General features: G+C 65.7%; 90 protein-coding genes, 1 tRNA gene and 3 pseudogenes (1 of these 94 cut by a window edge). 36 read left to right on the top strand and 58 right to left on the bottom strand.

Annotation, left to right across the window (positions count from 1 at the left end; all coding sequences use genetic code 11):
* The coding region (locus KXV01_RS12650) for an integrase core domain-containing protein (RefSeq protein WP_263467825.1) at positions 1–206 on the top strand (206 nt) is incomplete at its 5' end.
* Positions 207–389: 183 nt separating this feature from the next.
* On the opposite strand, the gene KXV01_RS12645 is transcribed toward KXV01_RS12650, so the two are convergent.
* From KXV01_RS12645 to KXV01_RS12595, 11 genes are all read right to left on the bottom strand, one after another.
* Positions 390–794 (bottom strand): hypothetical protein, encoded by a 405-nt coding sequence (locus KXV01_RS12645; RefSeq protein WP_099495589.1) that lies wholly within the window; start codon positions 792–794, stop codon positions 390–392.
* A 44-nt stretch (positions 795–838) separates the two neighbouring features.
* A complete protein-coding gene (locus KXV01_RS12640; RefSeq protein WP_005417153.1) occupies positions 839–1,042 on the bottom strand; it encodes a PspC domain-containing protein in 204 nt (67 codons plus the stop codon).
* 67 nt (positions 1,043–1,109) lie between these two features.
* A complete protein-coding gene (locus tag KXV01_RS12635) occupies positions 1,110–1,478 on the bottom strand; it encodes a YfeK family protein (RefSeq protein ID WP_099495590.1) in 369 nt (122 codons plus the stop codon).
* A gap of 33 nt (positions 1,479–1,511) precedes the next feature.
* Positions 1,512–2,579, bottom strand: a complete 1,068-nt coding sequence (gene phaC, locus KXV01_RS12630) for a class III poly(R)-hydroxyalkanoic acid synthase subunit PhaC (protein ID WP_099495526.1) — start codon at positions 2,577–2,579, stop codon at positions 1,512–1,514.
* The gene (gene phaE / locus KXV01_RS12625) at positions 2,576–3,640 is read right to left on the bottom strand and encodes a class III poly(R)-hydroxyalkanoic acid synthase subunit PhaE (protein ID WP_099495527.1); all 1,065 of its coding nucleotides are present in this window, start codon (positions 3,638–3,640) and stop codon (positions 2,576–2,578) included. The genes phaC and phaE overlap by 4 nt, the downstream gene beginning before the upstream one ends.
* A 22-nt stretch (positions 3,641–3,662) precedes the next feature.
* Positions 3,663–4,277 carry a phosphatidylcholine/phosphatidylserine synthase gene (locus KXV01_RS12620; RefSeq protein WP_019660264.1) on the bottom strand — a complete coding sequence of 205 codons (615 nt, stop codon included), beginning with the start codon at positions 4,275–4,277 and terminating at the stop codon, positions 3,663–3,665.
* A 569-nt stretch (positions 4,278–4,846) separates the two neighbouring features.
* Positions 4,847–6,208: an MATE family efflux transporter gene (locus KXV01_RS12615; protein ID WP_099495528.1), complete on the bottom strand. Its 1,362-nt coding sequence runs from the start codon at positions 6,206–6,208 to the stop codon at positions 4,847–4,849.
* 117 nt (positions 6,209–6,325) lie between these two features.
* Positions 6,326–6,940, bottom strand: a complete 615-nt coding sequence (locus KXV01_RS12610; protein WP_111096642.1) for a DUF2239 family protein — start codon at positions 6,938–6,940, stop codon at positions 6,326–6,328.
* A 142-nt stretch (positions 6,941–7,082) separates the two neighbouring features.
* A complete protein-coding gene (locus KXV01_RS12605; RefSeq protein WP_005417168.1) occupies positions 7,083–7,571 on the bottom strand; it encodes an 8-oxo-dGTP diphosphatase in 489 nt (162 codons plus the stop codon).
* Between the two features lie 42 nt (positions 7,572–7,613).
* The gene (locus tag KXV01_RS12600; RefSeq protein ID WP_032954273.1) at positions 7,614–8,123 is read right to left on the bottom strand and encodes a DUF1249 domain-containing protein; all 510 of its coding nucleotides are present in this window, start codon (positions 8,121–8,123) and stop codon (positions 7,614–7,616) included.
* 177 nt (positions 8,124–8,300) lie between these two features.
* Positions 8,301–9,122, bottom strand: coding sequence for a pyruvate, water dikinase regulatory protein (locus tag KXV01_RS12595; RefSeq protein WP_005417170.1), 822 nt, complete (start codon positions 9,120–9,122; stop codon positions 8,301–8,303).
* A 144-nt stretch (positions 9,123–9,266) separates the two neighbouring features.
* Between KXV01_RS12595 and ppsA the strand changes: the two genes are divergently transcribed.
* From ppsA to KXV01_RS12580, 3 genes are all read left to right on the top strand, one after another.
* Positions 9,267–11,645 (top strand): phosphoenolpyruvate synthase, encoded by a 2,379-nt coding sequence (ppsA, locus tag KXV01_RS12590; protein WP_099495529.1) that lies wholly within the window; start codon positions 9,267–9,269, stop codon positions 11,643–11,645.
* A gap of 160 nt (positions 11,646–11,805) precedes the next feature.
* The gene (locus KXV01_RS12585; RefSeq protein WP_049438140.1) at positions 11,806–12,579 is read left to right on the top strand and encodes a hypothetical protein; all 774 of its coding nucleotides are present in this window, start codon (positions 11,806–11,808) and stop codon (positions 12,577–12,579) included.
* Positions 12,580–12,690: 111 nt separating this feature from the next.
* On the top strand, positions 12,691–13,584 hold the full coding sequence (locus KXV01_RS12580) for a mechanosensitive ion channel domain-containing protein (protein ID WP_049438143.1): 894 nt from the start codon (positions 12,691–12,693) through the stop codon (positions 13,582–13,584).
* Between the two features lie 172 nt (positions 13,585–13,756).
* On the opposite strand, the gene KXV01_RS12575 is transcribed toward KXV01_RS12580, so the two are convergent.
* From KXV01_RS12575 to tadA, 4 genes are all read right to left on the bottom strand, one after another.
* Positions 13,757–14,872 carry an alkene reductase gene (locus KXV01_RS12575; RefSeq protein WP_099486505.1) on the bottom strand — a complete coding sequence of 372 codons (1,116 nt, stop codon included), beginning with the start codon at positions 14,870–14,872 and terminating at the stop codon, positions 13,757–13,759.
* A 139-nt stretch (positions 14,873–15,011) separates the two neighbouring features.
* On the bottom strand, positions 15,012–15,887 hold the full coding sequence (locus KXV01_RS12570; protein WP_099495531.1) for an EcsC family protein: 876 nt from the start codon (positions 15,885–15,887) through the stop codon (positions 15,012–15,014).
* A 100-nt stretch (positions 15,888–15,987) separates the two neighbouring features.
* Positions 15,988–16,560, bottom strand: coding sequence for an oligoribonuclease (gene orn / locus KXV01_RS12565; protein WP_049415100.1), 573 nt, complete (start codon positions 16,558–16,560; stop codon positions 15,988–15,990).
* Positions 16,561–16,634: 74 nt separating this feature from the next.
* Complete coding sequence (gene tadA, locus KXV01_RS12560) at positions 16,635–17,159, bottom strand: tRNA adenosine(34) deaminase TadA (RefSeq protein WP_099495532.1); 525 nt, start codon at positions 17,157–17,159, stop codon at positions 16,635–16,637.
* Positions 17,160–17,343: 184 nt separating this feature from the next.
* Between tadA and KXV01_RS12555 the strand changes: the two genes are divergently transcribed.
* Positions 17,344–17,781, top strand: a complete 438-nt coding sequence (locus tag KXV01_RS12555) for an acetyltransferase (protein ID WP_099486509.1) — start codon at positions 17,344–17,346, stop codon at positions 17,779–17,781.
* 33 nt (positions 17,782–17,814) lie between these two features.
* Here the strand turns inward: KXV01_RS12555 and KXV01_RS12550 are convergent, their stop codons facing one another.
* Positions 17,815–18,321, bottom strand: coding sequence for an N-acetyltransferase (locus KXV01_RS12550; RefSeq protein WP_049415092.1), 507 nt, complete (start codon positions 18,319–18,321; stop codon positions 17,815–17,817).
* A 246-nt stretch (positions 18,322–18,567) separates the two neighbouring features.
* Here KXV01_RS12550 and KXV01_RS12545 point away from each other — a divergent pair.
* From KXV01_RS12545 to KXV01_RS12535, 3 genes and pseudogenes are all read left to right on the top strand, one after another.
* Positions 18,568–19,234 (top strand): annotated as a pseudogene (locus KXV01_RS12545) (hypothetical protein).
* Positions 19,235–19,277: 43 nt separating this feature from the next.
* Entirely contained in the window at positions 19,278–19,931 is a 654-nt protein-coding gene (locus KXV01_RS12540; RefSeq protein ID WP_099495534.1) for a hypothetical protein, read from the top strand.
* Positions 19,928–21,256, top strand: coding sequence for an XVIPCD domain-containing protein (locus KXV01_RS12535; protein WP_099495535.1), 1,329 nt, complete (start codon positions 19,928–19,930; stop codon positions 21,254–21,256). The genes KXV01_RS12540 and KXV01_RS12535 overlap by 4 nt, the downstream gene beginning before the upstream one ends.
* A 52-nt stretch (positions 21,257–21,308) precedes the next feature.
* Here KXV01_RS12535 and KXV01_RS12530 read toward each other — a convergent pair whose 3' ends face one another.
* The 19 genes and pseudogenes from KXV01_RS12530 to KXV01_RS12440 all read right to left on the bottom strand — a co-directional run bounded on the left by KXV01_RS12530 (position 21,309) and on the right by KXV01_RS12440 (position 40,148).
* The gene (locus KXV01_RS12530) at positions 21,309–22,154 is read right to left on the bottom strand and encodes a hypothetical protein (RefSeq protein WP_241896231.1); all 846 of its coding nucleotides are present in this window, start codon (positions 22,152–22,154) and stop codon (positions 21,309–21,311) included.
* A 520-nt stretch (positions 22,155–22,674) separates the two neighbouring features.
* Positions 22,675–23,682, bottom strand: a complete 1,008-nt coding sequence (locus KXV01_RS12525; RefSeq protein ID WP_049438157.1) for an XVIPCD domain-containing protein — start codon at positions 23,680–23,682, stop codon at positions 22,675–22,677.
* Between the two features lie 57 nt (positions 23,683–23,739).
* Positions 23,740–24,276 carry a hypothetical protein gene (locus tag KXV01_RS12520; protein ID WP_032954278.1) on the bottom strand — a complete coding sequence of 179 codons (537 nt, stop codon included), beginning with the start codon at positions 24,274–24,276 and terminating at the stop codon, positions 23,740–23,742.
* 1,157 nt (positions 24,277–25,433) lie between these two features.
* Positions 25,434–25,748: a DUF4189 domain-containing protein gene (locus tag KXV01_RS12515; protein ID WP_342633051.1), complete on the bottom strand. Its 315-nt coding sequence runs from the start codon at positions 25,746–25,748 to the stop codon at positions 25,434–25,436.
* Positions 25,722–25,945: pseudogene (locus KXV01_RS12510) on the bottom strand (type IV secretion system protein); the annotation flags it as partial. The pseudogene KXV01_RS12510 and the gene KXV01_RS12515, both read right to left, overlap by 27 nt.
* A gap of 209 nt (positions 25,946–26,154) precedes the next feature.
* Positions 26,155–26,658 carry a DUF4189 domain-containing protein gene (locus KXV01_RS12505; RefSeq protein ID WP_080281910.1) on the bottom strand — a complete coding sequence of 168 codons (504 nt, stop codon included), beginning with the start codon at positions 26,656–26,658 and terminating at the stop codon, positions 26,155–26,157.
* Between the two features lie 68 nt (positions 26,659–26,726).
* Entirely contained in the window at positions 26,727–27,857 is a 1,131-nt protein-coding gene (locus tag KXV01_RS12500) for a type IV secretion system protein (RefSeq protein ID WP_241884533.1), read from the bottom strand.
* Positions 27,858–27,933: 76 nt separating this feature from the next.
* Entirely contained in the window at positions 27,934–28,761 is an 828-nt protein-coding gene (locus tag KXV01_RS12495) for a hypothetical protein (RefSeq protein ID WP_236636397.1), read from the bottom strand.
* Entirely contained in the window at positions 28,758–31,199 is a 2,442-nt protein-coding gene (locus KXV01_RS12490) for a VirB4 family type IV secretion/conjugal transfer ATPase (RefSeq protein ID WP_099495539.1), read from the bottom strand. Before KXV01_RS12490 ends, KXV01_RS12495 begins: the two co-directional genes overlap by 4 nt.
* An 80-nt stretch (positions 31,200–31,279) precedes the next feature.
* Entirely contained in the window at positions 31,280–31,588 is a 309-nt protein-coding gene (locus tag KXV01_RS12485; RefSeq protein WP_005417227.1) for a VirB3 family type IV secretion system protein, read from the bottom strand.
* Positions 31,581–31,985, bottom strand: coding sequence for a TrbC/VirB2 family protein (locus tag KXV01_RS12480; protein WP_111096641.1), 405 nt, complete (start codon positions 31,983–31,985; stop codon positions 31,581–31,583). Before KXV01_RS12480 ends, KXV01_RS12485 begins: the two co-directional genes overlap by 8 nt.
* A gap of 580 nt (positions 31,986–32,565) precedes the next feature.
* A pseudogene (locus KXV01_RS20035) lies at positions 32,566–33,030 on the bottom strand (lytic transglycosylase domain-containing protein); the annotation flags it as partial.
* A 15-nt stretch (positions 33,031–33,045) separates the two neighbouring features.
* Positions 33,046–34,089, bottom strand: coding sequence for a P-type DNA transfer ATPase VirB11 (gene virB11 / locus KXV01_RS12470; protein ID WP_099495541.1), 1,044 nt, complete (start codon positions 34,087–34,089; stop codon positions 33,046–33,048).
* Between the two features lie 14 nt (positions 34,090–34,103).
* The gene (locus KXV01_RS12465; RefSeq protein WP_099495542.1) at positions 34,104–35,357 is read right to left on the bottom strand and encodes a TrbI/VirB10 family protein; all 1,254 of its coding nucleotides are present in this window, start codon (positions 35,355–35,357) and stop codon (positions 34,104–34,106) included.
* Positions 35,354–36,133: a TrbG/VirB9 family P-type conjugative transfer protein gene (locus KXV01_RS12460; RefSeq protein WP_032954280.1), complete on the bottom strand. Its 780-nt coding sequence runs from the start codon at positions 36,131–36,133 to the stop codon at positions 35,354–35,356. The genes KXV01_RS12465 and KXV01_RS12460 overlap by 4 nt, the downstream gene beginning before the upstream one ends.
* A complete protein-coding gene (locus KXV01_RS12455) occupies positions 36,130–37,215 on the bottom strand; it encodes a type IV secretion system protein (RefSeq protein WP_263467824.1) in 1,086 nt (361 codons plus the stop codon). The genes KXV01_RS12460 and KXV01_RS12455 overlap by 4 nt, the downstream gene beginning before the upstream one ends.
* 89 nt (positions 37,216–37,304) lie before the next feature.
* Positions 37,305–37,751 carry a hypothetical protein gene (locus KXV01_RS12450; protein WP_032954281.1) on the bottom strand — a complete coding sequence of 149 codons (447 nt, stop codon included), beginning with the start codon at positions 37,749–37,751 and terminating at the stop codon, positions 37,305–37,307.
* Positions 37,752–38,175: 424 nt separating this feature from the next.
* Positions 38,176–39,855, bottom strand: coding sequence for a type IV secretory system conjugative DNA transfer family protein (locus KXV01_RS12445; protein WP_049415055.1), 1,680 nt, complete (start codon positions 39,853–39,855; stop codon positions 38,176–38,178).
* Between the two features lie 35 nt (positions 39,856–39,890).
* Positions 39,891–40,148, bottom strand: a complete 258-nt coding sequence (locus tag KXV01_RS12440) for a hypothetical protein (RefSeq protein WP_005417248.1) — start codon at positions 40,146–40,148, stop codon at positions 39,891–39,893.
* 130 nt (positions 40,149–40,278) lie between these two features.
* Here KXV01_RS12440 and KXV01_RS12435 point away from each other — a divergent pair, with 130 nt between their 5' ends.
* Together KXV01_RS12435 and KXV01_RS12430 are read left to right on the top strand one after the other, a co-directional pair.
* Entirely contained in the window at positions 40,279–40,698 is a 420-nt protein-coding gene (locus tag KXV01_RS12435) for an HD domain-containing protein (protein ID WP_049415052.1), read from the top strand.
* Positions 40,699–40,827: 129 nt separating this feature from the next.
* Positions 40,828–42,039 carry an MFS transporter gene (locus KXV01_RS12430; RefSeq protein ID WP_111096640.1) on the top strand — a complete coding sequence of 404 codons (1,212 nt, stop codon included), beginning with the start codon at positions 40,828–40,830 and terminating at the stop codon, positions 42,037–42,039.
* A gap of 16 nt (positions 42,040–42,055) precedes the next feature.
* Here the strand turns inward: KXV01_RS12430 and KXV01_RS12425 are convergent, their stop codons facing one another.
* Entirely contained in the window at positions 42,056–42,535 is a 480-nt protein-coding gene (locus KXV01_RS12425) for a MerR family transcriptional regulator (protein WP_111096639.1), read from the bottom strand.
* 88 nt (positions 42,536–42,623) lie between these two features.
* Here KXV01_RS12425 and KXV01_RS12420 point away from each other — a divergent pair, with 88 nt between their 5' ends.
* The 6 genes from KXV01_RS12420 to KXV01_RS12395 all read left to right on the top strand — a co-directional run bounded on the left by KXV01_RS12420 (position 42,624) and on the right by KXV01_RS12395 (position 47,617).
* Positions 42,624–43,862: an NADH:flavin oxidoreductase/NADH oxidase family protein gene (locus KXV01_RS12420; protein WP_111096638.1), complete on the top strand. Its 1,239-nt coding sequence runs from the start codon at positions 42,624–42,626 to the stop codon at positions 43,860–43,862.
* Positions 43,863–43,954: 92 nt separating this feature from the next.
* Positions 43,955–44,431, top strand: coding sequence for a hypothetical protein (locus tag KXV01_RS12415; RefSeq protein ID WP_111096637.1), 477 nt, complete (start codon positions 43,955–43,957; stop codon positions 44,429–44,431).
* A gap of 103 nt (positions 44,432–44,534) precedes the next feature.
* A complete protein-coding gene (locus tag KXV01_RS12410; RefSeq protein ID WP_005417254.1) occupies positions 44,535–44,804 on the top strand; it encodes a hypothetical protein in 270 nt (89 codons plus the stop codon).
* 123 nt (positions 44,805–44,927) lie between these two features.
* Positions 44,928–45,173 (top strand): hypothetical protein, encoded by a 246-nt coding sequence (locus KXV01_RS12405; protein ID WP_111096636.1) that lies wholly within the window; start codon positions 44,928–44,930, stop codon positions 45,171–45,173.
* A gap of 113 nt (positions 45,174–45,286) precedes the next feature.
* Complete coding sequence (locus KXV01_RS12400; protein ID WP_099495593.1) at positions 45,287–45,535, top strand: hypothetical protein; 249 nt, start codon at positions 45,287–45,289, stop codon at positions 45,533–45,535.
* Between the two features lie 378 nt (positions 45,536–45,913).
* Positions 45,914–47,617, top strand: coding sequence for a PAS domain-containing sensor histidine kinase (locus KXV01_RS12395; RefSeq protein WP_111096644.1), 1,704 nt, complete (start codon positions 45,914–45,916; stop codon positions 47,615–47,617).
* A 7-nt stretch (positions 47,618–47,624) separates the two neighbouring features.
* Here KXV01_RS12395 and KXV01_RS12390 read toward each other — a convergent pair whose 3' ends face one another.
* The gene (locus KXV01_RS12390; protein WP_099495547.1) at positions 47,625–49,148 is read right to left on the bottom strand and encodes an FAD-dependent monooxygenase; all 1,524 of its coding nucleotides are present in this window, start codon (positions 49,146–49,148) and stop codon (positions 47,625–47,627) included.
* A gap of 82 nt (positions 49,149–49,230) precedes the next feature.
* On the opposite strand from KXV01_RS12390, the gene KXV01_RS12385 reads away from it, so the two are divergent.
* The gene (locus tag KXV01_RS12385) at positions 49,231–49,875 is read left to right on the top strand and encodes a TetR/AcrR family transcriptional regulator (protein ID WP_099495548.1); all 645 of its coding nucleotides are present in this window, start codon (positions 49,231–49,233) and stop codon (positions 49,873–49,875) included.
* A 72-nt stretch (positions 49,876–49,947) separates the two neighbouring features.
* Complete coding sequence (locus tag KXV01_RS12380) at positions 49,948–52,089, top strand: TonB-dependent receptor (protein WP_263467823.1); 2,142 nt, start codon at positions 49,948–49,950, stop codon at positions 52,087–52,089.
* A 51-nt stretch (positions 52,090–52,140) separates the two neighbouring features.
* Here KXV01_RS12380 and KXV01_RS12375 read toward each other — a convergent pair whose 3' ends face one another.
* The 3 genes from KXV01_RS12375 to KXV01_RS12365 form a co-directional block, all read right to left on the bottom strand.
* The gene (locus tag KXV01_RS12375) at positions 52,141–53,463 is read right to left on the bottom strand and encodes an XVIPCD domain-containing protein (RefSeq protein WP_099495550.1); all 1,323 of its coding nucleotides are present in this window, start codon (positions 53,461–53,463) and stop codon (positions 52,141–52,143) included.
* A gap of 31 nt (positions 53,464–53,494) precedes the next feature.
* A complete protein-coding gene (locus KXV01_RS12370) occupies positions 53,495–54,358 on the bottom strand; it encodes a hypothetical protein (protein ID WP_099495551.1) in 864 nt (287 codons plus the stop codon).
* Between the two features lie 76 nt (positions 54,359–54,434).
* Complete coding sequence (locus tag KXV01_RS12365) at positions 54,435–54,842, bottom strand: hypothetical protein (protein WP_099495552.1); 408 nt, start codon at positions 54,840–54,842, stop codon at positions 54,435–54,437.
* A gap of 632 nt (positions 54,843–55,474) precedes the next feature.
* Between KXV01_RS12365 and KXV01_RS12360 the strand changes: the two genes are divergently transcribed.
* Positions 55,475–55,924, top strand: coding sequence for a DUF3592 domain-containing protein (locus KXV01_RS12360; RefSeq protein WP_099495553.1), 450 nt, complete (start codon positions 55,475–55,477; stop codon positions 55,922–55,924).
* Positions 55,925–55,978: 54 nt separating this feature from the next.
* Here KXV01_RS12360 and KXV01_RS12355 read toward each other — a convergent pair whose 3' ends face one another.
* Positions 55,979–56,332, bottom strand: coding sequence for a winged helix-turn-helix transcriptional regulator (locus KXV01_RS12355; RefSeq protein WP_049415019.1), 354 nt, complete (start codon positions 56,330–56,332; stop codon positions 55,979–55,981).
* 101 nt (positions 56,333–56,433) lie between these two features.
* Between KXV01_RS12355 and KXV01_RS12350 the strand changes: the two genes are divergently transcribed.
* The 3 genes from KXV01_RS12350 (at position 56,434) to KXV01_RS12340 (ending at position 60,841) form a co-directional block, all read left to right on the top strand.
* Positions 56,434–57,423, top strand: a complete 990-nt coding sequence (locus KXV01_RS12350; RefSeq protein WP_111191708.1) for an MDR family oxidoreductase — start codon at positions 56,434–56,436, stop codon at positions 57,421–57,423.
* Positions 57,424–57,574: 151 nt separating this feature from the next.
* On the top strand, positions 57,575–60,328 hold the full coding sequence (locus KXV01_RS12345; RefSeq protein ID WP_263467827.1) for a UvrD-helicase domain-containing protein: 2,754 nt from the start codon (positions 57,575–57,577) through the stop codon (positions 60,326–60,328).
* Between the two features lie 27 nt (positions 60,329–60,355).
* Entirely contained in the window at positions 60,356–60,841 is a 486-nt protein-coding gene (locus KXV01_RS12340) for a DUF6713 family protein (RefSeq protein ID WP_229298463.1), read from the top strand.
* Positions 60,842–60,884: 43 nt separating this feature from the next.
* Here the strand turns inward: KXV01_RS12340 and KXV01_RS12335 are convergent.
* Positions 60,885–60,974: transfer RNA gene (locus KXV01_RS12335), tRNA-Ser, on the bottom strand.
* A gap of 155 nt (positions 60,975–61,129) precedes the next feature.
* Positions 61,130–62,122: a LysR family transcriptional regulator gene (locus tag KXV01_RS12330; RefSeq protein ID WP_005410175.1), complete on the bottom strand. Its 993-nt coding sequence runs from the start codon at positions 62,120–62,122 to the stop codon at positions 61,130–61,132.
* A 127-nt stretch (positions 62,123–62,249) separates the two neighbouring features.
* On the opposite strand from KXV01_RS12330, the gene KXV01_RS12325 reads away from it, so the two are divergent.
* Both KXV01_RS12325 and KXV01_RS12320 read left to right on the top strand, forming a co-directional pair.
* Positions 62,250–62,837 (top strand): NAD(P)H-dependent oxidoreductase, encoded by a 588-nt coding sequence (locus tag KXV01_RS12325; protein ID WP_049415010.1) that lies wholly within the window; start codon positions 62,250–62,252, stop codon positions 62,835–62,837.
* 135 nt (positions 62,838–62,972) lie between these two features.
* Complete coding sequence (locus tag KXV01_RS12320) at positions 62,973–63,320, top strand: ligand-binding protein SH3 (protein ID WP_099486598.1); 348 nt, start codon at positions 62,973–62,975, stop codon at positions 63,318–63,320.
* Between the two features lie 51 nt (positions 63,321–63,371).
* On the opposite strand, the gene serS is transcribed toward KXV01_RS12320, so the two are convergent.
* Positions 63,372–64,652 carry a serine--tRNA ligase gene (gene serS, locus KXV01_RS12315; RefSeq protein WP_164282769.1) on the bottom strand — a complete coding sequence of 427 codons (1,281 nt, stop codon included), beginning with the start codon at positions 64,650–64,652 and terminating at the stop codon, positions 63,372–63,374.
* A gap of 113 nt (positions 64,653–64,765) precedes the next feature.
* Between serS and KXV01_RS12310 the strand changes: the two genes are divergently transcribed.
* Both KXV01_RS12310 and KXV01_RS12305 read left to right on the top strand, forming a co-directional pair.
* Positions 64,766–65,404 (top strand): energy transducer TonB, encoded by a 639-nt coding sequence (locus tag KXV01_RS12310; RefSeq protein ID WP_049438027.1) that lies wholly within the window; start codon positions 64,766–64,768, stop codon positions 65,402–65,404.
* A gap of 120 nt (positions 65,405–65,524) precedes the next feature.
* Positions 65,525–66,097 carry an energy transducer TonB gene (locus tag KXV01_RS12305; RefSeq protein WP_111096629.1) on the top strand — a complete coding sequence of 191 codons (573 nt, stop codon included), beginning with the start codon at positions 65,525–65,527 and terminating at the stop codon, positions 66,095–66,097.
* A gap of 115 nt (positions 66,098–66,212) precedes the next feature.
* On the opposite strand, the gene aroA is transcribed toward KXV01_RS12305, so the two are convergent.
* The 4 genes from aroA to KXV01_RS12285 form a co-directional block, all read right to left on the bottom strand.
* Entirely contained in the window at positions 66,213–67,520 is a 1,308-nt protein-coding gene (gene aroA, locus KXV01_RS12300; RefSeq protein ID WP_164282773.1) for a 3-phosphoshikimate 1-carboxyvinyltransferase, read from the bottom strand.
* 76 nt (positions 67,521–67,596) lie between these two features.
* The gene (gene pheA, locus KXV01_RS12295; protein ID WP_049414995.1) at positions 67,597–68,796 is read right to left on the bottom strand and encodes a prephenate dehydratase; all 1,200 of its coding nucleotides are present in this window, start codon (positions 68,794–68,796) and stop codon (positions 67,597–67,599) included.
* Positions 68,797–68,847: 51 nt separating this feature from the next.
* Positions 68,848–69,933 (bottom strand): 3-phosphoserine/phosphohydroxythreonine transaminase, encoded by a 1,086-nt coding sequence (serC, locus tag KXV01_RS12290; protein WP_049414994.1) that lies wholly within the window; start codon positions 69,931–69,933, stop codon positions 68,848–68,850.
* 179 nt (positions 69,934–70,112) lie between these two features.
* Entirely contained in the window at positions 70,113–70,919 is an 807-nt protein-coding gene (locus tag KXV01_RS12285) for an FHA domain-containing protein (protein ID WP_049414448.1), read from the bottom strand.
* A gap of 125 nt (positions 70,920–71,044) precedes the next feature.
* Between KXV01_RS12285 and KXV01_RS12280 the strand changes: the two genes are divergently transcribed.
* The 3 genes from KXV01_RS12280 to KXV01_RS12270 all read left to right on the top strand — a co-directional run bounded on the left by KXV01_RS12280 (position 71,045) and on the right by KXV01_RS12270 (position 73,134).
* The gene (locus KXV01_RS12280; RefSeq protein ID WP_005417302.1) at positions 71,045–71,320 is read left to right on the top strand and encodes a polyhydroxyalkanoic acid system family protein; all 276 of its coding nucleotides are present in this window, start codon (positions 71,045–71,047) and stop codon (positions 71,318–71,320) included.
* Between the two features lie 81 nt (positions 71,321–71,401).
* Complete coding sequence (locus KXV01_RS12275) at positions 71,402–71,893, top strand: phasin family protein (protein WP_005417304.1); 492 nt, start codon at positions 71,402–71,404, stop codon at positions 71,891–71,893.
* Positions 71,894–72,129: 236 nt separating this feature from the next.
* The gene (locus KXV01_RS12270) at positions 72,130–73,134 is read left to right on the top strand and encodes a restriction endonuclease (RefSeq protein WP_263467822.1); all 1,005 of its coding nucleotides are present in this window, start codon (positions 72,130–72,132) and stop codon (positions 73,132–73,134) included.
* A gap of 165 nt (positions 73,135–73,299) precedes the next feature.
* Here KXV01_RS12270 and KXV01_RS12265 read toward each other — a convergent pair whose 3' ends face one another.
* The 4 genes from KXV01_RS12265 to KXV01_RS12250 form a co-directional block, all read right to left on the bottom strand.
* Entirely contained in the window at positions 73,300–73,692 is a 393-nt protein-coding gene (locus KXV01_RS12265) for a type II toxin-antitoxin system HicB family antitoxin (protein ID WP_005417308.1), read from the bottom strand.
* 8 nt (positions 73,693–73,700) lie between these two features.
* Positions 73,701–73,883 carry a type II toxin-antitoxin system HicA family toxin gene (locus KXV01_RS12260; RefSeq protein WP_080354705.1) on the bottom strand — a complete coding sequence of 61 codons (183 nt, stop codon included), beginning with the start codon at positions 73,881–73,883 and terminating at the stop codon, positions 73,701–73,703.
* Between the two features lie 94 nt (positions 73,884–73,977).
* The gene (hutC, locus tag KXV01_RS12255; protein ID WP_049438039.1) at positions 73,978–74,706 is read right to left on the bottom strand and encodes a histidine utilization repressor; all 729 of its coding nucleotides are present in this window, start codon (positions 74,704–74,706) and stop codon (positions 73,978–73,980) included.
* Between the two features lie 27 nt (positions 74,707–74,733).
* The gene (locus KXV01_RS12250) at positions 74,734–76,104 is read right to left on the bottom strand and encodes a formimidoylglutamate deiminase (protein WP_263467821.1); all 1,371 of its coding nucleotides are present in this window, start codon (positions 76,102–76,104) and stop codon (positions 74,734–74,736) included.
* Between the two features lie 67 nt (positions 76,105–76,171).
* On the opposite strand from KXV01_RS12250, the gene hutI reads away from it, so the two are divergent.
* The 6 genes from hutI to KXV01_RS12220 all read left to right on the top strand — a co-directional run bounded on the left by hutI (position 76,172) and on the right by KXV01_RS12220 (position 85,339).
* Positions 76,172–77,395, top strand: coding sequence for an imidazolonepropionase (gene hutI, locus KXV01_RS12245; protein WP_111190713.1), 1,224 nt, complete (start codon positions 76,172–76,174; stop codon positions 77,393–77,395).
* Complete coding sequence (gene hutH, locus KXV01_RS12240; protein WP_111190687.1) at positions 77,392–78,933, top strand: histidine ammonia-lyase; 1,542 nt, start codon at positions 77,392–77,394, stop codon at positions 78,931–78,933. Before hutI ends, hutH begins: the two co-directional genes overlap by 4 nt.
* Complete coding sequence (gene hutG / locus KXV01_RS12235) at positions 78,930–79,784, top strand: N-formylglutamate deformylase (protein WP_111190688.1); 855 nt, start codon at positions 78,930–78,932, stop codon at positions 79,782–79,784. Before hutH ends, hutG begins: the two co-directional genes overlap by 4 nt.
* On the top strand, positions 79,781–81,448 hold the full coding sequence (gene hutU / locus KXV01_RS12230; RefSeq protein ID WP_263467820.1) for a urocanate hydratase: 1,668 nt from the start codon (positions 79,781–79,783) through the stop codon (positions 81,446–81,448). The genes hutG and hutU overlap by 4 nt, the downstream gene beginning before the upstream one ends.
* A gap of 148 nt (positions 81,449–81,596) precedes the next feature.
* Positions 81,597–83,033: a serine hydrolase domain-containing protein gene (locus tag KXV01_RS12225; RefSeq protein ID WP_263467819.1), complete on the top strand. Its 1,437-nt coding sequence runs from the start codon at positions 81,597–81,599 to the stop codon at positions 83,031–83,033.
* Positions 83,034–83,227: 194 nt separating this feature from the next.
* Positions 83,228–85,339, top strand: a complete 2,112-nt coding sequence (locus KXV01_RS12220) for a TonB-dependent receptor (protein ID WP_164282784.1) — start codon at positions 83,228–83,230, stop codon at positions 85,337–85,339.
* Between the two features lie 46 nt (positions 85,340–85,385).
* On the opposite strand, the gene KXV01_RS12215 is transcribed toward KXV01_RS12220, so the two are convergent.
* The 3 genes from KXV01_RS12215 to KXV01_RS12205 all read right to left on the bottom strand — a co-directional run bounded on the left by KXV01_RS12215 (position 85,386) and on the right by KXV01_RS12205 (position 87,135).
* The gene (locus KXV01_RS12215) at positions 85,386–85,904 is read right to left on the bottom strand and encodes a hypothetical protein (protein ID WP_049414437.1); all 519 of its coding nucleotides are present in this window, start codon (positions 85,902–85,904) and stop codon (positions 85,386–85,388) included.
* 224 nt (positions 85,905–86,128) lie between these two features.
* Positions 86,129–86,509 (bottom strand): VOC family protein, encoded by a 381-nt coding sequence (locus KXV01_RS12210; RefSeq protein ID WP_049435333.1) that lies wholly within the window; start codon positions 86,507–86,509, stop codon positions 86,129–86,131.
* 44 nt (positions 86,510–86,553) lie between these two features.
* The gene (locus KXV01_RS12205; protein ID WP_049414658.1) at positions 86,554–87,135 is read right to left on the bottom strand and encodes a TetR/AcrR family transcriptional regulator; all 582 of its coding nucleotides are present in this window, start codon (positions 87,133–87,135) and stop codon (positions 86,554–86,556) included.
* Positions 87,136–87,204: 69 nt separating this feature from the next.
* On the opposite strand from KXV01_RS12205, the gene KXV01_RS12200 reads away from it, so the two are divergent.
* Entirely contained in the window at positions 87,205–87,750 is a 546-nt protein-coding gene (locus KXV01_RS12200; RefSeq protein WP_049414660.1) for a thioesterase family protein, read from the top strand.
* A gap of 3 nt (positions 87,751–87,753) precedes the next feature.
* Here the strand turns inward: KXV01_RS12200 and KXV01_RS12195 are convergent, their stop codons facing one another.
* The 3 genes from KXV01_RS12195 to KXV01_RS12185 form a co-directional block, all read right to left on the bottom strand.
* A complete protein-coding gene (locus KXV01_RS12195) occupies positions 87,754–88,431 on the bottom strand; it encodes a hypothetical protein (RefSeq protein ID WP_111096621.1) in 678 nt (225 codons plus the stop codon).
* 139 nt (positions 88,432–88,570) lie between these two features.
* Entirely contained in the window at positions 88,571–89,359 is a 789-nt protein-coding gene (locus KXV01_RS12190) for an SGNH/GDSL hydrolase family protein (protein WP_099495566.1), read from the bottom strand.
* Between the two features lie 47 nt (positions 89,360–89,406).
* Positions 89,407–90,295, bottom strand: the 3' portion of a protein-coding gene (locus tag KXV01_RS12185; protein WP_049414664.1) for a DUF2268 domain-containing putative Zn-dependent protease. 77 nt of this gene lie beyond the right edge of the window; 889 of the gene's 966 nt are visible here — the last part of the coding sequence; its start codon lies off the right edge, out of view — the gene reads right to left on this strand; the stop codon is at positions 89,407–89,409.

Raw genomic sequence — 90,295 nt, 5'->3', positions numbered from 1 at the left:
GCAATTGCTGGGACAACGCGGTGGCCGAGAGCTTCTTTGCGACGTTCAAGACAGAAGAGGCTGCCGAGCCTTACGCCAGTAGGGAACAAGCCAGCCAGTCCATCGCTGCTTACATCCACGGCTTCTACAATCCAGCCCGGCTACACTCGGCGCTGGGCTACCACTCGCCTAACAACTATGCCCGGCAGCTCCGGGCTGCCGCCTGAAACGGCTTCATGGCGTCCGTTTTCAGGGGGCCAGATCAGTCCGCGGCATGGATGCCGCGGCCAAGCCCCCATGGACGGGTTCACGGCGTCCCCCGCGAACCCAACCCGACCGACCAGCGCGAGGGTTTTGCATTTGACAACCAGGCATCACCACCCACGAGGGGCTGCGCCGTTGGCTGGAAACTACGGCCACCAGCCTTGCCCGAACCGGGCGAAATGATCGGCCGCCCGCTCGAACGGATTGCGCGCACTCACCCCGCCGCACAGCAGGTACACCGGCAGGTACAGCGGCCCCAGCACCATGTACTGGTAAACGTGCGCGCGCTCGTGGTCGTCCAGCCGGATCAGCGGCTCCACGCCCCACCCCGCCTGATGCGCATAGGTCCGGCAGCAGATGCCGAGGTCATGGCCGGTGTGCAGGATCACGTTGCCCAGGGTGATCGCACCGCCCGGCCCCCACGGCCAGTGATCGAACACCACAGCGCAGTCCCGCGCGCTCCAGCGCAGCGTCGCGCCGCCGAGCATGCCGGCCAGGCCGCCGATCAGGCCGATCAGTGTGTTGGGCAGCGTCCATGCGGCGCCCAGCATCTGCAGCGCGCGCAGCCAGAGCGGCCAGGATCGAGCGGCGGTGTTCAATCCGCCTCGTTCGGAATCAGCAGCCACAGGATCAGGTAGATCAGAATGCCGGGGAAGGCGGCCGAGCCGATCGATACCAGCACGAACACGATCCGCACCAGGGTGGGGTTCCAGCCGAAGCGATGGGCAATGCCGCCCATCACGCCGGCAATCATGCGGTCGTTCAATGAACGCGACAGCGTCTTGGGCGTGGTGTTCACGGCGGTGTCTCCTCGGCTTGCGGGCAGAATCAGTCGAGCACGCCGCGACTCTACACCGCCTCCATGTCTACGGCGTGCGGAGACGCAGCGCCTGCAGGCGCGCACTGAACCAGGCGGCTGCGGTCTGTTCAGGCTGCCCCGGGCACTGGATGCGGTAAGGCTTCCCGCTCATGCTGCTCTGACTGGCGGCGCGCTCGATGAACTGCTCGGCGCTGTCCACCATGTCCTTCTTCAGCAGATAGTCGTACTTGCGCTGCAGATGGGCGCGCGCATCGCTGCCGTCGTACCAGCTGCCATTGCGCTGGAACCGGCACTGCGAGCCGTCCAGGCTTGAGATCAGCTGGGCGATCTCCCGGCGTGCATCCGCACCGGGTGCGGCGTGGGCAAGTTGTGCTGCCAGCAGTGCCGCAAGAATCAACAAAGTCCGGTACCTCATCATCCCCCCAAGTCAGTCGAGCATGGCACGACTCTACAGGTCGCGTGCCTTCAACCAGCCATCGATCGTGGCCGGCACTTCGCGCTGGGCGCGCCCGGACACGTAGATCCCAATGTGGCCACCGCGGAAACTGGACTCGGTGTAGTCGTCCGTGCCCAGGCGCCCACGCATCGCGCGCGAGGCGTCCGGCGGCACCAGATGGTCCTGCTCGGCGTAGATGTTCAGCACCGGCAAGGTCACCTGCGACAGATCCACGGCTTCCTCGCCGATCCTTACTGTGCCCTTCATCAGGCCATTGCCCTGGTAGAACTGCTTGATGAAGTCGCGGAACGCCTCGCCCGCCAGGTCCGGCGAATCGAAGATCCATTTTTCCATGCGCAGGAAGTCCTCCAGCGCCGCCTTGTCATCGAGGATATCGAGCAGGCCGACGTACTTCTGCACGTTCAGGCGGAACGGCTTGAGCATCAGGTAGCTGGCATTCATCAGGTCGGCCGGTATGTTGCCCAGCGTATCCACCAGCAGATCCACATCCACCTGCCGGGCCCAGTGCGAGAGCATGTTGTCGGCCGTCTGGAAATCGACCGGGGTGACCATGGTGATCAGCTTGCCCAGCTTCTGCCGGCGCAATGCGGCGTAGCACAGCGCGAACACGCCACCCTGGCAGATGCCGAGCAGGTCGACCGCGCCGCCACTGCGCACGCGCAGTGCATCCACTGCACCATCGATATAGCGCAGCAGATAGTCCTCCAGCGTCTGGAAGCGCTCCGAGCGATCCGGGTAGCCCCAGTCCAGCACGTACACGTCCTGCCCGAGCGCCAACAGCTTCTGCACCAGCGAGCGGTCGGCCTGCAGGTCGACCATGTACGGCCGGTTGACCAGCGCGTAGACGATCAGCAGCGGCGTGCGCCGGGTCGGCGCCTGCTCGCCGACAAAGCGGTACAGCACCACCTTGCCGTCGCGCCAGACTTCCTCTCGCGCGGTCACGCCATAGTCCACGTCTTCCACCTGCGGCAGCAGCTTCAGCCCCTCCATCAGCTTGCGCTGCATCGCCAGGGTTTCCTGCATCAGGTCGTCGGCGTTGAAGCCCAGCGGTCCCTTCATCGGTCACGCGCCCGTGCGGAGGTGCGAGATGCGGACTTTTTCGCTGGCGTCTTTTTCGCAGGCGCCTTCCTTGTCGGCGCGGCCTTCTTCGCGGCCTTGCGCGCGGCAGGCTTCACTTTTGCCGGCGCCGGCTGCGCCACCGGATCCACCTCGGCGGTTCCAGCCAGCACCGCCACCTGTGCCTGCAGCCGGCGCAGGCTGCGCTCCAGCTCGGCGATGCGGCGGTGTGCGGCATCCATCTCGCTGCGGGTCGGCAGGCCGATACGTTCACTCATCTGTTCCACCTCGCGCTGCAGGCCGGCGCGCAGACGCATCTGAGCGTTGCCCAGCGCGGCGTACACCTGCTGGAACGGTTCGGACATGGCGACCTTGGCGTAGGCCTCCTCGGCCACTTCGATCCACAGGTCGAACATCGCGCGGGCGCTGGTCAGCTGGCTGCCCGGCTGTTCGTGCTCGGCCAGGCGCTGCTCGAACAGCGCAAAGGCCTCGTCCAGTGCCCGCTTGATCTGGTCAACATAAGCGCGCGAATGCTGCTGGTACTCGTCCTGCGCACGCAGCAGGGCCTGCCAGCGCGCCTGGTGCTCGCGGCCGGGGCCGAATGCCGGGCTCTGCAGCCATGGGCCCGCCTGCAGCTGGAACTGCTGCAGCCATGCGGCGAATTCAGGTACTGCGGCACCGGCGTGGGTGCTGCCGCGGGCGCCCTGCAGCATCCATTGCAGCATGCCGTCGCCCTGGCCCTGCACCGCCTCGCGCCAGGCCTGGGCCACATCGGCACTGCTGGCGTCGCGGCCGGCAAACCGAGCGGCGACCTCCTGCATGGTGCCGTACCAGCTGCCCGCCTGTTCGCGGAACCGGCGCACGGCATCTTCCGGCGCGCCGGGCGCCTGTTCGGGCAACAGCTGGCCCCACCAGTCGAACAGCCGCTGCCAGCTGCCCGGGTCGTCGCCCGCCGGTGCGCCGGGAGCACCCGCATGGCGCAGGGCATCGCCCCAGGCGCCGAAATACTGCCGGGCCAGGGTCTCGAAATCGCTGCTGCCGGCGTCGTGGGCCGAGCTGGTCATCGCAGGCCTCCGCAGGGCTGGCTCATGGCTTGGGAATGCGCAGGGTCTTGCTGATCATCAGCGACCCGGACAGCGCGAACAACAGCACCATCGGGTGCAGCTGCCAAGGTCCGATCTGCCACTGGCCGAACCAGATGTTCTGGCCGATGGCATCGGTGCCGGCGGCGATCGCCAGTACGATCACCAGCACCAGGCTGGTCGGGATCGGGGTGCCCTCGAAATACGTGACCTTGCCCTCGTCGCCGGTCATTGCCTCGGCAGTGACGTTGTAGCGTGCCAGGCGGCTGACGCCGCAGCAGACGAAGTAGCTCAGCACCAGCCAGTCCCAGCCACCCTGCATGCCACAGGCATAGGCCAGCGCCGCTGGGGCCACCCCGAAGGAAATCACGTCGGACAGCGAGTCCAGCTCGCGGCCCAGGGTGGAACTGGACTTGCGCCAGCGCGCGATGCGTCCATCAAGGGCGTCGAAGATGAAGGCCAACGGGATCAGCGCCATGCCGAACAGCAGGTAGCCGCGCTCGCCATCCTGCAGGAAGCGCATCGCGGCGAAGACCGCACCGGTGCCGCAGAAAGCATTGGCCAGGGTGAACCAGTCGGCCAGCTGGAATTCGCGCAGCATCGAGAAATGACGTTTCATGGGGTCTCACGGAGCATCAAGGCCCACAGGTTACCGCGAGCGCCGCCGCTGGCGACAGCGCCGGCCGGTCCCACCCTTCACTGCACCCTCACCCGCCCTCACCGGCGGTGAATTTTTCGCCACCCATCTTGACAGCCTAGGGGGGTGGCGCCTGTCGCGGCTTATCCACAAAGTTGCCCACGCGTAATCCACACCCCCTGTGGACAACCAGATCTCACCGACTGCGACACCGGACATTTCCTCATCACCCTGACGCGGGGTTTCCCTACTTCCCAAGTTGCAGGGTCGGCGCTATGGTCACCGGCGGGCCCGCCGCCGCCACGTCCGATTCCTGGTGACGGACGATGATGATGCCGGGTGCTTTCAACCTGGCCGCGCAGCTGCGAAGTCCCCAACCGCGCCGCTGCACTGGCGGTCAACACCTTGTGCTTGTACTTCCGCCTGCTGCTGGCGCAGCGCCGCTGAAGTGGTAGAGCCGGCCGCTGGCCGGCTGCCCCTGCCATGAAGTGGTAGAGCCGGCCGCTGGCCGGCTGCCCCTGCCATTCCGGAGTGCCGGCCGGCGGCCGGCACTACCCAGCGTGCACCCGCCGCCACCGGGCGAAACACATCACCTGCATCACCAGCATCGCCAACAACCCCAGCGGCCACGCCCGCCACACGCCGGCCAGCCCGTGCTGCGCCTGCATCCACATCGCCAGCGGCAGCTCCACCAGCAGCACCGCTGCCATGCCCAGCAACGCTGGCAACCATACCGTACCGCCGCCACGCATCACCCCGACCAGCACCGCACTGACTCCCATCGCCAGCACGCCCCACACCACAGTGCGCAGCTGCAACGCAGCCAGGTCGCGCACGTCGGCTGCCGCCAGGATCAGCCCGGTCAGCCAGGGTGCCAGCGACATAACCAGCGCCACCACCACGCTCAGCGTCGCCAGTCCCAGCAGCACGCCAGTCCGGGCGATGGCCGGCAGCCGTGCCGTACGCCCGGCGCCCATCGCATGCGCCGCGAGGATGGTGGCGGTGATCCCAAGGGACATTGCCGGCAACTGCGCCCAGCTCATCAACTGGTTGACCGCACCGTAGGCGGCCGTGGCCGTGTAGCCATAGCGGTTGATCCAGCCCAGCAACACGATTTCGGCGACGGCCAGGCTGAGCATCTGCAGCGAGGACGGTAGGCCGATGCGCAGCATCGATCGGATGATCGCGCCATCGAAACGAATGGCATGCACCAGCTCATGGCCCGGTGCCAGGGGGTGTCCTGCCCGATGCCAACGCCACAGCAGCCAGCCCAGGGCCAACAGCGAGGCAATCGCCGCCGACACCGCCGCACTGGCCGATCCCAGCTGCGGCAGGCCGGCCCAGCCCAGGATCAGCAGCGGCGTGCACAGCATACCCACCGCCGTGGCCAGCAGCAGCGCATGCAGCGGCGTCTTCGCATCGCCTACTGCGCGGCTCACGGCAGTGGCCAACCACAGCAGGAAGAACGCCGGCGCCGCCAGCAGCAGCACGCGCGCGTAGACGATGGACTCACCGAGGATCGGTGCCGGCGTACCCAGTGACATCAGGAGCTGTGGTGCGAAACCGCTCCCCAGAGCCATCACCAGCACCGACAACAGAAGGATCAGCGCCACCGCACTGCCAGCCACCGCGCGCACCTGCTGCGGCCGACCCGCGCCCCAGGCCTGCCCGATCAGCACCATCGCGCCGGTCGCCAGGCCCATCACCAGGGCCAGCAGCAGGAAGAAGACCGGGAAGAACGCAGCGGCCACGGCCACCGCCTGGGTCCCGAGCAGCTGGCCGAGGTAGAGGTTGTCCAGCGTGCCTGCGGCCAGCTGCAGCGCATTGGTCAGCAGCATCGGCAGCAGCAGGGCCAGGTAGGTGCGCCACAGGGGCGGCGCGACCGGGGGCGTGGGATCTACAGGGGAGTTCATGGGGTTCTCTGGGCAAGGCGCTGCCCTGCCCGGCGTTTCCACCAGCAAAGCAAGCACAGGGGACCGGGCCGTGGCCCGCGATCAGGTGGCGCCGCCGCTCAACGACGGCGCGATGGTTCAGCCGTCAGCGCTGTCGAACGCCAGACGCAGGGCGTGGTCACGCACATCCCCGGGCCAGGAATGCAGTACCGCTTCAAGGCCCGCACGGTCGTGCGCGAACAGCACGCGGATGGCCTCCTCGAAGCCCGGCAGGTCACCGGCGATGGTCTGCAGGAAGTGATAGGCGCGCTCGGCATCGCGACGCCGGCGGTCCTTGTCCGCACTGGCGCGGCTGGCCGCCTCCACCAGTTTTCGCAATGCCACCGAGGCCCCGCCCGGCTGCTCTGCCAGCCACGCCCAGTGGCGCGGCAGCAGGGTCACTTCGCGCGCTACTACGCCCAGCTTGGGGCGGCCACGGCCACGCGGGGTCGCCGCAGCGTCTTCGGCAGTGACCTCGGCATCCGTCTCCACGACAGGAAACGCTGCGCTTACCCGCGACCGCAGTTCTGCATCACTGCCGCGCGTATCGAAATCGCGGGTGCGACCGGTCGCGTTGTCGAACACCAGCAATGGTCCGGCCGCGTTGCTGGCGCGCAGCCGCTTGAGCGCCAGTGCGGCCATTTCCGGGCTGCCGGAAGCAACGAGGCGATGGCCGTCGAAACAACTGAAGGGAGGGAGTCGGGACGCAGGCATTGCAATGGCATCAGAGGTGATGCGCAATATTGCCCGGGTAATTTATGGCCGTCAATATTGCCCGGGTATTAATCGACCGAAAGAGCCTGCCAACCAAGGCTGGCACCCGCCGGAATGGTTGGCACCTCCCCGATTCGCCGGGTCACAGCCGGCTGTAGGACCAGCTGACCATGCGGCCGTCCTTGTACGGCATCACGCCGTGGAACGGGCGCGGGTCGGCGTCGAACACCAGCGGCAGGAAGTTGCGGTCGCCCTCCCACATCGGCAGCGTGTCCAGCTTGTCCAGATCCACCCACTCCAGCGTGCCTTCGTGGTTGCCGCCGTGCGGGGTGCCTTCGAAGCTGTCGATGACGAACACGAAGCCCAGCCAGTCTTCGCCGTGCTTGCCGAAACCGGGCCAGCTGAGAGTGCCGCGCAGGCGCATGCCGGTGCAGTCGATGCCGGCTTCCTCGGCAATCTCGCGGCGCATGCTGGCCGCCACGTCCTCGTCCGCTTCGATCTTGCCACCCAGGCCGTTGTACTTGCCGAGGTGATGGTCACCGGGGCGCGTATTGCGATGGATCATCAGCACCTGGCGACGATCGGGCGACAGCACATAGCCCAGGGTGGCGACGATCGGGGTGTACGGCATGGGGCGGCATCCAGCGGCAGGTCAGCCCTGGATTATGGCCGATCAGCGCACCAGCGACAGGCGGCGCTCGGCAGGCGCACCGGCGCCATCGGGGTCACGGCGCAGCGTGGCGACGCCGTGGCCGCGCTCGGCCAGGTATTCCAGCCACTTGCCGAGGAAGGTGTTCATCCGCATGCGGTGGCTGATCAGTTCCGCTGGTGGCGGGTACAGGCCCATGGTGTCCTGCCAGCGGCGGCCGACGTAGCAATGGGTGGTCTCGGCCTGGCGCGCGTCACGGTACAGGCGGACATAGGCCGAGGGATCCGGCTCGCCGGTGACCGGGTCGGCAATGTCGTAGGTCAGCCGCAGTTCCACCGTGTAGCGGTGGCACTCGATCACGTCCAGGCGGACATCCAGGCCGTCACCGATCGAGGAAATGTAGCTGCCCGCCGCCAGCCCCGCCGGTTCGAACAGGCGCACCAGATGGCGGTAGTTCTCCGCGTACAGGCCCATGAGCCAGCTCAGCCGGCTCAGGCGGGGAATGCGTTCGGTACGGGGCAAGGCTCGGGCCATGGGTCGATCCTACACGTTGGTGCTTCAACGTGGGGGCGCCTCAAGCCACAGCCAACCCGTCGGTCGCTTTCATCGTGGTAGTGCCGGCCGCTGGCCGGCAGCCCCGCAGCGCGGGAGTCGCTGCCACGGCGGTAGTGCCGGCCGCTGGCCGGCAGCCCCGCAGCGCGCCGGAACGGATCAATACAGCTCGCGCTGCAGCCCCAATGTGGCCAGCACCTTGCTGGAAATCTCCTCGATCGAGGTGTGGGTGGTGCTCAGGGTCGGGATCCGCTCCATGCGGAACATGGTCTCGGCCGCGGCCACCTCCCGCTTGCAGGTGTCCAGGTTCGCGTAGCGCGAGTTCGGACGGCGCTCCTGGCGGATCTGCTGCAGGCGGTCCGGGTCGATGGTCAACCCGAACAGCTTGCGCCGGTAGTTGCGCAGGCGCGGCGGCAGGCGATCACTTTCCAGGTCCTCGTCGGTCAACGGGTAGTTGGCCGCGCGCACCCCGTAATGCAGGGCCAGGTAGATGCAGGTGGGCGTCTTGCCAGCGCGCGACACCGCTACCAGGATCACGTCGGCGTCGTCATAGTTCACCGCGATGCCGTCGTCATGGGTCAGGGCGAAGTTCATCGCGTTGATGCGCCGGTGGTACGTGTCGAAATCGACCATGCCGTGGGCCTGGCCGACCCGGGCCAGACGCGGGCTGGCCAGTTCGCGCTCCAGCGGCTCGATGAACGGCGCGAACACATCCAGCATCAGCGCCCCGCTGTCGGCCAGGATCAGGCTCAGGCTCTGGTCCACGCAGGAGTTCACCACGATCGGCCGAACCTGGTAGCGCTCCCCCGCCGCCTGGATCCGGGCGCAGGCTTCACGCGCTTTTTCAGGGTCGTCGACAAACGACATCCGATCGGTAATGAAGCTGAACCCGGAGAACTGGGTCAACAGGCTATGCCCAATGGTTTCAGCGGTGATACCGGTTCCATCGGAAACGTAGAACACCGGACGGATGGTCGACATGCGCGCTTTTACCCCCTACGAAGCTTAAAAAGGCCGCCAGCACAAGCTTGTGCCGACGGTGCTCTGCCCGGCATCATATCGGCTTCTTCCTACGGACGCGGCCACTCAGCCCGCCTCGGGCGATGGCCAAACGGAGCATCGCGCTTGAACGAGAACATCCTGTGGTTGCACGAACTGCGTCTGGCCGATCTGGCCCGCGTAGGCGGCAAGAATTCGTCCCTGGGCGAGATGATCGGCAACCTGGCCGGTCTGGGCGTTTCGGTGCCGGGTGGTTATGCCACCACCGCTGAAGCCTTCAAGGACTTCATCGCGCACAACGACCTGTCCAAGCGCATCTTCGACAGGCTGGCCACGCTGGACGTCGAGGACGTCAACGCGCTGACCGCCGCCGGCAAGGAAATCCGCAGCTGGGTGATCGATGCCCCGCTGCAGCCGCAGCTGGACCAGGACATCCGCACCGCCTACGCCAAGCTGAGCGCCGAGAATGGCGGCGGCGACGTGGCCGTGGCCGTGCGTTCGTCCGCCACTGCCGAGGACCTGCCGGATGCGTCCTTCGCGGGCCAGCAGGAAACCTTCCTCAACGTGACCGGTGCCGACGACGTCGTGCACAAGGTCAAGGAAGTGTTCGCCTCGCTGTACAACGACCGCGCCATCGCCTACCGCGTGCACCACGGCTTCAAGCATGAAGACGTGTTCCTGTCCGCCGGCGTGCAGCTGATGGTGCGTTCGGGCGTCGGCTCCTCCGGCGTGCTGTTCACCCTGGACACCGAGTCCGGCTTCCGCGACGTGGTGTTCGTCACCTCCTCGTTCGGCCTGGGCGAAATGGTCGTGCAGGGCGCGGTCAATCCGGACGAATACTACGTCTACAAGCCCACCCTGCAGGCCGGCAAGCCGGCGATCCTGCGCCGCTCGCTCGGCAGCAAGGCGATCCGCATGGTGTACTCGGATGTTCCGGGTGAGCGCGTCCGTATCGAAGACACCCCGGCCGAACTGCGCAGCACCTTCTCGATCAGCGACGAGGACGTGCAGGAACTGGCCAAGCAGGCGCTGGTCATCGAAAAACACTACGGCCGCCCGATGGACATCGAGTGGGCCAAGGACGGTGTCAGCGGCAAGCTGTTCATCGTGCAGGCGCGCCCGGAAACGGTGAAGTCGCGCAGCCATGCCACCCAGATCGAGCGCTTCGCGCTGACCGAGAAGGGCGGCAAGGTGCTGGCCGAGGGTCGTGCCGTTGGCGCCAAGATCGGTTCGGGCGTGGCCCGCGTGGTGAAGACGCTGGACGACATGAACCGCGTGCAGCCGGGCGACGTGCTGATCGCCGACATGACCGATCCCGATTGGGAACCGGTGATGAAGCGCGCCTCGGCCATCGTCACCAACCGCGGTGGCCGCACCTGCCACGCCGCGATCATCGCGCGCGAGCTGGGCGTGCCGGCCGTGGTCGGTTCGGGCAACGCGACCCAGGTCATCGAAGATGGTCAGCTGGTCACCGTCAGCTGCGCCGAAGGCGATACCGGCTTCATCTACGAAGGCAAGCTCGGCTTTGAACGCACCACCACCGATCTTGGCAACATGCCGCCGGCGCCGCTGAAGATCATGATGAACGTGGCCAACCCGGAACGTGCCTTCGACTTCGGCCAGCTGCCGAACGCCGGCATCGGCCTGGCCCGCCTGGAAATGATCATCGCCAGCCACATCGGCATCCATCCGAATGCGCTGCTGGAATACGACCGCCAGGACGCCGCGACCAGGAAGAAGATCGACGAGAAGATCGCCGGCTATGGTGATCCGGTCAGCTTCTACGTCGATCGCCTGGCCGAAGGCATCGCCACCCTCACCGCCTCGGTCGCGCCGAACCCGGTGATCGTGCGCCTGTCGGACTTCAAGTCCAACGAGTACGCCAACCTGATCGGCGGCAGCAACTACGAGCCGCACGAAGAGAATCCGATGATCGGCTTCCGCGGCGCCAGCCGTTACGTCGACCCGAGCTTCTCGGCCGCCTTCGCGCTGGAGTGCAAGGCCGTGCTGCGCGTGCGCAACGAAATGGGCCTGGACAACCTGTGGGTCATGATTCCGTTCGTGCGCACCCTGGAAGAAGGCCGCAAGGTCATCGAGGTGCTGGAACAGAACGGCCTGAAGCAGGGCGAGAACGGCCTGAAGATCATCATGATGTGCGAAGTGCCGTCCAACGCTTTGCTCGCCGATGAGTTCCTGGAGATCTTCGACGGCTTCTCGATCGGCTCCAACGACCTGACCCAGCTCAGCCTGGGCCTGGACCGCGACTCGTCGATCGTCGCGCACCTGTTCGACGAACGGAACCCGGCAGTGAAGAAGCTGCTGTCGATGGCGATCAAGGCCGCACGCGCCAAGGGCAAGTACGTTGGCATCTGCGGCCAGGGCCCGTCCGATCACCCGGATCTGGCCGAATGGCTGATGCAGGAAGGCATCGAGTCGGTGTCGCTGAACCCGGACACCGTGGTCGATACCTGGCTGCGCCTGGCCAGGCTGAAGGCCAACGGCTGATCCGGCTGTAAGGCTGATTAAAGAAACCCCGCCTCGGCGGGGTTTCTGCTTTTGGGGAACAACTGGGCCGATATGTCATTTGCAACTATTCCAGTAGGCGCCCTGAAATGGCCGACGCACACTGGGAGGACTGGAATCACCTGCCGGCAAGGTTCGCCCCATGACCATCCCGTTCGCACTTGGACTGTCCAACTACTCCGGCCCACTGGCAGGAGCGCAGGATTTCCAGAAGTTTCACGAGTTGGCTATATCCATGCTCGAAAAGCGTGGAGTAGAGGCCACCCACTTTGCGGCTGACGGAAAGGGCCAGAGCGGCAAGTTGGCGAAGCTGCGCAATGCAGCACATCGAAGACTTCTGGCCAGTGGCTTCAACGAGCTGACTCTCCTCGGTGTTGACGCTGTACCCAAAGGAAGTGACGCGCCCGCCTACGATCTGACGGCATCCGTCGATTTCTTCTCCAGTCGTGAGCTTGGAACGGAATTCGTTCTGTTCTCCAAGGACGCTCGCTTTCCTCTGGAACCGCAGTCCTTCCGGGGGCTCCTAGTGGGGCTTATCGCTCTGTATGACTGGGACTTTGGCTACGTCACTCACCCACCCTTCGAGCGCAGCCCGCAGGCCTACATCAGTGGCTACTGCGATGGAACCCAATCCAAGGACGAAGAAGACCGCAATCAGATCTGGCATGACGCCCCGCCGGAGGTGCGCCTGCGCAAGGCGCGCAACATTTTCCCGCTTAGTCTGCTCAATCCGGCACAGCTGGGTGCACCCGTCGCGCCCCACAAGACATTGGCTGGGCTACTGCAAGGTACCCCCGGCTGCACATTGGACGAGCTGGTGCCCGGCCGCCTCTGGCTCAGCACGGTAGAGCCGCATCTGGTGCAGGGACTACGCTCGCTGCTCAAGGGTACGGGCGCATTGATCGAAGGCGGCTGACATCACGTTCATCCCGCCGTGCCGATAATTTGCCCGCATGCAACCCCGCCTCTGCGGGGTTTTCAGTTTTTGGCGTTCTTGAGCGCCGCGCCCGTTCGACAAGGAGCCCGCATGATTGCTACAGCCCCACCCGCCCCCGCCGCAACGCCCTGGTTCCACTCGCTCAACTGGGAGCGCCTGCTGGAAACCTACGGTGTGCCGTTACTGGCCGCCATCGTGGTGCTGCTGGTGGGCCTGTGGGTGGCGCGTCGCCTGTCCAATGCGATGCCGCGCGCCACAGCGCGCATGGGCGTGGACCCGATGCTGGGCAGCTTCCTGCGCAACGTGGTGTACGCCGCGTCGCTGGTGATCGTGGTGGTGCTGGCCATCGGCACGCTTGGCGTGCAGATCACTCCGCTGCTGGCCGTGCTCGGCACCGCTGGCCTGGCCGTTGGCCTTGCCCTGAAGGATTCGCTGTCCAACATCGCCTCGGGCGTGATGCTGGTGACGCTGCGGCCGTTCCGCGTCGGCGATGTGGTCACCGTTGCCGGACAGACTGGCACGGTGCGCGAAGTGCGCATTTTCCAGACCGTCATCACCGGTGCCGACAACCAGCACACCACCATTCCGAACACGCTGATCACCGCCGCACCGATCATCAACCTCACCGCCGAGCCGACCCGCCGCGTCGAACTGGTGATCGGCATCGGTTACGAAGACAACATCCAGCTGGCACGCGACACCGCGCTGGCGTTGATGAAGGCCGACCCGCGCGTGTTGCAGACGCCGGCACCGGACGTGGTGGTGTACGAGTTGGGTGCGCACGCGATCAACCTCGGCATCCGTTGCTACGTGAAGTCGGCCGACTGGTTCGGCACCAAGGTCACGCTGCTGGAGCAGCTCAAGCTGGGCTTTGACAAGGCCGGCATCAACATCCCGTACCCGCAGCAGGACATGCACCTGTACCTGCATGGAAAGGATGGCGGTGTGGTCGAGGCGGACGCGCTGGTGCGCGACAAGCCCTGATCCATCCCCGGGATGCCGGCCAGCGGCCGGCACTACCCCCGCCCCTGACTGAAATGCCGGCCAGCGGCCGGCACTACCCTGCCCCGCGCATCCCGGTAGTGCCGGCCGCTGGCCGGCACCACCCCATCTCCATACACCGGTAGTGCCGGCCGCTGGCCGGCAGCCTTCAGGATCAGGCCGCGACGCTCTCTTCCAGCGTCGGGTAATCGGTGAAGCCGATCGCCCCGCCACCGAAGAACGTCGCACGATCCGGCGGATTCAGTTCCGCACCCAGGCGCAGGCGCTCAGGCAGATCCGGGTTGGCAATGAACGGGCGACCGAAGCCGATCAGGTCGGCCCAGCCTTCAGCCAGTGCCTGCTCGGCACGTTCGGCGGTGTACTTGCCGGCATAGATCAGCGTACCCGGGTAGACCATGCGCAGCGCCTGCTTGAACGCCACCGGCATCAACGGTGCATCGTCCCAGTCGGCCTCGGCGATGTGCAGGTAACCCACCTCCAGTTCGCCCAACAGGTGGGCTGCCGCCAGATAGGTCGCCTGCGGCGTATCGTCCACCGCGCCCTGCAACGTGGTCAGTGGCGCCAGGCGCACGCCGACGCGATCACCACCGACCACCGCAACCACCGCCTGCACCACCTCGCGCAGGAACCGCAGGCGGTTCTGCAACGCGCCGCCATAGCCGTCGGTGCGCTGGTTGGCCTGCGAGTCGATGAACTGGTTGATCAGGTAGCCATTGGCACCGTGCAACTCCACGCCATCGAAGCCTGCGTCCAGCGCGTTGCGTGCCGCCTGGGCGTAGTCGGCGACGATGCCCGGAATCTCGTCTTCGCGCAGCGCGCGCGGCATCGAATGCTGGATCATTTCGCCCACCCCGGCTTCGGGACCTGCCCCGGTCGGGTCGACGAACACCTTCACGCCTTCCGCCAACAACGCCGACGACGACACCGGCGCGGCGCCACCCGGCTGCAGCGCCACGTGCGAGACCCGGCCGACATGCCACAGCTGGGCGTAGATGCGACCACCGGCAGCGTGCACGGCATCGGTCACCCGACGCCAGCCGTTCACCTGGTCCGGGCTATGGATGCCCGGGGTCCAGGCATAGCCCTGGCCCTGCGGGCTGATCTGGGTGCCTTCGCTGACGATCAGGCCGGCGCTGGCGCGCTGCGCGTAATAGGCGGCCATTTCGGCAGTGGGCACGTTGCCGGCCGACGAGCGCGATCGGGTCATCGGCGGCATCACGATGCGGTTGGGCAGCGTCAGTGCGCCCAGATGATGAGGAGTGAACAACATGGCAGCGATCTCTTGCGGGAGGAGTGCCGCAAAGAATGGGGATGGCGCCCGCCGGGCAACAGGCACGCACTGGCAAAACAGTTGTTCCCCCACGGCAAGGATCACCCTGTACGAGGTCTCATCCACGCATGGCGTGGATCTACTCCACCCTTGGCTCGATCTTTACCGCACCGTGTGCCACGTGGTCATAGCAGGCGCGCACCACATCTTCCCCGTACTTCAACTCCAGCCGCCGCACGATGAAGTGACCACGCGCCATGTCCTGGTAGTAGTCGGTGAACATGGTGTTCAGCGTTGCACCCGCGGCGGCACCGACGATCGGCACCGCCTGCGCGGCAAACTTCTCGGTAACGACCACGCCAAAGCGCGCCGCCACCTTCTCCACCATCTTCGCCAGCAGCTTGCCGGCTTCCTTCGGCGCCACGCCCAGGGTCAGGTCGCGGCCAGTCACCACCCGCCCGGCCAGCTCGGCCGACAGGTGGCGCATCACATCGGTGGTGAAGCCGCGGGCCAGGTAATAGCCCGTCTCGCTGGCGTCATCACGCGGCGAGTTGCCGCCCAGCGCGAACACCTCCAGGCACGCCTGGCGGGTGCTGAACTCGGACAGGTCAAACCCCTCGCTGCGGGCGACGTCGGCCACAGCACGCATCATGATCGTGGTCGACACCGGCAACTCGATGAGCAAGGCGGCAAAGCCGAAGGCGCCGCCGACCGCACCGGAGGTGGCTGCCGCCAGTTTGTGCCAGCGGGTCGACGCTCCCTTGCCGGGCGAGTTGTCCATGCTCCACAGGGCTGCCTGCGCCGACTTGGACAGTGCCGCCTGCACCGCACCGTGGATGCGGTTGGAGACCGAGCTGGGCAGCGCCTTCACCGCGAATTCCAGCGGCGTGCCGACCAGGTTGGCCATGCGCGCGGTCAGGGTCGGCGCTTCCAGCAGGGCCACCGCGCGCTGCAGGTCGGACCAGTCGCGGGCGTCATGGGCGATGTCGCGGGGGAGCAGGATGGGCTCGTTCATGGCGCCGATCTTAGCGCCCGGAAGTTGAACGGTTCGTCGCGGGTCACGACAGAGAGAGGGCGAATCCGGCGCCTTGCCGGCCAGCGGCCGGCACTACCGATCAAGGCGTCGAAAGCCCCGACAGCGCGCCCATGAACTGGCGGTAGTGGCGCAGCTCGGCGATCGAATCGTGCACGTCGCTCAGCGCGGTGTGGTTGCTGTTCTTGCCGACGCCGGCGGCCACGCTCGGCGCCCAGCGCTTGGCCAGTTCCTTCACCGTGGACACGTCCAGGTTGCGGTAGTGGAAGTACTTCTCCAGCCGCGGCATCTGGCGGTGCAGGAAGCGGCGATCCTGGCAGATCGAGTTGCCGCACATCGGCGAAAGGCCGGCCGGGATCCACTGCGCCAGGAAGTTCACCGTCTGCGCTTCGGCCTGGCCCAGGGTGGTGGTGCTGTCCACCACGCGCTGCCACAGGCCCGAACGACGGTGCTGGTTACGGTTCCACTCATCCATCGCTTCCAGCGTTTGCAGCGGATGGTGGATGGCAAACTCGGGGCCTTCAGCCAGCACATTGAGCTGGGCATCAGTGACCACGGTGGCGATCTCGATGATCGAATCGTTGTCGGTATCCAACCCGGTCATTTCCAGGTCGATCCAGATCAGCCGCTCGTTGGCCGCGCCGTTGTCCGCCATGTGTCGCCTCGTTGCTGGGCAGGCGCGCGGCCCACCGGTGAAGGAAAGGGGCGCCCATCATACCCTTTCGCCCCTCAGCCCTCGCCGGCGTGGTCTTCCAGCAGCAACGGCGGCTTGCCGCGCTTGGCGCGGAAATAATTGGTCAGGCGCATGCTGGCCTCCTTGGCCAGCACCCCACCGTGGATCTCGACCCGGTGGTTGTGGCGGGCATCGCCGAGCAGATCGAACACGCTGCCGCAGGCGCCGGTCTTGGGGTCGCTGGCGCCGTAGACCAAGCGGGCGACGCGTGCATGCACAATCGCCATCGCGCACATCGCGCACGGTTCCAGGGTCACGTACAGGGTGCTGCCGAGCAGCCGATGATTGGCCAGCCGCGTGCCGCCGGCGCGCATGGCCACGATCTCGGCATGCGCACTGGGATCGTGCGAGGCGATGTTGAGGTTCCAACCCTCACCCAGCAGCTGGCCATCGGCGCCCACCAGTACCGCACCGACCGGAATCTCGTCGAACTCGCGCTGCGCACGCTCGGCCAGCGCCAGTGCATGGCGCATCCAGTGTTCATCGGCGTCGTGCACCGGGATACCCAGGGCATGGGTCATGGCGGTTCTCGCGTGTCTGCAGGGCCAGGATGGCCGCCGGGGCCGCATTGTACGCCTGCAGCCGTACAGGCGGCGCGGGTATCGGCGGTGCCACTGCGCGCGACCGGCGGTTCAAGCAGCGAGTGCGCTGAAGCCAGGCTGCAGGCCTCATACTGGGCCTTTCCGCAAGCACCTTGGTGAACCCATGACCACCCTTCGCCCCTCGCGTGCCGACGACGGCGCCGCCCTCATCGATGTCTGGCGCCGCGCCGTCGACGCCACCCATGACTTTCTCAGCGCCGAAGACCGGCAGGCCATCGATGCCGAAGTCGCCAGCTTCCTGCCGCAGTCGCCGATGACCGTTGCTGTCGATGCACAGGATCGGCCAGTGGGCTTCATGCTGATCGACGGCACGCACATGGAAGCGCTGTTCATCGATCCGGACGTGCGCGGCACCGGTATCGGCCGGCAGCTGTTACAACACGCGTTGGCCCTGCATCCGCAGCTGAGTACCGATGTCAACGAACAGAACGCGCAGGCGGTTGGCTTCTACCTGCGCATGGGCTTCGTCGAAACCGGCCGCTCACCGCTCGATTCGCAAGGCCGTCCGTATCCCCTGATCCATCTCCGGTACAACGGCTGACATTCGACGGATGTTCGAGGCCCGCCCCGATCATCAGGCCGTGGCTTCGAATGCCGGTGAGTACTGCACCTCTCCCTGCGCCATCGACGGCCTCAGGTGCAGCGCCTGGAAGTACTCTGGTGGAACCCCCGGCAGCACCAGGCCCGGCTCGGCGCGGAATCCGAATCGACCGTAATACGCCGGTTCTCCCAGCAATACGCAGCCCTGTGCCCCCTGCTCACGCAATGCATCAAGCGCCGCGTGCATCAGTGCCGCGCCGATGCCCTGCCCCTGCCATTCGGGCAGCACCGAGATTGGCCCCAGGCCAAACCAGCCGGTGCTGCCATCGCTGATCGTCACCGGCGACAAGGCAACATGCCCGACGACCTGCCCGTCCTTCTCGGCGACCAGCGAAAGACTCAGCTCTCCACGCGAACGCAGTGCATCCACAATGAACTGCTCGGTGTGGCTGCTGTGCGGGGCTTCGCGGAAGGCTGCCTCGGTGAGTGCGTGGATGACAGCGCGGTCTTCGCGGCTTTCAGGGCGGATCATGCAGTTCAAGGAGAGCGCCTTCAATGAAGTGATGGACATGTGAATGATTGATTTCGGTCACGGATTCAGCTGCGAACCAGCGCCCGGCGGCAGAGCCAACGCGACGATCGAATGCCCTGTGCGGCAAGCGATCCGCCTCGGCAATGCGTCCCGGAGGCGTCAAAAATCCGTCTCCTAGGGTGGCACAGCGCTCCCGGCACGTTCCATAATCGAGAAACCTGCCACCCAGGAAGGATAGATGGACATGGACGCACGATGCAGGATCGCGACATGGGTGTAGCTCGCCCCGAACTCAGGGGACGGCCGCTGCTCGCATTGCTCGCCCTCGTCCCGCTGGCGGCATGCTCGCCCTACGCCGATGCCGAGCGTGACGTCGCCGCGGGTGGACGCGGCTTGGCCAAACTCAACCCGGCGCCGAAGCAGGCCTACGAACTGGTGCTGACACTGAAGGACGCGCCTGGGCCTTTCGCGGTCGCCGAAGGTGTGGCCCAGTATGACGTCAGCAACTACGAAGACTGCGGACGGGTACTGCCTGCCACAGGCACTGCAGGCCGCATCACCAGCCAGGAGCCCGTCACCCTGCACAAGGTCAGCGAGAACGAGTACCGCGGTCTACCCGGACCGCATGCAGGACCAGGACTATTACGATCGCGGTACCTGCCACTGGACGCTGACCGGTGTTGGCGCGATGTTGCGTGCGACCAACGGCGAAGGCGATACGCGATTCCTGACCTACGTCAATAAAGAGCGCATGGATGCAGGATCGCCGCTGACTCTCTACTACCCGAAGATTGCCTATCCCCGTGCCGAGCTTGCTGCCAACTTCCCTGCCAGCGGTAAAGAAGATCCGTCGGCCTACAAGGAGGAACTACGCAACGCGCTGTTCTCATCCACCACCACTGTGCAGAAGCTTGTGCCATGAGCCGCCAGTGCCACATTCACCCTTACACACCAGGAGGCCGACATTGCGCCACAAGATGATTCCGTGCCTTGCTCTGCTTCTGTTGACCGCCTGCCATCCGGAGACCGCCATGAACCAGGATCGTGCCGCTGCTGAAGCCGATGTCGCCCAGGGTGGGCGCGGCCTCGCCAAGCTCAACCCCAGCCCGCGCAAGGCCTATGAACTGGTGCTGCGCCTGAAGGACGCCCCCGGCGATTTCGCGCTGGTCAAGGGCGTGGCCCAGTACGACGTCACCAACGAAGATCAATGCGGCTATATCGAGCCGGCCACCGGCACGGCTGCACGGATTACCAGCCAGGAGCCGGTGGAACTGCGCAAGGTCGCTGATGGCGAGTACCGGGGCACGCTGTATGTGGACCGCATGCTGGATGAAGACTACTACGGTCGTGGCGTGTGCAGGTGGGAGTTTACCGGCGCCGGGGCAATGCTGAAGGCAACGGGTGCTGATGAAGAGACTCGCTTCCTCACCTTCGTCGACGCCAAGCCGCTGACCGAAGGTGGCGCACATACGCTCTACTATCCGGATCTGGTCTATCCGAAGGCAGATCGCGTTCCCAATTTTCCCGCCAGTGGCGAGCCCAATCGCAGCAATTACGCCCCTGATCTTCAGGACAAGCTGTTTACGATCACCCTCTCCGCAAGCGAGGTGGCGCCGTGACCATCACCTCCCAGGATTACGCCGCGTTATCTGATGACGCCTACAAGGATCGGGCCGTCGGCCGACGTGAACCCGGCCAAGAGGAAAAAGTCACGTTAAACGGCCATGAGTACAAGATACTTGAGCACGTCAATAATCGCCTCAACGGCTATCAAGGCACCGTCTATCAGCGAGTAGACACCAAAGAGATCGTCATTGCGCATCGCGGCACCGAGCAGATCGCTCGCGATGCGATTCTGACCGACGGCGGCATGGTGGTTGCACGCACGAACGTGCAGGCTCCTGACGCGATTGCCTTGACACAGAGGACGCTTGAAGGCGTCGCGCTTCAGTCTCGCTTGAACGGCGTACCTGCTCCCCAGGTCACCGTCACCGGCCACTCCCTCGGCGGCGCTCTGGCCCAGATCACCTCGCACCATTTCAATGTCAAGGGCGAGACCTTCAACGCCTATGGCGCGGTCAGCCTCAGCTACCGCATCCCGGAAGGCGGCAACACCATGATCAACCATGTCATGGCCTCCGATCCGGTCAGCGCGGCGTCGCCGCACTTCGGCCAGGTGCGCATCTACGCCAGGCCGAATGAAATCAGCACGCTCGCCGCGAACGGCTTCAGCAATCACTCGTTGCGCGCCCTTATCCCCGACCGGCCGATCATCGCCGCAGGCAGCTCGTTCGGCGCGCACAAGCTGGGCAACTTCCTCGGCGACGGCTCGGTGCTGCAGCACCCGGAAACGCAGCAGCTGGCAAAAGACAACGCCCGGATGATCGAGGAGTACCGCGATGACGTCGAGTCACTGCGTCGCGGCGTCACCCGCGCGGCACGCGGCATCCCGGGCGGCGCCATCGATCTGTACGACCACATCCGCGGCCCGCTGCAGCCCGGTGAGCCGGCACGCCGCGAAGCGGAGAAGAACGGCCATCACACCAGCATGTTGCGCATGGACGATGCCAACCATGTGGGTAACCCACTGTTCAACGACGCGATCCGTGGCGTGCACGCGCAGGATGTCCGCGTCGGCCGGGTACCGGACGTAATGAGCACGCAACTGGCAGGCAGCCTGGCCGCCGAAATGCACGCAGCAGGCGGCAAGCGCATCGACGAAGTGGTCATGAATGCTGATGCCTCGCGCAGCTTCGCCGTGCAGGGCCAGGGCGGCGACCCGGCCCACCTTCGCGTGTCGGTGGATACGGCAGTGGCGATGAACACCCCGCTGGAACAGAGCAGCCAGCGCATCGACCAGCAGGCCGCAGGCCAGCGCGTTGCGCTGGAGCGCGACCAGCGGCTGGAGCAGCAACAGAACCAGACCCGCAGCCTGCAGGCCTGATGCAGCGCGGGAGCCGGTCAGCCCGGCTCCCGCATCACTTCGAAACTCCGGCTCAGGGGCTGGACGCTGCCATTGGCACGGATGCTCCGGCCGTCACGAACAGATCCGGCCCGGAATCCGGGAATCCGCCACAGGCGCGATCGCCGGGTGCCACCGGGTCACAGGGCCACTGCGCGCGCGCGACCTTCTCGCGCAGCTCGAAGCGATCACCGGTCCAGACCACGAACGCGATGTGCTCACGGTTCCAGTCACTGTAGGCGCGCGGACCGCCCTTCTGCGCCGACTCCGGATACTGCACGAACCAGCGCATGGCCGGGCCGTACTGCAACTTGCTATGGTCCAGGCTGATCCGTCCCTCACGCGACAGCTGGCGCGCACGGTCGGCGTCCGTCACCGGGGGCATGGCCGGCATGGCATCGGCGGTCACATCCCTCGGCGCGGCGTCCCCGCGGACCTGGTACACACGCTGGCCCACGTAGGCCTCGCGGCAATCACCCGCTGGCACGCGGACCGGCTCCGCGCCGTACTCATCCCGGTTGGCGACCTGGTCGCTGCAGGTGAACGGCGCCGACACCAGATAGAACGTGCTGTCGGCGTCGCGCCCTTCCAGCGAGCGCACCCAGATGTCGCCCATCCGCACGATGAAGTCCGGGCGCTGGCCGTAGCCCGGCACCGCCTTGAACCAGGCCTTCTGCCGCACCTCACGCTCGCGCCAGCTGCGCGGCAGGTGGATGTCCTGCACGGGCAGCGCGACCAGCAACGCGGCCAGATGCGCCGGCATGGTGCCCTGGCAGGCGCCAATCAGCAGGTCGCCCTGGGTCGCCAGACGCCCGGCCAGATCCACCGGGCAGCGGGCACCGAGCGCCCGCTCGGTCGCCTGCTCGGGCGGCAACGACACGATGGCCAATGCGGGCGGAGCGGGTGCTACCGCGGGAACGGTTGGCTCGACGGCGGCAGGCGGTGCAGCCACAGGCGCCGCCGCTGCGGGCGCAACGGGCGCCGGCGCCGGGTCCGCAGCCGGCGCCGGCTGCGTGTCCACCACCGGTGTCGCAGGGGGTGTCACGGCAACCGGCACTTCGGGAGTCGGTGCCGCGACAACAGCCTCGGCCGCCATGGGTGCTGCAACGGGCTCAGACGTTGCAGGCGCGTCAACGGTTGCCTCCGCAGCGGGGCGCGTCTCCACGGCGGGTGCCGCTGTCTCCTGAGCCTGTGCCAACGCTGCGGCAAGTCCAAGTGACAGCAGCCAGAGCGGCGGCAGGCGGCGCACGGATGCATTGCAGCGGGCAGCGGCGTGCCGGGCATTCGGGGGAACGATTCGCATGTGGTGTCCTTACGGGTGGGTTTCCATGTCGGCGCCACAGGGCGCCACGCGTCGTACGTAAAACGCCCGCGGGCACCCTGCCCGCCGGCATCAGGTGCTACAGGGATCGAGAGCGCTGCTCCTGCTCACGGGCGAGCGCGGCCGCGGGGTCCTGCTGGGCGACGTTGGCGGCCAACTGCTGGCTGCTCTGTGCCAGCGGCTGCTGTGCCGCCTGTTCGCGCTCGACCGAAGCCCGCAGCATGGCCGGGTCACCCAGCGCGCCCTGCACGGCAAACAACGTGCGGCCGTCGTTGCCAGCCAGGAGATGATCGATGCGCGACATCCCCGCCCTCTGCGCGCTCAGCGCCAGTGCGCCGGCGGCATTGTCCAGTTCCTGCACGCTGCGCAGACCGCTTTGCGGTCCCATCTGCTGCAGATGGTGGCGGGCGCCCTGGAACAGGGCATGCCCCGGCGCGCCAGGCTGCGACATGTCGCGCACGGTGGCCTGCTGGGCCGGCGCCCCGACTTCGCCCCGCTCCAGCCGTGCCATCACATCAGGCGTCAGCTTCTGCTGCCACGCCTCGAATCGCTGCTGGCGGGCCTCGATGCCGTTCAGGCCACCATTGATCGCGCGCGTCGCTTCGCGCACGTCCTCGCGCGCCGCTTCCGGCACCCGCGTCTGCCACTGCCACACGGCAATGCGGCCTGCGTGCTCGGGCTGCGCCGCCAGTTCCGGGTGATTTACCAGGTCCAGATCCAGCGCCTTGCCGGCGCGCTCGTAATTTTCCTTGCCGACCAGAGGCAGATAGCCACGGCCGTGATACTTCAGCGCATCGCCAGGCGCGTCATTGCCCATGCGCCCGCCATACATCAGTTCGGCCAGGTTCTCCGGCCGCCCACGCAGCGCCTCCTGGCGCGCGCTCTCAAGCGCACCATTGCCATTGCGCCACGCCGCTTCCACCGGGATCTGCGAGATACCCCGGGTGAAGTTGAAACTCTCATTGAGCCGGCTCAGGCCACGGGACTCGTGCCCAGCCTGCGCCATGAAGTTGGCCAGTTCCCGGGACGAGGTCATGCCGGCCTCCGTGGCCTGCCGCAACAGCTGCGACTCCCTATCCTGCGACACGGTGAAACTCCTGCTCGATCATCGTTGGGTACTCCCGCCTCCTCACCGGCATGGCACTCAGGGCAAGCTGACGTCGGCGACGACGGACGGATCGAAATCCTCGAACCGCACCCGGCCAAGTTCGGCGGCCGAGAAGTCACGCGTATGGGTGGCTTCGGTCTCGGTGTCGACCACCCTGCGCTGCACGCCATGCACCCAGCACGCCTGCTCGGCAGGTGCATACCGGAACGTGTAGACGCTGCTCCAGCGTTCGCGACTGCCGCCGTTGGTGATCACACTGAACGCACCATCCTCGATGGTCACGTAGGCGAAGGGATCGCCGGCAATGCCTCCCCGGGTGGAACACGGCACCAGCTTGTCGTTGCGCGCCGCCAACTGCCATCGGCCCGTGGCGTCGCCCAGCAGCAACAACAGCACCCGGTTGGGCCCGTGCTCGCCGGGCAGCAAGCCCTCCGGAGGAGGTTGGTCGATCACCAGGAGCTGGTCCTGGAAACCATTGCCAGTCAGATCACCGCGCACGGCTTCCAGCAGGTTCGCGCCGGACGGAACGAACGCCAAGGCATTGTCCATATGTACGCCACTCCCCTTCTCCATCCCCTGCAACTCCTTCAATCCCGTCTTGCCAGTTCCCGAGCGGAGGCCGGAAACGGGGCGGTGCCCCGCACGTGCCCGGCGGCCGCCATGGCGGATGATAGCCCCGAGCCCACGGCAACCGCGATGGTGGCAAGCGTCACCCGCACCGCGGGGGGACACAGTCCTCATGGACGGAAAAGCTCCTGCGTTCGATGGCACCGGCGCGTCGGGATTTTGACGCGCACGCAGCTTACTTCGAGGAGGCAGCGCTCGTCGAAGGGGGCTTGGGATGAAAAGCGCACTTGATCACAGAAAAGGCGCGGCTAACGTGAATGAATGCCCACTCAGCAAAATGGGTCAACGTAGGTGTCCTGCAGAGATTGCAGATCGGAGAATGCTCTCGTGCCGTATAGCAGAAGTATGCTCTGAAATTCGGCTGCCGCGAGATATGTCCTGCGGTCTCTAGCGATAAAGGAACATCGGACTCAAGCGCGCCCTGCTAGACAAGACGAAATGACCTCTGACTGCTACGTAGCATCAATAGGCACGAAATTCCGGCAAGCTGCAGGCTGAGTACACAACTTCGCAAGCTTGATTGCGATCCCCGCGACATTCACGCAGCGCATTACGTTCGGCCAAATCTACTGTTTCTGCACGCCACGAAACAGTGATCGCTCCAGGATTCAGCGCCCCGACCGGATCAGCCATCGCGACGCATTGGTTGTAGTACGAGATAGTAATTCGACAACTGCCACCTCCAGCTTTCCTGCACGCGTCCAACGCGACAGACTGAGCCAGACTCTCGGTTCTCTGGGAAACCGCTGTGCCCGTTGGCTTGCTCCCTCCCTGTGAGGAAACCGCGCCCTCGGCTATAGCTCCCCACCGCTTCTCCCACTCACCTTTAGGCGCCTGCCTTGGGGCTTGTGAGGGAGGGACTGACGCCGCAGTCCCGGGAATCGGTGCACAACCTTGAACACCCTGTCCTCCAATTGGGTAGAAGCCAGGCGGGCAGTTCCCCTCAGCGAATGCTGCTGCGGGGAAGACAATTAGCCCCAGAAGGAGTGTCCAATTACGCATGCAGAGCCTCAAAATAAACAAGTGTGCCTAGCCTCATCGGAATCATTTCGAAGGCGCGTTCCCGTATCCGCGTCAATGCAATCATCCCGAGCACGGCCATTTCAGTACTTCCTGAACAAGGGCTCGGTACAATTTGCATACACGGGAGCACAGGCTCCCGGCTGGTCATTCTTGCAGACTCCCTGAGCAGCCCGCTCGGCATCACCCGGAGTCGGACCGGTGCCAATTCCTGACAGGCCATTTCCGGTCCTTCCGCTCGGGATGACCCAGGAAACGCACTGATTGAAACAGGTCATGCTGACCCTGCAATCGCTTGATCCGCTGGCAGCACATTCTGAGACGGCTTTGCGTTCCGCCTCCTTCTTTGACCGGTGCCCCGTAGAAACCGTCACGCGCGCCACCATTTCCGTGTCAATGCCGGTCATCGCAGCCAACACCGCCATTGAGAGCACGGTGCCGATGCCATAGAACAACCAGCGCTGGAAGATAGACGTTGTCTGCTCAAACAGCAGGCAGAGGATGAACAGCGGACCTAAACCAACGAGCAATGACATTGCGATCTGGTACAGCAACAGCATGCGCCTGCTGTATCGGCCGGTCCACCGTTACCAAGCCGATGATCTGTCCGCGACACGCGCTGACCTGGTCTGAGTACATCTACAATAACTTCCGCTGGCTCACCGAAGTGATTGCAAACTCAACATAGTAGAGGCTCAGCCATCAAATCATCCGCACACAAACCTGTCTCCTCCCCGAAGCGCGAGATCTGACGCTTCATATGTAGAGTCCCGAGGTCCTCAGAACAGATTCAATTCTACTGTTTCAGTAAGTCCTGAATATGGGCTTTGTGCAGTCAGTGTAAAAGACCTTGCAGGCCCCAGCTTCGTCATTTGTGCAGCCCTTCTGCGCCTCCTGCTCCGCCAGCTCAAGTGTTGGCCCTCTTCCTATGCCAGAACCTCCCCGCCCCGTCTGTCCACTTGGCACCACCCACGCGGCACATTGATTGAAGTAGGCAAGCACCACTTGACAATCCTTTGCACCCGCCGAGGAACATTTGCCAAGCGCCTCTTTTTCCGCGCCACTTTTCTTTCGCTGACCAGTGGATACACCAGCATCGGAAGTGCGCTTGGAGGTGGCAATCGCTCCCCAAGTGGTGATCCACTCACCGGAAGGTTGAGGCGGTGAAACAGGGGCGGTTGTACCACCGCCACTTGCCCCGGGAATCGGCGCACAACCCTGCACCCCTTGGCCACCTATAGGATAGAAGCCAGGCGGACAATTCCCCTCCGCCAAGGCGGAATCAATGCTCCAAGCAGTTCCAACCATCAGGACCATCAATGCAGGCAACACGGATTTCATGAGGACGGGATTCCATTGACGACAATTTTGATCAATCAAGTGTTGCCGGAGGGAGCATTGCCCCGCAAACCTGGGCCTGAAGTAGATTGCACTTCGCCCTGACCTTGGAGCCTAGGTGTCGCACTCTGGTTGGCTAACACACCGGTACTTGAGTTCGAAGCTGGCGCCGGAGGCGTAAACATACCACCCGACCCACTAGAACCCGGCGGCTGCCCATTCGGACCCGGCGAGGTCGGCACGGCGCTACCACCTATCTGCGAATATGCCATGAAGGTACCCAGGGTGCCCTGGAAGAACATCGCAGCCATTGGGGGCGCAGTCAGGATCAGCGTCGTCAGGATCAGTCCCATGCCGCCCTGCTGCAGCGCCATGCTGCTCATGCCCTCGGTCAGGTTCGACCCCAGCAGTGCACCCAGCGCAGACGCGCCCCAGAACGAAGCCGCCACGCGCGCCACCATTTCCATGGCAATGCCGGTCATCGCAGCCAATACCGCCATCGAGAACATGGTGCCGATGCCATAGAACAACCATCGTTGGAACAGGGACTTTGTCTGCTCAAACAGCAGGCAGAGGATGAACAGCGGACCAAAACCAATGAACAATGACATTGCGATCTGGTACAGCAATAGCATGGCGCCCGCCGTAACGGCCGGTCCGCCGGTGCCCAGCCCAATGAACCACATCGCACGGGTCTTTGCGCTATCCAGCGTTACGTCGCCGGCAACATCCAGCACACTCACCGACGTGAGCGCCAACTGCATATAACCCAGGTTCTTATCAATCAATTCCTCGGCGGTCGACTTCTTTCCGGTCACGATATAGGTGATCTGGTCCTGCACATCGCCAGTCAGGAAGTTCTGCAGCTTGGTCCCAAACATGGCCATCGACGTAGCGACCGTAACGATCAGTGCCGCCCGTGCCATGTTCGTCATCAACGCAGCCATCGAGTCACGGCTTCGCCCAGTCACGATGCGGAAGCCCTGGATGAGCACCCATAACGTCATCAGCACCAGCGCCATCGTGCCGACCCAGGTCATCATCCGGCTCAGGATACCGTTGCCGAAATTGGTGATCTCTTCGCGCAGATATTCCAGGATCAGCCGAAAGAAGACGAAGTCGCCCACCGAGGCGAACAACGTGCCGTGCAACAGATCATTGAACACCATACCGTGCATCATTCCCTGACTCATCACATCACCCGCCCCGCGTCGGGGCCCTGCTGGAGTGCGTTGCGCACGTGATTCACTTGGTGGAGAGCGCGGCCTTCAGCGCGCCGGCCTTGATGACACTTCCAATCGGGTTGCGCTCGCCACGCAACGCACGCTCGGCCAGATTCTTCTGCCGTCCCTGCAAGGCAGCGATCTGCTGGTCGTAGACCTTGATGGTGGTCTCCCACTTCTTGAAGGCCTTCTCAAGCTCGACCGAGGTTGCCGTATTGTTGGAGATATCCTCCTGCAGTGCGCCTTCATTCTTGAACGCGTTGCGGATCCGGCGCAGCTGCTGAAGCATCTGCTCCATCGCCGGCATGGACATCTGCACGACCTCGACAGTCTCGTTGTACTTCTTGTTCTCAAGCACCTGGATGTAAGAGCAGATCGCACGCTGCTGCGCGCCGATGTCTCCGCCCGGGCTCATGTTCAGCACTGCCATCAGACCATTCATGCTGATCATGGAATCGCCGCCGCACTTCTCGGCCACGTTCCAGTTCTCGGGAATCTTCGTCAGCGCGGGAGTCGGCGGCATCAGGGGGGAAGCAATGATCTGGGTCCAGTTCTGGAGCTTGGACATCCAGTTGTCGATGGTCTTGGAGTACTGCTGAGCCGTTTCACTCCAACGCTGCGCAGTCTGAAGATATTCCTGACCGGCCTTCATTTCCTGCATGAAATTCATGATCCAGTTGAACGGGTCATAGACCGTCATCGCCTGCGCGGGACTGGTGCCTGTACTGATGGTCATGCCCAGGGTCAACACTGCGGCCATCATCGGCGCGAAGCGCCTGCGTCGCACCGGAGTGCGGCGGAGTTCAGTTGTCATGGGGGTTTCCTTGTTCGTCTGAGCGAGCGTCTTCATGCCGTCTCCTCCTGCTCGGCCCGCTTCCCGGACCCTTTTCGATGTTTGTAGAAGTCTTCCAACCACTGCTCCGGCGTGAGCTCGTCCACGGTGATCCGGTTGCGGACTGCAGCGGTCTGCAACACGCGATGCATGATGTCGATGTTGTCGGTCGAGGCCGAGATCACCGACAGGATGTCGTCCATGCCACGCAGGTTGAGCTGGCAGACGCTGGACGCATGGCCCTGCTTGACCAGGAAGCAGCGCGAGCGCTCGTCGAGCGCGGTAACCACCTTGAACTCGGCCTCGGTCAGCTTCAGGCCATCCATGTAATCGCTCTTGCTGGCATTCGGGTTCGGCAGCAGGATCAGGGTGGCGGTCTGTTCGATCAGCGCGGCGGAGATATCGCTCTTCAGCGCGTCCTCCGGGCTCTGCGTCGCGAAGATGCCCAGACCGTTCTGCTTACGGATGGTCTTCTGCTTGTTCTTCGCGAATTCCTTCAGGCCACCCTCGCCGTCCAGGATCTTCCAGAACTCATCCATCACGTAGATCAGCGGACGGCCATCGATCAGCGACTCCAGGCGGTGCAGCAGGTAATTGATGACCGGCACGCGCACTTCGGGATTGTCGATGATGTCGGTGTAATCGAAGCCGATGATGTTGGCCCTGCTCAGGTCAACAGTGTCGACGGGATTGTCGAAGACCCAGCCCAGCGAATTGCCCGAGGTCCAGCGGCGCATGCGCGCGTAGAGCCCATCGTCGCCCATGTTGGGCAGGCTCTTCTGGAAGTTGGTCATGCTGCGCAGGTGCATCGGCGTATCGAGCATGCTCTCTACAGCGCGATAGATATCCTCTTCCTCGCGGGCGCTGTACTCACGCTTGCCGGCCAGCACCTTGATCAGGTCGGCCAGGAACTGCACGTTCGCTTCGTTGTTGTCGCACTGGAACGGGTTGAACCCGGTCGGCGCGCCGTTCTCCAGGGCCAGATAGTTGCCACCGCAGGCACGGACGAAGATCTCCGCACCACGATCCTTGTCGAAGAAGAAGATGGTCGGCGACGGCTCGTACTTCTGCACCTGGCTGAGCAGGAAGTTGATCAGCGCGGTCTTACCGGTACCCGACTTACCAATCACCATGGTGTTGGCAATCGCCTTCTCGCCTAGCGAATTCTCCGACGGATGGGTCGCATGGAAATTGAAGTAGTACGGCTGGCCGTTGGTGGTTTGCAGCGTGGTGACGCAGTCGCCCCACGGGTTGTTGTGCTGCTTACCGGTCGCGAAGTTGTGCAGCGGCGACAGGCCCAGGAAGTTCAGCGAGCTGACATTGGCCAGGCGGGTGCGATAGCGCCAGTTGGCCGGTAGCTGCGAATAGAAGGACGAGGTGACCGCCAGGTCTTCCTTGGTCGACACGAAACCCGCATTGGACAACTCGGCGCGCGTCGTGGCCACGTTCTGCGACAGCTTGGCCTGGCTGTCGCCGTAGACCGCCATGATGAAGTGGTACTCGCCCAGTACGAAATTTCCCGACGACAGCTGGTCCATCGCCTGGTCCAGCTCGACGATCTGGCTGACTGCCTTGTCGCCTGAGGAGATCATCATGCCCTTTGTGCGGTCGAGCACCTTGAGCGCATCCTGACGCCCCATCGGGCTGAACGAATGGGTGATGACGTACTCGTAGTCCAGGTACTTCAGGCCGTTGAGAATGCCCGGGTAAGTCCCCTCGGCATACTCCTTGATGTTCAGAATGGCGCCGAAGTGGTTGGCACCGTTGGGGGTATTGATGACGAAGTCACCGGTCTTGGCCGAGAACATATGCCGGCTGACCGGCAGGTAATCTTTGATTGGCGCCGACAGCACCGGCACCGGTTCGTCGATGCGATTGATCAGGTAACCGAACAGCTCCAGCGTTTCCGAGAACACCACGCCGTTCTTGGCCTCGTACATGCCCAGGCGGTACGGCGCATAGTCGCGGATCACGGCCTCGACGTTGCCGGCCAGTTCCATCAGCTTCTCGATGGCCTGCTCCTGCTCGGCCTGCAGGCGCTCGACATTCGCCGACTTTTCCACGAAGCGCTTCCCGGCTACGACCGGGCGGTAGATCATGGTGAGGTACAGCTCGTTCTGCATGATGCGCTGCGAGGACAGCATGCCCATGTACTGGTCGGACACGTCCTGGTTGAAGCGCTGCTTGTAGTGGCTCTTGCCTTTCAACGTACGGCGACGGCGAATGTCGTGCACCCAGAAGGCGACATTGACGAAATCCGGCGCCCTCAGCGTCTGCAGCAGGCGGTTGAACGTATTGTGCCGGTGCTCCAGCTCCCATTCCTCGCGACCAACGAACGGCAGCCCTTCCAGGTACCAGGTCAACAGGTAGTCGCCACCCGTGGTCTTTACCACGTTCGGGGCGACATGCGTCGACAGGGGAATGAACTCACTGATGGAGGTGTCAGGGCTGAACATACGACTGCTTCCAAAGAGGTACTGCCAAGAAGTTTCAACAGACCCGACGGACGCTTGCGCCCGCGGGCCGGATCCGGACCTCAGTCCATTCGGGCCGGTTTGTCGCGGTAATGGTTGGGGTTGAACACCCACATGCCATCGTGTTCCTGCACGTTGCGGACTTTCAGCTTGAACAGCAGGCGCAGGCCCAACAGGCGGAAGATCATTTCGTCACGCTTGGCCATCTGCCGCATGATGAAGACCGCCACCGGAATGGTGAGCAGGAACCAGAAGTTCGTATACATGCTGAGCAGCAGCAACCCACCTGCCACCATGAAGAATGGCAGGTAGGGAACGCCCAGGAACATTGCCGGACGTGTGCAGCCGCGGAAGACGACGTTCTTATGCACTGTAATACTGGACAGCCTGCAGGATCAGCATGGCGGTCTTGCCTTCGCAGGTGCCATAGTCGTCACCCAGCAGCATACGTGCGATCTGGCCAGCGGCACCGATCAGCACGCCACCGATCAGAATCGGGGCCACATCACCAATGCGCTTGTGCGCGAAGGCGATCTGGTAGCCGGCGAAGATGACGGCAATGGTCACCACGGCGATCGAGGCCATGTTCAGCAGACCATTGATGCTGTCGAAGAAGCCACATACCTTCTTCTCGGTGCCACCATAATTGACGCCGCCCTGATTGGCGAAGACCTCCGGAGCGAACAGCGCACCAACAAAGAGGGTGGCCATCAGCAGGGTCTTCAGCGTGCGCTGGGCCTGGACGAGGTCGAGATTGGATCGCTTCATGGATTGATTTCCTTGTTGATGGACTAACACAACTGAATCGGCCAGCCGGGGGACTGGCCGCACCACGACTTCGTCAGAACACGAAGGCCGCATCCCCTGCGGGAATCTGCTGCACCGGCGCAGCCTGCACCGGCGCGTTGTACGAATTGTCGGCACCCGCCACAGGCTGGTTGCGCTCGCTCCAGGGCCGCAGCATCACCGGCCCCTCATTGCTGGCACCGGCAGCACCCGGCAACTGCTGCGGCATGGCCATGGCCTGCGCAGCACCCTGCTGAGGCAGCTGCTGAGGCATGCCACCGGACTGTTGCTGGGGATAGGCGGCCCCTTGGATGGGCTGCGCCTGGGGCTGCATCATCCTGTCCACTGAACCCAGCACCACTTTGGACAGCGCCTGGTCGGCGAGATTCAGCAGACTGCCCCGCGCCATCGCACCGGTGGACGGGTACACGACATAGGCGCGTGCGGGATCTTCCGACGGCACGTACACCGGGCCATTGGACTGCGCAACGATGCGCGCCTGCGCCGGCGAAGCGAGCTGCGGGTGATGCTCGACCTTCACCGCGCGGCGCTCACCCCGACTGACCACGTCGATCGGTGCGACACCATTGCTGGCGACCTGTTGGCCGCGGCGCATCGAGTCGTAGATCTTCTGCACGTAGCCGTGACGGAAGCCGGTCTCGAAATTGCCCGAGTAGTAGCAGCTGAACGACTTGCCCCAGTCACCGCCGGAGCGCTTGTAGCACTCGGCGAGGATGCGCGAACCGGCCTGCAGGTTCGGGCACTGCTGGAAGGCCTTCTCGTAGGAATCCAGGCCGTACTTGCCCAGGTTGTAGCGATTGACCTGGGCCAGCCCGATGGAGAAGTTGTAGCCCTTCTCTTCCAGCATGCGCACCGTCGCCAGCGCTTCATCCAGCGCCTTGGGCTGGCGCACCAGTGCACCGCCCACCACGCCGATGGCGTAGGGGTTGCGCGATGACTCGACGTTGATGACGTGCTGCATCACATCCATCGAGACGGCCATCTCCGGGCACGCCATCATTTCCAGTCCTGGCAGCATCCCTCAGCCCTCCTGCCCCTGGGCACGCCCAGGATTGAAGTCGATGCCGGTGATGTAGCGCGAACCGGCATGCGCCTTGATATGCACAACGATGTCGATGGTCATCATCAACAGCCGCTTGATCACGTTGAACTCCAGGCCCGAACCTTCGGCTGAAGCCTTCACCATCAGCGCCAGCTGGTCCCAGGTCTGCTCCGGGCTGCCCGCGTGGCAGCTGGTGATCGACCCCGGGTGGCCGGACGCGCAGTTGCGGATGAAGTAGAACGCCTCGTCACCGCGCAGCTCGGCGAGGATGATGCGTTCGGGCTTCATGCGCAGGCAGGCCTCCATGCAGCTCTTGGCCGTCACATTGCTGGTGCTCTGCCCGCCTTTGGAATACAACAGGTGCACGACGTTGGGCTGGGTCAGGAACAACTCGCGCGCGTCCTCGATGGTGACCAGGCGCTCGTTGTCCGGGATATGGTTGACCAGCGCCTTCATGAAGGTGGTCTTGCCGCTGCCGGTCGCGCCGGATACCACGATGTTCTTGCGGTACATCACCGCGCGCCGGAAGAACTCGGCGTACTCACGCGAATGGCGCAGCTCCAGCAGCTCGCGATCCTGCTCGCTGATGCTGCCATCGGTTTCCAGGATCTGATTGAAGAAGCCGTCTTCGTGATACTGCGTGAGCGACTTGGTGTGCTTGGACGGCAGACGGATGGTGATCGACACCTTGCCAGCGTCACACGCGGGCGGAATCACGAACTGCGCACGCTGGCCGGTGGGGAACGTGAGCGAAACTACCGGATCGGCATCGGTGATGCGCTGGCCGGTGTTGCTCTCGTTCACCACCGCCGTGCAGAACTGCCGGGCCCGCTCGAACGTCAGGCTCGGCACCTCCACCCGCTGCCACCCCGCCCGGGTTTCCAGGTACAGCTCGCCGGGACGGTTGATGCAGATTTCCGTCACTTCCGGAGAGGTCATGTACTCGGCGATGCCCAGCACTTCGTACTGATAGCGCAGGAAATCGCTGGAGACGAGGGCGAGGGGTGACACTTCGGCGTCCATGATCGTTCGTTGGGTTACCGGCGGGGGTGCAGCACGTTGGTGAAGTCGACGTCCTTGGCGACGTAGACGTTCACGATCGTGCCCTGGTTGATGGTCACGGTCGGCGGGCGGCGCTCGCTGAGCGCCTCGTTGGCAAGTCGCTCCATGGTGCGAGCGGTTGCACTCTCGTAGGGAGAACGCACCGCAAAGCCGTTGCTGGCGACCGTTGTCGACTCTGGACCGTGTTCGGCTGCGGCGTACTTGAAGGCGTCTGCGATCAGGCTGATCATCAGCGCCGAGGCGATACGGCTACCCCAGTGCGCACTGTACTGTCCGGGATGTCCTGCCCCGCCTAGGCCATCGGTGCCAGGGCTGGACATGGCCACGTCGATGCCATTCGGCGTGGTGATGCGATCCCAGATCACTTCCACGCGCTTGCCGATCGGGCCACCGCCGTAGGAGCCATAGATCTTGGAGCCCTTCGGCAGCAGCAGGTTACGACCGTTGATCGAGTACACCGGCTCGGTCAGCAGGCACGAGGTGTAGCCAGCCACGTCGGTGATGATCCGCGTTTCCAGCACGCATCGCAGGTACGTGCCACGAACCAGCAGCGCGTCAGGGCTACGGATATAGGCGGCACTGGAGACATTTTCCACGTCGGGGCCACGGCGGACCTTCTGCGGCTGGGGCTGAGGATTTGCTGCTGCCTGCATGGCAGCGATCATCGCCTGGTTGTAGTCAGAGTTCTGGCTGCCGGACGACGCGCCCGCGTCACCACCCCCTACCCCGGAACCGCTGCCCATGCGACGGTCCATCAACGTCGGCCCGCGATCTTCGTCTGGCTTGCTCGCCGACGGAAAACCGGGCATGGGCACTTCCTGCTGGGGCGCAGGCGGCAGCATCGGAATCGGATCGGCAACAGCCACCGGCGGCGCCGGATCAGCTGCGGTACCCACGCTCGGCAGTTGTGGTGTCGTCGCACGTGCCTCTTCCCGCGGCTTGTTCTGCTCGGTCGCATCATCCTGCCCCTTGCGGAACAGCAGGAAGCCCATTGCCATCAGCAACAGCACGATGCCGCCGAGGAACAGCAGCGCCTTGCGGTTCAACCGCTGCTCTTCGGCCGAGCGCAGCTGCGGTGCGGCCGCATCCAGATCCGGCGCGGGCTCGGCCTGAGTCGTGCCGAAGTAGGGATTCGACTGCGCGTCTGCGGCCCCCTGTGCGCCGTACGGGCTCTGGCTCTCGTCGCGTCCGTTGTTCGGGTCGTTTCCGGGAGTGTTCTGCTGGCTCATTTCTTCACGTTCCTTCGCAGGCCGACGACGAAGTCGCCGTGGCGGATGACCAGGTACGGGTACGTCCCGTGCACGATCAGCGTATTGCCTTCAACCGTGGTGTTGACCACGAAGTCTTCACCGTATTCCGTTTCACGACCAAACACCGCCGGGAAGATGCCGGTCTTGTACTCCGGCGAATTCGGCAGTTTCAGATAGGTGAAACGACCATCGTCATAGGCGTTGACCGGGATCAGCCACCCCATCTTCTTCGCCTTGCTGGTCGAATAGGAGTAGTTGAAGTTGTACTGCCGGTCCTTGGCCAGTTCCGAGCTCAACAACGGCTTGGCCTCTTCCTCGACCGCTTCCTGAGCGACGCCGAAAACCGTGTCATTGGGATAGACGAAGGCGATCTTGTACTGCACGCCCGCGCGACGAGCCTGTTCCAGCTGGCGCCAGTCGGTAGCCACAACCTTCAATTCGAAGATGTACGAATGGGTCTCGGTGCGCACCATCATGTTGGTGTCGACGTCGACGTTCTTCGGCTTGAGGTAGAACACGTTCTCGCGACGGGTCAGTTCCCAGCCGCTACTGAAGCCGGTGCTGTAGTCGAGGATCTTCTCGTTCGGGCTCAACTCGATCTGGGTGGTCAGGCCCAGGCCGGTTCGAACCGGATAGATGCGGTCCTTCTCGTACTCGTAGTGGTCAACCGCCTGCGCCATCGCCGCTGCTGAGAACAGCAACGACAACATCGACAGCAGCGCCAGCGCGCTTCCCCTGATATTTCGACTACTCATCGGTTGCTTGCTCCATCAGCAGTTCCGGTGGAATTGTTCTGCGCCGGCCTCATGGCCGGCTGTCCGGGCAGGGCCTGCCCCGGCATTGCTTGCCCCGGCATTGCTTGCCCCGGCATTGCTTGCCCCGGCATTGCTTGCCCCTGCACCGGCTGACCCGGCATGGGTTGACCCTGTACGGGCTGACCCGGCAACTGGCCGTTGGCCGGAGCCGCGACCGGTTGGCCGGTGGCCGGATCGATCATCGTGGCCGCGGCAGGATTATTGGGATCGTAGACACCCTGCGCCTGCTGCGCGGCCTGTGCGGCCTGCTGCGCCTGCGCCTGCATGGCACCGTCATCCGGCACCGGCACGCCACGCGAGTAGTCGTTGTCGACGCGGTACTCGGTGACCTGGAACGCCAGCGGGTTGAGGATGCGATCCTGCTCGGACAACGCCAGGTTCTGGTTGTACTCGAAGCGCATCGTCACCAGCTGATTATCAAGGTAGCTGGATGCTCCGGTCCGCTTGTCCAACAGGCTGCGCTGGATGCGCACCGACGCACCGCGGAAGCTGCCGTTCGGCTCAGCCCCCAGCGGCGTGATGCTCAGGATCTTGACCCGAATGGCCTTTTCGCGGCCATACATCACAAACGGGTTCTGAGGGTTGCTTCCCGCGTATCGCATACGCATGCTCTGAGCAACCGGGCTGCTGGACATCACGAACACCAGCTCCCAGTCACGCAGACCCATCACTGCCGAGTCGTACGATTCGCGCGCGAGCACGTACTGGGCGACGTTGCTGCGATTGATCGCTTCGTTGGTGGTGATCGTCTCGCCCTGGAACGTGCCACTCAGGCGCGCGACCGTTGCCGTACCCGTGTAGGCATCGGCCATCACCAGGAACGGCACCTTCTCCTTCAGCGGCAGCATGTAGTAGTAGCCGCCTGCCAGTGCGAGCGACATCAGCAACGAGCCTGTGGCGACCCACCATGCGCGCCGCTCGCTGCGGCGTGCCATGTCGGCCACGGTGATCTCGTAGCTGACCGCCTTGGCGACCGACTGCTCGACCTTGGGACTATTGCCGGGATCCTTCTTGCGGAACATGGATTCTTCCGTACTGCTGAAACATCAATGGGCGTGGCACCCCTGCGACAGGCGCGGGGAGCGGCACGTTCGATGATTTCGAGGTGGACTCAGGTGCCGCTGTTGGAATCAGCGCCCTGTGCCGACGCGGTCGGCGTCGAGCCAGCGCTCTGCACAACGATCTGGTTGCCAACGATGGAGACGGAGATGCCCTGCGCCGCATAGGCCGCCGTCAGATCGATCACGGCCTGCTGTGCGTTGGTGGTGTCGATGTTCGAGACCGCGCCATACAGGGTGAAATCCGAGCTGAGGCGGTAGTCCAGCGTGCGCCCGGAATCCTTGGCCCAACGCTCGAGCATGGCTTTGAGCGTGCCATCCATCGGCGAGGCCTGGTAGACGTAGCTGGAGTACAGCGGAATTTCGGTCGTCGTCGCAGCAAAGCGGTTGACCGGCTTCCAGCGGCCTCCGAAATCCGGAGCGGACTTGGTGGCGCAACCGGCCACCATCAGCGCCGCCACTGCGGCGATGGACATTTTCGCGATAAACGCCTGATTCATACGGGCTTCACTTTGACGTACGAAAAAGCAGTCCCGAGCATTGGTCCCCTGGTCGTCCGGCGCTGCATCGCGCACGCCGGAATCGGAGGGACACGCTGTGTGCAGCGCACCCACTCCGGCTCCCCTGCAGCCCAAAGGCTGCCAACCAGGTCGCGGGGCCATCGGCGCAGCCGACAACACATCCGCATACCTCACCAACGTCGAAACCATCCTTGTTTCCATGGCACAAACTCCTGGCCACCCTGCTGCTACATCTCCGACATCCAGCACACACTTCTGGACGACAGGCACAGGGTCGCACAACCACGCGTCAATTCCATGTCAGACAAGTCTGAAAATCCATGAACAAATGCCAAATTCTTGACCGAAATCACGAATTCACATTTTTAACTACGAATCAAGTTCACAAATTAAGCGTCGTGAATTAGACGTTCAGCATCGGAACGTCCACCTTCGGCAGCAGCCTCGAAGTGAAATAGCGGTCCTTGTAGTAGCGGATCTTGTCGCACTTCACCGGATGCGGTATGCCCTCGTACAGGAACACCTCCATGTCCGGTCCCATCGCCTTCAGCTCCTGCGGCAGCATCAGCGCGCGCCGTTCCTCGGTGAAGTTGTGGGTCTTCTCGCGGGCATGGGTGACGTTCTTCCTGCGCACCGTGGTGTAGCCCAGCATGTCCGAATAGTCATTGGCATCCTGCTGCTCACGCGGCGCGTACAGGATCTGCAGGGCATGGTTGGTGATGATGGTGCGTGACACTTCCCGGCCGTAGGTGGCGTCGAGCTGGGACATGCTCTGGATGATCGGCAGCAGCCGGATGTTGTAGCCGGCCATGTAGGACACCGCCGAGGCGATGATCTCGACTTTGCCGATCGAGGTGAATTCGTCCATCAGCAGCAGGCACTGGTACTTCAGGTCCGGGTTGGACTTGGGCAGTTCCTTGGTGTTGAGGTTGATCAGTTGGCTGAAGAACAGGTTGATGATCAACCGGCTCTCGGCCAGCTTGTTCGGCTGGATGCCGATATAGATGGTCATCTTCTTCTTGCGGACATCGGTCAGCAGGAAGTCGTTGCAGCTGGTGGCCTTGTCCAGCACCGGATTGATCCAGGGATTGAGCGGTTCCTTGAAGGTGCCCAGGATCGAGGCGAAGGTCTCGTCAGCCTGGGACAACATGTTGGCGAATGCCGAACGCGCATTGGCGCTGAGGAACGGCCGCTCCGACAGGGTCTTGAGGTACTTCTTCAGGTCGGTGCCGTCGCCGGAGGACAGCCGGTACACCGCACCGAGCGTGGGCGTGCCGGCGCCGCCCGGGAAACCGCTGCTGCGCTCGTCGTCCCAGTTCTCGAACAGGTACAGGGTGAAGGCCATGAACGCGTTGCGCGCCTGGCTGACCCAGAATTTCTGGTCCTCGGCCCCGTCCGGATACAGCATCGCGGCGATGCTCATCAGGTCCGAGACGCGGAAGGCCGGATCATCGGAGACGTAGCTGAGCGGGTTCCAGCGGTGCGTGCGCCGATCTTCGGCGAAGGGATTGAACAGGTAGATCTCCTGGCCCTGGCTGGCGCGCCAACCGCTGGTCAGGTCGAAGTTCTCCTGCTTGATGTCCAGCACGACCAGTGATTCGCCGTACTCCAGCAGGTTCGGGATGACCACGCCCACGCCCTTGCCCGAGCGGGTCGGCGCGGCCAAGATCACGAACTGCTGGCCGTCCAGGCGCACCAGCTTGCCGCCATGGCTGCCGACCACGATGCTCTGGCCAGTCTTCTTGAACATGCCGTGCTTGGCCAGGTCGGCGCCGGTGGCGAAGCGTGCATCGCCGTGCAGCGAGCGCTTGTCCTTCTTCAGCAGCAGCACCAGGCCGGCGACCAGCAGCACCAGCAGGGGCAGGCCGAAGCCCACGTAGCCAGCCCATTTGATCTTGCCCACGAAGGGCGCGACCTGCGGTTGGCCGATGGCGTGGACGTACTGGTAGTAGGTGTTCCAGGTGAACAGCTGGGTGTCCAGCCCCAGGAACAGCAGGGTCAGATAGCCGGAAAACACGAAACCGAGCAGCAGGGTCGCCAGCGTGATGATGGCGATGAGCAGATACTTCTTACTGGGCAACACCCGAATCCTCCATGATGCGCACGCGGCGCGACGGCCTAGCGGTGGCGCCAGCGCGACGCCTTCTTCCGCAGGTGGTTCTCGTTTTCCAGCCCGGGCTCCTCGCCCTCTTCACGCACCAGTTGCAGCAAGCGTTGGCGCGCTTCGGCCAGTGATATCAGGTCGGTCAGACGATCCCCATCGTCGGCGACGACCGCATGGCCGACCACATCGCCGGGAGCGTACACCGGCTCGTAGGACACCGCTACCAGCTGATAGCGGCCACGGGTTTCCAGCACATGCCTGAATTCCTGCATCGCATTCCTCCTTGTCGGGGCAACACTGCGCCCCCTGCTCCGCCATCATGCCCGTGGCAGCGTCATGGGCGCATCCACAACCGCTGCGGCTTTTGCGCGAAACTGTGCGCGGACATCCAAGGAGACTGCAATGGACTGGGTAGCACTTGCCCGTACGCTGGCCACCGAGGCCCACGCGGGGCAGATCGACAAGGCCGGCCAGCCTTATATCGGCCATGTGGCGCGGGTGGCAGCCGCGGTGCGCGGCGACGATGACGCCGAAGTGGTGGCCTGGCTGCATGACGTGGCCGAGGACTGCCCGGCGTTTGCCGCACGGATCGAGGTATTTCCGGCGCCGCTGCGCGAGGCAGTGCAACTGCTCAACCGCGATGCAGCTCCTGACGCGGACAGCTACTACGCGCGCATTGCCGCCCACCCGCTGGCACTGAAAGTGAAGCGCGCCGATCTGGATGACAACGCCGATCCACAGCGACTGGCGATGCTGGACGGGACCACGGCAGGGCGCCTTCGCGACAAGTACGCTCATGCCCGGGCGGCGCTGGGCATCTGAGCCGGCCGCGAGGCGACGCGGAGGTTTGGCGTGTCACCGATCAAACGCTGATTTGCCCTGAGTACTGCTGCTCCTGTTGCAGTGCAGCAGTACAATGGACGGCTCCCCCCGCCCCATCGCGCCCTCCGCATGAGCCCCAACTCTTCCCTGGCTGCGCGGCTGACGCCCCGCCAGCGCACCCTGATCATCCTCGCCCTGTCGCTGGGTGGATTCGCCATCGGCACCAGCGAATTTGCCAGCATGGGGCTGATGCTGGAGATCAGCCGCGGCCTGTCGGTTTCCGAAACCCAGGTCGGGCACCTGATCAGCGCTTACGCCATCGGCGTGGTGGTCGGCGCCCCGATCCTCGCCTTCGTGGGTGCCAGCTTCCCGCGCCGCAAGCTGCTGCTGGCGCTGATGGGCTTCTACGCGGTCGGCAACCTGGCCAGCGCGCTGGCACCGAATTACGGCACGATGCTGGTGGCACGCTTCGTCGCCGGCCTGCCGCATGGCGCCTACTTCGGCGTTGCGATGCTGGTGGCCGCTGCGATCAGTCCTGCCGGCCAGCGCGGCCAGGCGATGTCGCGGGTGCTGCTGGGCCTGTCGATCGCGATCCTGGTCGGCAACCCGTTGACCACCTGGCTGGGCCAGCAGCTGAGCTGGCGCACCGCCTTTGCCCTGGTCAGCGTGCTGGCCATTGCCACGGTGGCGATGATCGCGCGCTTCCTGCTGCCGGACCCGGACGAAGTGCGTACCTCGCCGATGCGCGAACTGCGCGCCTTCAACACCTCCCAGGTCTGGCTGGCGCTGGCGATCGGTGCGGTCGGCTTCGCCGGCATGTTCTGCGTGTTCACCTACCTCGCCCCCACCCTCGTGCAGGTCACCGGCGTGGCCGAATCGTGGATGCCGCTGGCAGTGGGCGTGTTTGGCATCGGCGCGATCATCGGCAACATCGCCGGTGGCTGGCTGGTGGACAAGTTCCATTTCAAGGCCGCCGCCGTGGTGCTGCTGTGGTCGATCGTGATGCTGCTGCTGTATCCGCTGGCCGCACAGTCGGTGTGGACCATCGGCCCGATGATCATCACGGTCGGCACCATGGGCGCGCTGGCGGCGGTACTGCAGACGCGCCTGATGGACGTGGCCGGCGAAGCGCAGACGCTGGCGGCCGCCTCCAATCACGCCGCCTTCAATACCGCCAACGCACTCGGCCCGTGGCTGGGCGGCATGGCGATCAGCGCCGGCTTCAGCCCGGCCAGTACCGGCTATGTCGGTGCAGCCACCGCAATCGGCGGCCTGCTGCTGTGGTGCGCAGCGGTGGTGCTGGACAAGAAGCGCGAGACCGCCGTCGCCGGCAGCCCCTGAACATTGCGCCGGATCGTCAGTCGCTGCCTGTGCGGCGACGGCGATCCGGTCGCAGCAACGCTGTATCGCCGGCCGCCAGGGTCGGCCTCGCCAGCTCACCGCGCTTCACGCGGTCCAGCACCCGCCGTGAATTGGCTGCACAGTCGATGCCGTCCGGCCGCGCCCGGATGTCCTCGATCAGGGCCAGCAGGTGCGCCCGGCTCTCTGCCAACCGCAGCTGCAACGCTTCGATGTCAGCCACCTTCTGCTGCAGCATCGTGATCAACGCCTCATGCTGCCACTGGCCCATGCTCGGTGGCAGCAGGGCGCGGATCTCTTCCAGGCTGAAGCCTGCACGCTGCGCGCCCGTGATCAACTCCAGCAACAGCACCGCCTGTTCCGGATAGTCGCGGTAGCCATTGGCCTGGCGCTGCACCACCAGCAGCCCCGCGTCTTCATAGAAACGAATGCGCGACGCCGCGAGGCCCGTGAGGCGGGCCAGCTCACCGATCTTCATCTGCCTGAATCCTCGCCATGGGAGCTGTTGACCTTCAATAAAACTTGAAGGTTAGCGTAGCGCCATTCCCCTGTCGTGGAGCTGTCCGATGTCGCTGTTCTCGCCCCTGGCACTACCCTCCGGTGCCATCATCCGCAACCGCATTGCCAAGGCCGCGATGGAGGAAAACATGGCCGACGCCGACCACGCGCCGTCCGCTGCGCTGCTGCAGCTCTACCAGCGTTGGGCCGATGGCGGCGCAGGACTGATCATCACCGGCAACGTGATGGTCGATGGCCGCGCGATGACCGGCCCCGGCGGCGTGGTACTGGAAGACGATCGCCACCTTGACCGCTTCATCGCCTGGGCCGAAACGGCACGCTCACGGGGCGCGCAGATGTGGATGCAGATCAACCATCCCGGGCGGCAGATGCCGGCCGCACTCGGCCCACCGGCACTCGCGCCGTCAGCCGTCGCCCTGGAGATGGGCGCGCTGTCCAGGCAGTTCGCACCGCCGCGGGCGATGACCGAGGCGGACATCGAAGAGGTGATCGCCCGCTTCATCCGCAGCGCCGAGCTGGCCGAGCGCGCCGGGTTCAGTGGCGTGCAGATCCATGCCGCGCACGGTTACCTGCTCAGCCAGTTCCTGTCGCCGCTGTCCAACCGCCGCGACGACCGCTGGGGCGGCAGCCTGCACAACCGTGCGCGCCTGCTGCTGGAGATCGTGCAGGGGGTGCGCGCCACCGTGTCGCCCACGTTCGCGGTGGCCGTGAAGCTCAATTCCGCCGATTTCCAGCGCGGTGGCTTCTCGCCCGAGGATGCGCGCGCAGTGGTGGAAATGCTGGCGCCGCTCGGCGTGAACCTGGTCGAACTGTCCGGTGGCAGCTACGAAGCACCGGCCATGACCGGTGCCGCGCGCGACCAGCGCAGCCTGGCCCGCGAGGCCTACTTCCTCGAGTTCGCGCGTGAGATCGCCACGGTGGCAACGATGCCGCTGATGGTCACCGGTGGCATCCGCCGTCGCGCCGTGGCCGATCAGGTACTTGACAGCGGTGTGGCCATGGTCGGCATCGCCACCGCGCTGGCGATCGAGCCGGATCTGCCACACCGCTGGCAGCAGGGCCGCGACCCGGTACCGACACTGCGCACCATCGACTGGCGCAGCAAACCATTGGCCGCCAGCGCACACATGGCCGCAGTGAAGTACCAGTTGACGCGGCTGAGCAGGCTCCGGCCCACGGCGCCGGGTGTTTCGCCCGTCTGGGCACTGCTGCTGGCACAGGCGGCCGCAAAGTGCCGAACCCGCCGCTACCGGCGCTGGATCGGTGCACGCGCAGGAGGATACTGAGCGGGCAGGCTTCTCATCACCGAATCGATGCTCCACCATCTGCACGATCGGCGGCAGCCCGTCGCCGGTCGCAACACGCAGAAGGAACCCTCGTGGCAGCAGGACCAACCAGGAACTACGAGAAGCTGCTCGATGACCTGCTCTCACTGGGCCGCAACTGGGCGCTGGCCATTGCCATCGCAGGTGCCGGGGCTGCGGTCCATTACAGCGAGTCGGTCTACGAAGCAGGCATCTGGCGCGACCTGCTGCCCACGCTCTGCTTCCTGGTCGCCATCGTCTGGATCGTGCTCAGCATCATCCGCTTCGACCTGACCATCCAGCAACACTTCGAGCGGAAATTGTCACGCTGGCTCAGCCGTCTGCTGTATGTCGTGCTGCTTGGCACCGGCATCACTGCCGTGTTCTTCGTCACCGAACTGGCGGAGAACAATCACATCGCGCGGATGTGCGACTCGGTGGCCAATGAACCCGGCAGCCGCATCCACAGGTCGACCGAGTGCCAGCGCCTGTACCAGCACCGCGCGGCGTACCGGCAGCGCCTGGAATCGGCCGAGGGTGAGTTCGACTGAACGGGCTTCATCGCGGTCTTCGCGCGCGATGAACACATTTCGTGGATGTGCATTTGGGCACAGTGCAGCCGACGCCGCTTTCTCGGCCTGCACCGGACCCGCAATGCACCACCCTCGCGCACCTGCCCGCCACGATGCCATCGCCTTGCAGGCCGGCATGCTGGGCAGCGTGTTGGGGGTGGCGTTGTCCAAGGCCATTGCCTTGTCTGCGTTGGCAGCCGATTCGATGATGGGGATCGGGCTGTGGGTGGTGGCCTGCGCACTGCTGGCTGCCTGGGCGCTCGCAGCCTATCTGGCCTGCCTGGCGCTGAGCCGTCGTGTGTTCGTGCTGATGGTGGCGCTGTGCATGGTGTTGATGATCTGCATCGCCTGACCCAGCAGGGGCCGGACCATCGCGCATTTGTTACAGAATAACAAGTGCAATGGGTCCGATTGTGCATGCCCGGCGTCTCAGATTTGAATTCCATGGCCATCCTGGCATTACCCGAGGCCACCCATGACCCTGCAGCCTTCATTCCGTGCCACCCTCACTGCCATCGCCCTGGCGTCGCTCAGCGCCTGCGCCACCTATGACGACAGCGCCATGCATCCGGCCTGCCAGGAGTCACCCCATCTGAAGGATCTGCCGCGAGAGGTCGCTGCCCGCGAGAGCCGTTGCAACAGGGGGCTGGAAGTGTGGTCGAGCGAGCGCGGCGACAGTGACAAGCCGCTGGACCTGAGCGGAAAGAAAAAGGATCCCTGAAAGGGAGCGCTGCTGGTTCCCGTGGCTGTCTTGACCATGCCTATGCACCTGGCTGACTGACCCATCACAGCCGGCGCGCGACGATGAGGTCTCCCTACCCTGTCGAGATCCAGATGCCGGACACTGCCCTCCCTGTCATTCGCGCGTTCGAGGCCGTGTTCGATCTGTCAGGGGGCGTGCAGCGCATCACCGCGCTCACGGTCACCTGCCGGCATTGCACATCGACCAGCTCGGCCAGTGAGGACAATCTGGTGCACTTGCCAGGTGGCGCATTGTTCCGCTGCGGCGGGTGCGGCTGCCATCAACCGGTCAGCCATGCCCGGCTGTCGGACTGGCAACCGGCGTCGTTGCTGGGTATCTGAGGGCCGCGACGTGGGAATGACTGCGGAACAGCGGAAAATACTCCAGGCAATCGCCGCTGCGGAACCGGTGCGCGGCGATGCCGCAACGTGGGCGGTGACCGCCGGATGGGCGGTACAGGCAGAGGACGGGGATATCGATCTCACCGAGGCTGGCCGGGATGCGCTCGCCGCGCAGTCAGGTCGTGAGGGCTAGACCCGCCGGTCGGGCCAGCTTCGCCTCCCTTCGCGCTGCGTCGCGATAGCGCCAATCTGCGGGACAAAGGGTGCATCCCTGCCAGGTCGACGGCGAAGTGGCGGGGCCTTTCATGTCGGCGGTGTGCAGAGCGTCATGACATGCGCTCGGCTATGCTGCGCCACCTTCCTGCGCCAATGGCGGCCATGCATCCTTTTCCCCTGCCAGTCTCTGCACCTGATCAGCTCGCCTACCGACTGCTGCAGGACAGTGACTGGGCCCGCTCGGCCACTGCCGCAAGCGCACCCGCCGAACTTCGCATGTTGCTGGCGATGATCCTGGATTCGCCAGAACCCCTGTGGCTTGCCTGGGGCAAGGAAGACAAGGCGTTCTTCTTCAATGATGCCTACCTGCCGATGCTGGGGGAAAAACTGCACGGCGCGATGGGCAATTGCCTGGAGGATGTCTGGGCGGACGTATGGCCGGACGTGGCGAAGGCCGTCAACGATGCCTTCGCCGGCACCAGCCGCAGCTTCAAGAACCTCCCGTTGATGATGGATCGCGACGGCACGCTGCGTGAAACATTCTGGACGTTCTCGTATTCGCCGCTGCGCGTCGGCTGCGGCAGTGTGGCCGGCATCCTGTGCGTGGTCAGCGAGCAGACCGAACGGGTGATCGAGCGCGACCTGCACAGCCGCCAGGTCGCGGCGATCACCGAGCAGGCACGGGAGGCCCATCTGGAACTGGTGCGCGCCCGCGAGCAGCTGCGCCAGTCGCAGAAGCTGGAGGCGATCGGCCAGCTCACCGGCGGTGTGGCCCACGACTTCAACAACCTGCTGCAGGTCATCACCGGTTCGGTGGACATGCTCCTGCACACGTGGCCGTCAGACGACACCCGGCGCCGCTACATCCAGGCCATTGCCACAGCCTCGGACCGCGCCACCAGGCTGACCGCGCAACTGCTTGCGTTCTCGCGTCGCCAGAGCCTGTCGCCGGAGGTCTTCGATCTCTGCGAGAGCGTGCACGCGCTTTCGGACATCATCACCACGGTACTGGGTGCACGCATCCAGGTGTCGTTGACGTTGCCCGGCACGCCGTTGCCGGTGCTGCTGGACCGGACCCAGCTGGACACTGCATTGATCAACATCGCGGTCAATGCGCGCGATGCGATCGAGGGACACGGCAGGGTGACCATCGAGGTGGAGCAGGTAACCGCCGTGCCTTCGGTGCGCTTCGCCGCGCCGATGAAGGGCGACTTCGCCGCGATCAGCGTGACCGACACCGGAGCAGGCATCGACCCCGCCGTCGTCGACCGCATCTTCGAGCCCTTCTTCACCACCAAGAGCGTCGGCGCCGGAACCGGCCTCGGCCTCAGCCAGGTGTTCGGCTTCGTCAAGCAGTCAGAAGGCGAGGTGGACGTGCAGAGCCAGGCGGGCGCCGGTACCCGCTTCACCCTGTACCTGCCGCTGGCGCAGGCGAGAGAAATGACGGAACGGCCGGCGACGCTACCGGGGCTGCAGCATGGTCACGGTGTCTGCGTGCTGGTGGTGGAAGACAACGTCGATGTGGCCGAATTTGCCGTCGGCGCCCTGCGCGAGCTCGATTACAACGTGGTACTTGCGCACAATGCGGACGAGGCCCTGGCGGAGCTCGAACGGGATGCCTCCCGCTTCGATGTAGTGTTCAGCGACGTAGTGATGCCTGGCATGAACGGCCTGGATCTGGCCCGTACCATCCGCAGCCGCCTGCCTGGGCTTCCAGTGATCCTTACCAGCGGCTACAGCGAACTGCTGGCCCGGGACCCTGGCCATGGCTTCACCCTGCTGCGCAAGCCTTACTCATTGAAGCAGCTGGCCTCGGTGATGACCGAAGCCGGGCGCTGCGCGCAGGCCGTGATGGCGTCGCCCTAGCAGGCGGTCACCGCAGCGAACCGAACCAGCGTTCCAGCGAAGGCTCCAGCCCCGACGTGTCGCCGCCAGCATCGCAGGCCCAGGCGACGATACCGTCGGGGCGGACCAGCACGGCGCCCAGTCCCAGCGTGTCGCGCGCCGTGGACATCACGCAGGTGACCGACCGCTGCCAGCGCTCAATGATCGGACCGAGCGAATCGCCGGTATCGAGCCCCAGCAGCACGCCCTGCCCTGCACGCAGCAGCTCTCCCATGCGGCGGCCATCGGTCAGATGGACGTCAGGCACGCTTCGGCCAACCCGCGGGTGGCCGCCATCGAACACCGGTGGCTGCGCCACGCCCCACAACCGCTCGGCGAGATAGGTGGCGCCGTCGCGGGTCGCGGCCAGGTCGGCGATGACCGCCGCCAGCGCGCGCGACCCGGGGTCTGGCCGCATCAACGCCACCTGCGCACGTGACCAGTCGAGCACCCGGGCGCCGATCGGATGGCGCTCAGCCTGATAGCTGTCCAGCAGCGTCTCGGCGGCGTCGCCTCGCGCCACCGCGGCCAGCTTCCACCCCAGGTTCATCGCATCGCCGATGCCGAGGTTCAGCCCCTGCCCGCCCAACGGCGAATGCATGTGCGCGGCATCACCGGCCAACAGCACGCGGCCGCTGCGATAGGCCGTGGCCTGGCGCGCGGCATCGGTCCATGTGGTGGCCAGATGCAACGCCGTGATCGTTGCCTCTCGCCCGGACACACGCCGCAGCAGCGCCTGGGCGGTGTGCCGGTCCAGCGGCGTGCGATGGCCGGCGCCACCGTCGAAATCGGCCAGCGCCAGCATGCCCGGCGGATTGAAATTGCACATACCGTGTTCGGTGAACTGACGCCCGGGGACGAGCACCGACGGGTCCGCCAGTTCAACCTGCAGCGTGTACCCGGTGAACTCCGGCGCGGTCCCTGCGAACACGAAGCCCGATTGCTTGCGTACCGTGCTGCGGGCGCCATCGCATCCGACCAGCCAGCGGCCCCGCATCAGCCCGCGACCGGTCTGCACCTCCACCTGTGCTTCGTGAGCGCGCACCGCCTGCACTGTGCAGCCACGCTCGATCTGTACACCCAGTGACGCTGCATGCGCGGCCAGCACCGCCTCGAGCGATTGCAGCTCCACCGCCATCCGGGTGGGTACCGGGGTCGGCAGGCGATCACGCCAGCGCGCGCTGTCCACGTCATCCAGGGCGAAAGGAATGCCGGCGAAGTGGCCTCCCAGCGGCCGCGGTTGCGCCAGCCAATGGGCCGTGCCGGACGGCGGCGCGCCCTTGTCCGGCTTCAGCACCTGGCGGGCCGCTACCGCGTCCAGCAGGCCGCGCCGATCCAGCGCTTCCAGCGTGGGCGCGTTCAAGCCGCGCAGGCCAAAGGGCAGGCGCTTCAGGGGTGAATCGGGTGACTGAGCCTGCTCCAGCAGCATGACCGAACAGCCGGCCCGGGCCAGTTCGCCGGACAGGAACAGACCGACCGGACCGGCCCCGGCGATGACGACGTCGTACAACATGGCAGTTCCCTGTCAGCCCCGGGGCGGCGCTCTGGCGACGCCAATGTTACACTCGGTGTACTTTTCCACAAGTGAGCCGCCCATGACCCCGCCTCCGGGCCGCCGCGAGCAGCGCAAGACCGAGACCCGACAGACCATTTCGGACGTCGCCACCGAACTGATCATCCGCCGCGGCTTCGAAGCCGTGTCCATGTCCGAGATCGCCGAGGCCGCCGGGGTCTCGCGCAAGACAGTCTTCAACTATTTCGCCAGCAAGGAGGACCTGGTATTCGACCGCGACGAGGAAGCGCGGGCGTTGCTGCGCGAGGGCATGACTGCGCGCTGCGGCATGACTCCGCTGGCCGCCTTCCAGTCGCTGGTGAGGGAGCTGCTCGACAGCGGCCATCCCCTGTTGCGGATCAATGCCGGTGCAGCGACCTTCTGGGCCACGGTGGCCGGCAGCCCGGCCTTGGTGGCACATGCACGACGGCTGCAGGCACAGCTGGCCGACGACCTCGCGCAGTTGATGGCCAGCGCCGTCGGGCGGTCGGCGGATGATGCCGAGGCACGCCTGGGTGCGGCGATGCTGCTGGCGTCGATGGTGGCGGCCTATCAGAACGGACTGGCCAGCCAGCAGGAGGGCGAGGATCCGCGCCAGGCGATGCTGCAGCTGATCGTGCGCGGCGGCACCGGCGTGCTGGTGGCCTTGGCCGGCACCCCATATACCGACCCGGGCCTGCGTCCATAGCGCACTCGGGGGATAGGTCACGAAGCACTGCAAATGCTAATCTTTCTCATTTGCAGCCCACCCCGACCCCTCATGCCGCTTCCAACCCCGCTCAAGCACGCCCTCTGCCTGGCGCTGCCCCTTTCCCTGGCTACGCCTGCACTGGCCTCCGGGGCCTCCGCTGACACCCCGAAGGACCTGGACCAGGTCGAGGTCCGCGGCCGCGCGCAGACCCTGTACCGCGCCAATGATGCGGCCGTCGGCACCCGCACCGATACCCCGTTGGAACTGGTGCCGCAGTCGATCCAGGTCGTGCCGCGCGAGCTGATCGACGACCAGGCCGCGCGCCAGGTCACCGATCTGTACCGCAGCATCAGCGGCATCAGCTTCTTCAGCTATGCCGGCGTCACACTGCGCGGTTTCCGCCAGGAGAACGTGCTCTACGACGGCCTGCGCGGTGATCCCTATGCCGGCTTCTCGGTGCCGCAGCTGTTCAACATCGAACGCGTGGAAGTGCTGAAGGGTCCGGCCGGTGCGCTGTACGGCGGTGGTGATGCGGGCGGCGTCATCAACTATGTAACGCGCAAGCCCAAGGCGCGCGCCGAACGCCGCATCGAGCTGCAGGCAGGCGACAAGGACTTCCGCGCCGGGTCGATCGAAGGCACCGGCCCCTTGAATGCCAGCGGCAGCATTCGCTATCGCGCCGGCCTCTATGCCGACAGCGAGCAGGGCGTACGCTGGAATGCCGACAGCGAAAGCGTGATCGGCGACGCCTCGCTGGCCTTCGACGTTGGCCAGACCGGCGAGCTGGTGCTGCAGTTCACCGACATCACCCAGAACCTGGGCGGCAACCGCCTGCGCGGCGTGCCGGTGAACGATGCCGGCAGCTTCCTGACCGACCGGCGCTGGAACCACAACGAGGCCAGCGACTTCCTCGACATGCGCGCCAGGGTCGCACTGGCGCAGTACCGCTTCGCACCGCTCGATACGCTGGACGTGGACATTGCTGCGCGCTGGTTCAGCAACAACGAGCACCAGATGTACCACGAGCCGATGGGGCTGATTGATCGTGACCGCGACGGCGTAGCCGAATGGATGACGCGCCAGCTGCGCAACCAGATCCGCGACAACGAGGCCTTCACCGCCAGCGGCAATGCCGTATGGAGGATCAACACCGGCCGTATCGAACACAAGGTGCTGTTCGGCGCCGACGTGTACCAGCTCGACGCCGACTTCACCGCGCAGACCGCCAACAGTGCCGACCTGGCACGCGGCGCCGGCCCGGTGCGCGGCATCGACCTGTTCAACCCGGTCTATGGCGCGAGCACCTGGCATGACTACAACCTGGCCGCCCTGCCGTGGCGCAGCACCGCCACCCGCAGCAAGCGCTACGGCGGCTATCTGCAGGATGAGCTGGCGCTGGGCACGCGCTGGCACGTGCTGGCCGGACTGCGCTGGGATGGCTTCAAGGATGAGGACCGCATGGGCGGCAACAGCGTGGATGGCAACGCGCTCAGCTGGCGTCTGGGCAGCACCTTTACCGTCCGGGACGGCGTTAACCTGTATGCCAACATCGCCAGCGGCTTCGTGCCGCAGAGCGCGGCCAACCAGAACCCGGCAGCGGGTGGCCCGTTCGACGCCGAGCGCAGCAGGCAGTGGGAAGTCGGCATGAAGTCCCTGCTGGCCGACCGCGTGACCCTGAACATGGCGGCCTACCGCATCGACCGCAGCAACATCGTGCAGGCCACCGGCGAAGTGCGGGACGGCGTGAACCAGCTGGCCGCGCTGGGCCTGGTACGCAGCACGGGCATGGAACTGGACCTGCTGGCCGACGTGACCGAGCGCTGGGTGGTGAACCTGACCTACGCCTACAACGACGCACGGGTAAAGGACGCCGGACCGAACGGCATCACCAATGCGTCCGGCGACCGCTTCGCGAATGCACCACGCAACAAGCTCGGCCTGTGGACACGTTACGACCTGCCGTCGATCAATTCGGCCATCGGCTTCGGCGCCGACCATGTGGGCGAGCGTGTCAGCCTGGATGGGCAGACGGTCAAGGCTTACACGGTATTCGACATGAGCTGGAAGACCACGTGGAAGCAGTGGCAGTTCCAGGCCAACGTCAAGAACCTGTTCGACAAGGTGTACGCGGCCAGCGGCTTCATCGAGCGCAACGGGCATTTCCCGGGCGAGCCGCGACGGGTGTACGTGCAGGCGGCTTACAGCTTCTGACGAACCTCTCCTGTGGCGCCGTGCCCACGCTCGGCTCGGCGCCTGGCCTGGTCACCCCATGCGTATCGCGTGACTCTCGCGCGCCTGCAGATCGATATCCTGCTGGCGCTGCATGGCCGCCTGCTGGCGCTCAAGGCTGGCAGCCTCGATCTGCTGCAGGGATTGTGCAACCGGCGTCTGCACCGCAACATCGGTAGGCATGGAGGCACGCAGATGCGCGGGATCGCTCATCTCGCCCTGCACCACGAACACGTTGCGGCCGGCCGGATGCTCGGCAGTCTGCGCGCTCAGCAGCACATGGTCGGCCCGTTCAAGCTGGTTGCGACGGGCCAATGCCATCACGCTCGCCACGAGGCGCTCGCTGTTCTCGTCGTGGGGACGCCCGGCGCGGGCATCGATCGCGGCCACGCCTTCTCGCACCTGCTGCAGCAGTGCGTACTCACGGTGGCCGGGACCAATGTCGGCCAGGCGGGTCGGCGCCTGCGCGGGATCCGGCACGTCGTCCACGGCTGCGGTCAGCGGGCTGCGGGTGATGGCCCGGTACGGGTCGTCCGGGTGGAACTGGGTGCGTTTTTCCTGGCGCTCCAGACGAACCTCGCGCGCGTCGTTGAGCTCGGCGATGCGTGCGGGGTCGGTAATCTCGCGCATCGACACGTGGCCGCCACCCGCGCTGACACTGGCCCACTTCCTATCCGCTTCGAAGTAAATCGCGTAGTAGCTGTTGCCACCGATGACGTTCGGATCGACTGCTGAGCGGCCGTCCAGCGCCTGGGTGGCTTCCAGCACGCTCAACCGGGTCAGGTACTGGCCGCCTTTCGTCCATCCCATCTGGCTGATGGCATCGACACTGGTGTTGCCTACGCGCGGGCCTCCGGCGTAGTCATTGTTGAGCATGTTGGTCCAGATCTGTTCCAGCTTCTCGGGGCCGCTCTTCTGCTCAGCCGCCTGCAGCAACACGCGCGGCGTCCAGCAGTTGGGATCGAGTTCATGCCGTTCAAATGCGCGGTCGTGAGCCAGCATCACGTCTTTGCCGGGAAGATTCAGTGCCAGGTCTGGACGGCGCTCGTTCATCCACTGCTGCCGCAACTCAAGATCTCTTTCGAGCAGGGTCTGCCCAAAGGACTCCCATTGCCGCTCCGTCAACTGTGCATTTGAAAACCGGGATCCGTCTTCCTGCTGGGTCTTTGCGTAGCTTTGTGCATACGCGTTCGCGACGCGTCCCGGCAGGCTGTCATTGCGTACAACACCCAGTGCCAGTGTCCCGTATCCATCGGCTCCCGGCAGTTGCGACAGGTAGTTCCAGTAAAGCTCGCGGTTGCCGTCTCTGGCATAGCTGCCAAGGATGCTTAGATCGCGTTCGGTCAATCCACTCATACCCTGCCCCTTCTCTTCCTTGAATCACCGATCACTTGGACCGGGTGCGCGCGATGATGTCCCTGACGGCCTCTTCCATGCGCTTCCAGTCCTTCAGAAACGCTCTCTTGTAGTCCAGGCTGACGGACAGCTTGTTGTCGATGTCCACGAAGTAATGAACGCAGCCCGCGGCCACTTCCCCTGGCTCACTGATCACCTCGCGCCCCTCCAGCCGCACGCCGTCGCGTCGGAATTCCTCGCCGTCACATTTGATGAATGAGCTGATCCGGCCGTCACCCTGCCGTGCGATGTACCAGTCTCTCTCGTAGGCGGGATTGCGCACAGGCGGCCTCCCGTACCGCGCCTCATACTGCTTCGCGTACACCACCATCTTCGCTTCATCGATTGCATAGGGCGTCAGGCCCAAGATCTGCGGCTTTGCAACGCGTTGATCGAGACGGTCCCTGGGATCCTCCCTTTCCACAGAGCCCTCCTCGGTGATGGCTTCATTTGACGACAGCCTTGAAAGCAGTGTTTCAACGGGAACGCGATCAACATAGTTGATCCGGATTGGAATCTCCTTCCGGAAATCATTCGTACGCGGATTGGCCCGCGCACCCGGCGCCGTCGGCTTCATGTCCGGCCACTCGATGACCAGCGTCACGCCCTCGCCCGGCCATGGTGCGATCTGGCTGTCCAGGTAGTTGGCCGGAATGCGGAAGGTGTTCGGCCCCAGCTTCACGTCCACGGGGGCATCGGTATAGGTGTGACCGTTGATCGTGCGGCCGGTCTGCGTTGCGCCGGACATGGCGGGATTCCTTTCGTGTTCGGTGGATGGCGGCCGCGCACACGCGCCAGCACTCGCCGCGACGGCAAGTGCAAGCGCCAGGCAACGGCTCGGGGACATCACGTGCATGGGCATTCCATTGCAGGGTTCCAGCGCCACTATAGGGAACCGGGCGTCAACGGAACAGGAACCGCATCGCAGCCCTTCATGGAACCAGGCAGCGCTCCACCTGCAGTGACAGCACCTGGCAGGCATTGAACAGGCCCTCGACCACGGCGGCGGAGGGACAGCAGGCGGGATCGTCGCTCTCCCGCGCCACATGCGCAGCGTGCAGCACCGCAGTCAACGCCGTGATGCCCGAAACGCTGCGGGTCGCCAGGGCCATGTCGAACGCGCGGCCAGGGCTCAAGTGCATTTCACTCCAGGCCTCGCCATCAGCGCGCAGGTTCCTGCCGTGGCCTGCCAGGTGTGCAAAGAACGCCGATGGCGTGACGAACTCGGCGGATTCGCGGAGCGCGTCCTCCGGCGTTTCGGCCAAGGCAGCTGGAAGATCGCGCACGGCGGCACCCAGCAGCGCGTGCAGGCGGGGATGGTCGGGAAGACGTTCGGGCATGACGGCAACCTCACGATGTGGCCACCTGCAGATGCAAGGTGGCGGACGGTGCGGGTTGGCGTGCCGGATACGTACCGCTAAAGCCGGCGGATCGGAAGATCCCCACGCACCGTCCACCATGAGCCGGTGGGCGGTGCATTGTCGCGGTTGCAGCTTCGGCTGCAATCGCGACCGGTAGCGGTACGTAAGTTCGGGACGCCAATCCCGGCCAGGGCGAGTGCCTTGGCGCGGCGATGATGGGCGCACTCCATCGCCGATGCAAAGTAGGAAAAGTCCGCGCTGACGCATTCCTACGCTGGTTGCGTCACGGGATGGCGAACCGTCCACCGACTGACGTGCTTCGTTGGTACGTCGCGCCTGCCTGCGCGCGCTGCCCAACGATCACATCGAGCCGAACACGACACACCGGCCATGGCGATCGCGCAGAAAGTCGCAATACGCACGGCCTCCGTCTTCAGCTCGAGCACAGGCGTTCCGCGCTGGATACACACCGGGAACGCTTGCGTAGAGGAGCCCACAGGCACATTCGAGCGCGATCTGATCACAACGGAATGTCTGCGCCACACCGTTTTCGTACGAGATCCGCGAGGTGACGACTATAGTCGCCGACCTCAATGGATCAGGAGCTCATCATGGAATTCACTTCCTGGCGCAACATCCTTGTTGCCGCTGGCGTGGCGGTCGCACTTTCCGTGGCCGCCTACAACGACCATCACCGTCATGCCCTCACTGACGGTGCCGAAGGGCGCGATGCGGTAGGTCTCGTCACCGAGGTGCATTGGGATGAGAAGAGGGGCAGAAGGAGCAACTTCGTCCTGAATGTCGAGTTCGAAACCGAAGACGGCCAATCGCGCGTCGAGAAGATCGCGGTCTCCAACGACCTTGGCAATCGGATGCGTGCCACCGACGAGGCGGAGGAGATTGATATCCGCTACAACGCCAAAGACCCGTCCGTGGCGATGGCCGTTGGCGAAACGGACAACTCCCTGCTGTTGTTGTGGCTGGCAATCGCCTCCGGGCTGCTCACCCTGGCGCTGCTGGCCACCCGGGTGGTGCAGGGCCGGAAAGCGCAGCCCGCCTGACCCACCCAGGCGCGGGCGCATCCAGAATGCGCTCGCGCAGAGCCAAAAGTGTCTTCAACTCTGGCAATCGCCTTCCGTGCTTCCATGGCCGCGATAGGTCTCGCCCCACTCGCGCATGGCCAGCAGCACCGGCACCAGCGTGCGGCCGAACTCGGACAGCTCGTATTCCACCTTCGGCGGCACTTCCGGGTACACGTGGCGGATCACCACGCCATCGGCTTCCAGTTCACGCAGCTGGCTGGTGAGCATGGACTGGGTAGCATTGGGCACCCGCCGCGTCAGTTCCATGAAACGCCGCTTGCCGGTCATCAGGTGAAACAGAATGATCGGCTTCCACACGCCACCGATCACGGACAGCGTGACTTCCACCGCACACCCGCTCTTGCCATCCCAACGCTTGCTACGCATGCATACTCCGGAAAACCATAGTACCTACGGAAAATCATCGTTCTTGTTGCAATAGAGGCACGAGCCTAGCATGGCCCCATCCCATGAATGTGAGGCCATCCATGACGTTCAAAGCCCTGCTGACCGGCAAGACGAACAACCAGCTTTCGACCGAGCTGGTCGATTTCGATGAGGCGAATCTGATGGACGGTGACGTCCTGGTGCAGGTCGAGTACTCCACGCTCAACTACAAGGATGCGCTCGCGCTCACCGGCAAGAGTCCGGTCATCCGGACGTTTCCGCTCATTCCCGGCATCGATCTGGCAGGCGTGGTGCTGGAATCCAGCAGGGCCGACTTCACGCCAGGCGACCGCGTCGTGCTCAATGGCTGGGACCTGAGCATGGGCCATCACGGCGGCCTGGCCCAGCGCGCCAGGGTGCGGGGCGAATGGCTCAACCGGATTCCCGGCAACCTGAGCACCCGCGACGCCATGGCCATCGGCACCGCGGGCTACACCGCCATGCTGTGCGTGCTGGCCCTGGAACATGCCGGCGTGACGCCCGACAAGGGCGATGTGCTGGTGACCGGCGCCAATGGCGGCGTCGGCTCGATTGCGGTGGCGATCCTGTCGAAGCTGGGCTATCGCGTGGTGGCCGCCACCGGACGCCCGGAGCATGCTGATTATCTGCACAACCTGGGTGCTGCCGAGATCATCGATCGTGCGCAGCTTTCCGAACCGCGCGAGCGGCCGGTGAGTGCCGAGCGATGGGCCGGCGTGGTGGATGTGGCCGGCGGCCCAACGCTGGTCAATGCCATCGCCGAAACGAAGTACCGCGGTGCCGTGGCCGCCTGTGGCCTGGCCCAGAGCGATGCACTGCACGGCTCGGTGCTGCCCTTCATCCTGCGCAACGTGACCCTGGCCGGCGTGGATTCGGTGAATGCCCCACAAGAGGTTCGCCAGCGCGCCTGGGATCGGCTCGCGACCGACCTGGACCCGCAGAAGCTGGAAAGCACCGTGCAGCAGATCGGCCTCGCCGAGGTACTGGATGTCTATGAGCAGATCATTCCCGGCAAGGTGCGCGGCCGCATCGTTGTGGATGTGAACGCCTGACGCCTGCCGCGCCGGCGAGGGTGCAATGGCATCGCAGGCTCACGCGCGCGACTGACCGGAAAACGCAACGTGCCACGCCAAGCCGCCTTATCATGGGGCGGCAAGGGCGCTTTACGCCCGTTGACGTACGCAAGGCAGTATCTGGATGTCTATCGAATGGCGCCCCTCGGGCTGGGGCCAGCGTGTGACCCGCTCGCCGGACTGGCAGTTGCGGCTGGATGGCGAACAGCTCGCGCTTTTGATCGACGGCAGGCAATACCAGCAGCATGTGGCGAACGAACACAGCGTGCGGGTCGTTCGCGGCGTACTCTGGTCCCGGGTCGAACTGACGACCGAGCGCGGTGAGGCACTGTCCGTGGATGGGCTGCCCAACAGCCAGGGCTCCCGGCTTGCGGCTGCCGTGCAGCACGTGCTTTTCGCGCGCTCCAGGCGGGGGCGCAAGGCACTGTTTGAGCGCGTTCTGGCGCAGATCCAGGCGTGGCTGGCCGAGGCAGATGCGCTTACCGACCGAGGCACCACCGGCCGCCGCTGGATCACGCACGAACAGCAGCAGGCGCTGCTGGCCGACCGCCCCACCCTGCCCCTCCCGCCAGCCGAGCTCGAGCAGCTGTTCCTCGACGAGGAGGTGCATGACGACCTGCACGTGCACCGCCACCGCATGGCGCTGGACGCGCTGCACGACTGGCAGCTGGATTGGCCCGCCGTGTGGGCGAACGCCAATGAGGCAATGGCGACCCGTGAACTGGGTCTGGCCAAGCCCTTCCTGGACCAGGTCGAGAGCAGACCGTTGACCGAGGAACAAGCCCGCGCGGTCATCTGCTTCGACAACCGGGTGCAGGTCGTGGCCGCGGCCGGCTCGGGCAAGACCTCCACGATGGTCGCCAAGGCCGCTTATGCCATCGACCGCGGCTTTGTCGAACCCGAACGGATCGTGATGCTCGCCTTCAACAAGGATGCCGCCCAGGAGCTGGAGGAGCGCGCGCGGCGATGCTTCGGCCGGCTCGGCATGGGCGACACCGTGGTCGAGGCGCGGACCTTCCACGCCCTGGGCCTGGCCATCATCGCCAAGGCCACGGGACGCAAGCCTGATATCCCGGAATGGGCGATCGACGCGACGCTGGGCTTCAACAAGCTGGCCGAACTGGTGGACGACCTGAAGGACCGCTCGACCCACTTCCGCACCCAGTGGGACATGTTCCGCCTGGTGTTCGGACGCGACCTTCCGCCGTTGGGTGCCGACATGATGGCCGATGGCTACGACCGCGATGGTGCGCCCTACATGCGTACCCTGCAGGGCGAGCGGGTGAAGAGCCTGGAAGAGTGCGTGATCGCTGACTGGCTGTTCTACAACGGCGTGGCGTATGACTACGAGCGGCGCTACGAGTTCGATACCGCGACAGACACCCACCGCCAGTATCGTCCAGACTTTTACTACCCGGACGCCCGGCTGTATCACGAGCACTTCGCGCTGGATGCCGATGGCCAGCCGCCGCAGCACTTTGCCGATTACAGCGAAGGCATGCACTGGAAGCGCCAGCAGCATATGGCGCGCGGCACTGCCCTGGTCGAGACGACCTCGTTTGGCCTGCGCAGTGGACAGGCCCTGCAGCACCTTGCCGAGCGGCTGGGTGCGTCTGGCGTCGAACTCGACCCGAACCCGGACCGCGAGCTGCCTGATCAGGGCGCCAAGCCGATGCCGGACGCAGACCTGATTGGCCTGATGCGCACCTTCATTGCGCATGCCAAGAGCAACTGCCTGACGCTGGACGATATGGCGGCGCGCCTGCGGCAGATGCCCGAGGATCAGTTCAAGGAACGCTACCGGCGCTTCCTGGAGATCGCCGGGCCGGTTTTCCAGGCCTGGGACAATGCACTGGCCGACGAGCGCAGCATCGATTTCGAAGACATGCTCAACATGGCCGCCGGGTTGCTGGAACAGGGCCACTATGAGTCGCCCTACGACCTGGTGATGGCTGACGAGTTCCAGGACGCATCGCGCGCCCGCGCGCGCCTCTGCCGTGCGCTGGTCAGCCAACCGGGCCGCCATCTGTTTGCGGTGGGCGATGACTGGCAGTCGATCAATCGCTTCGCTGGCGCCGACGTTTCGGTGATGACCGGTTTCCGCGAATGGATGGGGCATGGCCAGGTGCTGAAACTGGAGCAGACGTTCCGCTGCCCGCAGGCACTGTGCGATGTGTCCAGCCGCTTCATCAGCCGCAACCCCGCGCAGATGGCCAAGAAGGTCCGCTCTGCTGCGCCGGCAGTGGGCCCGGTGCTGCAGGCGTTCCAGATGAACCGGCGTGAGGAGGTGCAGGATGGCGTTCGCCAATACCTTTCGAAGCTGCACCAGCAACTGTTGTCAGGCGCGGTGGCGCAGGGGCGCAATGGACGCGTGACGGTCTTTGTTCTGGGGCGGTATCGCGCGGATCGCGGTGCAGTGCCTTCGGATTGGAAGACGGCCTTCGGCAGCACGATGGACGTGGAGTTCCTCACGGTCCATCGGTCGAAGGGACGCGAGGCGGACTACGTGATCCTGCCGGGCATGATCAACCGCAGCTTCCCGAGCCTGCGCGCGGATGACCCGGTCCTCTCGCTGGCAATGCCGGATGGCGATACCTACCCATTGAGCGAAGAACGGCGGTTGTTCTATGTCGCGCTGACGCGTGCGCGACGATCGGTTGCGATGTTCACCCTGCAGGGCAGGCACTCGCCGTTCCTGGATGAGCTGGTGAAGGACGGAGCAGTGGAAGTGACCGCGATTTCAGGCGCGGCCATCCACGAAGAGCGCTGCCCGGTGTGCAGGGTGGGCGTGTTCGTGGACCGGAATGGGCCGCATGGGGCCTTCCGGTCGTGCTCGAGTTACCCGTTGTGCCATAACAAGCCGAAGGGTGGGCGTCGTGGGTGAGCGTATTCTCTGCGCTTTCCTGGCGATGTGCGCACTGCCCTCACCGTCACCGTGAGCTTCGCCCAGGCGGAGATCGACTACTCACTCCGGCTGCTAGACTTTGCCGACATTCAAATGGACGACCCCATGGAACGGTGGTATCTGGCAACACTGCTGGCGTTGGTCCTGCACCAGATTGATGCAGCGTTCTGGCACGAGTGGGCCCTGTTCGGCGTTCCCGGCGGCATCCAGGGGTTTCTGGCTTTCAACCTGATCGCTGTGGGCGCCCTGCTGCATGGCTATCGCCAGGTTGTGCTGGCCAAGCCCTCCGCGCGGGCGTATGCCAGCCTGTGCGGGACAGTTGGCGCCGGCACCGCCATGATTCATGTGGGCTTCGCCGCGGCCGGTCGTGACGAGTTCCTGCTTCCGCTCTCCATCGCAACGCTGGCGGCCTGCCTCGTGGCCGGCGTCGGGCTCCTCATGCAAGGCCGCCGTGCTACCCCGGCTCGCGTGCAGATCGATGGCGTGGACTGACGAGACGAAAAAGCCCCTGAATCCAGGGGCTCTTTGAATCAACTGGCGGAGAGAGTGGGATTCGAACCCACGGAAGGTTTGACCCTTCGCCGGTTTTCAAGACCGGTGCCTTAAACCGCTCGGCCATCTCTCCAATCGGGTCCCGGTCGCCCGGGCAGCGCCGTATTCTCGCACGTGACGGGCATTTGCCCAAGACCACCATGCCCCTGCCCTCCGCATCCGGCACGGTGGGGCCTTCGCCGTAGAACAGCAACGCCGGACATCGCCCGGCGCTGCCTTCAAGACCTCTCAGCCGGCATCCACCGCCAGCGCACCCAGTGCACTGGCCTTGATCCGCTCCTTGGCCTTTTCACAGGCGCCACCGCAATCCAGGCGCGAGGCCTCCAGCTGCGGCGGCAGATGCTCGGCCAGGAAGTCGATGAACACGCGCACCGCCGGCAACAGGCCCCGGCGCGAGGCGAACACGGCGTGGCACACGCCCTGCGGCAGCGACCAGTCCGGCAGCACCACTTCCAGCTCGCCGTTGCGCACGGCGTCGGCGCACACGGTTTCCGGCAGCATGGTGATGCCGAAACCGTCTTTCACCATGCTCTGCAGCAACGGGAAGTCGAAACCGGCCACGCGCGGCTGCAGGTCGACCCGGCGCACTTCGCCTTCCGGGCCATGCAGTTCCCAGCGCTGGCGGGCTTCGTCTTCGCTGATGCTGAGGGTGACGTGCTGGGTCAGCTCTTCCGGGTCCTTGGGGCGACCGGCGCGGTCCAGGTACTTGGGGCTGGCCACCAGCAGTTCCTGCACCTGGCCGAAGCTGCGCATCACCAGGCTGCCGTCGTCATCCAGGCGCGAACGCACGCGCAGAGCCACATCGTAGCCTTCGTTGATGATGTCCACGCGGCGGTTGCTGATGTTCAGCTGCAGCCGCACCTTCGGGTACTGCTCAAGGAACTTGGGCAGCAGCTTGGGCAGCTGCATCTGCGCCAGTGACACCGGCACGCTGGCGCGCACCACGCCGCGCGGCTCCGCGCTGAGGCGGTCCACCACTTCGCGGGCGGCCTGGGCCTCGGCCAGCATCGTCTGCGCATGGCGATGCACGCTGGTGCCGACATCGGTGACCGCGAAACGGCGCGTGGAGCGCTGCAGCAGGCGTACGCCCAGGTCGGTTTCCAGCTGGCTGATGCGGCGGCTCAGGCGCGACTTGGGAATACCCAGTGCGCGCTCGGCGGCGGCGAATCCGCCGTGGTCGACCACCATCGCGAAGTAGTACAGGTCATTCAGGTCATGCATACCCGAGTTCCATATCTAGAACAATACGTGGCATTCAACCACCTTTATTCCGCCTTTGCAACAACCTATCGTTCTCTCCGTCGGCGGGGCCACCCCGCCCCTTCCTCCCAGAACATAGGTGACTGCCATGAAGCTTCTGCATCTCGACGCCAGCGTGCTTGGCGACAACTCCGTCTCGCGCCAGCTGTCGGCCGCCGTGGTCGCCCGCTTCGCCAGCCAGATCGATGGCCTGCAGGTCGATTATCGCGATCTTGACGCCAATCCGGTACCGCATCTGCGCAGCAGCTCGCTGGCCAGGACCGACGCCGCCGAGGCGACCGATGCTGAACAGGTGATGCAGCAGTTCCTGGAGGCCGACATCGTGGTGATCGGCGCGCCGATGTACAACTTCAGCATTCCGTCCACGCTGAAGGCCTGGATCGACCGCGTGGCCGTGGCCGGCCGCACCTTCAAGTACACCGAGAACGGCCCGGTGGGCCTGGCCGGTGGCAAGCGCGTGATCATCGCCAGCAGCCGTGGCGGCATCTACACCGACTCGCCGGCCGACTTCCAGGAGCCGTTCCTGCGCCAGGTGTTCGCCTTCATGGGCATCAACGAGGTCGAGTTCGTGCGCGCCGAAGGCATCGCCTACTCGCCGCAGCACCGTGAAGACGCCATCGCCGGTGCTCTGGCGGCACTGCCGTCGCACGAATTGGCCGAAGCCGTCGCGGCGTAAAGCGTTCCAACGTTCGGCGCCCCTCTCTCCTCGTCTGGGCGCTGAGCGCGGGCCGGGATCCCCTCCCCCATCCCGGCCCACCCTGGCGGCCCCGCTTTGCGGGGCCGTTTTTTGTGGGCGCGTTAGGCTGGGGCCATGGACTACATCGTGACGGCTGCGCACCGCAGCGAATTTCCGCACCCGATCACCCTGCGCCGTGGCCAGGCGCTGGTGGTGGGCGAACGTTATGAAGGCCCGGAGGGCTGGGAAGACTGGTTCCTGTGCCAAGCCGAAGGGCAGCAGCCCGGTTTCGTGCCGGCGCCGGTGATCGGTCGCAATGCGCAGGGTGACGCCTATGCCACGGAGGATTACTGCGCGCGGGAGCTGGATGTGGACCCCGGGCAGATCTTGCGCGGGCTGCGCACCCTCAATGGTTGGGCGTGGTGCGTGCCGGAGACCGGCGAACCGGGATGGGTACCGCTGGAGAAGCTGCGGGCAGCATAAACCCGGTAGCGCCCGAGCCTATGCTCGGGCGGCAGCGCGAAGCGCCGGCTGTCAGCCAATGGTTTCCAGGCCACCCATGTACGGGCGCAGGGCCTCCGGCACGGTGATGCTGCCGTCGGCGTTCTGGTAGTTCTCCATCACCGCGATCATCGCGCGGCCGACGGCCACGCCCGAGCCATTCAGGGTGTGCACCAGTTCCGGCTTGCCGGTGGCCGGGTTGCGCCAGCGGGCCTGCATGCGGCGGGCCTGGAAATCACCACAGTTCGAGCACGAGGAAATCTCGCGGTAGGTTTCCTGCGACGGCAGCCAGACTTCCAGGTCGTAGGTCTTCACCGCCGAGAAGCCCATGTCGCCGGTGCACAGCAGCACCTTGCGGTACGGCAGGCCCAGCTTTTCCAGCACCACTTCGGCGCAGCGGGTCATGCGCTGGTGTTCGGGGTCGCTGTCTTCCGGGCGGCAGATCGAGACCAGCTCGACCTTTTCGAACTGGTGCTGGCGGATCATGCCGCGCACGTCGCGGCCGCCGCTGCCAGCCTCGGCACGGAAGCACATCGAGTGGGCGGTCATGCGCAGCGGCAGGCGCTCGGCGTCGACGATCTCGTCGCGCACGATGTTGGTCAGCGGCACTTCCGAGGTCGGGATCAGGTAACGCGTGGAGTCGCCCACGGCGGTCTTGAACAGGTCGTCCTCGAACTTCGGCAGCTGGCTGGTGCCGCGCAGCGAATCGGCGTTGACCAGCAGCGGCACGTTGGTTTCCTCGTAGCCGTGCTCGCTGGTGTGCAGGTCGACCATGAACTGGGCCAGGGCGCGGTGCAGGCGCGCGATCGGGCCGCGCAGGACGGTGAAGCGCGAACCGGACAGCTTGGCCGCGGTCTCGCCGTCCAGCCAGCCATTGCGGGCGCCCAGTTCGACGTGGTCGAGCACCTTGAAGTCGAACTGGCGCGGGGTACCCCAGCGCGCCTGCTCCACGTTGTCGTTCTCGTCGGCACCGGCCGGCACGTCATCGGCCGGGAGGTTCGGGATGCCCATCGAGATCGCTTCGATCTTCTCGCGCAGCTCATCCAGGGCCACTTCCGAGGCCTTCAGCTCGTCGGCGAAGGCAGCGACCTCGGCCATGATGGCCGACACGTCCTCGCCCTTGGCCTTGGCCTGGCCGATGGCCTTGGAACGGCTGTTGCGCAGGCTCTGCAGCTCCTGGGTCCGCACCTGGATGCGCTTGCGATCCGCCTCCAGGGACTCCAGGGCAGACACGTCGAGCTCGAAGCCGCGGCTGGTGCGCAGGCGTTCGGCGAGGTCGGCGGGCTGGTGGCGGAGCAGGGCTGGATCAAGCATGGCAGGTGTCGTGGTGGGTATCAGGGATGGGATTATCGCTTGTTATACGGATTTCTGCCGCCCGGTTCATTCCCGCCGTGGCAGAATCGGGGCATTCCGTACTGGTCCGGTCCATGTCTGCACCCCGCTCGCCGTCCGCCAAGTCGTTTACCGTGCATATCCCGCGCAACGCCCTGAAGATCGCGGGCATCGCCTTCGGCGTGGGCGTGCTGTTGTTCGTGCTGGTCTGGTTCACCGGTCGCGACAAGGAATTCTTCCGCGCCGACCCGGCCGCACAGACCCCGCAGGAGACGGCGCAGGTGGAACCGCTGCCCGAACCGCTGGCGGCGGCCGCCGGTTCCAGCGACATGCCCGATGCCAAGCCGGCCCCGGTCGAGGAGGAAGCCCCGAAGCTGGTCGAAACCCCGCCGCCACCGCCGGCGCCCGTCGCCGAAGCGGCCCCGGCCGCACCGGCTCCCGCGCCGGCTGCCACGGGCAACAGCCAGCCGATGCCGATTGCCGGCCAGTCGCCACCGCCGGCCTACCCGGCCGCCGCGCTGCGCGCCGGCGAGACCGGCAGCGTGGTGGTGCGCGTGGATGTGGATGCCACCGGCTATCCGAACAATGCCACGGTGATCCAGCGCAGCGGCTCACGCGAGCTCGACCGTGCCGCGACCGATGCGGTGCGCCGCTGGCGTTTCACCCCGGCACAGAGCAACGGCCAGGCCGTACCGGGCAGCATTGAAGTGCCATTCGACTTCAAGACCCAGTAACTGAACGTTTCCCGGCAGGCAAACTGAACCCTGCCGGTCGCGTTGACACAACGCTGACACTTCACGCCGCTGGCTCGCGCAACACTCTCCCCGTCGTCCAATTGACGGAAGGAGTTCGCGATGACCGCCACCACCCACGAAGACCTTCATTCGCCGCAGCTGCAGCACGATGCCAGCGAACAGCACAAGCCCACGTCACCCTGGATGTGGATCGCGCTGATCGTGGCGATGTTTGCCGCCGCGCTGCTCTGGCTGCGTCACTCGAACCAGGAAGACGTGGCGCCGGCACCGGTCGGCGAGCGCATGCTCCCCGCCCCCCAGCAGGCGCCGGTCGCCGACGTACAGCAGCCTGCGGCCCGCCAGGCCGCAGCGGCCGGCAACCAGCGCAAGGCCACCCCTGCCGTACGCAATCGCGAGGCGCGCCCGCTGGCAGGCAACAGCAAGCCGACCTACCCCGCTGCCGCGCTGCGCAATGGCGTGCAGGGCAGCGTGATCGCCAGCCTGAATGTCGATGCCCGCGGCCAGGTGACCAATGCTGCGATTGTTTCGCGCAGCGGCGAGCGCAGCCGTGACCTGGATCGCGCGGTGCTGAGCGCCGTGCAGAACTGGAAGTTCCAGCCGGCGATGCACGAAGGCCGTGCGGTGGCCAGTGTGGTGCGGGTCCCGGTGGATTTCCGTACCGGACAGCGTTGATCGCGGACGAGGGGTTCGTGATGTTTAGACGGAGGCTTCGGCCTCCGTCCTTTTATGCGTTGCGGAGAAGCGTGCCAACCAAGGTTGGCACCTACCGGAAAACCTGATCGGCCGGTCAGGCCAGGTTGAAGCCGGCGCTGCGCGCCAGGCCGTCGAAGTCCGGGAAGGACGTCGCGACGTTGGCGATGTCATTGATACGCACTTCGCCATCACTGATCTGGCCGGCAATGGCGAATGCCATGGCGATGCGATGGTCGCCGTGGCTTTCGATGGTGCCACTCCCCAGCCGAACTCCGCCGTGCAGGGTGGCGCCATCCTCGGTTTCGTCCACCTGCATGCCCAGCGCACGCAGGCCGCTGGCCATCGCCGCAAGGCGGTCCGATTCCTTCACTCTCAGTTCGGCCGCACCGCTCACCACGGTCTGGCCCTCGGCGGCCGCGGCCGCCACGAACAGCGCTGGGAACTCGTCGATCATGTCCGGCACCAGCGTTTCCGGTATGCGTGCACCCTTCAACGGGGCGTAGCGCACCACCAGGTCGGCCACCGGCTCACCGCCCTGCTCGGCCGGGTTCTCTTCGGTGATGTCCGCTCCCATCAGGCGCAGCGCGTGCAGCAGGCCGGTGCGGCGCGGATTCAGGCCGACCTGCTTCAGGCGCAGCTCGGAGCCGGGAATGATGCTGGCGGCGACCAGGTAGAACGCGGCCGAAGAGAAATCGGCGGGCACCACGATATCGGTGGCGCGCAGGCGCTGGCCACCGCGCAGGCGGGCCTTGCCCGGCGAAAACGCGATGTCCACGCCGAACGCGGACAACATGCGCTCGGTGTAGTCGCGGGTCGGGTGCGGTTCGGTCACGCAGGTTTCGCCCTGCGCATACAGCCCGGCCAGCAGCACCGCCGACTTGACCTGCGCGCTGGCCACCGGCGAGGCGAAATCGATGCCGTGCAGCGTCTGGCCACCATGCACGTGCAGCGGCGGTGTGCCGTCGTCCTGGGTATCGATCCTTGCGCCCATCAGCGACAGCGGGCCGGTGACGCGGCGCATCGGGCGGCCGGACAGCGATTCATCGCCGATCAGCGTGCAGTCGAACGACTGCCCCGCCAGCAGGCCAGCCAGCAGGCGCATGCCGGTACCGGCATTGCCGCAATCCAGCGGTGCATCCGGCGCCTTCAGGCCATCGATGCCGACGCCGTGCACGACGCGCTGCGACGGGCTGGGCGTTTCGATGCGCACACCCAGCTGGCTGAAGATGCGCGCCGTGGCACGGGTATCCTCGCCTTCCAGGAAGCCCTCGATATGCGAGGTGCCATCGGCCAGCGCGGCAAACATCACCGAGCGGTGCGAGACCGACTTGTCGCCGGGAATGGTCAGGCTGCCCTGCAGCGGCTGGCCCTTGCGGGCAATCCAGTGTTGCGCGTTGCTCATCGTTCGATCATTCCGTAAACACCGGCAGCGCCGGCGATGCATCAGGGAGCGGCGGCTGTTGCCGCCGCAGCAGCACTCAGGGCACGGCCACCGGATAGGAGCCCAGCACTTTGATCTGCGCCGAGTGCGCTTCCAGTTCGGCCAACGCGGCCTGCATCGGCGCGTCGTCGATGTGGCCGGCCAGGTCGATGAAGAAACCGTACTCCCACTTGCCGTGGTGTGACGGCCGCGATTCGATGCGGTTCATGCTGATGCCGTGGCGGGCGAACGGGCTGAGCACGTCGAACAACGCACCGGGCTTGTCATGGATGAACACCAGCACCGAGGTGCGGTCGTGGCCGGAGGTCGGGAAAATGTTGCGACCCACCACCAGGAAGCGGGTGGTGTTGTCGGCATCGTTCTGGATCGGCTTGGTGACCACCTTCTTCAGGCCGTACACGTGGCCGGCACTCTCGCCGCCGATGGCCGCCGCGTCGTCGGCGTTGCGCGCACGGCGCGCGCCTTCGGCGTTGCTCGACACCGGAATCTTCTCGGCCTTCGGCAGGTTGGCGCGCAGCCACGCCGAGGTCTGCATGAACGACTGCGGGTGCGCGTAGATGCGCTCGATGTCCTCGATGCGGCCGCTGCGCGACATCAGGAACTGCTGCACGCGCAGTTCCACTTCGCCACAGATCTTCAGGTTGGAGGTCAGGAACATGTCCAGGGTGATCTGGATGGTGCCCTGCCCGGAATTTTCCACCGGCACCACGCCGAAATCGGCGTTGCCCGCTTCCACTTCCTGGAACACTTCCTCGATGCTGGCCATCGGCAGGCCCAGCGCGGAGCGGCCGAAGTGCTTGAGCACGGCCTGCTGGCTGAAGGTGCCTTCCGGGCCGAGGTAGCCGATCTTCAGCGGCTCCTGCTGGGCCAGGCAGGCCGACATGATCTCGCGGTAGACATGCACCAGCAGCTCGTCGCTGAGCGGGCCTTCGTTGCGGTCCACCACCATGCGCAGCACCTGCGCTTCGCGCTCGGGGCGGTAGTAGTCGACGGCAGCGGCCAGCTTGCCCTTGGCCTTGCCGACCTGGTGGGCGAAGCGCGCGCGTTCGGCGATCAGGCTCTGGATGTCGCGGTCGATCTGGTCGATCTTGGAGCGCACATCGGCCAGCGCCAGCGGCGCCAACGTGGGCGCCGGGTTGGAGGTGGCCTTGGCCTTGCCCTTCGCCTTGGTGGGCACGCTGTCCTTGGCCGGTTCGGCCTTCTTCGGCGCCTTCTTGCTGGATTTGCTGCTTGCCATCGGAATTCCCTGTTGCGGGGCACGCACCCGACGGTGCGCGCCGTTCATTGCTCAGCCGTGACGCTGCTGGAAATCGGCCATGAAGGCGACCAGCGCCTCGGCCCCGGCCAGCGGCATGGCGTTGTACAGCGAGGCACGGATACCACCGACGACCTTGTGGCCCTTCAGCGCCAGCAGGCCTGCGGCCTTGGCCTCGGCCACGAAACGGGCATCGAGATCGGCGTTGGGCAGGAAGAACGGGATGTTCATCCGCGAACGGGCCGCGTGTGCAACCTCATTGCGGTAGAAGCCGCCGGAGCCGTCGATGGCGCCGTACACCAGCGCGGCCTTGGCGGCATTGCGCCTGGCGAACTCGGTCACGCCACCCTCGGCCAGCATCCACTTGAACACCAGGCCGGCCAGGTACCAGTTCCAGGTCGGCGGAGTGTTGAGCATCGAATCGCGGGCGACATGCGAGCGGTAATCGAAGATGTCCGCGCGCGGCTGGCCACTGCGCTCCAGCAGGTCGCGGCGGATGATCATCACCGCGATGCCGACCGGACCCAGGTTTTTCTGCGCACCGGCATAGATCACGCCGTAGCGGCGCACGTCCAGCGGCTCGCTGGCAATGGACGAGCTGAAGTCGGCCACCAGCGGCACATTGCCGGTATCGGGCACATCACGGAACTCGACGCCGTGGATGGTCTCGTTGGCGGTGATGTGCACGTAGGCGGCATTGGGCGAGAGCTGCCAGTCGGCACGCGCCGGCAGCGTGCGATAGCCATCGGCCTCGCTGCTGGCGGCGATGTTGACGTCCACGTAGACACCGGCCTGCTTGACCGCGGTCTTGCCCCAGTGGCCACTGACCACGTAGTCGGCACGCTGGCCTGGGGCGGCGAAATTGAGCGGGATCAACGCCTGCTGGGTGGTGGCACCACCGGACAGGAACAGCACCGCATAGTCTTCCGGGATATCGAGCAGGCGACGCAGATCGGCCTCGGCCTCGGCGGCCACGGACATGAATTCCGCGCCGCGATGGCTCATTTCCACGATCGAAGCGCCGGACCCGTGCCAGTCCAGCATTTCCGCCTGCGCCTGGCGCAGGACCGATTCCGGCAAGGTCGCAGGGCCGGCACTGAAGTTGAACGCGCGCGTCATGTCACACCTGTGGGGCAAGACCCCTAGTATGCCGCAGTGCACCAGCCTTGCGGCCTTGTGCGGCAAGGGAAATTTGGTTTCATTGGAATCCATCGGCAACGCGACAGATAGTGCCGGCCGCTGGCCGGCAACCTAACGGATTCGGGGCGGCGGTTGCCGGCCAGCGGCCGGCACTACCGTCAGCGCGCGCCGAACCAGAGCAGCAGGCTGAGCAGCGCGGCCAGCAGCAGCGCACTGACCAGCAGCCACGGCCAGCGCCGCACCCTGCGCGGCGCAGCCGGCAGCACCGGCGCCTGTTCCACGTCCTCGCCCGACTCGTCCTCGACCGGCAACGACCGCCGGCGCGGATCATGCGGCACTTCCAGCACGAAACGGTGCTGGCCATCAAACACCACCTGGTCGCCGGCCTGCAGCCAGCAATGGCGCACGGCCACGCCATTGACGCGGGTGCCGTCGGCACTGCCGAGGTCGCGCAGCAGCACGCGTTCGCCGTGCATTTCCACGCGGGCATGCTGCTCGGCAAAAGCCGGGTCATCGATGGCGATGTCGGCCTCGTTGCCACGCCCGATCAGGCGGGCCCGCGACAGGGTGAAGCTGCGGCCATGATGGAGGCCGCCGACACCGCGCAGCAGCCGCTGCTGCTCGTCGCTGCCACCTTCGGTTTTCGGCGCAGGCGCCTGCAGCAGGCTTTCGACCTCGCCCTGCAGGAGCATCTCCACGCCATCCACATATACCGCATCGCCTGCACGCAGCAGGGCCATCCGGCGTACCGGGCGACCGTTCACGTGGACGCCGCGGATGCCGTTGCCGACCTGCAGCCAGAGGCCGCGATCATCCATGCAGAACTGGGCCAGCAGCAGTGCGCCGTGGCCGGGATCTCCGAGCCGCACGCTGCCGTTGGCCTGGCGCACGATGCGCTGCACCCCGGGCCGCAAGGGCTGGTCGGGCTGTTGTTGTTGACTGAAGTGAACAAGCAGGTTCTGCACGCGGCGCAGCCTAGCAGGTTGGTCGCCAACGAAGAAGAACCCACGATGAGTGCTTGGCGCGGCGGCCCTCGATGCGCACAATGCTTGCCCTCTTCGATCAACCCCGCCCTGCGCCAGGAGCCTGCATGTCCACCATCGATGTCCGCCACGCCCACGCCCTGCCCGATGCACAGGCGCGCGCCGCGATCGAACAGGTCGCTGCCAAGCTGTCCGAGCGCTTTGGCCTGAAGTCGTCCTGGACCGCCGACGTACTGAACTTCTCCGGCAGCGGCGTGGACGGTGCGATCGAACTGCAGCCGGGCGCCGTGCGCGTAACCGCCAAGCTGGGTTTCCTGCTGTCGGCGATGAAGGGCATGGTCGAGGGCGAGATCCAGCGTGTGCTGAAGGAAAAGCTGGGCTGAACCCCGGCGGCGGCCGTCACGGCCGTGCAACGCCGCTGCGCGCTACTCTCGGGGGCAGGCCCAACTGCCACGGGAAGTGCGATGAACCACTATGAGAACGACGACCGCCGCAACGACGATGCCTCTTTCAGTGACCAGGCCGAGCGCTTCTCGCGCAAGCTGAGCGATTCGGCCCAGCAGGTCTGGCTGGCCGGGTTGGGTGCGCTGGGTCGCGCCCAGGCCGAGGGCAGCCGCTTCTTCGATGGCCTGGTGAAGGAAGGCGAAGCCTGGGAAGCCCGCCGCCGTGAACGCAACGGCGACCAGGGCCCGGGCTGGCGTGACAACGTCGAGACCTCGCTGGACGAGGCCCGCGAGAAGGCCTCCGGCACCTGGAACAAGGTGGAGAAGGCCTTCGATGACCAGGTGCAGGGCGTACTCAAGCGCCTGCATGTACCCACCGCCGACGAAGTGACCGCGCTGGAGGCGCGCATCGATGCCCTGCACGCGCGGCTGGCCAAGCTGGAAAACCGCGCCGCGTCCGGCACCGACGCCCCTGCTCCGGGCAGCCATCAGTCGCCGGACAGCGTGCCCTGACCACGATTGTTGCAATGCAATAAAATTTGATTGACAATCGCGAGCAACCCGCCAATCGCTTCGGCTGCCGTTTGTTCCCTCCCCTCACGGCTTCAGGATTGGCGGGTTTTTCGTGCCCGCTATGCGCCGATCTGCGCGCTCCATCACGCTTTCTGTCAGGAACATCCTGACCCGGCCAGGCACCGCGACCTTTACACTGTCGTTCTCCGCTTTCGCCCCTTCCGCCCTACTCCTGCATGCTCCCCTGGATCCTGGCCCTGCTGTCGGCCCTGCTTAGCTGTTCCCTGGCCGTTGTCTATCTGTGGTGGGTCAAGCGGCGACAGAAGGAGATGCAGCTCGGCCTGCAGGCCCTGGCGGGCATGCATTGGCGCGAATTCTCGGTTCTGGTCAAGCGCATGCTGCGCGAACAGCGCGGCCTGCGTGAGCTGATCGATCCGGCGGAAGAAGCCCGCGAGCCAAGCAGCGATTTCATGCTCAGCGATGGCCCCAACCACTGGCTGGTGTCGTGCAAGCATGGCCTGGCCTACCGCATCGGCACCGCCGCGGTGAACGAGCTGGGTGCGGCCGCGCGTCTGGCCGGGGCCAAGGGCGGCGTGCTGCTGACTGAAGGCCGCATCGAGCGCGACGGCCGCGGCGCCGCCGAGAAGCAGGCGGTTGAAGTGCTCGACGGCCCGCGCCTGTGGCCGTTGCTGCAGCCTTACCTGCCCGGCGACATCGAAGCTCGCGTGCGCGCCAGCGCCCGGCACGAAGCGCTGCGCCGCATCGCCATCGCCGCACTGGGTTCGGCAACGCTGGGGCTGCTGGTTGGCCTGGGCCTGCAGGGCCTGCGTGTGGACGAGGCCGCGCCGGTTGCTGCGGCACCGGTGGTGGCGACGCCTTCGCCCGCGCCCGCGGCGGAACCTGCTGGCATCGCGGCAGTGCTCCCGGCCGCCCCCGCTCCCGCGCCTGCCGTCGCCCCGGCGGCCGACGCGCGCAGCAATCCCAATCCGGATGCCGCCACGCTGGAGCGCTTCCAAGCCGATCTGGCGCGCGCCCTGGCCGGCAAGCCCGGCATCGCCAGCGGTGTCTGGCTGACCCGGCAGACGCTGGCGATCAACCGCACCGGTGAACTGGAAAAGGTCTGGCCGCTGGTCTGCGAGGAAGTGCTGCACTACCCCGCCCTTCGCAACGTGCGCATCCAGCTCAATGCCCGGCCCGGCGTGGATGAGCCGGTACGCTGGCGGCAGTGCGCCACGTATTGATGGGGCAGCATCCACGCATGGCGTGGATCTACTGAATCCCGACACACGAATCTCTGGTAGATCCACGCCATGCGTGGATGCCTTTGCAGAGTCGAGCCACGCTCGACTCATCGCGCAACGCGCGAACAGCAGCCGACCATGGGCTGGGCTCTACAAGGCGCCCGCTCAGCCCAATGCTGCGAGATGGGCGATGTAACTGGAGCGGGATTCGCCGGCCGCCCTGGCCTGCGCATCCAGCCTGGCCAGGATGCGACGCGGCAGGCTGATGTTGACCCGCTCGATGGTGTCGTCCAGCAGAGATGGATCAATGCAGATGTAGGCAAGAATCCAGGCCGTACCACTGGGAGCCTCGGCGACGATCTTCTGTGGCGCAGAAGGACTGGGAATCGAGCGCCCCTCATCCAGGGCCGCATCGATCCAGGCAAGCGCAGACTCCTCGGCCGCGCTGAGTGCATCGTCAAGCGTGTCGGCTGCCGAGAAGCACCCCGGCAGATCGGGAACGATGACACCCCACGCGGTGCGTTCATCGCCCGCCTCAATCAAGACTGGATAGCGCATGGGACCTCCTACGTCAGTCCTGCCAGCTTCCGCAGCGCCAGCACCAGCCCCTTGCCCAGATCCTTTCTGGGGTGAGGCACGGTGATGATGTGAGGCCGCTGCGGGTGCACGAATACATGATGGGATCCACGAATCCTGCAACAGGTCCAACCTGCCGCCTCCAGATCCCGGATGAGGTCCCTGCTCTTCATGCAGGGACGATACACATCGTACACACGCACCAACAGAGTTCAAGACGACAGCCGTTCCGGACCAGTAGATCCACGCCATGCGTGGATGGAACCCCTAGCGTGCCCCAGGCGCAAAGCGCGCGACCAGGTCCCACGCGTCGCCGAGGAATACCTGGCGCACGCGGGTGATCGGCTGATCGCCACGCCAGGTCAGGCGCTCGATCACCAGGCAGGCGGTGCCCGGCTTCACGTCCAGCAGCCTGGCCGTGGCGGTGTCCGCACCCCAGGCACTGATGCGATGCTGCGCGCGCGTCCAGGACACGTTCTGCAGCAGCCAGCTGCCCGGCGCGGTGGTACTGAAATCGACTTCCAGTACCTCGGGCACGCCCACCGGACTGATCAGGCGATGCTCCAGCGCCAGCGGACGGCCATCGGCCAGGTGCAGGCAGCGCATCGCCAGCAGCTTCTCGCTGCCGGCCAGCTCCACTTCACCGGCATTGCCGGCGTCGGCCAGACGCAGCTCGCGCTGCAGCAGGCGGTACGCGTACTGATGGCCGCGCGAGCCGACTTCCATCGCGATATCCGGAATCTCCAGCGCCACCTGCTCCAGGTGCGGCGGCTGACGCGCCACGAATGAACCGGCGCGACGGCGGCGCTCGATCATGCCGCTCTCGGCCAGTGCGGTCAGCACCTTGTTCACCGTCATCCGCGAGCAGCCGTACTGCTCCATCAGCTCGTGCTCGTACGGAATACGGAAGCCCGGCGCCCACTCTCCGCTGAGGATGCGGCTTTCCAGATCGCTGCGGATACGCTGGTTGAGCGTGGCGGACTTGCTTGCCTTCACGTAATGAGGTCCCGGTGGCGGAGGCGATCAGCCCAGCACGCCGCGCAGGGCGGCGGCGAAGGCGGTGGTGATCGCCTCGCGCTGCAGGTGGCGGCCCTCGGCCACGCACTGGCGGCCATGGCGCCAGACCGATCGCAGCGCGCCATTACGTGCGGCGAACACCCAGCTGTCAAGCCATGCGTCGTCCTGTCGCGCCTGCAGCGCCGGGTGCGCGGCGTCCAGTTCGACCAGGTCGGCACTGGCACCAACCTGCAGGCCAGCGGCCACGCCCAGGGCTTGTGCGCCACCGTGCAGGGCGCCTTCAAACAGGAAGCGACCGGTGCTGCGGGTGGCATCCGGGGCCAGCACATTGCGCCCGCGCAGGGCCAGGCGTTGGCCGTACTCAAGCAGGCGCAGTTCTTCGGCCGCATCGATCAGCACATTGGAATCGGAACCGACGCCGAAGCGACCGCCCTCGCGCGCGAACGCCTGCATCGGGAACAGGCCGTCGCCCAGGTTGGCCTCGGTGATCGGGCACAGACCGGCCACGGCCTGGCTGGCGGCGATGGCCGCGCGCTCGTCATCGGTGATGTGGGTGGCATGCACCAGGCACCAGCGCGCATCCACCGGCGCGTGGTCGTACAGCCACTGCACCGGGCGCTGGCCGCTCCAGGCCAGGCAGGCCTCGACTTCGCGCACCTGCTCGGCGATATGGATGTGCACCGGGCCATCGGTGAGCGGCAGCAACGCACTCAGTTCTTCGCCGGTGACCGCGCGCAGGCTGTGCGGGGCGACGCCGAGCACCGCGTCAGGCAGCGTGGCCAATACCGGCTTTGCGGCATCCAGCAGCTGCGCGAAGCCGTCCACGTCGTGGATCAGGCGTCGCTGCGCGGGGTTCGGCGGCGCCCCGCCGAAATCGGCATGGGCATAGAACACCGGCAGCAGGGTCAGGCCGATACCGGTCTGGTCGGCGGCGGCAGCAATCCGTGCACTCATCTCGGCACGATTGGCATAGGCGCGGCCGTCGGCATCGCGGTGCAGGTAATGGAACTCGCCGACGCGAGTGAAGCCGCCTTCCAGCATTTCCATATAGGCCTGGGCGGCGATGGCCTGCACCGCGTCCGGGCGCAGATGGGCCAGGAAGCGGTACATCAGCTCGCGCCAGCTCCAGAAGCTGTCACCGTCACCGCCGCCGATCTCGGTCAGGCCGGCCATGCCACGCTGAAACGCGTGGCTGTGCAGGTTGGGCAGGCCCGGCACCAGGATGCCGACGCGGGTGTCGCCGTGCTGGGCGCCCTGCCCCGTACCGATCGCCGCAATACGACCGTCCTGCACCTGCAGGCGGACATCACGGGCCCAGCCGTCGGCCAGCAGGGCATGGGCGGCATGGAAGCAGTGCGGGGAACGCGAATCGGACATGGCTGGACAACCCGAAATGGACGCCTATATTGTATAGACATATAAGCACAGCCGCGTTGTGGATGCCATGCACGTCGATACCCTCTGGTCCAACGTCCACCTGATCACCCTCGACGGCGAGGGCCTGGGTGTCATCCGCGATGGCGTACTGGCCTGCGCCGACGGCCGCATCATCCACGTCGGCCGGGCCGGCAGCGATGCCCACCTGCAGCCGACCACCCGCATCGATGGCGAAGGCCGCTGGATCTCGCCCGGCCTGATCGACTGCCACACCCACCTGGTCTACGCCGGCAACCGCGCCAACGAATTCGAGCAGCGCCTGCAGGGCGTCAGTTATGCCGAGATCGCCCGAGCCGGCGGCGGCATCGTCTCCACCGTGCGCGCCACCCGCGCCGCCACGCCGGAACAGCTGGCCCGCGAAAGCCGGCCACGGTTGCTGGCGATGCGCGCCGAGGGCGTAACCACCCTCGAGATCAAGTCCGGCTACGGCCTGACCCTGGCCGACGAACGCAAGCAACTGCAGGTTGCGCGCGCGCTGGGCGAGCAATGCCGGGTCAACGTGGTCACCACCTTCCTTGGCGCGCACGCGACTCCGCCGGGCCGCGAGGCACAGGAATACATCGACGAGGTGTGCGAGGTGATGATTCCGGCCATCGCCGCCGAAGGCCTGGCCGAAGCGGTGGACGTGTTCTGCGAGAACATCGCGTTCTCGCCCGCGCAGGCGCGGCAGGTGTTCGAGACCGCCCGCGCGAACGGACTGGCGGTGAAGATCCACGCCGAACAGCTGAGCAACCAGCACGGTGCCGAACTGGCGGCCAGCTTCGGTGCACTGTCGGCCGACCATATCGAACATCTGGACGATGCCGGCATCGCCGCGATGGCCGCTGCCGGAACCGTCGCCGTGCTGCTGCCCGGTGCTTTCTATTTCACCCGCGATACCACCCTGCCGCCGATCGCGGCGTTGCGTGCGGCCGGCGTGCCGCTGGCGCTGGCCACCGACAGCAACCCGGGCACTTCGCCGCTGACCAGCCCGCTGCTGGCGATGAACATGGGCGCCACCCTGTTCCGCCTGACCGTGGACGAGTGCATCGCCGGCTTCACCCGTGAAGCGGCGCGTGCGCTCGGACGCAGCGATCGCATCGGCCGCCTGGCCGTGGGCCTGGACTGCGACCTGGCGATCTGGGACATCGATGCGCCCGCCGACCTGGTCTATCGCATTGGATTCAACCCGCTGCACGCGCGCGTGGTGCGCGGGCAGCCCGACCTGCCTGCCTCCTGGAGCAACGCATGAGCAACACCCTGGTTCTTCGCCCCGGCCATGTCACTCTCGCCCAGTGGCGGCAGGTCTATCGCGGTGCGCCGCTTGCACTGGACCCGGCCGCGCTGCCGGTGGTGCGCGCCAGCGCTGCGGCGGTGGCCGCCATCGTGGCCAAGGGCGCACCGGTGTATGGCATCAACACCGGCTTCGGCAAGCTGGCCAGCGTGCGCATCGAGCGCGAAGACCTGGCCACCCTGCAGCGGAACATCGTGCTCTCGCATGCCGCCGGCGTGGGCGAGCCGATGCCGGCCAGCGTGGTGCGGTTGATGATGGCGCTGAAGCTGGTCAGCCTGGCGCAGGGCGCATCGGGCGTTCGCGAGGAAACCCTGCTGCTGCTCGAAGCGATGCTGGTCAAGGGCGTATTGCCCGTAGTGCCGGCACAAGGCTCGGTGGGTGCCTCGGGCGATCTGGCGCCGCTCTCGCACCTGGCCAGCGTGATGCTGGGCGTGGGCGAAGCCTTCATCGGTGACGAGCGCGTGCCGGCGGTCGATGCGCTGGCACGTGCCGGCCTGCAGCCGATCGAACTGGGCGCGAAGGAAGGCCTTGCGCTGCTCAATGGCACGCAGTTCTCCACCGCCTACGCGCTGGCCGGCCTGTTCGAGATCGAGACCGTGTTCCAGGCCGCATTGGTCACCGGCGCGCTGTCGGTGGAAGCGGCCAAGGGCTCGGACACGCCGTTCGACCCGCGCATCCACGCCATCCGCGGCCAGCGCGGGCAGATCGCCACCGCCGCGACGCTGCGCGCGCTGATGCAGGGCTCGGAGATCCGCGAATCGCACCGTGACAACGACGTGCGCGTGCAGGATCCGTACTGCCTGCGCTGCCAGCCGCAGGTCATGGGCGCGGCGCTGGACATCCTGCGCCAGGCCGCGACCACGCTGGAAATCGAAGCCAACGGCGTCTCTGACAATCCGCTGGTGTTCACCGATACCGGCGAAGCGTTGTCCGGTGGCAACTTCCACGCAGAGCCGGTGGCCTTCGCGGCCGACATGCTGGCGATGGCGGTGTGCGAGATCGGTTCGATCAGCGAGCGCCGCCTGGCGATGCTGGTGGACCCGGCGCTGTCCGGCCTGCCGGCATTCCTGACCCCGCGCCCGGGCCTGAATTCCGGCTTCATGATTCCGCAGGTGACTGCCGCGGCGCTGGTCTCGGAAAACAAGCAGCGGGCCTACCCGGCCAGCGTTGATTCAATCCCGACCTCGGCCAACCAGGAAGACCATGTGTCGATGGCCGCGCACGGTGCACGCCGCCTGATGCAGATGGCCGAGAACGCCGCCAACGTGATCGGCATCGAGCTGCTGGCCGCCGCACAGGGCTGCGACTTCCACGCCCCGCTGCGCTCCAGTGCCGCGCTGGAAACCGTGCGCGCCACGCTGCGTGCGCAGGTGCCGACGCTGGAAGAAGACCGCTACTTCCATCCGGACATGGTGACCGCCACGAATCTGGTGCGCAGTGGCGCGCTGGCGCAGGGCCTGACCGACCTGCTGCCAACCGTGGAACCGCAGGCATGAATACCCATCCCGACTGGCTGACGGTGCACGAGGGCGACGCCCCCCTCATCGTCAGCTTCCCGCATACCGGCAGCGAGCTGCCGCACGACCTGATCGGCGACTACCACTCGCCGTGGCTGGCACGCCGCGATGCCGACTGGTGGGTGCACGAGCTGTACGACTTCGTGCGCGGCATGGGGGCGACCACGGTGCGCTCGGCGATCTCACGTTCGGTGATCGACCTCAACCGTGATCCCAGTGGCGTGTCGCTGTACCCGGGCCAGAACACCACCGGCCTGTGCCCGCTGACCACCTTCGACAACCAGCCGCTGTACCACGCCGGGCGCGAACCGGACGACGCGGAGATCGCGCGTCGCCGCGACACCTATTTCCTGCCCTACCACGATGCCTTGGCTGCGCAGATCGCGCGCCTGCGTGCGCGCCACGGCACCGTGGTGGTGTACGACGCGCACTCGATCCGCTCGCACATCCCGCACCTGTTCGACGGCGAGCTGCCGCAGTTCAATTTGGGCACCGCTGGCCCCTCCGGTGCACCGGACACGTCCTGCGACAACGCCTTGAGCGACGTGGTGGAGAACCTGCTGAAGATCAGTGGCATGAGCCAGGTGCGCAACGGCCGTTTCAAGGGCGGCTGGATCACCCGCCACTACAGCAACATCGCCGGCGGTGTGCACAGCCTGCAGATGGAGTTGGCCTGCCGTGGCTACATGCACGAGCCCCTGCCGGACCAGGTGGACGAACACAGCTGGCCCACCCCGCTCGACCCCGACCACGCCGCACCGCTGCGCCATACCCTGGCGCAGGTGCTCAACGCCTGCCTTGAATTCGCAACGAACCGGAGCGCCGCATGACCCGCAACGACCCGTCCCGCACCCTCGCCGCGCCGACCGGCACCACGCTCAACGCCAAGAGCTGGCTGACTGAAGCGCCGTTGCGCATGCTGATGAACAACCTGCACCCGGACGTGGCCGAACGCCCGCAGGAACTGGTGGTGTACGGCGGCATCGGCCGCGCCGCACGCGACTGGGAAAGCTTCGATGCCATTGTCGAAACGCTCAAGCGCCTGGACGATGACCAGACCCTGCTGGTGCAGTCGGGCAAGCCAGTGGGCGTGTTCCGCACCCACGCCGATGCGCCGCGCGTGCTGATCGCCAATTCCAACCTGGTGCCGCGCTGGGCCAACTGGGACCACTTCAACGAGCTGGATAAGAAGGGCCTGGCCATGTACGGCCAGATGACCGCCGGCAGCTGGATCTACATCGGCGCCCAGGGCATCGTGCAGGGCACCTACGAGACTTTCGTGGAAATGGGCCGCCAGCACTTCGGTGGCGACCTGACCGGCAAGTGGCTGTTCACCGGCGGCCTCGGCGGCATGGGCGGCGCACAGCCGCTGGCTGCCGTGATGGCCGGCGCCTCCTGCCTGGCCGTCGAGTGCCGCAAGAGCAGCATCGACATGCGCCTGCGCACCGGCTACCTGGACACCTGGACCGACAATCTGGACGAAGCGCTGCGCTTGATCGACGAGTCGTGCAAGGCCGGCACGCCGAAATCGGTGGGCTTGCTGGGCAATGTGGCCGACGTGCTGGCCGAACTGCTCAAGCGCGGCGTGAAGCCGGACCTGCTGACCGACCAGACCTCCGCGCACGACCCGGTGAACGGCTACCTGCCGCAGGGCTGGACGGTCGAACAGTGGGACGAGAAGCGTGTGAGTGCTCCGAAGGAAGTGGAAAAGGCCGCGCGTGCCTCGATGGCCAACCACATCCGCGCCATGCTCGGCTTCCACGCGCTGGGCGTACCAACCGTGGACTACGGCAACAACCTGCGGCAGATGGCGCTGGAAGAAGGCGTGGCCAATGCCTTCGATTTCCCCGGCTTCGTGCCGGCCTACATCCGTCCGCTGTTCTGCCGCGGCATCGGTCCCTTCCGCTGGGCGGCACTGAGCGGCGACCCGGAAGACATCGCCAGGACCGATGCCAAGGTGAAGGAACTGATTCCGGACAACCCGCACCTGCACCGCTGGCTGGACATGGCGGCCGAGAAGATCAAGTTCCAGGGCCTGCCGGCGCGCATCTGCTGGGTCGGCCTGGGTGATCGTGATCGACTTGGCCTGGCGTTCAACGAGATGGTGGCCACCGGCGAACTGAAGGCGCCGGTGGTGATCGGGCGCGACCACCTGGACAGTGGCAGCGTCGCCTCGCCGAACCGCGAAACCGAAGCGATGGCCGACGGCTCCGACGCGGTCTCCGACTGGCCGCTGCTGAACGCCCTGCTCAACACCGCCAGCGGCGCGACCTGGGTATCGCTGCACCACGGTGGCGGCGTCGGCATGGGCTTCTCGCAGCACGCCGGCATGGTGATCGTCTGCGATGGCACCGAGGCGGCCGCCAAGCGGATTGGCCGCGTGCTGTGGAACGACCCGGCCACCGGCGTGATGCGCCATGCGGATGCGGGGTATGAAATCGCGATCGACTGCGCGAAGGAAAAGGGACTGGATCTGCCGGGGATCCTGGGCTGATCGCAGGGGTGCCGGCCAGCGGCCGGCACTACCGGAACGTGTGGTAGTGCCGGCCGCTGGCCGGCTCTCCCTGATGCGGGAATCGGTACCCTTGACCCGCTCTTCCGTCGTGACCAACATGCGCCATCACCGCTGATGGATCACCGCGATGTACCGCACGCTCGCTGCCGCATTGCTCTGCACGCTATGGGTGATTCCGCCTGCTTCGGCGCGTGACGTCCCCACCGCTCTCTCTACCCGGCTCGACGCCCAACTGCAGGCCAACCGCGAACGCTACGGCATCGCCGGCCAAGCCGTACTGGTCGCTCACAACAGTCAGGTGCTGTACCAGGGCGCCAGCGGTGAACGTGATCCCGCTACCCATGCGCCCGCCACCGTCGAGGCCATCTTCGCCGCGCAGTCGATGGCCAAGCTGCTGACCAGCACGCTGGTGATGCAACTGGTCGATCAGGGCAAGGTGGATCTTGATGCGCCGGCCAGCCGCTATGTGCCGGACCTGCCGACCGCATGGCAGGCGATCCACGTACGCGACTTTCTCAACCACAGCTCGGGCATCGGCGAGTACTACGATCGTGTCGACAACCGTTGGGTCAGCAAGGGCTACCCTGGGGTAGCCCCTGACCTTGGCGCTGCACTGAAGGTGGCCGGCGCGGCACCGATGCAGTTCGCCACCGGCAGCCGCGTGCAGTACACGCAGGCCAACTACCTGGTGCTGACGGCGCTGCTTGAAGCGCATTACCGCAGGCCCTACCCGGCCATCGCACGCGAACGCATCCTGCAGCCGCTGAAGATGACCAGCACCTCATGGGGCGCCACCAGCGTGCCGGCCCGGCGCGCGGCGGTGCCGTACATCGGCAAGGATGGCGCGTTGCAACCGGCCAATGAAGATCCCTGGCCCAACTACGGCTGGGGCCATGCCGATCTGCAGACCACCGTGGGCGACATGCACCGCTTCCTGCAGGCGCTGGCGACCGGCAAGCTGGTGCGCACGGCGACCCTGGAAAAGCTCTGGCAGCCGCAGAAACTGAGCGGTGGCGGCAGCAATTTCTTCTCCACTGGCTGGGATACCACCCGCAGCGACGGCTACACCCAGGTCGGCCATGATGGCGGCACCCGTGTACGTGCGCGGCTGGCCTACAAGGGTACGCTGGCCGACGGCTACTGGGTGTTCGTGTACCTGACCAACGGCAGCGCCCGCAATGTCTGGTCCAGCACCTTGGTGGAGAGCACGATGGCAGTCGCGGCGCCGCAGGAGTTTCCGCACGCGGTGCTGTCCGAGCGGCTGGTGGCGTATGCGCTGGATGATGATGCAGGCGCTGCGCGGGCGATACGCAGCTGGTTGCGCGATAACAACCGGGTGACGGGCAGCGAGCTGGAACGTGCGATCAACGCCACCGGCTATGCCATCCACCAGAGCCTGGGTGCACGCAGGGCGTTGAAGGTATTCGCCCTCAACAGCGAGCTGTATCCGGATTCGGCCAATGCGTGGGACAGCCTGGCCGAATGTCATGCGGCATTGGGCGAGAAGGAAGCAGCTGATCAGTTCTACGCAAAGTCGAAGACGCTGGCGAAACCCTCGCCATGAACCCTGCTGTAGAGGCGAGCCCATGCTCGGCTGCTCTTCGCCGCGATGGCAGACAACCCGCGCTGCGCGCTATTAGCCGAGCGCGGGCTCGGCTCTACAGGAACACGGCGGGCGGCCATACGCCGCCGGTGGGTGACGTGGCGCCGCCGACCTGTTAACTTGCGCGCCACTTTGATGGTTTACAGCATTTCCGCATGTCGCTCTCGTCGTACCGCCCCACCCCCTCGCTGCTGTTCCTGGCCGTTTCCCTTGGCCTCGCCTCCACCGCCGCTGCAGCCCCGCAGGCCACCACCCTCGATGCCGTGCAGGTCACCGCTGCCGCCGATGCCAGCGCGCAGGCGCGCGAGACGCTGAAGCGAGTACCCGGCGCCAGCAACGTCATCGACGTGGCCAAGGCCGACAGCCGACTGTCCACCAGTGCGGATGTGCTGGCCTTCCAGCCGGGCATCAGCGCGCAGTCGCCGGGCAACGAAGGCACCAAGATCTCGATCCGTGGCTCGGGCATCAACCGGGGCCCGGGCGCGCATGCCTCGGGCATTGCGGTGTCGATCGACGGTCTGCCACTGACCGGCCCGGGCGGCACGCCCTACGAGCTGCTGGAACCGCTGTGGTTGTCGCGCGTGGAAGTCCTGCGCGGCGCCAACGGCTTCGAGCGCGGCGCGATCGCGCTGGGTGGTGCCATCGACTACGTCAGCCGCAGCGGTCGCGATTCGGCGGGCGTGCAGCTGCATTACGAAGCCGGCAGCCGTGGCTATCAGAAGCGTGGCGTCAGCTGGGGTGGCGTCAGCGGCGATGTCGACTACTTCATGGCCTACACCGATACCGAGTTCGACGGTTACCAGCGCCATGCGCGCGGCGACGGCAAGGGCGCGATGGCCAACATCGGCTGGCAGATCACCCCCGCCCTGCAGACGCGCTTCTCCGTGCGCTATCGCGAAACCAATCATGAAACGCCCGGTCGCTTGACCCGCGACCAGATCCGCAACGATCCACACGCCGCGAATGCGGCCAACCTGGCCGTCGATGCGCATCGCCCGCAGCCGGGCAGCACCTGGGTGGGCAATATCACCACGCTGCAGCTCGATGAGGATTCCTCGCTGCAGGCCGGGCTGGTCTACCACACCTACCCGATGGACTTGAACGAGAGCCTGTACCGGCAGCAGCTGGACTACGCCAACCTCAACGCCACGCTGGACTACCGCCGCCGCCACAGGCTGTTCGGCCTGGACAGCGAAACCACGGTCGGCCTGCGCGTCACCCACGACCTGGATGCCGACGTGCGCGAGTCGCTGCGCTTTGCCAGCAACGGCTATGCCGCCGGCACGCGCACGCGTGACTTCCGCCACCACGGCACCGACAGCACACTGCACGTCAGCAACACCCTCGCCTTCAATGACCGCCTGCGCATGCAGGCTGGGCTGGCACTGATCAACACCCGCCGCGATGTTCAGGTGACCTGGCCGAGCAGCGGCGGCCGCCTGCGCGACCGCGACTGGGACTACGCGCCGCGGCTGGGCTTCACCTGGCAGCACAGCGCGCAGACGCAGTGGTTCGGCAACCTCAGCCGCTCGGTGGAGGCGCCACATCCGTGGTCGATGATCTGGGGTTCGAACCAGTACTTCGGGCCGAGCAATGGCCCGTCTACCGGCCGCCAGCGCGCGCCGGTGCCGATGCAGAACCAGACCGCCACCACGCTGGAACTGGGTGCGCGCGGTGATGCGGCGTTGGGTCGCTGGGAACTGACCGGCTACTACGCGCATGTGAATCACGAGCTGCTTAGCGTGGAACTGCAACCGGTGCCGAACCTGTTCATCGCAGAAAACAACGCCAGCCCCACCGTTCACCGCGGCATCGAAGCCGGATTGGACAGCACGCTGTGGCAGGCTGCACCGGGCCACCTGTCGCTTCGCCAGGCCTATACCTTCAGCGATTTCCGCTACCGCCACGACGCGCGTTTCGGCAGCAACCGCCTGCCCGGCCTGCCGCGCCACACCTACCAGGCCGAGCTGCGCTTCGATCATGCGTCCGGCCTGTACGCTGCGCTCAATACCGAATACGCCTCGCGCATTGCCGTGGACTATGCCAACAGCTACTGGGCCGACAGCCATGTGATCTTCGGCAGCCGCATCGGCTACGACGCACCCGGTGGCCGCTGGCAGGCCTGGGCCGAGATGCGCAACATCGGCAACCGCCACTACGCGGCCACAGTCACGCCGGGCTACGACGATGCTGGCAGGGATGTCGCCCGCTCGACCCCGGGTGAAGGCCGTGGCGTCTATGCGGGCGTGCGCTGGCGCTTTGACTGATCGCAGCAGGCGGCGCCGGGCGTGATCCGGCGCCATCGTTCCAGGGTCAGCCGATACGCCACGCCGGCAAGCGTTCGCTGCGCTTCCAGATGGAAGGCGCGAAACCAATCAACACCAGCGCCGCCAGCCACTTCGGTGAGGTGTTGAGCAGTGTCGAGGCAAGGGAACCATCGCCGGGGGCGGCCATTTCCTGCCACGGGTTGTAGCCCAGGTAGACGACGCTGCCAGCCCACCACAACAACGCCAGGCCGATGCCCACCAGCAACAAAGCCAGCGTGCGGCAGGTCCAGCGCTGCGACGTGGTGCCCCATTCCCGCGACGCTGCGATCAGCAGACCCACCACCAGCAGCGACACCAGTGCAACCAGCCCGATATCGACTTTGGGCCCGATGCGCTCATAAGTGCAGGCGCGACATTGCGCCTCATCCGCGGCAGTGGCGGCGTCGGCGCCATCGGCCTGCCCGGCTGCGGGCTGTGCCAGCGCTGCAAACGGCATCAGTACCGCCAGCAGTGCCGCCATGATCCAACGAAACAACGTCCTGTTCCTGCGTGCAGCGACATCCATGCGCTTGTCCTTGTCAGGGTTGGTTGATGCCGGGCCACGTTCCGAGGCCCCCGGCGGATCATAGCGCAGAGCCGGGCAGGATCGAAAACTGCGCGTGCCTCTACGGCTTGGGGAGTACCAGGGCCGGACGGGCGCTGGCCGATCGCCAGCCCGGTATGGGCCATGCCGCGCTACGGCATGCGATTGGCAGCTTCAGCGGGCTGGCGCCGGAATGCCCGGCTGCTTCACGCCGGCCGCGCCTTGGTCACCGCCTCGATGCGATGGCCCTCGGGGTCGACCACGAACGCGGCGTAGTAGAAGTCACCATAATCGGGGCGCAGTCCGGGCGCACCATTGTCAGCGCCCCCGTTGGCCATGGCTGCTGCGTGGAAGGCATCCACCGCCGCTGCGGACGCTGCAGCGAACGCCAGGTGGAAGCCGGGGCCCGGCGCTGCGGCGTCATCACGCAGCTTCAGGCACAACGCGTCTTCATCATCGACCACCCCATAGCCGATCGCGGTCTCGTCCTCGAACACCCGGCGGTACCCGAGTGCGGCGAGCGCGGCGTCATAAAAGCGGCCTGCGATATCAAGGTCACGAACGCCGAGGGATAGGTGGTGCAACATGCGGACATCCTTGCCGGGCACGCAGTAGCGCGTTCGGTTGCATTCTAGCGCGCAGGTGGCGCGGCGGCCTTCAGCAACTGCGCTGCGACCTGGTCGAACGGGGCAATGTCCTGCAGTGCGCGGCACATTGCCACGGCGCCTTCCACGCTGGCGATCACCAGGCTGGCCAGCCCATCCGCCACAGCAGGTTGGTGGCCGTCGGCAATGAAGGCTGCGGCCAGATGCCCCTGCCAGCGCATGAACACCGCTGCGGCGGCCGCGCGCGGTTGGCTGGGAACCGCCTCGACCGGTTCCTCCACGGCAGCGGCCAGCACCGGGCAGCCGGCGCGGAATTCTGAGCGCAGCAGACGCTCGCGCCAGATCGCCAGGAACTGCTGCAGGCCCTGCACCGCCCCACCCTCCAGCAGCTCCATCAGCAGCACCTCCACCTTGTCGCCGGCCATGTGGGTGGCGCGCGCCAGCAGCTCCTGCTTGCCGCCGGGAAAGTGATGGTAGGTGGAACCCAACGGCGCCTCAGCCAGCTTGGTCACCTCACGGATACTGGTGGCATTGAGGCCCACCCGCGCCAGCATCTGTGCTGCGGCATCCATCACCCGTTGTGGCGCATCAGAGGGTCGCGGGCTCACGGCGGGCTCCTTGCTAAGACAATCGTCATAGATTAGCGTACCGGCGATTCTATAACAGTCGTCATAGCCATGAATCTCTGGTTCCGCCTGCTCCACCTGCTGCTGTGCAGCCTGTTCCGGCCGAAGCTGCAGGCGCCGTTCGGGGTCTCGCGGCTGCAGTTCCGGGTACTGCCCAACGACCTGGACAGCAACCTACACATGACCAACGGCCGCTACTGGAACATCTTCGACCTGGGCCGGCTGGACCTGATCCTGCGCATGGGTCTGGGCCGGGTGGCACTGCGCGAGAAGTGGGCACCGATCGTCGGTGCCGGCACCATCCAGTTCCGTCGCGAGCTGAAGCCGTTCCAGCGCTTCACCCTGGAAACGCGCCTGGTGGGCTGGGTCGGCTCGCGCGGCATCATGGAGCAGCGCGTGCTGATCGGACCCGAGCAGAAGATCGCCACCCGTGCGCTGCTGGTCACCGGCATCTACGACCGTCGCGCGCGCCAGTTCCTGGGCATGCCGAAGATGATGGAGGCGATCGGCGTGGTTGCCCCGCCCTCGCCGCCGCTCAGTGCAGCCGCCGAGGCGCTGCTGGCGGCCGATGCGGCGTTGAAGCAGGACGATGCCTGAGCTTCAGGGGGCGGCCAGCGGCACCGCGTGCAGTTCGCGCGATACGACCTGGGTGCGCCCTCCCACGTGCAGCACGTACTCGAAGGACTGCCGCATGCGGCTGTACGCGCCACCCTCCGGCACGCCGTAGTTGGCGCCCACGCTGAGGGTATGCCGGCCCGGCGGCAACGGCTTGAGCATCACCCAGTAACCGTCGGCGGCGGCCAGCCGTGAGTCTGCGTCATCGGCATCCATGCGGAAGCAGCCTTCGCTGCGGACCCGATGCATGCGCATGTCGCCCAGGGGTTGGCCATCCAGCAGCACCACCGCACTGATCAGGTAATCGTTGTTGACCGCCGCTCCTGCCTGGAGCTCTTTGCAGGGCACCTGCTCGTCTGTCTGGAACTGCGCCATGTTGATGATCGGCAGCAACAGGTACTTGCCCGCTGGCACCACGCATTCGCGATGTGGCCGGAAACGGCCATTGGTGCCGGCCAGGTTCCAGACCGGGCCCTCCTGGCCCAGATCGCAGACTCGTCCATCCGGGTCGAGATAGGGCGCGCCGCCCAGGCTGTCGGTCCAGCGCCACCAGCGGGCGGTCCATTCGGCCAGTGAAACTCCGGCCACCGGCTCACGCGTCAGCGGCGAAGGCGCTGCCGTGTCTGCACTGAACGCCGGCACGGCCGCCAGCAGCAGTGCCATCGTTGCGCCGCTGCGGCGCAGCCATCCCTGGATTCCCTTCCGCATCACCCACCCCATCGTCCCTGGAGGCCACGCTGCATGGCCGGCTTCGGGCCACTTTACCTCGACGGGCTGGATGCTGTGCATTGCGGCGCTGTGCCTACTTCGGCGCCATTGCGCGCCTGATTGCGTCCTCCGCCAACGGTGCCATCACCGAATAGCCCTTTGCGGTGGGATGCACGCCATCCTCGGCCAGCTGCGGATCCAATCCGCCAGCGGCATTGGCCATCGGCGTGTAGTAGTCCAGATAGACCAGCTGCTGCGCCTCGGCATAGCGCTTCAGTGCATGATTCAACGCGCGCACCTTCGGCGCAGGCGTGATGCCCCGCATCCATGGGTACTCGCTGACCGGCAGCACCGATGCCAGCACCACGGCGATGCCATGCGCGCGTGCCAGGTCCACCATCGCGTGCAGGTTGTCTTCAATCATCGCCTGCGTGGACGGGCCGGTGTTGCCGGCAATGTCGTTGGTGCCGGCCAGGATCACCACCACCTGCGGCTTCAGTGCCAGCACGTCCTGCGGGAACCGCACCAGCATCTGCGCCGTGGTCTGGCCACTGATGCCGCGGTTGAGCCAGCCCTTGCCGGGAAAGAACGCCGCGCTGCCTTCCCTGCCCCAGCCTTCGGTGATCGAGTCACCGAAGAACACCACGCGTGGTTGCCCCGGTACGGCGGCAGGCAGTCGTGCGTTGGCTTCACGATAGTGCTGCAGCTGCGGCCAATCGGCCAGGCGCTGCTGCATGAAACGAATCTCATCAGGGCGCAGCTGCTCTACAGGTTTGAGCAGCAACGGATTGACCGCGCCCGATTCGGCGGCCACGGCCGGAACGGTCACGCCGATGCCGAAGGCGATGGCCAACGTTCCGGCAAGCACAACAGGAATACGCATGGAGACTCTCCCGGTTCAGGGCGGCAGTCTAGCGCCCCGGCCTGCGTTCAACGTGCCGCCGACGGCGCGGCCACGCCGGTCACGTTGGCCGGCATCCACATGCCGGGCGTCCAGCCACTGGCAGCCAGGATTGCCTTCGGGTTGTCCTGCTGGATCAGCGCACGCACCGCATCGCGCTTGTCCTTGGCCTGCAGGTAATAGGCCTTGGCGATGCGGTAGCCCACCCAGTACCCAAGGTCATAGGGCTCCTGCGAACCGGGCTTGTAGTTGTACAGCCACGGCGACAGATCGGTACTGTCCACATCCAGCGCAAAGGCGCTTTCAATATGGACCTCGCGGCCGCGCGTCCACGCCGCATGGCGACTGTTGCCGACGTTGCCGGAAATCAACTCGGCGATGAATTCGGCGATGCCTTCGCCCAGCGAAACACGCAGCACCGTCGCATGCGGGTCGCCGGGCTCGAAATCGATCAGGCCGGTCTGCTGGATGTGCACGTACTCGTGCGCGATCACGTGCACGAAACGGTCCTGCACGTTGGGATTCATGAAATCGGCTGCACACAGCGCTTCCAGGCCGATGATCACCCCACTCTTCGAGGTCAACCCGACCGGCCGGCCACGGCCGACCGCGAGGGTCACCGGCGGGAACGCGGCCTGCGGATAGATCGCCTGCAGGTTGCCAAACACCTGCACCAGGCGCTGCTTGACCGCCGGCAGCTCCGCCAGGCAGCTGCGGCCCTGCGCATACACCCCGGGCTGGCTGGCAATGGCTTCGGCCATGCGTTCGGGCGTGACCCGGCGCGCCTTCGCCAGTTCACCCAGGCCCGGACTGCCTTCGGCCAGGTAAGCGGCCAGCTGGGCAACGCTGGGCTTGCCACCGGCGCTGTCGTAGAGCGCGTAGAAGCGGCTGGCATCTGTGGTGAGGATCTGCGGCCCC

It is taken from the genome of Stenotrophomonas sp. Ps181 (assembly GCF_025697425.1).
Lineage (GTDB): Bacteria > Pseudomonadota > Gammaproteobacteria > Xanthomonadales > Xanthomonadaceae > Stenotrophomonas > Stenotrophomonas sepilia.
Note: the sequence above shows the minus strand (reverse complement) of the source record. Positions and strands in the feature narration are given on the sequence as shown.

Coding starts and splice junctions, on each gene's coding strand:
- KXV01_RS12645 (WP_099495589.1), bottom strand. CDS start 794: ATGCTGGGCGCCGCATGGACGCTGCCCAACACACTGATCGGCCTGATC.
- KXV01_RS12635 (WP_099495590.1), bottom strand. CDS start 1,478: ATGAGGTACCGGACTTTGTTGATTCTTGCGGCACTGCTGGCAGCACAA.
- phaC (WP_099495526.1), bottom strand. CDS start 2,579: ATGAAGGGACCGCTGGGCTTCAACGCCGACGACCTGATGCAGGAAACC.
- phaE (WP_099495527.1), bottom strand. CDS start 3,640: ATGACCAGCTCGGCCCACGACGCCGGCAGCAGCGATTTCGAGACCCTG.
- KXV01_RS12620 (WP_019660264.1), bottom strand. CDS start 4,277: ATGAAACGTCATTTCTCGATGCTGCGCGAATTCCAGCTGGCCGACTGG.
- KXV01_RS12615 (WP_099495528.1), bottom strand. CDS start 6,208: ATGAACTCCCCTGTAGATCCCACGCCCCCGGTCGCGCCGCCCCTGTGG.
- KXV01_RS12610 (WP_111096642.1), bottom strand. CDS start 6,940: ATGCCTGCGTCCCGACTCCCTCCCTTCAGTTGTTTCGACGGCCATCGC.
- KXV01_RS12605 (WP_005417168.1), bottom strand. CDS start 7,571: ATGCCGTACACCCCGATCGTCGCCACCCTGGGCTATGTGCTGTCGCCC.
- KXV01_RS12600 (WP_032954273.1), bottom strand. CDS start 8,123: ATGGCCCGAGCCTTGCCCCGTACCGAACGCATTCCCCGCCTGAGCCGG.
- KXV01_RS12595 (WP_005417170.1), bottom strand. CDS start 9,122: ATGTCGACCATCCGTCCGGTGTTCTACGTTTCCGATGGAACCGGTATC.
- KXV01_RS12585 (WP_049438140.1), top strand. CDS start 11,806: ATGACCATCCCGTTCGCACTTGGACTGTCCAACTACTCCGGCCCACTG.
- KXV01_RS12580 (WP_049438143.1), top strand. CDS start 12,691: ATGATTGCTACAGCCCCACCCGCCCCCGCCGCAACGCCCTGGTTCCAC.
- KXV01_RS12575 (WP_099486505.1), bottom strand. CDS start 14,872: ATGTTGTTCACTCCTCATCATCTGGGCGCACTGACGCTGCCCAACCGC.
- KXV01_RS12570 (WP_099495531.1), bottom strand. CDS start 15,887: ATGAACGAGCCCATCCTGCTCCCCCGCGACATCGCCCATGACGCCCGC.
- orn (WP_049415100.1), bottom strand. CDS start 16,560: ATGGCGGACAACGGCGCGGCCAACGAGCGGCTGATCTGGATCGACCTG.
- tadA (WP_099495532.1), bottom strand. CDS start 17,159: ATGACCCATGCCCTGGGTATCCCGGTGCACGACGCCGATGAACACTGG.
- KXV01_RS12555 (WP_099486509.1), top strand. CDS start 17,344: ATGACCACCCTTCGCCCCTCGCGTGCCGACGACGGCGCCGCCCTCATC.
- KXV01_RS12520 (WP_032954278.1), bottom strand. CDS start 24,276: ATGGAGAAGGGGAGTGGCGTACATATGGACAATGCCTTGGCGTTCGTT.
- KXV01_RS12505 (WP_080281910.1), bottom strand. CDS start 26,658: ATGGTTGGAACTGCTTGGAGCATTGATTCCGCCTTGGCGGAGGGGAAT.
- KXV01_RS12500 (WP_241884533.1), bottom strand. CDS start 27,857: ATGGTGTTCAATGATCTGTTGCACGGCACGTTGTTCGCCTCGGTGGGC.
- KXV01_RS12495 (WP_236636397.1), bottom strand. CDS start 28,761: ATGAAGACGCTCGCTCAGACGAACAAGGAAACCCCCATGACAACTGAA.
- KXV01_RS12490 (WP_099495539.1), bottom strand. CDS start 31,199: ATGTTCAGCCCTGACACCTCCATCAGTGAGTTCATTCCCCTGTCGACG.
- KXV01_RS12480 (WP_111096641.1), bottom strand. CDS start 31,985: ATGAAGCGATCCAATCTCGACCTCGTCCAGGCCCAGCGCACGCTGAAG.
- virB11 (WP_099495541.1), bottom strand. CDS start 34,089: ATGGACGCCGAAGTGTCACCCCTCGCCCTCGTCTCCAGCGATTTCCTG.
- KXV01_RS12465 (WP_099495542.1), bottom strand. CDS start 35,357: ATGAGCCAGCAGAACACTCCCGGAAACGACCCGAACAACGGACGCGAC.
- KXV01_RS12460 (WP_032954280.1), bottom strand. CDS start 36,133: ATGAGTAGTCGAAATATCAGGGGAAGCGCGCTGGCGCTGCTGTCGATG.
- KXV01_RS12455 (WP_263467824.1), bottom strand. CDS start 37,215: ATGTTCCGCAAGAAGGATCCCGGCAATAGTCCCAAGGTCGAGCAGTCG.
- KXV01_RS12450 (WP_032954281.1), bottom strand. CDS start 37,751: ATGAATCAGGCGTTTATCGCGAAAATGTCCATCGCCGCAGTGGCGGCG.
- KXV01_RS12440 (WP_005417248.1), bottom strand. CDS start 40,148: ATGCAGGAATTCAGGCATGTGCTGGAAACCCGTGGCCGCTATCAGCTG.
- KXV01_RS12435 (WP_049415052.1), top strand. CDS start 40,279: ATGGACTGGGTAGCACTTGCCCGTACGCTGGCCACCGAGGCCCACGCG.
- KXV01_RS12430 (WP_111096640.1), top strand. CDS start 40,828: ATGAGCCCCAACTCTTCCCTGGCTGCGCGGCTGACGCCCCGCCAGCGC.
- KXV01_RS12425 (WP_111096639.1), bottom strand. CDS start 42,535: ATGAAGATCGGTGAGCTGGCCCGCCTCACGGGCCTCGCGGCGTCGCGC.
- KXV01_RS12420 (WP_111096638.1), top strand. CDS start 42,624: ATGTCGCTGTTCTCGCCCCTGGCACTACCCTCCGGTGCCATCATCCGC.
- KXV01_RS12410 (WP_005417254.1), top strand. CDS start 44,535: ATGCACCACCCTCGCGCACCTGCCCGCCACGATGCCATCGCCTTGCAG.
- KXV01_RS12405 (WP_111096636.1), top strand. CDS start 44,928: ATGACCCTGCAGCCTTCATTCCGTGCCACCCTCACTGCCATCGCCCTG.
- KXV01_RS12400 (WP_099495593.1), top strand. CDS start 45,287: ATGCCGGACACTGCCCTCCCTGTCATTCGCGCGTTCGAGGCCGTGTTC.
- KXV01_RS12395 (WP_111096644.1), top strand. CDS start 45,914: ATGCATCCTTTTCCCCTGCCAGTCTCTGCACCTGATCAGCTCGCCTAC.
- KXV01_RS12390 (WP_099495547.1), bottom strand. CDS start 49,148: ATGTTGTACGACGTCGTCATCGCCGGGGCCGGTCCGGTCGGTCTGTTC.
- KXV01_RS12385 (WP_099495548.1), top strand. CDS start 49,231: ATGACCCCGCCTCCGGGCCGCCGCGAGCAGCGCAAGACCGAGACCCGA.
- KXV01_RS12380 (WP_263467823.1), top strand. CDS start 49,948: ATGCCGCTTCCAACCCCGCTCAAGCACGCCCTCTGCCTGGCGCTGCCC.
- KXV01_RS12375 (WP_099495550.1), bottom strand. CDS start 53,463: ATGAGTGGATTGACCGAACGCGATCTAAGCATCCTTGGCAGCTATGCC.
- KXV01_RS12370 (WP_099495551.1), bottom strand. CDS start 54,358: ATGCACGTGATGTCCCCGAGCCGTTGCCTGGCGCTTGCACTTGCCGTC.
- KXV01_RS12365 (WP_099495552.1), bottom strand. CDS start 54,842: ATGCCCGAACGTCTTCCCGACCATCCCCGCCTGCACGCGCTGCTGGGT.
- KXV01_RS12360 (WP_099495553.1), top strand. CDS start 55,475: ATGGAATTCACTTCCTGGCGCAACATCCTTGTTGCCGCTGGCGTGGCG.
- KXV01_RS12355 (WP_049415019.1), bottom strand. CDS start 56,332: ATGCGTAGCAAGCGTTGGGATGGCAAGAGCGGGTGTGCGGTGGAAGTC.
- KXV01_RS12350 (WP_111191708.1), top strand. CDS start 56,434: ATGACGTTCAAAGCCCTGCTGACCGGCAAGACGAACAACCAGCTTTCG.
- KXV01_RS12330 (WP_005410175.1), bottom strand. CDS start 62,122: ATGCATGACCTGAATGACCTGTACTACTTCGCGATGGTGGTCGACCAC.
- KXV01_RS12325 (WP_049415010.1), top strand. CDS start 62,250: ATGAAGCTTCTGCATCTCGACGCCAGCGTGCTTGGCGACAACTCCGTC.
- KXV01_RS12320 (WP_099486598.1), top strand. CDS start 62,973: ATGGACTACATCGTGACGGCTGCGCACCGCAGCGAATTTCCGCACCCG.
- serS (WP_164282769.1), bottom strand. CDS start 64,652: ATGCTTGATCCAGCCCTGCTCCGCCACCAGCCCGCCGACCTCGCCGAA.
- KXV01_RS12310 (WP_049438027.1), top strand. CDS start 64,766: ATGTCTGCACCCCGCTCGCCGTCCGCCAAGTCGTTTACCGTGCATATC.
- KXV01_RS12305 (WP_111096629.1), top strand. CDS start 65,525: ATGACCGCCACCACCCACGAAGACCTTCATTCGCCGCAGCTGCAGCAC.
- aroA (WP_164282773.1), bottom strand. CDS start 67,520: ATGAGCAACGCGCAACACTGGATTGCCCGCAAGGGCCAGCCGCTGCAG.
- pheA (WP_049414995.1), bottom strand. CDS start 68,796: ATGGCAAGCAGCAAATCCAGCAAGAAGGCGCCGAAGAAGGCCGAACCG.
- serC (WP_049414994.1), bottom strand. CDS start 69,933: ATGACGCGCGCGTTCAACTTCAGTGCCGGCCCTGCGACCTTGCCGGAA.
- KXV01_RS12280 (WP_005417302.1), top strand. CDS start 71,045: ATGTCCACCATCGATGTCCGCCACGCCCACGCCCTGCCCGATGCACAG.
- KXV01_RS12275 (WP_005417304.1), top strand. CDS start 71,402: ATGAACCACTATGAGAACGACGACCGCCGCAACGACGATGCCTCTTTC.
- KXV01_RS12270 (WP_263467822.1), top strand. CDS start 72,130: ATGCTCCCCTGGATCCTGGCCCTGCTGTCGGCCCTGCTTAGCTGTTCC.
- KXV01_RS12265 (WP_005417308.1), bottom strand. CDS start 73,692: ATGCGCTATCCAGTCTTGATTGAGGCGGGCGATGAACGCACCGCGTGG.
- KXV01_RS12260 (WP_080354705.1), bottom strand. CDS start 73,883: ATGAAGAGCAGGGACCTCATCCGGGATCTGGAGGCGGCAGGTTGGACC.
- KXV01_RS12250 (WP_263467821.1), bottom strand. CDS start 76,104: ATGTCCGATTCGCGTTCCCCGCACTGCTTCCATGCCGCCCATGCCCTG.
- hutI (WP_111190713.1), top strand. CDS start 76,172: ATGCACGTCGATACCCTCTGGTCCAACGTCCACCTGATCACCCTCGAC.
- hutH (WP_111190687.1), top strand. CDS start 77,392: ATGAGCAACACCCTGGTTCTTCGCCCCGGCCATGTCACTCTCGCCCAG.
- hutG (WP_111190688.1), top strand. CDS start 78,930: ATGAATACCCATCCCGACTGGCTGACGGTGCACGAGGGCGACGCCCCC.
- hutU (WP_263467820.1), top strand. CDS start 79,781: ATGACCCGCAACGACCCGTCCCGCACCCTCGCCGCGCCGACCGGCACC.
- KXV01_RS12225 (WP_263467819.1), top strand. CDS start 81,597: ATGTACCGCACGCTCGCTGCCGCATTGCTCTGCACGCTATGGGTGATT.
- KXV01_RS12220 (WP_164282784.1), top strand. CDS start 83,228: ATGTCGCTCTCGTCGTACCGCCCCACCCCCTCGCTGCTGTTCCTGGCC.
- KXV01_RS12215 (WP_049414437.1), bottom strand. CDS start 85,904: ATGGATGTCGCTGCACGCAGGAACAGGACGTTGTTTCGTTGGATCATG.
- KXV01_RS12210 (WP_049435333.1), bottom strand. CDS start 86,509: ATGTTGCACCACCTATCCCTCGGCGTTCGTGACCTTGATATCGCAGGC.
- KXV01_RS12200 (WP_049414660.1), top strand. CDS start 87,205: ATGAATCTCTGGTTCCGCCTGCTCCACCTGCTGCTGTGCAGCCTGTTC.
- KXV01_RS12195 (WP_111096621.1), bottom strand. CDS start 88,431: ATGGCACTGCTGCTGGCGGCCGTGCCGGCGTTCAGTGCAGACACGGCA.
- KXV01_RS12190 (WP_099495566.1), bottom strand. CDS start 89,359: ATGCGTATTCCTGTTGTGCTTGCCGGAACGTTGGCCATCGCCTTCGGC.